Source organism: Amycolatopsis sp. lyj-84, from assembly GCF_046549075.1.
In the GTDB taxonomy this organism is placed as follows: domain Bacteria; phylum Actinomycetota; class Actinomycetes; order Mycobacteriales; family Pseudonocardiaceae; genus Amycolatopsis.
On record NZ_JAJPWO010000023.1, the window covers coordinates 1 to 114742 of the forward strand.

A 114742-nucleotide genomic window follows, 5' to 3' on the forward strand; every position below is an offset into this window, starting at 1 on the left:
CGCAGCCCTCATCTGCCTCGCACGACGACGCTGCGACGTCCTCTACGCCATGCTCCGCAACCACACCCACTACCAACACCCCACGACATCAGCCGCTTGACAATTTCCATAGGGACACCCCCCCACCTGTCAGCATCTCTTGCCTGCCACCACGCAAGTCACCATTGGGTCGCCACGTCCTGTCTCTGCGGGCCGCCGACTCGCGCGAGCGGAAGGATACGATCGCACCATGCCCGAAGAGGAGCTGGCACTACGCGTCGCCCGTCTCGAACACCAGGTGGTCGACCTGACCGAACGCTCGGCCGCCGCGACCGCGGCGCGCATGCTCTCGGCCGGCGCCGATCGGGACGTCGCCGAAGTCCGCGCGGAGCTGCGAGTCCACACGGGGACTCTCAATGCTCTGCGCGAGAACCGGAACGACCTCCGCGAGGAGATTTGCCGCGGCTTTGCCACCGTCGGCACGTCGCTATAGCAGATGGTCACCCTGCTTGGAACGGCTGGCCAGGAAGACTATGAGTATAGCCCGCTGCGAGAATGCCGGACCATCGAACTCAACCGCGCAAAGGGAAAGCAATGGCCGACTCCGAGGATGTCGTACACGAATCCGCGAGCCTTACCGATATGTTCGAAGGCTACCTCACTCCGACGGATGGTGACTATCAAAGCGTTTTGACATCCGGTCTGGTCGTACCCGATGCCAACGTCTTGCTCAATTTGTATCGATATGCGTCCGTAACTCGCGAAGATTTAATAACGGTTCTCGGCAAACTTGGCGAACGCCTTTGGGTTCCACATCAGACCGCTTTCGAATTCTGGAAGAATCGCGAGAATGCGCTTGATGACCTCAAGAAAGTTACCGGCGAGACGAGCGCCTCACTGGAAGAGCTTTCTTCGCAAGTTTCTACCGTAATTTCAACATGGGCCAACCGTATATCTTTGGATAAAGGCAAGCGTCAAGAGATAGTCGAAACTATAAGGAATGGTTTCAAAGCGGCATTCGACGCAATCCATGCTCATGGTGATTTCGAGGGACGAAACGGCCATTGGGATACAAATCAGGATCAAATTCTAGTCAGCCTAAAGGATCTATTCAAAGGCAAGGTAGGTACCCAGCTCAAGCCTGACGAAGAGAAGGAAGCGCGCAGCGAAGCAAGGCGTCGGATCGCCGAAAAAGTGCCGCCAGGCTTTAAGGATGCGGGTAAGGACGATCCGTGCGGAGACTACCTGTACTGGCTTCAAACGCTGCAAGAAGCTCGTCGTCGGCAGGTAGACGTTCTAATTGTCACCGACGATTCCAGAAGTGACGATTGGTATCGACGACCAGGTGGGCAAACGCGAGGCCCGCGCCTTGAACTCATTCGCGAGATGAGCGAATTCGCCAAGGTTCGCTTATTTATGATGCGTACACAGTCGCTCCTGCATCATGCAACGCAAGCCTTGGAGGTCAACGTGCGTCCTTCGTCGGTTAAGGAAGCGGCGCAAGTCGACGAGCGGCCCAAGATTTATGCGGAGAATATTTTCATTGATCAGGATGGTCGAGAAATTGACAGAAGTACTCTTGATCGCGCAATACTCGACACGATAAACAGGAGGCGTGCGGACGAGCTTGACAGCGGGATACATCGAGCCGAATCCCGCAGGAATAAGGCTCAATACGAAGAGCACCTGATTTCCCTTGGTTTCTCTGTTAGGAGCGGCGTGGGCATTGGTGTCGAATGGGACTCGGCCGCCGAGCGAGGAAATCAGACTTTTCACGTCTACTACCTTAACCGGAGGTATGCACTGGACGAGACCTTGATGCATCCGAGGCTGGCGAGGCTTATAGGTGACGAGGAGCGCTTGCGGGCAAGTCATCCAAATGAAGTAATTGTGTTTCCAGTTAGACTTGCACCAACGGTTTATCGGCTGATAGAAATGTACGATTTCGGAGCAGTCTGGTGGGGGGAAGATTCCTGGGAAGGGAATATCCAAGCAATGAGGGCGGGTCTCATCTTCTAGCTTCCTCCAGGGGTTGCAGCAGCGACACTCGTCTCCGGGGTACTAAACTGCGGAACGAGGTTTCAGTGCGTCCGACAGGACCCATTGACGGTGCCACGTGCCACCCTCGCCGGGGGTACCGAGAGGGTAGGTGACCCATCCGACCCAGTGCCCGGTGACCGTGGTGGCCCACGTGCTCAGTGTCCCGGGCACGGTCCCGGTGAGGTCAAGCCCGTCTGGGAGTGATCCTCGTGGAGCCTCGATTGGGAAGACGCGACGCAGATCAACCCATGCGCAAACCGGACCTTCAATTGCCGGAGAACGGCTGGGGCGAGCTTCTGCTGTCCGAAACCGCGCCGACCGCTGGTTCGGCATGGACCGACTCCGGCGAACGACGTGACCGTCGGCAGCTCAAGCAGCGCGGAAAGGGCGAAGTCCGTTCGGTGCCGTCGCCCCCTCCGCTCACGGCGATACTCCACGAACACCTGGCCCTGCACGGAGTTGCGGCGGACGGCCGCCTGTTCCGGAACCTCACCGGCGGCGATCTCGCCGAATCAACGGTTGCACGAGTGTGGGACAACGCGCGTAAAGCGGCACTGACGGACGAGGAGTACGCATCGCCGCTGGCAGGGCGTCCATACGACCTCCGGCACGCCTGCGTGTCCACGTGGCTTGCCGCCGGGGTGCCGTCCACGCAGTGCGCGGAATGGGCGGGTCACTCGGTCGCGGTGCTGCACCAGATCTACGCCGCAGTGCTTGCTGGGCTGGTTTCCGCCGCACACCAGCTGATCGAGCAGGCTCTGAATTGGACGGAGGAGACGAACGAGGGCGAATGAGCCCGTGACGTGCCGGACGCCGCGCAGATTTGGGGGCGTATTGGGGGTGGACACCCGTGGAGCACCGGATATAGCCGGATACAGCCGGACAACATGAGACCGGCCCCCCACCTGATTTTGCCTGGTGAGGGGCCGGTTTCTGCTGGTCCTGTTGGTGCCCCCGGCGCGGTTTCAACAGCAACCCCACGGACCAGAATCGTGTCGTGAGCTGCGGATCTCTGCAACGACCGTGATCGAGCGACACCGTCGCAAGGCCCGGTGACCTCCCGTGAGTAACCCAAGCGGGGCAACCTCGTCCGGTCCGTGGCGCGATCCTGCGCTGGCCGTTCAGTGCGGCTGCACAGCCCTGGTCGCACTCGGTGCCGCCTACGCCTCCTATCGACACGGACGAGCCTTCGCACTCCAGTTCGGCGCCGACCACACCACCGCGGCCATCTGGCCGCTCATCGTCGATGGCCTTCTCATGATCGCTACCGTCGAACTCTGGAAACCTGTCGAGCCAGAACGGGCAGGAGGTCGCTGGGCCGCGTGGCTCGCGTTCGCCTTCGGCATCTCAATCTCACTCTGCGCCAACATCGGCTCCACAGCAGACCAGAGCATCTTCGGCATCACCGTCGCCGCCTGCCCACCACTCGCCTTGCTCCTCGCCGTCGAACTACTCAACCGAGCACTCGGACGACATAGGACAGAGACAGGAGCTCTGTCTGAGGAGCAGAGCGACGACAGGGGCGGAGCAACCTTCTCCAATGACACCGCCGTCATCGAAAGCACCTCGGTGAGCAAGCAAAAGCAACCCGCCGAGCACACCGCCGAAGAACGCATGCGGGTCTACTACCTCGCCGAACAAGCGGACGGCCGAACACCCACCGGCGCTGACCTCGACCGGATTGCCGGAACCCACAACTACGGACGCCGCGTCCTCCGAAAATGGAGAAAGAAAGGAATCCTCCTTCACACAATGCCAGAGCCACCGAAAGATCTTCCGGTGGAAACGCCACCAATGCTTCAACCGACGACTTCAGAACCGGCCACCGCGTACAGATAGATCGGAGGACGGTCGGCCTGATGGGCCGCCTCCCCACGCCTCTTACCGCATCGCACCGGATACTGCCGCCGGACGGCCGATCTCCGGAATGACTGGGTGCGTGTGAGGCTCCTGCCGGACCGGGCGGGGACGGCCGCGGTCCGGCAGGAGCCTCAGTCAAGCCGCTACGTGGCGCCGTTGAGTGCCTTGTCGATGAACGGAATCAGCTGGCCGACGATCGGCGGTTTCATCACCGAGTAGTGGTCACCGGGAAGCCAGACCTGCGTGACCCGGTCGCCGAACAGGTTCCGCCAGCCAAGCGCACCATCCGGCCCGACGATCGCCGATTCCTCCTCCGTGCGGACCAGCAGCACGTCGTAGTCGCCGAACTCCGGCCGGAAGCCGAGCACGTACTCCTGGCACGCGGCGATGTTCGACCGGTAGAGCGCGAACAGCGTCTCGAAATGCTCGGCGCCCGCGTCCGCGGTAAGCACGTCACGGTCCCGCATCGCGGCGGTCAGCAGCACCTGCTGCTCCGCGAAGGAGTAGCCCGCGAGGTCCGCGGAGGTCAACGGCAGCCCGTAGTGAGCCGCGAACCGCTCGACGATCTGTCGGTCGGTCATGCCCGCGTAGTAATCGTCGTCGGAGGTGCCCTCGACCACCGCCCTGAGCGCCCCCGTGTCCGGCGCGGCGCCGTCGATGACAACCAGCGTCCCGATCCTGTGACCGAGGCCGCGCAGCCGTTCCGCCAGGGCATAGGCGAAGACCGCTCCGAGGCCCCAGCCGACGATCGTGTTCGGCACCGCGTCGGCCGCGGTCCGGCGGCCGATCTCGGCGGCGTACTGCTCGACCATTTCGTGGACGTGCGGCACCGGCTCCCGCATGCCGTCCAGCCCGACCGCTTCCAAGCCGTAGACCGGGATCTCGGCCGGCATCGCACGCACCAGGTCGAGATAGCCCATGACACTCCCGCCACCTGCGTGAACGCAGTAGACCGGCTGCCGGGTGCCGTCGGGGCGCATCGGAACGAGCACTGTCGACTGCCACTCGGCCTGGGCACGGATCGTCCGGGCGAGCCCCTCGACGGTGCCGTTCTCGAAGAGGACCGAGATCGGCAGGCGGGCGCCGAGCTTGCGAGACAAGGTCGCGAGCAATTGAAGCGCCAGCAGCGAGTGCCCGCCCATGGCGAAGAAGTCGTCAGTGACGCCGGATCGATCCGAGCCCAGCATCGCCTGCCAGATCTCGAGGATTCGCAGCTCCAGCGAATCGCGCGGGGGTACCGCGGCCGCCGCGTGGCCAGCCGTGCTGTCCGTGGCCGCCAGCTGGGCCCGGTCGACCTTGCCGTTGGCGGTGCGCGGCAGCGCGGCGACGACAGCGAACGCCTTCGGGAGCATGTGCTCGGGCAGCACGGTGCGCAGGTGTCCACTCAGCTCGTCGACCGTGGGCCCGTTCGCCTCCAGCGCCACGAAGGCGGTCAGCACCCGATCCGGGCCCGCGACCGTGACGTGGCACTCACGCACGCCCGGGTGTCCGCGCAGCACCCCCTCGATCTCTTGCGGTTCCACCCGGAAACCATTGATCTTCAGCTGGTCATCGGTACGGCCTAAGTACTCCAGCTCGCCGCCGGGAAGGGCTCGAACCACGTCGCCGGTGCGGTACCAGCGCACGGGCGTACCACCCGGCGCCGCGGGCGCGCTGAGAAAGCGCTCCGCGGTCCGCTCCGGCTGGTTCAGATAGCCATCGGCCAGCTGAGCACCCGAGAGGTACAGCTCCCCCGGCATCCAAGACGGCACCGGCCTGCCCGTGTCGTCCCAGACCGCGGCGCGAGTGCCCGGCAGCGGGGTGCCGATCGGCACGGTCCCGGCGCGCGGGTCGAGGCGCGACGCGCTGACCGGGAAGGTGCAGACGCCGACGGTGGTCTCGGTCGGGCCATAGTGGTTGACGATCAGACAGTCTGGCGCGATCTCCGCGACCCGCTCGACCAGGTCGATCGGACATGCTTCACCACCGACGACCAGCAATCGGCGCGGCAGCACCCGGGCCGGATCGTCGGCGGCGTTGAGCAGCGCGGCGAGATGCGAGGGGACGATCTTCAGGCAGTCGATCTCCCTGTCGCTCATCCAGGCCGACAGCTCTTCCGGATCGGTGGCCGCCGACCGCGGCACGACAGACAGGCGCCCGCCCGAGGCCAGAGCTGAGAAAACGGCCGTATACCCCAGGTCGGCGGCGACGGTCGTGATGATGGCGAACGACGTTCCCGCCGCGCCGGGCAACCGCGGCCCGACTTCGTCGACATAGGTGGCCAGTGCGCCGTGGCTGACCGCGACGCCTTTGGGCCGGCCGGTACTGCCGGAGGTGTAGACGACGTAGGCGACGGCGCCCGGATCGAGATCCACCCGGGCCGCCGCGGTGGCTTCCTCGTCTTGCAGATCTTCGATCAGGAGGCAGGGTACGGGAGACTCCGCGAGCCGCCCCGCCAGCGCGGCGCTGGTGACCACGACACCGGTCCCGGTATCGGCGAGCGTCGCGGCAATCCGGCCTGGTGGCGTGGTGTCGTCCAGAACGGTGAACGCCGCGCCGGCTCGCCAGATGCCCAGCATTGCGCCGATGGTGAGCGCGCCCCGCTCGAGCAGAACCGGGACGACCGAGCCCGGACCGGCCCCGGCGGCCGTGAGACGGGCGGCCAGGCTGTCGGCGAACCGGTTCAGGTGCCCGTAGCTGAGGCTGGTGGTGGCGTCCTCGACCGCGATGGAGTCCGCGTCCCGCACGCAGTGCTCGGCGAAACGAACGGGCACGAGGCGTATCGCGCCACCGGCTGGCGTCTCCGCGACGGTCTGGTCCGCGTCGTTCGGCCAGACGCGCATCGCGCCGACGTGCGTGCCGGGGTCCTCGACCGCGTGAGCCAGCACGGTACGCAGCACCGTCCCGAGCCCGGTCAGGTCAGCCTCGGTGAACCGGGTGGGGTCGTAGCCGAGCGCGACCCGAACGGCGGTGGTCCCGACCTGGTCGGCAAGCAGCGCGAGACCGGCGCCAGGGTGCACGCCGTGGACGGCGACCGGTACGAACTGCAGGTCGCCTGCCGACCGGGGAGCGCCCAGGTCGACGTGGTCGAAGGCGATCACGTCCAGGGGGTCCCGGGTCGACCACCAAGCGATGTCGAACAGCTCCGCCTCGGCTGCGGCGTGCTCGAAGGCCGCGTGGCACCGCTTCACCAGGTCGCGGAACGGCGTGTCGGCGGCGACGGCGATCTGGAGCGGCAAAAGCCTCGCCAGCGGGCCTAGCGCGCCGGCCAGCTCCGGCGCGGATCGCCCGCCGTCCACCAGCCCGGTGAGCAGCCGGTCCGCGCCGGTGTAGCGGCACAGCACGACTTGCCACGCGGCGAGCAGCAGGTCGCGGAGATCGCACCCGGCGGCGGCGAGCCAGTCTGTGCCCTCGGGCGGGAGGACGTCCGCCAACTCGATCGCGACGGCGGTCGTACCCTTGTCATCGCGGCACTCCGGCAGTTCGAAGGGCAGTCTCAGCGCGGTGGTGTCGTCATCGACCTCGCGCAGGTAGCGCGGGCGCTCGAAGCGGCCGTCCCCGGCCCGCTCCCGCAGCCACTCGGCGAGGTCCGCGTACTGCAACGGATCCTCGCCGTCGCCCGTGCCGGTGTAGGCCCGGGCAAGCTCGTCGATCAGCGCCACCGCGCCCGCACGGTCCAGAACGGCCGCCGAGGCCCGCAGTCGCAGCACGTGTTGCTTCGGGCCGACGCGCCGCACCGCCAGCGACACAGGTATCGACTCGAGCACCGCCTCGGGTTCCCAGTCCTCGACAGCACTGGCCGCAGCGGCGTCCGCCTCGGTGCCGGGCACCTGATCCGGATGCGGTCGGATCACCTGGGCCGGTGCCACGTAGCCGTCCAGGATCCGCAGCTCGGTCCGCAGGACCTCGTGCTGCTCGATGACCTGACGGGCCGCGCCGTACAACCGATCCAAGTCCAGCGGACCGCGCAGCTCGACCACCACAGTCACCGGGACTGCCCGCCCGCCCCGCGGCTGCGCCTTCCGCCACACCAATTCCTGCTGTGGCGAGATCGCGAACGCGTCCACGGTGCCGGCGCTCATCGCTCACCGCCCGGCATCGACGAGGCGGGCTCTGCCATCGCCACGAGCACTTTCCGCGGACCGGTGTAAGGCTGTCGGCCGTGCGCGGTCAGCACGTTGTCGATCAGCAGCGCATCTCCGTCGCTCCATGCCTCCGCGCGGTACTCGGCGTCGAACGCCGCGTTGATCGTGGCGATCACTTCGTCCTCGATCGGTGTCCCGTCCCCGTACAGCGCGTTGCGCGGCAGATCGATCGGGTCCAGCGCCTCCAGCAGCGATCCGCGCACGTCCGACGGCAGACTGACCGGGTGGAAGAGGTGCGCCTGGTTGAACCAGGCCCACTCACCGGTGACCGGGTGCCGCACGACTGCCTGCGCGACCTGCTGCGTCCGTAGCCGCTGATCCGGCAGCCAGGTGAATTCGATCCCCGAGTCCGTGCAGAACTGCTCCACCACGGCCGGATCGTTGGTCTCGAAGGCCTGCTGCCATGTCAGGTCCATACCGCTGCCGTAGTTGCGCACGTACATCACGCCGTGCGTGGCGAAGCGGTCCCGGACGTCCCGCGGGATCCGCTCGTACACCCGGCGGCTGTCGGCCAGCGGCGTCGCACCGCCGGTCTGGGCCGCCTTTTCGCTGAGGAACCACAGCCGCATCGGCCAAGTCGTCGCGTAGGCCAGCTCGTTGTGCATCGGGATCGACTCGCTCGCCGGGTACTCGGTCGAGGTGTAAACCTGACGCATCTCGCGGGTGCGGGGCGTCGACCCGTACACGTAGTTCATCGCCTCGGGCGACACGGCGAGGACGAGCCGCTCCAGGTTCTCGGCCCCGGAGATGCCGAAGCCTCGGAACAGCACCGCGCCGTGGCTGTGCAGTAGTTCCCGCAGCGGCTCGCGGTTCGCCGCCAGCCAGGCGGCCAGGTCGACGCCGGGCACTTCGGCCGCGACTGTCGCCGGAAGGCGTTCCGCGGTCGGCGGTGTGACGGTGACCGCCAGGCCGTCCGCCACGGCGACGGTGCGGCGGCGGATGTCCCGGAGTGCTGGACGTTGTCGCGCGTTCATGTTCACTGTCTCCCCCTTGATGGTCATGCGTTGTTGAGTGGGCGCTCAGTGGCACCCGGAACCGGTTCGGTGGACGAATCCGTGGACGGAGGCTCGGGCTCGACGTCCGAGATCGCCCGGATCTTGCGGATCGGTGAGACGAACGTCAGGACGGCCGGCACCAGCAGCGCCACACCGATCACGACGATCGCGAGTCGGGTGCCGATGGCCGCGCCGAGGAAACCGCCGACCAGCGCGCCCAGCGGCAGCGCGCCCCAGATGATCGTGCGGATGGCCGCCGTCGTCCGGCTCATCAGATGCTGCGGCGTGACGGTCTGCCGGATGGTGATGACGTTGACGTCGAACAGCGGGTTGCTAGCGTTCTGGAGGAAGAAGGCCGCGCCGACGACGACCGCCGCCGGTGCGCCGCCGGCGAAGGCGAGCAGGATGCCACCGACCGCGCTTACGCCGGTGGCGATGCACACGGTGGGGCCGACGCCGAGCCACGTGTTGATCCGTCCCATCACGACAATGCCGAATACGCCGCCGATGGCTCCCACGAACACGATCGTGGCGATGGTCGACGCGCTCAGGTGCAGCTCGTGTGACATGAACACGAAGAACACCGCCAGCAGCGCCTGGAGCAACAGGTTCCAGGTCCCGGCGATCAGGGCGATCCAGCGCAGGAACGGGGTCTTCCGGATGAACACCAGTCCGCTGAGCAACTCCCGGCGGATGGACGCGGGTTCCGTCGACTCCTCCGGCACAGTCCTGACCCTGCCGATCGAGTGCAGGAAGAGCGCCGAGAAGGCGAACGTCACGGCGTTGACGGCGATGGCGTAAGGGGCCGATAGGACCCGCAGCATCAGCGCGGCGATACCGGGGCCCGCGACCTGGGATACCACGGCGCTGCTCTCAAGGAGCCGGTTGGCGTTGATCAGGTCGCGCTGGTCGACGACCGAGGTGAGGATGCTCTGATAGGCGATGTCGAAGAACACGGTGGCCACCCCGACCACGAACACCACGACGCACATCAGGGCGATCGACAGCTGGCCGGTCCACGCGAGAATCGGGATCATCACGATCGCCACCGCGCGGATCCAGTCCGCCGCGATCATCACGACTCGGTGGTTCCAGCGCTCTACGAAGACCCCGGCCAGCAAGCCGAAGAGCAGGTAGGGCGCCCGCTCGGCCGCGGCGAGCAAACCCACCTCCACCGTGCCGGCGTTCAGGATCAGGATGGCCGCCAGCGGGAAGGCGACCATGCTGACCTGTGCGCCCATCTGCGAGACGGACTCCGCAGCCCACAGCTTGCGGAACTTCGCCTGGCCTGGAGTGAACGGCCAGCGCCTCAGCCGTGACAGGACCGATGTCATGGGGCAACCCTCTTATTCGTTGGCTGGGGGCAGGACGCCGCCAGGCGATGGACGGACACGTCGGCCGGGTCCTGGGTCAGCTGTCGGACGATGTCGCCGAAGCGCGGCGCGCGGTAGAGCTCGCGCAGTGGCGGCGCCTGACTGAGGCGGGCCCGCAGCTGCCCGAGGAACTCAACGGCCGCGACCGAGTCCCCGCCGTCGTCGAAGAAGTCCGCGTCGTCGTCCTCAGGTTCGGCGCCCAGCGCCGCCGCCCAGCTCTCCCGGACCGTGTCCGCGACGCTTCCGGATGACTCCGGGCGCGACCGCACCGCGCTCTGCAGGGCCCGCAGCACCCCGGCGTCGACTTTGCCGCGATCGGTCAGCGGGATCGCGGAGACCGGTGTGAACGACGCGGGGATCATGTAGTCGGGCAGCCGGGCCGCGAGGTGATCGCGCAGTTCGGCTGCGCGCGGCGGGGCCGTGGTGTCGACCGCGACCACGAACGCCGCCAGCGTCCGGCCGACGCCGAGATCCACCGGGAGCACTGCGGCCTCGACGAGGCCCGGATACGTCAGCAGCGCGTTGGCGACCTCACCCGGCTCCACCCGGAATCCGCCGCGGACCTTCACCTGCTCGTCCGCCCGGCCGTGGAACTCGATCAGCCCGTCGGCCCGGACCCGCCCCAGGTCGCCGGTACGAAACCAGCGGCCGTCGGCCGTGGTACCGAACCGCGCCGAGGTCTCGTCCGGCAGGTCCAGGTAACCGCGCGCCGGCGCGATGCCGCAGATCAGCAACTCGCCAAGCTCCCCGTCGGGCACCGTGCGCAGGTCGGCGTCGACAGCGGCGAGCCCGACACCGCGGATGGGGCGGCCGATGGTGACGGGGCCGTCCGCGGTCAGCTCGGCGAAGCTCACCGCGACCGCAGCCTCGGTCGGCCCATAGGTGTTGACGATCCGGAACTCCGGGTGGACGGCCGCCGCGTGCCAGGCAGCGGCCGCGTCCGGGCCTGCGGCCTCTCCACCGATGACCATCAGCCGCACCGCCGTCGGCAGTCGCATGCGCGGGACCTGCCGGAGCGCGCGGCCCAGCTGATTCCAGACGCCGGTCGGGAGGTTGACCACGGTCAGTCCCCACTTGTCGACCAGCCGCAGGAAGTCCTCAACGTCCTCGTAGCGGAAGTCTTCGTCCCGCAGTACGAGTGTCGCGCCCGAGCCGAGCGCGGTGAACACCTCCTCGATCGCGATGTCGAACGCGATGGACGAGAACTGCAACTGCCGATCGGCCGGGGTGAACCGGTACTCGGCGATCGCGGCCTCGATGTAGTTGACGATCGCGTGCTGCTCGTTGACCACACCCTTGGGCTCGCCGGTCGAGCCCGAGGTGTAGTTGAGGTACGCGGGCGGGGAAGCGACGCGCGGCACCCGGTCCAGCAGTGGTTGCGGCGGGGCCTCCGGGACGACGAGACCGTCTCGCTTCACAACCGCCGCGGGCCTGGCGTCGGTCAGGAGACGGTCTCGCCTGCCGCGCGGGTCGCGCTGGTCGAGCGGCAGGAACGCCGCGCCGAGCCGCCCGGCGGCGAGCATCGCCGCCACCAGCCGCGTCCCGACCGGCAGGTCCAGGACGACGACGTGCTCCGGCCCGACGCCGGCAGCACGCAGCTCCGCGGCGAGCGCCGTGCTTTGCCGGAGGAGCTCGGCATAGGTCAGCACATGCCCGCCGTGCTCGATCGCGCACGCGTCCGGAGCCAGCCGGGCCTGCCGCTCGAACAGTGCGGACAACGAGAGGTCGGTCATCGCTCGTACTCCCACTCGGTCGTCCGCTCCAGCAGTTCCTCGATGGCCACCCGCCGCTGATCGAGTTCGGCCAACGTGTCGGCCTCGATCCAGATGTCGTAGACGCGACCGGCTGAGCCCTGCCGCCAGTGGACCGGCGCGCCGACCCGGATGCGTGTGTCGACGCCGAAGACGCCGGGTACGCCGCGCACGGTCCGTGGCGACGGCAGCGCCACCACCGCCACAGCGCCGTAGGGCGGCTGCGCGTAGTAGTGCATGGCGTGTCCGCGTGGCTCTGCGAACGCATCCGGCAGAGGCTCCCCGGCCGCCAGCGCCATGGCCAGCCCCACCGGCTCGACGGTCCCGGCCCGGGGCATGAGCCGGCAGAGGCCGCCGCCGAGCCGCCCGTTGACCTCGATGATGACCGGCCCGCCGGGACCGAGCTTGAACTCGATATGCGTGATGCCCGCGGTGAAGTCCACCGCCGCGATCGCCGCGGCGGCGAGCTCAAGCAGGGTCCCGGTGAGGGCGCTGTCTCGATGCACCGGGAAGACGAGGCCGGTGTCGCGGGCAGGCGGGGCGAGCGGCAGCCGTAGCGTCACGCCGATGTGCCGGATCGCACCGTGGGCGTCGACGGCGCTTTCGACGGAGACCGAATCCGTCTGCAGCGGCCCGAACGGTGTGTCGACGCCCTCGATGTAGCGCTCGGCGACGTAGGCCCGGTCGGGGGACAACAGCGGCATCAGATCTCGGAACTCTTCGGCGGAGTGGACGAAGGCGGTGTCCTCGCTGCCCGCGCCTTCGCGCGGCTTGATGACGGCCGGCATCGGAACGCCGTCGGGGAAGACGCCGCCCCGTAGCGGTGCCGTCGGCACGTCGCCGACTCCGCACGCGTTGAGCCGCTCACGTTGCGCGATCTTGTCGGAGCACCAATTCGCCGCCTTCTCCGACAAACCAGGCAACCCGTAATGCCGGGCGAGCTCGGAAGAGAACCGGAGGCTCCTGTCGGCGAACGTGAGGACCCCGTCCGGGACCCGGCCGTCGAGCGCGCGGACGCACGTACCGAGGCTGTCGGCGACGACCACCTCACCGAACTCCCGCAGTATCGGCATGGATGCGAGTGCGTCGGCGTCATCCGGCTCGACGACGAACACGCAGCCGCCATAGGGCTCCGCGGCCTCGGCGATGGCATCGGGTGGAACGGATCCGATGCTGAAGACATTGACGATCATGATTTGCTTCCCTTCGCTTTTCCTGCTGCCGCCGGACGTGCGAGCGTCCTTCGCCGGACGCCGGCCGGCGTCGTGGATCGCGCGGCGGGGAGGACGGGGCTGGACGGGTCGGTGGCGAGCTCGCGCAGGACAGCGACGAATCGGTCGGCCAAATCCCGCATCGTCGCCGCGTCGAACAAGTCCGTGCTGTAGCGCAGCTCCCCGGCGAGGCCGGTGTGGTCACCGCCGGGCGACCCCGACTCCAAGCCCAGCCATAGGTCGTACCGCGAGAAGGCCAGGTCGACGTGCTCCTCGGCGCAGGACAGACCAGGTACCCGTAGCAGATCGCCCTCGTCGTCCAAGAGCGTCAACATCACCTGGAACAGCGGGTGCCGGGCGAGCGAGCGCGGTGGGTTGAGCGCTTCGACGAGCCGGTCGAACGGGACGTCCTGATGCCCGAGCGCCTCCAGATCGACTTCCCGGACCCGGTCGAGCACGGTGCGCAGGTCGGGTTGCCCGGCGCAGTCGACCCGCAATACGAGCGTGTTGACGAAGAAGCCGACGACGTCGTCCAAGGCCGCGTCGGTGCGTCCGGCCACCGGGGCGCCGACGACGATGTCGGAACCCGCCCCAAGCCTGTGGAGCAGCACAACGAGTCCGGTGTGGACGACCATGAAGAGGCTGGTTCCGGTCGACTGGGCCAGTGCTGCCAGCGCCGCGTGCAGCTCGGCGTCCACCGTGACCGCAACGCAGTCGCCACGATAGGACGGCGTCACCGGGCGGGCCCGGGCGAACGGCAGCACGAGCTCGTCCGGCGCGCCGGCGAGCGCGGATCTCCAGTAGCGGATCTGGCTGTTGCCGAGGCCGTGCGGGTCGGCCTCGGCGCCGAGCAGCTCGCGCTGCCAGCCCGCGTAGTCCGCGTACTGCACGGGCAACGGAGCGAACACCGGCTCCCGTCCCTCCGCACGCGCCGTGTAGGCCCGGGAAAGGTCCTGGAACAACGGCCGTACCGAGCCGTGATCGACCGCAATGTGGTGGATCACGACGAGCAGGACGTGCTCGTCGTGTCCCGTCTCGAACAACCACGCCGCGATCGGCGGTTCCACGGCGAGGTCGAAGACGTGCTGTGCGGCGGCGGCCAGCTCGGCTGGCACATCCGCGACCGCCTCTCGGCGCAGCGGCAACCGCACGGCGGCGGGCTCCAGAATCTGTTGCCAGGGAACGCCGTCCACGTCGACGAAGACCGTACGCAGGCTCTCGTGGCGGAACACGACATCGCCGAGCGCGGTGGCGAGCGCACCGGCATCGAGCACGCCGTTGATCCGCATGGCGATCGGCACGTTGAACACGCCCCCCGTCGCCTCGAACTGGTCGACGGCCCAGAGCCGGTGCTGGGCGAACGAGGCCGGGACCAGCGCGGATCTGTCCAGCGGGACGAGCGCCGGGCGGGTGCTCGGCGCCGAGCCGAGGGACGCCGCCAATCCGGCGATCGTCGGCACCTGGAACAGCGTCTTGAGCGGAAGCTCCACACCGAACCGCGTCCGGACCGCGTTCACCAGACGGACGGCCAGCAGCGAGTTCCCGCCCTCGTCGAAGAAGTCGTCTTCGAGCCCCAGCTCGTCGGCGTCCAGCCCGAGGACGTCGGCGAACAGCGCGGCCACGACGCGGTGGCGCTCGTCAGCCGACGGAACGGTCGCCAGGTCAACGGTTCGCAACGTCGGCTTCCCTTCGCACGGCGCTGCGCAGCGACCGCCGCGGGCCCTGGGGACGGTCGCCCGCGATGCTCACGCGCTCGAGCACTCGGGTCTGCGGGTAGTAGTCGGAGACCGCGTAGTGCTGAGTAGACCGGTTGTCCCACAACGCGACGGCGCCGTCTGTCCAGTGGAAGCGCACCTGGTATTCGGGATAGTGCGCCTGGTCGCACAGGTACGCCAGCAGTTCGTCGCTCTCCACCTCCGCCACGCCGAGAATGCGCGTGGTGTAGAAGCGGTTCACGTAAAGGATCTTCTCCCCGGTCTCCGGGTGCACCCGCACCACCGGATGCTCGCTGACGGGGAATATCCCTCGCCCGTCGCGCTCCCGTGCGACCTCGTCGTAGCCCTCGTAAATGGTCAGCGGGTCGTGCACGGCACGGAGATTGGTGATGCGCTTCTTGACGTCGTCGGGCAGACCCTCGTAGGCCGCGGCCATATCCGCCCAGAGGGTGTCACCACCGGCCAGCGGGACATGCAGAGCGCGCAGGATCGAACCGAGCGAGGGCCTCTCGTCGCCCGAACCGTCGCTGTGCCAGACATTCTCCGCGCCGGGCTCACCCGGCCCCGCCGCGACACGGGTCACCTCGGGGAAGTCGCCCTTGTCCGGCATCGGCAGGAACAGCGGCTCACCGAAAACCCTGGCCAGCTCGACGTGGTCGCCACTGGACAGATGCTGGTCTCTGAAGAAAAGCACCTTCCAGTCCAAGAAGGCCCGCCGCAAATCGGCCCGCGCGGCCGCCGGAATCGGCGCGGCCAGCGACAACCCCGATATCTCGGCGCCGATGGTCGGCCCGCACGGCCGGATGGCCAGGTATTCGCTCTCGGTGATGAGATCGCGCCGAGCCAGGACTTGTGTGCGTCCGACGGGACGCCAACGAGACTTTATTCTTTGCATGATGGAAGACCTTTCGGTGATGACACAGAGCGAAGGAGGGCATTTCTGGGCGCGACGGCCCGCTGACAGGTGATCGGGACAATGCAGTGCGACCTGAGGCAGGTCAGACTGTTACGAGGCCCAGCTCAGCGGCGATCAACTCGGCGAGCTTCATCCACGAGGCACCGCTGAACATATGGTCGGCATCGGCCACTTCGCGAACTTCGGACAGAACCAGGCTTTCGGAAGCCCACTGGCCAAGGTCGGCGGATCGTATTTCGGGATCGTCCATCCCGTGGAACACGGTGATCGGAATACTCAGTTCGCCGGGCACGAAATGATATCCGGAAACGGCGCGAATATCGGCTTCCAACACTTCCAGCGCCAAGGCGCGCATCTCGGGATCGGCGGTGACATCCTCGCCAAGATAGCGTTCGGCCAGCGACTCTCCGGACCCTAACTCGTCCGCCGCGGTGCGGGCCGCCTCGGCCGGAGGCAGCTGCGAAGCGACGACCAGGTGCGCCACACGCGACCCCAGTGAGCGCGCAGCCTCGTAGGCCAGCAGTGCGCCGGAGCAGTGTCCGAAAAGGACAATCTGCCGGTCACCCAATGCTTCGACCTCGGAAACGATGCTCTTCACCAGCGAATCGACGTCACCGAGACACGGCTCGTCAATGCGACTCTCCCTGCCTGGCAGCCGCACCCCGTAGACGGTCGCGGCAGCCCCGAAGACCCGCGCCCAGGGCCGGAACGGGGCCGCCCCGGCCCCTGCCCAGGGCACGCAAACCAGCGCCAGGTTCTCTGTCGATCTCGGACGAAAGGCTATGAGCGCGCCAGAAGACGCATTTCTCTGCATATCATTATCCCCCACTGCATCCCCATTTATTGCACAAGCAGAATGATCACCGATCCCCACCAGTACGGTCACTCTGCCCCCAAAGAGACCACCATAACCCTCAATGAGTTGTCAACCCTCAAAGCAATAACATCACGGCCAAGCAACGCAGACACGAATTAGGTGATCTATTCACCAAACCTCACGCCGGCTTCGGTTCGGGAAGAGTGAATGCGTTGCCGCCAGGTCACGCCGACAGATGTTGTTACCCACACCGGATCCAACCGGTCCATCGACCGATCGGCGGCAGGATTCGCTGAGGCGAGCAGGGCAGACGCACCATCTACGGCTACGAAATCGTGTGCACTCAGCGACAACTAATACGGTTTTCGGGAAAACAGTTTGCCCACACGCCACAAAGGATCGTCGTCGACAGCGGGTTTCCTCACTACGTGCGGCACTCGTATGCGTGACGGCATTCGACCACACTGTAGTCGACTCACCGGCATCGACACCGAACGGACGAGGGTTTTCAGGAAAGAACCCGTCACCTTTGTCCGTTCTGACCAGAACATAAGGTAGGAAATTCGCGTGGCGAAGAGACCCTCATCTCGCAGAGTCCCGTGACGCCTGGTGCGGTGTCGACCTCCGACCGTGACGCCACGGGTTCGGTCCGGCTCACGAAAATAGCCGCCGAACGACTGACGTGGGCCCATTACCTACGCGAACGTTCACAAGACGGGACACCATCCGGCGCAAACTGGACCGCATCGCCGGAACCCACAACTACGGCCGCCGCATCCTTCTGAATGACGCAAATAAGGCACACTCCCGGACACGACCTCTGCAGAACGCGAGCCAGACCATCCACCGGAAACGCCGCCCAGGCCCCGCATGACGACATCACAGTCCCATGTCCGCACGCCAGAGCGAGAACTCGTCGAATCGACACCCGAAAGCTAGATCGAGCCTCATCGCCACCACACGACACTACGACGACTGAACGGAACGGAACTCGCCACTACGATCTTCAAAACCAGGTCGCTAGTGTCGTCCCCACGTAGGCGGGATTGGTCCGCCGACTAGGGCGACCAGGGCCGAGCTAGTCGAGATCCTCCGGTTGTCCCCGCGCAGTCGGGGCTAGTCCGACTAGCTCTGCGCGCTCGACCATGTCCCCGCACGAGCGGGGCGGTCCCGGTCAGGCAGGTTCAGCGATCGCAGCGCAGCCTGCCCCGCGGACGCAAGGTTGGCCGTAGGCGCGGTACATGTAGGTGGCCCGCTTCCCAGTCTTCCCAGCGCGAGCAGGGTTCGCCTGATGTCGCCCGCTCCGCCGCATCCCGCTGTAGAACCAGCAGCACAATCTTCAAAGAGTTAGATCAATTAGTATCGTCCCCGCGCAGTCAGGGCTGGCCCAAAGGCATCGTGAGCCACTTTGAGAAGCCGATCAAGGACACCGGCAACTCATCAATTCGACCGGAGCCTGCGCGGCGGCCGGGTCGCCGACCTACCGGCCGATGCAGACCGGGCGAACTACCCCCACGCTGTGCTGGTCAAGGCCGCCAGAGGCGAAGCGCTCCCTCCTGACCAGTGAAGGCCTCACATCCGCGTCATTACACCGTATGGGTGATATGTGCCGTTGAACGGTGACATTAGCGAGAGACGAACCGTGGTGATGTGCAACGGGGGTCCGCAACCAGTGGGATCTCCTGCTCTCCCCCCGGGACACGAGTCAGCTGCGGCGTGAAGGAACTCAAGTTCGTGCCTCCGGTACTACCGGCCAACCAGACGGACGATCGCGATCATTCCGCCCCCCGAGGGGGTCGCGCCTCGCCGTCGACGAGTGCGTCCACGAGAACGGACCATTCGACCTACAGCCCAGCCTCCACCGAGGAGGCACTGGAGAAGTTCACCGAGTTCGTCGTGCACTCAGAAGACGGCCTCGTCACGCACTGACGAACACGCGGGAGCTGCTGCCGACTTTCTGCCTCGCACGCAGTCAAGACACTTGAGTCATACTCGGGTAGGACTTGATACGACACCAAGGTCACTCTTCGTCACGTGGCTCCCAAAGTCGCAGTAGCCATCCGCCGAACTTTTCACGTGCGTGGCGTTCACTGATACAGACAAGCCGGTAACCAGGAACAGCCCGAGCGCCGAGATGGTCAGTTGATGCCTTGGACGGATACGGCGGAAATTCGTCCACTGCGTGCGGATTCATGTGAGACAACAGGGTCCGGCTGAACGGGTGATTCGCCCGACACTCGGCCTCCGACCCGCTATCGTGATCGGTCGTGCCAGATGATCATGCACTCCGGGGGTTTCGCGCGCTCGTCCCTGAACGAACCTGGTCGACGTTGTGCAAGCTCGGCTTCCGACGCGCCTTCAGTAAGGGCGAGCCCATCTTCGTACGTGGCGCCCCGGCGACCTCGGTTCTACTGCTGACGTCCGGGCGGGTCGAAGTGGGGTGTCACACCGAGGACGGCGACTACCGCCTCATCGCCCTGCGCGGCGCCGGTGACGTGATCGGCGAGGTGGCGTTTGAAGTCGGCGGGGTGCGCACGGCGGACGTTTACGCGTTGGAACGCTGCGCGGCGTTTGCAGTGCCCTCAGGCACTTTCGAGCGCGTGCTCGTCGCCGACGGTGTCCATCGGGAGGTCGGCCGGTACGTGGCGGCCAAGCTGCAACGGGCGAGTCAGGACTCGGTGGACATGCTGAGCCTGCCCCCGTTGCGGCGGATCGCGCGGTTGATGGTGCAGTTAGCCGACTTGGCCGAGCCGGGACATGACCCTCGCCTGATCCCGCTGTCGCAGACCCGGCTCGGGCACGCGCTGGGGCTGTCCCGCAGCCTCGTAGCCGGCTTGGTCGCTCAGCTGCGCCAGGAAGGCGTCCTGAGCGCCGAGCGCAACCTGACCATCGAACGGTTCGACAAGCTCCGTCTCCACGCATACCCCAGATTAGAAGTGACATAGGTCACTTCTGATCGTCTTCTGGTGGACATCACCCCGCGGTCTAGCAGGCCACAGTGCTTCCCATGACTAAAACCACGCACTCCACCACCGATGAACTGCCGCCGTATCACGCGGTGCTGTCGGTGGATGTCAAGAACTTCAGTGGGGTCACTCCCGCCGATCACTACGCGCTCACCGAGTTGATCCCGACCATCCTTGAACGCGCCTTCGAGCGAGCGGGCCACGCCGCAGTCTGGGCGGACCGTCGGTTTCCGGCCGGTCGTGGTGACGGGTTCGTGGTCGGTTTCCGTCCGGAGACCCTGCCGATCCTCGTCGGGTCGTTCCTCGACGCTCTCCAAGAAGAACTGGCCTACCACCACCGTATGCGCCTCGGCCAATCCGGCGAGCCGACCCGCCTGCGGGTGAGCGTCGCGGTGGGCCCGCTGATCGATTCCGGGAACGCCCGGCTCGGGGACGGCTCAGGTGCGGCAATGATCGAGACACACCGGCTCCTGGACTGCGAGCCAGTCCGCAAGCTGCTCGCCAGTTCCGAACCTGAGGTCACGTTCGTCGCCGCGGTGCTCTCGGCGCGCGTTTACGAGGACGTGGTGCTCTCCGGGTACACGACGAAGGCACCGGCTGAGTTCGTTCGCGTCCCGGTGTCAGTGAAGAACTACGTGGGCGACGCCTACCTGCACGTGCCGAAACCCTCAGGTGATTTGCTGGCCCGCGGCATCGGCACGCGGGACGAGCTCGTTCTCGAAGATTCGGCTTTAACGGACGAAGCTCCCGAAGCTGAAAGCGCAGTGACCAACACAATCAACGGCACCGTACACGGGAACGCGATCCAAATGCGGGACCAGAATCGCTGGACCGACAAATCCCGGCACTCGCACCAACACACCACCGGCGACGGGAACATCGTCACCGGCGGCAGCGTGAGCGGCGGTATCCGACAGAACGTCCGCAAGAACAGGAAGAAAGACTGATGACCACGGATAGCTTCACCGCCCCCACCGATAGCACCTCGGTCACCGGCGACGGCAACCTGACCGTGCGCGGCGACGTCACCGGCGATGTTTCCATCGGCGTGCAGAAGGGAGACATGATCCAGGTCTTCGGCACCGGCAGCGGATACCGGGACCTGATCGTCCGAGACGAGATCGACCCTGGCCACCTGCGCTGGCTCGAGGACCGATTCGCCGAGCCGCACGATTTTACCGGAATCGTGAACTCGTTGCGTGACAACAAAATCGTCTTCCTCTACGGCCGCCCGCACAGCGGACGGTGGACGGCCGGCGTCTTGGCGCTCAAAACCGTATCTAGCGCCGAAACACCAACGATCAACGTCATCGAGTTCGACGAAGAGACCCAGCTCGACTTGCGCCGCGTCGCACAGAGCGCCCACATCCTGCTCGACCTGACCAAAACCGACAACGACGTGCTCGACAACGCCGAAAGCCAGCTCAAGAGCTTCCTAGGTACCGTCGCGGCCGCGGAAGCACATCTCGTCGTGCTCCTGCCCGAACCACCACCGCCCGGACTGCAGTCGCTCTACCAGGGCCGGATCAAGCAGCTCATCGCACCGGCTGCCGGGGACGTGCTGCACGCACACCTGCAGGAAACTTCGGTTCCTGGGGAGATCGTGTCTGACCCCCAGATCACCGAGGCGCTCACGTCTGCCCGCCCCGCCGACGCGGCCTGGCTGGCCGACCTCATCGCGCGGGAGTACCACCTCGCGGGCGAGGGCGCCGCCATCGGCACCGTGGCCGAGAAGGCGGTCCTCGCCTACGGCAACTGGACGGCCGAGCTGATCACCGTCGTCGACAGGGAGGAGGACTGGAACCGCCGCAGCCTGATGCTCACCGTCGCCCTGCTCGGTGGCTGCTCGACCGAAACCCAGTACTGGGCAGAACGCGAACTGCTCACCACCGCCGGCTACACGCCCCCCACCGGGAAGCTGCTGGAGGGCCGCGGCTTCGCCGGCCGGCTGACCGAGCTCAAGGGCGTTAGCTTCGCCGATGACCGGGCGCGGTTCGACCGCCTAGGCTATGACCGTTCGGTCCTCCGGCACGTCTGGCGCGGTTACCCCGAACTCCGCGACAGGCTAGTGAAGTGGGTGACCGAACTCGGGCTTGGGCAGCAGCCTCGGCTGGACGATAACGCCAGGGCCGGCATGGTGAGCCGTTTTCTCGACCTCTGCGCGTCCCAGGACGCCACCAAGTTCATTACGAAGGTGGCTGAAAAGTGGGCAGGCTCCGGCAAGACTGTGCCTGCCCGCATGGCTGCCGACCTCCTTACTGCCGGAGCGCTCGACGATCGCAGCGCTCCAGTTGTGCACCGCCAGCTCAACGAGTGGGCTCGAAAATCCGACCTCGCCCCCGCGCTCGTCGATCTCGTGCTGACAGTGTGCCAATCCGAGTTTGGCGGCAAGCACACGGACAAGGCGCTCACCCGGCTGGGCAATCTCGCCCTGCACACCGAGCGGCAGGTTAACGACAAGGTCGTGGCAGCCGTGCTCGCTCTAGTTCGTGACAACGGCGCGTTCCCGCAGGTGCTAGCAAAACTCGACGAGTGGCTGCGTAGCGGCAAGGAACGGCAGCGGGCTGTCGCGGTGCGGATCTTGCGCGAACTGCTCTCCGTGGACGCCGGCGAGTTCATCGGGGTGCATCGGCAGGCGCTGGTCCGGGTTTGGCAGGTCCTGCTGGCTGTGGAAGACCACGCGCTCGTTCATGAAGCGATCGGATCCTGGCTGGACCTGGCGACTGGCTCGGACCAGCGGGTTTTCCTGCTGGGCGTGCTCGGTGAAGCCGCGACGGCGTTCGACGCCTCGGTCGCGCGGATCGGGACGGTGCGCATGGCTGCCGACCGCTGGCTCGGATTCGTCCCCCGCTACTGGGACGACCATGACAGCACCGACCCGCGCCTTGTCGTGCATCAGGCGCTGGCAGAGGCACTGCTGCCCGGGCATCCGTTCACGGCACAACCCCTCCGGAACGAGGACTCCTGAGCATGCGATGGCGCCGCCGCACGACACCGGTCGGGTTCGCACAGGAGGAGCCCGACCGGCGCGCGCCGTTCACAGGCGCGGTTCCCAGCGAGCTGCCCAGCTTCGACTTCGAGGTGCGCTGCACGGTGGTCTGGAACGCATCATCAGCCTGGCAAGAAAAGGCTTGTCAGGAGGTCGTAACCCACGCCATCAATCTGCTGAGCAACTACTCGCCTACCCACGCAGACGTCGCCGGAACCCGACTAGCCGCGGACCTGATGGCAGGTACAGCGCTGTCCGACGATCCCCCGGTTCGTGTGTGGGCAGAAGATGTCGTCGTCACCGTGGACCCGGACCAACTCGAACTGGCGCAGCAACATGCACAACACCTCCGGCAACGAGAAATCGCCGCCGCCGGGCACGAGGTCGAACGGGCCGAACTCACCTACCTGAAGAACACCGTCTTCAAGAACACGGCGTCGGCAGCGCTCTGGTGGTTGCGACACCACGACTACGACGTCACCAGGTTGAGTTCGGTCGTCGAAGACCTAAATCGTACAGTAAAGATCGTGGCCGGTAACGACATTCTACCCCCAGTGGATGCACTCATCACCGCTTTCGACGTGCTAGTCCCGGATCTCGCTCCGAGCGCACGGTACGAAACCCACGATCGATTAGCGAACATTCTCGACGCTTTAGGAAAGACCGAGGACGCGGACGCCGTGCGCTTCCAATTAAGACAGCACTCGCCGGATGCTTGAGAGGATGGCTGGGGTCTGTCCGGCGAACGGCTCATCTTTGTTCCGCGGCGTCGTTGCCAGAGGAGTTGCCGTTTCGCGAACAGTCCCCTCCATTTACGAAGCTCAGCAGCTGGTATCTCTGAGCTGCAGAGGAGCAGCGGGCTGCGATCGGGCACACTGAGGGGCATGGTGGGGACCTCAGAGGGACAGAACCTGATCCGCGGCGATGTCCTGGGCAACGCTATCCAGGCGAGGGATGTCGGCACGATCGTCCTTAAGCAAGCGGGGCGCCCGCCGGTGGTGCCGCAGCAGCTGCCGTCGGCATCGCCGCTGTTCACCGGCCGCGAAACCGAGATGGAACGGCTAACTGCGGTGCTTGAGCACGAGCTGGGGAAGGGTTCCACCGTGGTGATCTCAGCGCTTTCTGGCGCTGGCGGGATCGGGAAGACCTGGTTAGCGCTGCACTGGGCGCACCTTCACCAGGACCGTTTCCCAGACGGGCAGCTGTTCGTTGACCTGCGCGGCTTCGACCCCAGCGACGACCCGATGCCACCGCACGAGGCGGTCCGCGGGTTTCTCGACGCCCTCGGAGTCGCCTCGGACACCATTCCCGCGGAGCCGTCCGCACAGGTCGGGTTGTACCGCAGCCTGGTCGCAACGCGACAGATGCTCATCGTGCTCGACAACGCCCGCGACAGCGACCACATCACCCCGCTACTGCCCGGCGGTTCCCGCTGCACGGTGCTGGTGACCAGCCGGGACCAGATGGCCGGCCTCATCGCCCGGCACAGTGCACGACCGATCACCGTCGAGGCACTCGACGAGCAGCAGTCGCATGCGCTGCTCGCCCGCCGGCTGGGCGACACCCGGCTGGCGGCAGAGCCTGCCGCGGTGGCCGAGCTGATGCGTAGCTGTGCAGGATTGCCGCTGGCGTTGAGCATCGTCGCTGGCCGCGCGATCCTGGACCCGCACGTTCCCCTAGCGGATCTGGCCGCGGAACTGCGCGACACCGCCACTCGTCTGCAGGCACTCGATGAGGGAACCCCGACCAGCAGCCTGGAAGCGGTCCTGTCCTGGTCCTACCGTGCCCTCACTCCAGAACAGGCCACGGTGTTCGCGCTGCTCGGCGCGGCGCCCGGGCCCGACATCAGCGTGCCCGCCGCCGCCAGCCTCACCGGCACACCGGAAGCCCGGACTCGCACAATCTTGCGGTCGCTCGAGCGCGTGTCGCTCATCCAGCAGCACGCGCCTCAGCGCTACCGGATGCACGACCTGGTCCGGCTCTACGCCGCACGACATACCGAGCCCGCCGCCGAAACCCAGGGCCTGCGCCGCCTGGTGACCTTCGCCTGTCACACCGCACACGCCGCCGACCTGCTCATCGCACCCAACCACACCCCCATCGAGCTCGACGAACTGACTCCTGGCTGCGTACCCCGCCAACTCGCTGACCGTGACGAGGCCTGGACCTACCTCACCACCGAGCGGGCCAATCTCATGGCCACCCTGCAACTGGCGGCGAAGAGGGGTTGGAACTCGGCGGCATGGCAGCTCGCCTGGGCTCTGACCACCATCCAGCTCCGCCAGGGGCACCTCCAGGAGTACCAGACAGCATGGAAAGCAGGACTGGCCGCGTCCCAACACCTGCCCGATGTTCGTCTCCGCACCCGCGCCTACCGCCATTGCGGCCGCGCCGCCGCGCTGCTCGGCCAACATGATGACGCACTCCACCACCTGCAAGACGGCATCTCCTGGACACAAGAGCACGGCGACCAGCTGGGTGAGGCCCACACCCATCGCGCACTCGCAGTCGCCTGGGACCAACGCAACGAGTACCAGAAAGCCCTAGAGCACTCCGAACGCGCCTTCCGCCTCTATGAGGACGTCGGTGTCCCGGTCAGCAGCGCTCACGCCCTCAACGAAATCGGCTGGTACACCGCCAAAACCGGCAACCTCGACCACGCACATCAGCACTGCACCCACGCCCTGGACCAATGCCGAAGCCGACGGGACCGCAGCGGCGAAGCAACCACACTGCTCAGCCTCGGCTACATCGCCCACCACACCGGTGACACCGACCTCGCGGTCAACACCTATCAGCACTCCCTATGCCTTTACCGGGAACTCGGCGACGCCGCATCTGAAGCCACCGCGCTCGATTACCTCGGGGATGCGATCCAGAATCGAGACACGACGGCGGCACGCGAGGCGTGGAAACAAGCCCTTGAGCTGTTCCAGTCGCAACACCGCACCAAAGACGCCGACCGCGTCCGGCAGAAGATCAGCACAGTCGGCTAAACAGTATTTTCCAGGATTGGGCCGTGACGGCCATGTCCGAGAGCCCAGCGTCTACCTTTTTCTGCAACGGAGATCCCCGCCACTGTGAGATATCGCTTCGTGGAGCCGAGTGCCGTGTTCGTCGCCGTTCTCGATGACGGTGCCGAACTTGCTGTAGCCCTCGACGACGCCGCTGCGCGGCGCGAGAGGCCTGCTCGACCAGACATTCGAAGAGTGTTACCAGCCGAGTAAGGTTACGGTGAATTCACTGGTGGCCGGCCCACTCCCTGACAACTATTTCATCGAAACATTCGACGAAGACCTAAAGTATCAGCGGTCGCAGAGCAGCCGCAGTCACCGCAGCAGACGGCACAAGTCCACCTCGGCACAGCTGACCGCTACGGTAGGCCGACACCGTATGGATCTGAACGAACCATGATATGAGGTGCCGATGACGGCTAACGCCGACACGCCGCCAAACGAAGAGCGGCAACCGGCGATCCGCAATGTCCATACCGGTCCGGTCACCGGCAACCTGGTTCAGACCGGCGCCATCGCAGGCGACGTGCACGTCCACTCCCAAGCGTCGACGCCGGTCCCCCGGCAGTTACCACCGGTATCCACGTATTTCGCAGGCCGCGCTGAAGAGATGGCGGCCATCACCGAAGCCGTCGATCGCGCCGGTGAGCAACAGGCAGCAGTAACCGCGCTCGCCGGAATCGGCGGCGTGGGTAAGACCACGCTCGCGTTGCAGTGGGCCCATCGTTATCTCGATCGCTTTCCGGACGGCCAGTTGTTCGTCGACCTTCACGGCTTCGCACCCACGGGCGAGCCCACGCCTCCCGCGATGGTCGTGCGCGGCTTCCTCAACGCGCTGGGCGTCGAAGCGAAACGCATGCCCATCGGCACAGATGCCCAGTTCGGGCTTTACCGGAGTCTCGTCGCGAGGCGCCGGATGCTGATCATCCTAGACAACGCCGCGGACGCCGACCAGGTCACGCCGTTGCTGCCGGGTAGCGCCTCCTGCGTTGTCCTGGTCACCAGCCGCCATCGTCTACCAGGGTTGGTTACGGCACACGGTGCTCGCGTGCTTTCCGTGGGGTGCTTGTCGGCGGCGCAGTCACGCCAGCTGCTGTCGGCTCGCCTTGGTAGCCGGCGCGTCGACGACGAACCCGGCGCCGTGGACACTCTCGTGGAGTGCTGCGGTGGCATTCCGCTGGCTCTGAGCATCGTCTCCGCCAGGGCCGCGGACCACCCTCGATTCCTGCTGAGGGATCTCGCCACCGAAGTGCGCGACGAGGCTACCCGCCTGAGCGCCCTGGACGACGGTGATCGGGCCGCGAATCTCCCTGCCGTGATTTCCTGGTCGTATCGAGGGCTGTCCGCGGAACAACTGCGCGCTTTTGTCTTTCTCTGCTGTGCTCCCGGCGTCGACGTCAGCTTTCGCGCCGCGGCTGAACTCGCCGACCTGCCCGGCGGTCAGCTGAGGACCATTCTCCGGGCCTTGGAACGTCTGTCGTTGTTAGAGCAACCCGTTCCTGGCCGATGGCAGATTCACGATCTGCTCCGGCTCCACGCCGCCGAGAACGCAGTCCATGCGGTCGGCCCCGAGGTTGGCAATGACTTGGCCGCGGCGACTTGGCGACTCCTGGGCTACTACCTGTCCTCCAGCACGGCTGCCGGCGAAAGCCTGAATTCCGCCAAGTCTGCGCCCAGCGGCACGCGATCGGCTGCCCGGGCGTCGGCTGTCGCCTGGTTCGATGCCGAATATCCCAACTTGGTGGCATCTGTCAAGACGACCAGCTTGTTCGGCGCCGACGCCTACGCTATCAACCTGACAAACCACCTCTACCACTATTTCGACCTGCGAAAAATGGTGCACGAATGGCTTACCACGCACAGTGTTGCTTTGGCCTGCGCTCGACGGATCCCTAACCGGAATAGCGAGGGAATGCTACTTAACAGCATTGGCAGAATATATCAGTACTTACACCAGTGGGAGACCGCCGCCGACTACGCGGAAAAGTCGATCTCCATCTGCCGGGAATTGAGTGAGCAGCAGGGCCTGGCAGCATCATTGAGCAATCTCGGCTTGGCCCATCAGAATATCGATCGCCACCACGACGCCGCCCGATGTCATCGTGAGGCGCTCGCCGTGTTCCGGGCAACAGGCGACCGCCACGGCGAAGCGTCCACACTCAACAACCTCGCCTTGTCCCAGCAAGATCTGAATGAATGGGGCGACGCTGCCACCCTGCACCGGCAGGCAGCAGACCTGGCCCGCAAGCTGAACCTGCCGCACCTCGAGGGAACAGCACTCGACAACCTGGGCCTGACCGATCACCACTTCCAACGCCCCCTGAAAGCCATTCGACGGCACAGGCGGGCCCTCGACATCTTCGAAACACTAGGCGATCTCCACCTACAGGCCACCGCATTGAACAATATCGGCGCCGCATACCAGACCCTCAACAGATGGCAGGAGGCCGCCGAGTACCACCAACGTGACTTGGCCATCTGCAAAAAACTCGATGACAGCACCGGCGAACTCTCGGCACTGGAACACCTCATCACCATCAGCGATCACGTGAAAGACCAGAATTCAGTGATCAAGTATTCCACAGAAGCAATCCGCATATTCCGGCAACTCGACGATAAACCCCGCGAGGGCGGAGTCCTCAACGCACTTGGCGAGGCCCTGCAAGCTCTCGAACGCTGGCAAGAAGCCGACAACATCCATGCCACCGCTTTGGCCATCTTCCGATCACTCGGCGACAGACACAGCGAAGCACTGACCCTGGGTTATCTCAGCCGCGTTCGCCGTGGGACATACAGCTACGACGAGGAACTCCTGCTACGCGAACAAGCACGCGCCATCATGAAGACACTCCCAACGGAACAACAGGCGACCGAATAGCAACAAGACACGCATCCGGACCGTCGGCGAGCTGATCCTTCGCCCCCTGATCGGCGTGGTCGACCACGATCAGCAGGGTTTGCTCTACCGCCACCTGATTCGACGCCCGCCTGAACGCGCGAGGGGCATCGGCGACCGCCCAGCCCACCTCGACAGACTCACGCGCGAATTGCGCGGCGAGCCGACTCTTGCCTTGCCTCGCACGGCCATGGAGGACGACAAGGGACAGGTCACCGGGTGCGTCACGCCACGACCGAAGCTTCCCTTGCTCAAACGACCGGGAACGGAACGAGACGGCCTCCGACCGCGGATCGAGAAGGTGGCTCGGACTAGCCCGGATCAGCTGTCTCAAGGCGCCATCCACGTCTTTACAGAACTCCAGGACATAGCCCGGCCCGCCGGGCAGGAAGTGAACCCCCGCCGTGCATGACGTTGGCCTGTACCACCGAACCGTGGCCAGAGCCATCGATGCGGTTCCCGTGGCCGCCGTACTCCTTCGACCCTCCGCTGGCCGGCAACGGCGAATCAGAAAGTGATCCCCCCACTGATATCGCGCGCTTGGACCACGTTGCCGTGCACGGTGCCCGAGATCTGGTTGGTCACACCGCTGTTGTCGGCATTTTGCTGCCATAGGGCACGCAGGCGTTCACTGAAGTCCGGGTCGGCCACCTCCGCCTGCTCCAACGCGACGCCGAGGTCTCGCACCTCGACCGAGTCTTCGGCCGCCCCTTCCACGGCTTCGAGCACCGCGGTCGCCACCTCGTCGTCCGCGAACTGCTTCTTGATCAGCTGGTACAAACCAGCGATGGCTCGCCCGGCCGCGGCCGCAGCGATGGACACAAGAACCGGATCCGGCACATTCACTCCCTCAGTCGTACACGACCTGACCAAGTCGACAGTACCGAGTAGGCAAACCTCGTTGGCATTCTGAGGTATCCAGACCCGATGCCGGAGGAGAATGTCAACAACTCCATCCACGGCGACCTGCCCGGAGACGTCGTCCAGCCCCGTCTACGGCGACGTGCATTTCCCGGCCCTTCGCCGCACTTCCCGAAGTTCGCTGGGGTCCGTCCTCGGCTCAGCCATCTCCTCGGACATGAGACCGACCTTTGATCGGTTGCGGCACCAGCTGGACAGCACGCCCACTGTCGTGTCACCGGGCTCGGCGGCGTCGGCAAGACCGCTCTGCTGACCGAGCTCTGTCACCTGCACCAACCGGAGTTCCAGCTCATCCGCTGGATCGTCGCGTCATCCCGTGAAGCGACGATAGAGGCATTGATGTCTTTGGCATCGGCAATGAACGACAGGCTTGAGCGCTTCGTAGGCGGCGGAGTCGATCAACTAAGGCCACGTATCCCTGGCGCGGCACTATGGACCGCCACACCATTCTCATCGGCGACACGCCATACAACCTGCTCACCGGGCCACTGCCCGCGCGATCTCCAACATCTCGTCGAAGCCGGCTTTTGGCTTGCCGAAGATCCCCACCCCACCGTTCATCGCGAGGCAGGCCATGGCTACATCCCCGGGTGCCTGGACCCCAGAGACCATTGAGCGGCGCTGCCACTCGCCAAGTCGTCGAGCAGCACGTCAAGAAGGGCCTCTTCGTGCACCGCAAGTTGATGCGCTTCCATTGCCGACGCGAGGCCAGGACTCCACGGGGTCACAGGAACTGTACCGGTGAGTGGCAGTCTCGCCCTGTCGATCGAAGCCAAGTAGTCCTCGACGGCATAGCGCCAAGGGCGGACTCCTCGCTCGAAGAGACGCTTCGCGATCCGTACACCTGCTGTGTCGAAGTCGCCGTGGTAGCGGACGACAGCGCCGCCCGCGATCAGGCAGTCGATCACGCGCAACGCCACCGTCGCCGGGTTGCCCGAAGTACACAACAACGGGGTCTTGACGTCCGCACGCGCGGCGGCCTGGAGTACTTGCGGATTCTCGCACGCGAACACCTGCTCACCGGGTGCTGCCCACAGCCGGTCCGCTGCGGCATGCCATTCCTGGAGCGTCACGTGGCTGACCAAGCCGAGGTCGGCACGATCTCGCATCGACCTGGCCCAGAGGTGCTCGCCGGGCGGCCGCACGGACCAGGCCATAACCGTTCCCGACACCCGGTCCGGAGTGACGCCGGACAAAGCCCATAGCTCACGTCGGGCCACCGACGTTTTAGGAACGGACTCGCCGGTCGCGGCGGCAAGAGCACGGAGCACCAGTGCGGCGGTGAGCTGTCCTTCGTCGAGTGCATGCGCGTCCGAGCAGGCCCTACCGGCGAGCTCGGATAACTCGAAGGAGGGCGCAGCCGGAAGCGCCTCGGCCATCGCGGTCGCGTCACGATCACCCAAAGGAATGGTTTCCGAAAGGGCTCGCAAGACCGCGACCGTCCGCCGGATCACCGTGTCCACGTCGTTCCCGGCACGGCTGATCAGGCCTGCGCGTCGCACACCCTCCTGCCATCGGGATACCCACGGGGCGGCGTCCAGCCCCGAGTCCGCGATCGCTGCCTCCCACCGAGCCCAGACATCCAGCTTTTGCTCACGCCGGGTTCGGCTGACTGCTTTCCGGTCGGTGAGTGGCCCGCCGGTCATCTCGCCCACGACGGTGACCAAGCCGTGTGCCACCGCCGACGAACGCAGGGCCGCATCGAGGTCGGTCAACGAGACTCTGGCCCTACCCGGCCCGATCAACCGCCCGAGCAGGCCGGACACATCCTCGGCTGCCTCATAGTCCAGCTCGACGACGACCCAGCCGCGGATGGCCAGTTCGTTGTTTTCCAAGCGCTTCCGCAAGGACCGCCACAGACCCGCGAACCCGGGCCGCGCCAGATACTCGCGGGCTTTCGCGGGAATGCCGTCGCTCACGCCCCGCCCGCCGACCGGAGGTAGTGCCGCGCACTGCCGTCCCAGTGCACGTGCGTCGCGACGGCCGCCGTCCCCTCGGCACGACGGATTTCGTAGATGTCCAAGCTCGGCACCTGCGGATAGGCTCCCCACAAGGCATGTCCGGTCATACAGAAGTCGACGTCCATCCGGACCAGCAATCCCATCAACTCGCCGATCGTCCTGTCGTCGACCTTGGCGAACGCGTCGTCGAGCAGGATGATCCGCAACGCGAAACCTGTGTCCGGCAGACCGGACAGGTAGGCATCGGCGGCCGCGAACAGCGCGAGATACGAGACGAAACGGGTCTCGCCTTGGGACAGTTTTGCGCGGCGGCTGATCTTCCGGATCTGCCCGGCGTCCGGCCCGAGGATGGACACCTCCACGCGGTGCCATTGCCGGTAGTCCAGCGCGGCACGCAGGTGTTCGCTGTAGCCGGCCGCTTCATCGTCTTTGAACCGCTCGTCGACCCGTTCCTTCAGCAGCCGGATGAGTTCATCGGTGTGTTCCGGCGGGCGCACCGCGGCGCTTTCCGTGACCAGTTCGCGAATCCGGGCGACCGCGCTTTCCTTGGGTTCCACCAGTTCCCACCGAAGACGAACGCCGATGCCGTGGCTGGTCCGGATATCCCGCAGACTCCGGTCCATGGCCTTCACCAGCCCGTCCGCCTGCCCCAGCCGACGTCGCAGTTCTTCGCCGACGCCCCCGATGACGAAGTCGGTGAAAACCCGGTGCTCACGTTCGGTCAAAGCACCGGCGGCACGTTCGGCCTGCTCACGCAACTTCGCCGCGGCGAGTGCCACCGGCCGACGCCCTGTGGCGTCGCTGAAGTCGATCAGCCAGAGTCCGTCTTGGATATCCGAGTTGAGATCGAACGTCGTGGTCAGATCGCTCGCCGTCTGCTGAACCGCACGCATCAACATGCTTTCGCTGGCCCGATGCGCCGCGGCGCCCACACTCTGCCGAACGGCGGCAGCGGTCTCTTCGATCTGCTTAGTCGTCGCCTCCGCCGGCAGCCGGCACAGTCCGACGAGGTCCGAGCCAGGAGTGGCGGCCTCCGCGACGCCTGGCAAGGCCACCTGCCGAGTCAGGAGGTCCATGGCCTCGGTCATCACCGCCGCTGCCTCTCCGGCCTTTCGACGCAGATCGTCGACATTGGCCGCTGCGGCCGCGATCGCTCTGTCTAGGTTCCGCTCGCTCTCGTCGAGCCTTCTTACCGACAATCGGGCCGCTGCATGTTCTCGTTCGGCGTGCTGTACCCGATTCCTTACTTCCTTGGCCTCGCCACCGAGCATTTCGTCCAGGGCGGCGAATTTCCCGTGCTCTTCGTGCCAAACCCGCCAGGACTCCCCGGCGACATCCTCGACATCACGTCGGCTCTCGGCAGCGGCTTCGGCATCGGAGACCGCCTTCTCGTGCTTGGCCCGGCCGCGGTACATCGAGTCGAGGACCTCGGCCAGTCGGCCGCAAGACCGCTGGGCTTCCCCCGCCGACTCGATGACTGTGATCAGGCCAGAGACATCCGAGGGAAGCCCCGATCGTGCGCACAACTCGCCGTGAGCACGGCGATCAGCGACCAACTCATCACGCAATCGCCGTGCCTTCTCGGCCGCTTCGGCGGCGACTCGCGTGGACCTGACCGAGGCCTCGATCGCGGCGCGTGCCTCGATCCGGGCAGTCGCGAGAACGCCGGTTGTGGGAGCGGACCGCACATGCTCGCGCAGTTCGCGCTCCGAAGTACCGATCAGCTCGCGCTCGCGATCGCGCTCGGCGGCCCGAGTATCGAGTTCCGCCAGTTCCCTTTCGATCGCCGCGAGCCGCTCGGCCCGGGCCTTCGCGCGGGCGGGCGCCCCGATGAAGCGGGCCATACCGACGTCGTGCTTGCCTCGCAGGGGTCCATTGCCCCAGCAGCCATCTGTGCCGACCCAGGTGCTGTGCCCGGGCCCAAGCCCGATCCGGGCGAGCACAGCTGAGACGGTGTCCTCGGTCAGACCACCCGCAGGGTCCCAGCCGAGCACCTCGGTCAACGCGGTGGACGCCTGCAGTGCCTCCGATGTCAGCAGCACCTGCCCGTCGCCGGCCAGCAGGGAACCATCCGCGGTGACGGATGCGGACAACAAACCAGCGGCCAGCAAACCCGCCTCCAGTCCGGCACGCTCGGCATCCCCAACATTCTCCTCAAACTCCACCAGCCGCCACAGCGGTCGTGACCCGGCAGGCCCGGTTCGCCGCCAAGGAGCAGCGGGTGGTTCCGGATCATGCTCTGCTCGCAGGTTTTCTTGCTCTGCGAGCAGTTGCAGCCTTACCCCGTCGTCAGCTTCCTGCGCCTGGTCCACCTTCACTTGGCGAACCGCGATCGCCTTGCGCGCAGGTCCCGCCGCTTCGCCTGCGACGGAGTCCAAATGGGCGAGTCCGTCATCGAACCCGGTTCCTGCCAGCGCGTCGGCGTCCACCAGCAGCACGCCGACGGCTGTCTCCGCCCAGTCCATCTCGCCCAGGACAGCACGCGTACGCTCGTCCTCGGTCCACCGGCGCCACTTCGCGGCAAGCTCCCGCGCCGTGTCGTCGCGTTGACCCGCCCGTTGCTCCGCAAGCTCGGCATCTTCCTCGGCGTTGCCGTCGAGTTCTTCAACCTGCTGTTCGACATGCCGGAGCTTCTCTGCCGCGAGGTCGATCGCCACAGCCCGGTCCCGTCGATTGGAGGCTTCCCCCGCACGCCTTCCTGCGGCCCCACCGACTTCGCGAGCCGTGGCCGCTGCCGAGTTGGATTCTGCAGGGTTTAACACGATCGAGCGTGGCTTCGGCCTCAGCACGCTCTGCGAGGCGTCGTCGCGCGAACAACGGATTTGCTCGTAGTCCTCGGGGTGCTCAGCGAGATCGGCCGCGATCCGCACTGGCAACACGGCATTCGGCATTTCCGCTGAAGTGAGCCATCGCCGCGCCATGGCCAGCACCGCATCGGCCTGAATCGCGAAGGAACGGATCTCGTCCGCGAGATCTTCAGCGTGAAGCACTGCTCGCGTTTCGTCTGCCCGGCGTGCCTTCGCAGCGTTGAAGTCACTCTCCGCGGCCCGTCCCAGCGCCTCGACCCGTTTACCGAGATTCTCGATATCCAACCCAGCTTGGTAAGCGGGTAGTTCCTTGAGCCCGTCGATCGTCGAGCGCAGCTCGGTCTCGCGTTCCTTCGCTTCTTCGAGTTCTCTGGTGACCGCCTCGTATCGCTCGCGCAGATCCGCGTGTTCGTCCCTTGCCTTGCTTTCTCCCGCAGCCAGCTCGGACGCCTTCTCCGCCATCGACCTGGCATGGTCGGCCGCCTCGGACAGCACCCCGACGACGTACCGCCCGTAGACATCCAGCAGGCCGTCGACCTTCTCGACCGCCTCGACCAGTCGTCGCTGTTCTTCACGTGAGTCCGACAGGGCGTCGAGGCGTTCGCCAGCCTCCCTGACGGTCACTTCGGACAGGGGCGGCAGCGCGTCAGAGAGGATCTTGGGCAGATTTCCCTCGTCGATGCGATTGCCCACATCCGGAGCACGGAGCGTGTGCAAGAGCTGAAGCAGGCCCGCGTACCTCTCCTTGCCGGTGGCTCCGGTCAGACCGAACACCTGCGTGGCGATCGTCTCTCGGTGGCTTTCCGGCCGATCGGTGATCCTGTCCACCCCGATCAGCTGTCCGAGCTGCTCACGGGACAGCGGCCGGCGTTTGTCGTCCATCAGCCGCAGGTCGGTGCCAACCCGCAACGGAGTGGTGAAATACCACGCCTTGGCTTCGCCGGTGCTGGACGAGAACCGCACGAGCGCACCGACGGTGAGGTGCTCGTCGCCCGTATCGCCGAGGTTGCGGCGCAGCTCCAGCCAGAGATACCCCAACCGGTTCACCTGCTCCTGCGCTGCGTGACGCATCAGGTCCTCGAGGCGGACCTTGCCGGAACCGGTGGCGTCCATTTTGCGACGATCGGCGTCGAGCAGGAACGGCAGCAGCATCTCCAACGCGCGGCTCTTGCCGGATCCGTTGGTGCCGCGCAGGATCATGCGGCCGCCGGAGAACTGGAAGATGGCGTCGTAGTAGCTCCACACGTTGACGATGCCCGCTCTCGCCAGCCTCCACCGTCCGGGATGATGCTTCGGTGGCGCCAGCTCCAGTGTCTCGATGGCCACGTCGGTCATGAGTTCGCTCCACGTGGGTCAGGCTCTACTGGGAATAACGCTTCTTGACTGTCCTCATCGAGCCTTCCCATCGCCCGCGTCCGGGCTGGCGCTCGATGGGGTTCGGGCCGGTACCGGGCTGTCGCGGGATGCAGTGCGAGCCCGCCCTCCATGGACACGGCCAGGCTCATCGATTCGAGCAGCCTGACGACCTCGGCCCTCAACACCGACGGATCCGCCGTGTAACCACTGCCGAAAGCCCGTCCGTACTGTTCGATGAGAAGCTCGACGTTCGAGTCCACGACGCGCCAGGGCACGAAGACCCCCGGTACGGTCCGGCCTCTGACGACCACGGTGTCGGCGGCTTTCGCGGTCAGGTCGTCGGCGAGAGCGTTGATCAAGAGCAGAGCCGCGTGCGCCACCGTGCCGACACCGGGAAAAGCGACGTCGCTCAGCCGCTCCTCGACATCGTAGGCAAGCACTCCTTCAGCACGCGCTTCGACGATGAGCCCAAACGATTCGTCAAGCATCCGGGTCAGCTCTCGTCGTTCGCGCGAGAGCACGTCACGCTCGGATTCCGTGAGATCTTCTCGCCTCGCCAGTGGATTCTCGACCAGTTTTCTCCGAAGGCCGCGGCGAGGTTGTTCCGCCCCGGCCGCGTCGCCGTGCGAACCGCCGATCAACTGGCTGGGTGACACGACATCGCTCATCGACCGGGTCAGCAAATGTGGCAGGAGCGAGCGATGGACGTCCAGCAACGCCTCGTCCTGTCTGGTCTCCCATCCAGCGACTGAGCCGTCCGTCTCGGTGAGCAACCCCCATTCGACGAGCAGGCCGATGGCTCGTACGAGGTCACGCCGTTCGGCGATCGAGTCCTCCACCTCGATTCCTGCGGTCACGGCGTCTGCACGGACCTGTTCCACCAGAGCGCTCATCAGGATCTGGTCCGCTGTCGTCGACGCGAGCAAACCCGCACAGACGAGGGCCAGGTATGTGTAGGTACGCGGCGCGAACGGTCTGCCGGTGTGGGACTTTGCCGGGCGGGTGGATGTAGCAGGGCTCAGCGGCGTCTTGAGCAACCTCGCGAAGGTCGGCTCGACGACGAGCTGGTAACCGAGAGTCGTGGTGAACATCCGCTTCAACTGAACGGCATGCTTGCGGACCTGCGTCAACTTTTCCGGATGTCGTGCCGAGGTGAGAATCGGATGCATCAACAGTTCTCTGGCCGCGGCGCGACGATCGGCCACCTCGTGCTCATGTGTTCCCGTTGCCCTTCTGGTCACGCCGTTCTCCCCTCCTCACCAGCATGAGCTTCGGGGCTTCGGCGCGCACGCAAGGCCAGGTCGTGCACGATGACCGTGCCGTCCGGTGCGATGACGCGGGTACGGGTGCCAGGCTCGGCCCAGGCGGTAATCTCCAGTTCGAGGTCCGAGTCGGACTCGATCACCATGGCCGAGAGCTCCTGATGTTTCGCCAACAAGGACCCCAGCATCGCGAGAAGCAGGTCTCGCGCGGCGGGACTGACTCGGGCTCCGTCCAGAACAGCGGCGGCCACAAGTTCGTCAGCGGCCATCCGCCTGGCCGTGGCCTCCTCCTCGGCCAGGCGGAGCAGCCGCTCCTCGTCCAGCCCAGGATCCGGCACGGCGGCGCTCTTGCCCCGGGCTTGCCGGTCACCTCGATCCCGAAGGCTCATCGGAACGTCGATCGGCGTCGCGTCCCACCACGAGGTGTTCACTCCGTCCCGAGGGCTCGGTTCCTCCGGGCCACCGAACAGATGCCGGGCGGGGAAGACCCCGAAAGCGGCCGCATAGAGCCGGTGGGCGTCCTCGGTTCCCGCCTGGTCGAACCAGCCGGCGAGTTTGAGCAGGTCGGCTCGTCGGCTGACTCCGGTCCCAGCCGCGGCAAGCATCCGTTTCGCGTTGGTGAGCAGCTGTCGCAGCGCCTGGTCTGCCGCCGCACGCAGTGTCTCGGGACCGGACCGTCCGTCACCACCGCTGTACCACGCATGAAGCTGCTCCCAGTCCGCACGAGCCCGTCCAGGCATGCGATCAGCGGGTGTCCCGTCAGGCATGATCAGCGTCGGCAGCCTGCTCAAAATGGACAGAACCCGGTCAAGCTGCGGCAGAATCCGGTCGCACCGCACCGTGATCGCCGGCGCATGGCGGGAGACGTCGGCGGTGATGAGGTCGATGTACTCCAGCAACAGCTCCTTGAATTGTCTGTACTCGTCACCTGCCAGGTCGTATCGGGACAGGACCGCGTTCAAGTAGGCGTAGAAGTCCCGGACGCTTTCGTTGAACAGCCGCTGGTTGTTGAAAATGGTCGTGACATCGCCGGCGAGGGCGTCCGGGGCGGGATCCGGAGCACACAACCGATCGAGGATCCGGTCGAGCACCTGGACGGTCGCCCCGAGCAGTTCCCGCGCGACTTCCTGCGCTCCCTCACCCGCGGCGAGCACAGCTTCGGCGTCACGATGAACACGACCGCCCAGCTTGGAGGCCTGGTAGCGGCTCCGGGACCGGAGGAAATCACGGACGGTGGGGACTCTGGCATCGCGGACGCCTCGGACGAGATTGCCCCAGCTCTGCAGGCGCTCGCACCGCTCAGTGACCTCGTCGACAGACAAGCCGACACCTCGTTCCGCTAGCTGAAGCGTCACCTCCGCCGCGGAAAGGTCGGCCAGCAACGGCCCGGTGAATAGATCCATGATGGCCCGGTACTCGGCAGACAAGCGGGTCGTCAGATAGACGAACAGGCTCGCCCGCCCCACCGGTTCACCGACGTCTTCGTCCTCGATGTTCGGCACGACTCCTCCCTGTGAAGGACGTCGCTCGAGAAGCCGGCAGCGCAACAGAACAGCCGAGTTTCCCCGAAAAGATCACTGGTTCGGCGGAGCCAAGGCCCACGCCACGAATATTGCGGCGACCGGCTTGATCGGCTCATGGCTCGGTGGTACGCCCACGGTAGGCGACACCGTCGCGTTGATCGTGTACCGAACACAGGAGACCCGAAGACGCATGTCGCCTGGGGATGTGCCCGCGCCGAGCTGGTCAACGACCATCCTCGGGATCAGCTTGGCGATCTTGTCCGTCTCGCTCTTGCTCCGATTCGCCGCCCGCGACTCGATGCGAGATGAGGCGTTCGAGCAGTGGCGGACGAAGGCGTGACAGAACTCCGGCAGGGGCCGCTCTTGAAACCCCTGACCTCAGCACAAGCCGAAGTACTTGAGACCTTCCTGGCCCGGCAGTTCGCGAGCGATCCCGGCTTGCTCGCCTCGACCGCGAAACGGGACTTCTTCGGTTCGAAGCCAGCAGCCGGCCCGACGATCAAGGCCTTGGCCCGTTTCGAGCCCGACGTCGAGGTGCCGCTGCTGCTCGCCCAGCTTTGAGACTTCGCCCGCGACGGCCCCGTACTCGTCGCCGTGTGGGAACTCGGCCGGATCGGTTCGCCCGCGACCCTGCCCGCGCTGACCTACCTGATCGCCGTCCGGCGCACGGCGGCGCAGGCTCTCGCGCACTTGACCGACGTCTCCGACGTGGTTCGGTAAGATCCACGTCATGGACCTCGATGATCTGGCACGGCGGCTACATGAATTCACGTCGTCGCGCGATTGGCATCAGTTCCACACGCCGAAAAACCTGGTCATGGCCCTCGCCGGGGAAGCCGGCGAACTTACAGCGCTGTTCCAGTGGCTGACACCAGACGAGTCGGCGAAGATCATGGACAATCCTGAAACCGCCGATCAAGTGCGCCATGAAGTGGCTGATACGCTGGCCTACCTGCTGCGCCTGGCAGATGTGCTCAACATCGACATCTTGGCAGCTCTCGCCGAGAAGATCGATGTGAACGAGAGAAGGTATCCTGTCGACCTGGCCAGGGGGACAGCACTCAAATACGACAAACTCGGATCGAAGCACTCATGAAGGTCGCACTCCAACCAGCGGCGCTCAACGATCGTGAAGTAGCACGCCACTACCGCGACACCATCGACACTCGGGTCCGCCTGGCTGATCACAAAGACGTGTTCGAGCCACAAACACTTGAGGCGTTGATGGCAATCTACCCGCAGGGCACTGCGCAATTCTGGGGTGCGACACCTGCGGCTAACGGAGCCAACGTCGGCAAGTGGGCGAAACTGGCACCCGGAGATGCCGTCTTCTTCTATGGCCAGAAGAAGATCTACCTGGCAGGGCATATCGCTCTACCGTTCCGCAACGCAGTTCTCGCCGATCGACTCTGGGGCCGCAATGCAGACGGACTTACCTGGGAGCTAATGTTCGCGCTGGTCAACCTTCGCGATGTAGCACTCCCGATCGAAGAGATCCGACTCGCACTCGACTGGAGCGACAGGGCATTCATCCAGGGGTTTACGGTCGCCGACGGCGAACAGGCCGAGAACTTAGCCGATCTGATCAACCTGGCCGACACAAGCAACGTTTTGAGCCTCTGCGCCACACACGCACGTAAGACTGGGTCACCCGTGGCGCCTGATGGTCCCACCGACGGCACACGGACAACTAGTTGGCGTCGCGAGCACCCAAGCCTTAAGCGACGGCTCGTTGAACTGGCTGGCGACACCTGCGGGTTGTGCGGTGAAAGCTTTCCGGCTTCTTTTTTAGTCGGGGCGCATATCAAGAAGCGAGCCCACTGCACCGAGGAGGAACGGAAGGATTTCGACAACATAGGCATGCTCGCTTGCGTCCTGGGATGCGACAGCCTTTTCGAACGCGGATACATCTCCGTCGGAGAAGACGGCACGATTATTGTCAGTAATATTGTCACTGCGTCCGCACGTGTCATGAACTTTATCCGCGATCATCTCAACGGCCGCGCGAGCACATGGTGGAACAGAGAGCGGGACAAGTACTACGCCTGGCATCGCCAGCATGTCTTCATCACGACCCACGACGGCGACACCCCGAGAAAACTATCAATGACTCAAGTAACCACAAACCCGAACCATCGTCCAGACCGACAGTTTTAATACATTTCTAACATGCCCAAAATTGACACCTCCCGACAGCCTGGCCATCATCGAGGAAAGACCGCGACAGGTATGGAATGACGCCCGTCCGGAGCGTTAAATGGAGGTTCTACAAGCTGATGCCCCCTCCACCGTCGGATCATCGGCGTTACCCTCCCAGCAGAGGACGTCCACGATCCGCGTCCGCACCTCGATCCTCCCCTCTACAGGACTCGACACTGCGGTCAGATCGCCGGGATTCTCCAACAAGAATCGCAGATGAGTCAGAGTCCGCGGGATGCACGATGCAAGTTGAGCAGACTAGTCAGCTCTTCGAAGGCTATCAGGGTAGCCTTGTCGTTAGCCGCCCAACTCGTCACCCTAGGACGAACTCCGCCCGTGGCAACGCGGTATCCTAGACCTTGCGCTTCTTGAGGTGATCTTTGGCGCGACATGGTTCCACAGGGGACATCTCGACGGTAACCAACGCCCATCCGGGTAATACTTCGGCCATTCGACTTAACGCCAGGCTTTGCCGCCCAACGAACACACCTTTATCGGCCTATCGATGGATCCCACAAGTCCGCAACTCTTCAGACCAAGCTAGACTCAAGGCAGTTGAGGTTACCGTTAGGAGTCTGTCGGACATGGCCAAGCGACCGTGGCGTGTGCTATACGCAACCGCGGAGCCGTCGAGCAAGCATCGCTCGAAACCGTTTAATAATGATCGGGAAGCGCTATCTTGGGCCAAGGAATTTGTTCGCGAGTGCGGCCCAGGCTCTAATGCGTACGTATATCCGAAAGTTCTCGAGGAAGAACCAAAAGCCGATCCGGTGCCCGCGCAGTATCGCGTGGCGTGGATCAACGGAGCACTGTCGACAATGACATGGCCAGAGATGTCGCGAGCGCAACATGATAGCTGGACTCACCAAATGATCAACGCTGCTTTTGGCGAGGAAAGTTATGCCGGTCCAAAGTGGGTGCCCGAACACCTCGACAAGCTTCACGGTCCACTGCCAGGACCACGCCGCCTTTGACCAGGCAGTCCAGCGGAGCCGCACAGTCTTTCTAACTAAGCCACCCGAGGCTGCATCGGCGGGTCACTAATAACTCCGAGCGGTCGGACCGGGAGGCAATTAGACCAGTACTGCTGCGCATGCGAGATCATACTCGTAAACAGCCGTAGACCGCCAAGCCCGCGCCGATGAACACTCGGCCGGTGGGCGGATTACCGCCACCGCATCAAGTCAGATGCCGAACTGGCGATCTTCCCCGGTCGTGCTCACCGAGCATCATCGAAGTACTCCACCAGCACCATGTGACGGCACTATACCTGCCGAATAGAATTTCACTTGCCCTCACCCCTCGTCCCCAACCCAAAATACAAACAGCGATCGAAAGAAACGATGAGCCGAGTAGATCCGAAGAGAATCATCGAAGACCGTGCCATCAACCGTGTCACCGCGTTGCTGCAGGACCAAGGACACATAGTCCAGAAGATCGATGGGCACAACGACTTCGGCGAGGACCTCTATCTCAGCTTCGTAGAGGAGCAGCGCACGACCGGTGACACCATCGCGGTTCAGGTCAAAGGCGGCGTCTCCTACCGCAGTGGCGCCGGATATCGTGTGCAAATAGAGCAGCACGAGCGCTCCTGGCGGAACACCAACGTTCCGGTGGTATGTGTGGTTTACGACCCCGAGAAGGACATGCTCCACTGGGCCAATGCCTCAGCGCAGATTCGGCGGGCGAAAACGGACGGTAACGAACTTCGTTCGATCACAGTCTCTGCCGCGGACGTGCTCAACACCTCGTCGGTCGACTCATTCACCAAGAAGATGCGCGACTACATCGCGGAGAGAGGACAGCTTCGCCACGCGCTCAGCAACCTCAGCGGGCACGTATTCGACACCACGGACTACCTCTCCTACTTCATGAACCAGTACGGCGAGGAAATCGTCTTCCGGCAACGCCGGGGTGACGAGGTCGCGACCCTCCTGCACAGCGACTGGGGCTGGGATCCCATCGAGCTCACGCCCGACGCCTTGACGAAAGGCGATCAGTTCGCGCAACTCGGGCTGACCACAGTCGGAGAACTGGTCGAATTCATCGACGACCCAGAGCTGCGGAAGAAAGTCGAAGAGTTCGGCGATCAAGAGCTTGGCTCGATCGTCGACCGAATCCCCGTGGTGGGCGACCAGTTCATCGTCAACGCCCAGGAACTCGCATGGCTCCGGGCCTGCGTGGACGCCAGCAACTGGTGGCGCCCGCAAGCCACCTGAGGCCACGGCCTTTACGCCACGGCAGAGGTATACGCAGTACCTGCAGTTGGCACCAGCGATCATGAAGCCAGTGAACGCCCCATGTGTACTCGGGTAGCGCGGCCGCCTAGGTCCCGGCCATGCCGACACTCCCTCTGAACACCCTGTCCCTCGAATCAGGTCTCGCCACAGCCATGGTCACCGCTTCCACAACCGCTACCTCGAGCTACGCGACCTAGCGGCACAGCCAGCCTGGACCCGTGCTGTTGCGCACGACGCCGAGCGGGCGATCGGGCACTCCGCCTGCGAGGTCACCAGCGAAGGGCACAGCGCGTAATTCACCAGCACGCAATCTCCTCAGTTGCTTGGCCATCGGTCAGCGCTGCTGAAGCCCCTGTCCGAAAGCAGACTCGACGAGCAGGCTGTAGTCGTCCAGGCACCGCTGCCGGCAACCGCCTCCTCTTCCGTTCGCCCGATCCATCACACAGCCGCCTTGCCTGATCGAGAGGCGTATGTGAGCTCAGGCCGGACATTGCCCGCCGGCAGCAAACGCGTAGGATTGTGCCGCTCGTTCGCGACATGGGGGGTTGGCATTGCGCGCTCTGACTGTTGACATTCCGCTTGGCCCGTTCGATGGCGCCGACGTCGAAGTCTACATCGGCGGCAAAAGTAAAACAGCGCGGATCCACGCCGATCGGTCCTGTCTCCCGGTCACCCGGCACATCATCATGCCGCTCAACACCGAAACCATCGGTCGAATGTGCAGGCAGTGCGGGCGAACAGCCCGGTGGGCACGTCCGAACAGCGCACTCGGCATGTTCCTACAGGCGATCACGTCAATGCCGGATGAGTCGCCCGGAAGTATCCAGGAAGACTACCCGGCCGCGGAGTGTGCGCGCGCCGCCGAACTGCTCCAGAACGGCGAGTACCCGCCCGATGAGGATGAGGACGACGACGATCTCTGGAACGAGTACGGCAGCGCCCGCGAGCTTCGTGACTCTCTGTACTCCTCCTGGCGTTACGCCCGCCGCGAAGCGCGCAACGCACATGCAGTCGTTGCCGCCTACCCGTGGCTCCGCTCCTGGGCTGCACCGATTTTGGCGATTGCCGACAGCGAAGCTGAACTGCTTCGAAACCTGATCTCGCAGACCATCGCCCCAGATCGTCTCATGATCGCGACCGCAGCGCTGTCGCTGCCTCAGCCGGACCTTCCTGCAGAACGACCGGAATTCGCTATCCTAGGGTCCCCGCACCACGTCCTCCGGATCCTCGGCAAGTGCTGGCATCGCTGGCGTGACGCTGCGGCCCATGGCCGCTCCACCGATGACATGGCTCGCGCCGCTGAGCTAGCTCTGGATTCCGCACTAGGCCGAAAGAGAAAAGGGCGCGACGCCGCGATCTCAACGCTCACGGAGCTGATTGACGGCTGGACGAAACAGGCCGACGCCGCAGCGGAACACCATATCTCAGCACCGCACCGCAACGTTGTCATTCAAGCGACGAAGCCTCGCCAGGCGGATCAAGATCCCTGGGACGCAGCGACGGCATGGGAACTCGCCGTCATCGCCCGATACGGCACACGGTTCAGCTGGACCCACGACGCGGCGCTGCTGACGGTGCCAGACGTGATCGCGAGGCACCTGCTCGGCGACCGGCATGGCCTACAGGCGGATGAACTCGACACCGCCGACTCATTGGCAGGGTTCATTCAGTGGGAGAGCGCACGCCCCTCTGTCTCCACGGGCATTTTGCCCGGAATCTTGGATGATACGACGATCGGGAAGCGGCGGACTCTCACCTCCGGCGACGTCGACAGATTGCGTCGCTCTGGAGCCGAGATATTCCAGGTCTACTCACCTGCTGGGGGCACCGAGGTACTGACCATCGGTGCTCTCGCCAAACGCTGCGCACAAGGCTGGCGAGGTGCGATCATGGCCGGGCCCGACGACCTTCCAGCCGACTTGATCGCGGCCTGGATGAACGACCTCGAAGGCAGCTTGAATGACGACGTCGACCCATTGAGCACCCAGGCCGGAGAGCACACCGTCATCCAACGGAGGTACCGATCAGATCGCGAGGCCGTCGAACGACGGCTCAGATTGCTCGCACTGGTGCGCACGGTCGCCGATCTCCGGACCCTCACCGACGGTTACGAGCCACCTGATCGCGATATCGAATGGCTCGGCCTGCTGACTCCCCACCCACTGGATCTCAGGCCGTTCGAGCCGCCAGCCGACGACCGTCGGATGCGTGGCCTCGGCTTGCCTCTAGGGGTGCTTGCCTCCGTGCAGATCTATACAACGGACGGTTCTGGCCGCTACATCGGCAAAGGACACTCCCCGTTCTGTTCCTTCGCACGCTCAGGACGAACCACACTTGACGATCGCTTCGACCTCTTACATCTTCAGGATCTCGTCGGACCGCTGAACCCCGATTGGTGTTCTGTCTGCGGTGGCTACGCAGCCCGACGCCTAGACGACGCGCAGCTACGGTACTACCGCACTGCGCATGAACTGCTTGAGCTAGGCGACCGTCTCGACGGATGGGGACGCTGGCCAAGATCACGAAGTGAAGAACTGACCGAAATCCGCCCAAAACTGGAGAGTCTCGCCAACATCGATCCGGACAACTGCGGCTCGCTCTGTATGGCATCAACCAAGTGGCGGTCCACGATCGACTCACTACTTGCCGACACAGACGAGACCGTTAGCGAACGCTAGGAGCTCAAGTACACGCCGGACCCGCGACTGCTGCGTAGGCCAAGCTGGGCATGATAGCCCAATCACCTTGGCACCCCTACCGAAGGCTCGGGCCCGCACCCGAGGAAGGTCATCGTCGAACGCCGCCACCCGACTACGTTGCCACCGAGCAATCCCGACGGTGGCGAATTCAGCGATTCACGAGAGCGCGAGTTCCGCCTGGATGCCGAACGAGGATCCCTGGGTAGCTTGGAGCTACCGTGCACTCCCACCCTTCGCGGGACCAACTGCAGGCGTGTGGATAGTGAGCAACTCGCCCCTCGGACACACACGTTATCCACACGGGAGAGGCGGTCACTACGACCGCCTCTTTTTTGTTGTCGTAAAGCACTTGCAGCCCGAGGTCCCGGTAGACCTGCGTGATGCGGTCCGGGTTCCGCAAGTTGAGTGCCCTTTCGACATCACCCAGCGAGTCCAACATGGCGTACACCTCCGCCGCGTCGATCGTGGCGGACTCGGGCAGGTTCCCCAGTTCCTCTCGTGCCGCCTGGCGCTCCGCCTGAGCAAGGTTCATCGCATCCACGAGCGCCGCCGGATCCACGCCGGCCTCAATCGCGGCCTGATGCCGCCGCAATCGCGCCTCTGCGGCCTTAACCGCTTCTCAACGATCTCGCGTCCCGTTCCCGACCCACCCGGCTGAGCTCCGACCATCGCGGCCACGGTCTCGTCGCGGCGGTCCGGGTCGAAGACCTGGCACAGCCAGGCATTGAGCGGTGGGATCACGACGTCCTCGCGAAGGTTCACCGTCTTCGGATGATCGGCCAGCACCGGCGAGCCCGGCGCCATCGTCCGCGCGATGCACCGGTAGTAGATGCCCTTACGAATCACCGCACCCTGCATCTTCCAGGCACAGATGTCACAGCGCACCAACCCTTTCAACAGGTACGTGTGCTTGGCTGAGGGTGATCTTGTCAACTGCCGGACTCCGTCCTCCAATGCGGGAACCTGTCCGGTCATAGCCATCCAGAACGCCGCGAACCGCTACCGGTAGCTCTCCCAGCAGCTTCCGAGCCACTGGCGCCGCCGGGGCGGCGGAGTTGCGATCCGACGTCACCGGAGTGGCGCTGGGAACCGCACAAGCGGTCACCGAAGCAAGCCCGTCCGTGGCCGGACAGTCCACTTCTTCGCGACCACGCCCGCTTCCTTCCTGGTCGAGCTCCGCATCCTGCACCTTCCGAGCAGCAAACGGGAACCGCGAGGACGGCGTGACCAGTCCACCTTCTCGCATGAGGAGCGACCCTCTGAAGCTCGCGACCGCATCGGCGGTCACGGGCTCCAGAGGGTCGGGAAGAGTCCGGATCAGGGACCCGCTGGACCGTGGATCATCGGACGGTGAGGGTGTACTCCGTGGTTCCGGACTTCCCGGTGCTGTCCGTCGCGGTGATGGTCACCTTGTGGGTACCGCGCTGGTACGGGCCCATGACCGTCATTCGCGAAGTACCGCCGGCGTTGACGGTCTGCGGTGAGAACGTCGGCGGGTGGGACAGTCCGGCGCCGCTGAGCCGGATGGGACCCGTACCGCCGGTGACGGTGATCGTCGCGTTGGCGTAGCCACCGGGCGGGACGGTCCCGGTGCCGGGCGAGACGGACGGCCTCGGGCCGTCGCCGGTACCGCCGTCGCCGACCGTGAGCGTGAACTCGGCGGTCTTGGATCCGGAGGCGCCCTTGGCCGCGACGGTGACCTTGTAGATGCCCGCCGGGGTGCTCGCCGCGGTCTGCAGGGTCAGTTTGGCGACTTGCCCGGAGTCGACAGCCGACGAGGGCTGGAAGGTGGCGGTCGTTCCGGTGGGCAGCGCGGACGCGCTCAGCTCCAGCTTTTCCGGGCCCTGGTCGCCCGCCGTGGTGGTGACGCTGGTGGAGACGTGCTTGCCGGACTCGGCCTTGCCGGAGGAGGGTGACAACGCCATGCCGAACTTCCCGTCGCCGGGTTGGGTTCCGCCGATCTCGGCGCGGGCCCAGTCGCCCATCCCGTTGGTCAGGCGCGCCATGATGCTGTAGCGGTCGCAAGCGCTGGAGCCCCACGACGAGACACCGACGATCACACCGTCCACGATGAACGGACCGCCGCTGTCACCCGAGCAGTCGGCGGTGCGCCCGTCGTTGTAGCCCGTGCACACCATCAGATCACCGTTGACCCGGATGTCGAAGACCTGGCACCCCGCGGGGTCGTTGACCGGCATGGTGGTCTTGCGGAGCTCGCCGGAGCCGCCGCTCGCCGACGTCTTGCCGTAGCCGAGAGAAGTGCCGGACTTGCCCGGCTGCGTGAGCGCGCTGTCTCCCGAGCCCGCCACCTTGGCCCACTGGTTTTCCGGCACCGGGAGGTCGTCGACAGTGGTGACCACCGCGACGTCGTAACCCGTCCTCCAGCCGCCGGAACCGGTGTACTGGGGGTGGGCCTTGAACGAGGCGACGGCCGTGCGGAACGTCTCGTCGCCAGGAGTGTTCAGGTCGTCGTCGCCGTAGAGGTAACTCTTGGCGCCGGTGGTGTCGATCATGCAGTGTGCCGCGGTCAAGATCTTGCGCTTGCCGACCACGGAGGCGGTGCAGGACTGTCCCTGCGGGCCTCCGCCCCCGACACGCATGCCCGCGATGACGGACGGGTTTTCCTTGACCGTGGTGCGTTCCCCGTTGACGATCCGGGTTCCCGCGCCCGTCGTGCGGAGCTGATCGGTCGGGGTCGCCGCGATGCTGATCTCGTCCGCCGGCGAGGCGGCCGCCGTGCTCATGATGAGCGAGGGCGCCGTGGCCAGCGCGAGGGTGAGGGTGAGGGCTACGGCGAAGCGTGATGTTCTCATCGTTCTCTCTTTCGAAGTCCGAAAAGTGGGCGGCGCTGTCCGTCCACAGTGGTCAGAATGTGATCGACCAGCCGGTGAGCGTGCCGACGTCGAATCGGTAGGTGTCGCGAACCGAGAGTCGCCACGTGCCGTTCGCGTCCTCACGGGAGGCGTCGACGGTGAAGCTCTGGTGCACGCCGCCCGATTCGCCGACACCGCCCGCGCGTTTGAGCGGATAGGACGTTCCGCTCGGCCCGACCAGGTCGATGGCGAGATCCCCGGTATAGCCGTGATCGATGTCCACTCGCACCGCGAGCGTGGCCGATGCCTTGCCATCGCAGGAATCCTGGCTCACGGAGCTCCCCACCGCGGCGTCCGCGTCGGGGATCGCCACATCCTGGTCGTTGCCCTTGATCCCGCATCCGGGCGGCGTGCCGCCACCCAGGTCGCCGACGTAGAGCACCTTGTTCGGCGAGTCGGTCCCAGGGTTGGTGATCAGGTCCGGGGTGGCGCCGCGCACCAGCGCGTCGCTGACCTGCTGCGGGGTCGCACCGGGGTTCGCGGCGAGATAGAGCGCCGCACCGCCGGCGACGTGCGGGGAGGCCATGGATGTACCGCTGGCGGTACGGAACCTTCCGGTGTTGTCACTGGAGTAGATGTTGCCGCCCGGCGCGAAGAGGTCGATGCAGCGGCCGTGGTTCCCGCCGCGGGTGCGGTCCTTGTTGAACCAGCCGACGGTGAGCGCCTCCGGGACCCGCGCCGGGCTCACGCCGCACGCGTCCTTGCCGTCGTTGCCTGCGGAGACCGCGACGACGATTCCCTTGGCCACCAAAGCTTTGACCTGTTCGTCACCGACACCGGGCACATCCATGCCCAGGCTCAGGTTCACTACAGCGGGTTTGACGGCGTTCTTGGCCACCCATTCCATCGCGCTGACCGTGGCCGAGTCCGGGCCGGAGCCTTTGCAGTCGAGTGAGCGCACGGCCACGACCTTGGCCTTCTTCGCCACACCGACGGTCTTGCCCGCGATCGTCCCCGCCACGTGCGAGCCGTGCCAGTAGCAGTCACCGGCGTCAGTGTCGTTGTCGAGGAAGTCGTAGCCGTGGCTCGCCCTGCCTTCGAACTCGGGATGCTGGGCCTGCACCCCGGAGTCGATGACATAGGCGGTCACCCCCTCGCCCGAATTCGGGAAGGTGTACTTCTTGTCCAGGGTGACGGTTCGCTGGTCGATCTGGTCCAGGCCCCACGACGGAGGGCTCGGCTGCTCCCCCTCCGCCCTGGTCGTGCCGTCCTGGTGCACTGCCTTGACCGACGGGTCGGTGGCCAATCGCCGCGCCTGCCGCTCGGAAAGGCCTCGGACCGAAAACCCGTTCAGTGTGACCGAGTACGTGTCGGTCACCTCTCCGCCGTAGCGCCGGGTGAGTGTCGAGGCCTGGCCTTCTGCCGCGGCACGGGCGCCACTTTCGAGCACCACGATGTACTGCCCGGGGTAAGGCCGGTCGGCCTGGACGACAGCCGCGTCCGTGTCCTGCGCCACGGCCACGCCCGCGGTCGTCACCACTGCCGCGGCGGCGACCGCGACGGTGAACAGGTTCGCCATCCAGCTCGTTCTGCTTTGTCGCATCGATTCCTCCATCGCGCGTTCGAGCGGCCGTAGGGGGTTGTGACATCGAGCCGCTCGGGGAATCAGAGTTCGGCCTGGCGGGCAGGGGAACAAGTGTGGTCGCGACCCGTACCGGTACCTGATCCCGTGTGGACGCAAGTGCCGTAGCTCGCGGGGTTATGGCACCGGTGCCCGCCGACCTACCATGTCGGACATTCCTCAGCGGACGGATCACCGACAGGAGCGAGCATGGTCGACGGGCGCGCGGATCCTCTCTCCGGCCGATTCCGCTCCCCGCCGATGATCGGCCGGGACGCCGAACTCGCCGCCCTGCTCACCGCGGTGCGGCACCCGCCGTCGGCCGTTTTCGTGGAAGGCCAGGCCGGGGTGGGCAAGTCCAGGCTGGTCACCGAGTTCGCCGCCGCGGCCGCCCGCGACGGTGCCCCGCGAGTGATCACGGGCTCGTGCCAGCCGCTGTCCGACCCGTTCCCGTACGGAGTGCTCCTCGACTGCCTCAGCCAGTGCGGCGACCTGCTGGTCGAGCCCGGCCCGGTGACCGGTGCGCTACGGGACCATCTGCCCGAACTCGCCGACCGCCTGCCACCGGCGCCGCGCGCCCTCGATGATCCCGGCGCCGAGCGGCACCGGGTCTTCCGCGCCGTGCGCGATCTCCTGCGTTCGCTGGGACCGGTCGTGCTCGTGCTCGAGGATCTGCAGTGGGCGGACGAAAAGACCCGCCGGGTGTTGCGCTTCGTACTGGCGAACCCGCCGCCGGACCTGTCGATCGTGGCCACCTACCGTCGCGAGGATCTGCCGTCAGTGGCACCACTCGGCCACTCCTTCCACCTGCCGCACGGAGTGACGGGGCTCGATCTGGTCCTGCGCCCCTTCGGTGCGGCGGACGTGCGCGCCATGATCGACGCGCTGGTGGGAGCCACCGTGACGTCGCGTCGGTTCGCCGAAGCCGTCCTGCACGAGACGGCGGGGATCCCTTTCGTGGTCGAGGAAACGGTGCGGGCTCTGCGCGACCCGGTGCGGGACGTGCGCGCCGAAGGTGACTTGGCTTGGCGGGTCCTCGAGGGAATGGACGTGCCTGCCTCGGTGGCGGAGGCGATCGAAGAGCGGCTGGGTGCCTTGCCCGACGCCGCGCGGACCCTCACCGAGGCCGCCGCGGTGCTGGGTGTCCCGGAGACGCCCGAGGTGATGGGCGCCGTGGCGGGAGAGGTGACCGCGACGCACCTGATCGCGTCGCTGGAGTCCGGTGTGCTCGTGGAGGAAACGGCCGACAGATACGGTTTCCGGTACGACATCGCCAGGCGCGCGGTGTACGCGTCGCTGCCGGGTCCGCGAAAGCGAGAGCTGCACGAACGCGCCTTGGCGGCGCTGTCCGCCCTCGACCACGCACCCGTCGCCCGCCTGTCCGCCCACGCCAAAGCGGCAGGCATGAAAGCCGAGTGGCTGCGCTACAGCGAACTCGCCGCCAAAGTCGCGGAGGACGCGAACGACGTGTCCACCGCGGTCGACGTGCTGGTCGAGATCCTGGGCGATGCCGAGACCAGCCCCGAGGTCGCGAACCGGCTGGCGACCAAGCTCTGTGACTACGCCCTGACGGGACTACCCGGCGGGATGATGACCGCGCGAGTCGAAAGCCTGCTCGTGGACCCGCGCCTGGCCCCGGACGTCCGAGCCCAGGTTCATTTGTGGTTCGGGCTGTTGCTGCAGCGAGAGACCGGGTCGCTCGACCGCGGCGCCGAGGAGATCGCCCTCGCCCTCGGCCTGCTCGGCGACCAGCCGGAATGCACGGTGCGCGGCATGGCGGCGATGGCCGGGCCGTATCTGGGGTCCGCGTCCATCGCCGAGCACCGGAAGTCGCTCGACCGGGTCGAGGCGACCCTCGACCACCTGCCCACCCGGGCACTGTGCACCGCACTGCTGGCCACGACGCTCGGCGGGCGGCTGATCGTCGGAGACCCGAGCACCTGGGGGCGCATCTCCCGGCTGCCGTCGCCATCGGATGTGCACGACCCCGACGAACTCCACCATCTGGCTCGGGCCCACTGCAACCTGGCGGATGCCTGCTCGTGGATCGGGCACTACTCCAAGGCCCGGGAGTTCCTGCGCGGCGGGATCACCTTGGCCAAGCGGAGTGGGTCCTCTTACGTCGTCGGCACCGCCGAGGCCACGGCGGCCCGGCTCGACTGGCTCAGTGGACGATGGCAGGGACTGGAACAGCGACTCGACCGCTTGATCGAAAGCTATGAAGACCTGCTGCTGACCACGGACCTGCACCTCACGCGAGGCTGGCTGGCCACGGCACGGGGCGAGTGGGTGCGGGCGGAGAAAGCTTTCCAGGCGGCGACGGGTCCGCACCCGACGGCGCAGGTCTTCCCGGTGGGCATCTCGGCGGCAGGCGGTATGGCCGGCATGCTCCTCAGCCGGGGCGAGACCGCCGCGGCGGAGGAACACGTGAGATGCGGCGTGATGATGCTGCGGAACAAGGGCGCGTGGATGTGGTCGGGCGACATCCTGCCCCAGGCCGTCGATTACCACCTGGCAGTCGACGACGTCGACTCGGCACGGGTGCTCGTCTCGGAAACAGCCCATGGTCTACGAGGAGTCGACGCCCCACTGGCCCAGGCGGGACTGACCGCCTGCCGCGCGCGGCTGACCGCGGCCACGAACGACCATCAAGAGGCAGGCCGGCTCTACCGGGAAGCAATCGACCAGCACTGGGACCTGGGCTTGTCCTACCGGGCCACCCAACTCGCCGAGCAGGCCGAGGGTGAAACCTTCACCGACGCCGCGGTGCTCGAAGCCCTGACCCAGTCCTACGACGCCTTGGGTGCCACGGTCGACGCCGCCCGCTGCCGCCACCGCGCCCGCAGTACCGGGACAGCCACCCCATCGCCTCGTGGCAGACGCGGATACGGCAGCGAACTCTCCCCGCGCGAACAGGACGTCGCCCGCCTCCTGGCAGGCGGCCACACCAACCAGGAAATCGCACAGGCCCTGTTCCTGTCCCGTCGCACGGTCGAGGAGTATGTGGTCAAGGTTCGCCGCAAACTGAACGTCTCCTCCCGCCACGACGTCCACCTCTGACGAGGCGCTCCGGACGAGGGAACCTGACCGCAGTTGACCAGGGGGCCCGATATCGGTCAGGAGACTCGGATATCGCCGCGTACGGCGTCGAGGTAGTCGGTGATGGCTCGGTGGTTCTTGGTGAGGCATGCGATCTTTTCGGCCATGCGGTCGCGTTCGTGTTCGAGCGTGGCGACCATGTCCGGCGTGACGTAGGGCATGTGGATCGTGCGCGGGGTGTTCAGACAGGGCAGGATCTGCTTGATGATCCGGGTGGGCAGCCCCGCGTCGAGCAGGCCTCGCACCTGGAGAACCCGGTCGACGACGTACTCCTCATAGTCCCGGTATCCGTTGGGCAGTCGATCCGACTCGATCAGTCCCTGCTCCTCGTAGTAGCGCAGCAACCTCATCGGAGTCCGTGTGCGCGTCGACAGCTCACCGATCCGCATGTCCCTCTCCTCGCCTCTGCGGGCTGGTTTCATGTGACTCGGCGGATACCGCATTTGACCTTCACACTAATGTCACTCATTGATCATAGGGCCATGACACGACCCCAGACTCTGCCAACTCACTCGACGACGAACGCCCGGCTCCCGCTGGCGGCTCTTCTGGCGTTGGCCACCACCGGGTTCATCACGCTCCTGACCGAGACGATGCCCGCCGGGATGCTTCCCGCGATGAGCCGAGACCTGGGTGTGAGCGAGAGTGCCGCCGGACAGAGCGTGACCGTCTTCGCGATCGGGGCGATCCTCGCCGCGATCCCGCTCACCAAGGCGACGATCGGCTGGCCGCGCCGACACCTGCTGCTGGTGGCGATCACAGGATTCGCGATCGCCAACACCGTCACCGCGTTCTCCGAGAGCTTCGCGCTTACGCTGGCCGCCCGGTTCCTCGGCGGCATCGTCGGCGGGTTGCTCTGGGCGCTGTTGGCCGGGTACGCGGTACGGATGGTTCCCTCACATCAGCGCGGCAAGGCAATGGCGATCGCGATGTCGGGCGCGATCGTCGCCCTGTCCATCGGAGTTCCTGCCGCGGCGCTTCTGGCCAAGCTCATCGAGTGGCGATACGCGTTCGGGATCATGACCGTCCTGACGCTCGCGTTGATCGTGTGGGTCATCGCGGCGGTGCCGAACTTTCCCGGACAGGCGAAGGGCTCACGGCTCCCGCTCACCCGCACCTTCCGCATTCCCGGCGTAGCGCCCGTGCTTTTCGTGACCCTCACGTTCGTACTCGCCCACAGCATCCTCTACACGTACATCGCCCCGTTCCTCACGCCACTCGGCATGGCAAGTCAAGTCGACGCCGTGCTGCTCACCTTCGGCCTGGTGTCGCTGGTGAGCATCTGGATCACCGGAGCGCTCCTCCATCGGCACCTGCGCCTCCTCATGATTCTCGCGTGTGCGCTCTTCGCGACATGCACGCTGCTGCTCGGCATCTTCTCCGGCGTGCCCACGCTCGTCTACGCCGGCGCAGCGCTCTGGGGGCTCGCGTTCGGCGGCACCTCCACCCTGCTGCAGACCGCGGTCGCCGAAGCAGCAGGTGACGCCGGCGATGTCGCCCAGGCACTCCTCACCACCGGATGGAACATCGGAATCGCCGGTAGTGGCATCATCGGAGGCCTCGTCCTCGGCGGATTGGATGCGTCCTGGCTGAGTTGGGTCGCGCTCGCACTGCTCGTCCCCGCACTCGCCACGGTGCTCGTGGCACGCAAACACGGGTTCACCAAGGGAGAACTCGGCAGCCGCTGAACCGCTCTACGTCGGCAACGGAGCCCAATCGGAGACGACGTGGCTCCAACGACAGCCCCGCCAGCGGGCGTTAGCCTGGCTCTATGGCAGACACTCGCCCTGGAGGCCGTACGGCCCGTACGCGCACCGCGGTGCACACCGCGGTGCGCGAGTTGTTCGCCGAGGGGCATGACCAGCCGTCGGTGCGGGAAGTGTCCGAGCGGTCGGGTGTGCACGAGGTGACGATCTACCGGCGCTGGGGGCGGATCGAGTCGCTGGTGCTCGACGTCGCGGTCACGCAGCTCAACGAGGAGTCGCCGTTTCCGGACAGCGGCGACCTGCGCCGTGATCTGCTCGACTGGGCACACGCGGTCGCCGGACAGGTGAAGACGCGTGAGGGGTTCGCGCTGTTCCACGCGCTCGCCGCGGCGACCTCCCCGCTCGCCGGTGGCAAGCCCGCTCCGACCGCTGACGACGCCGCCCGGTATCTGCGGCAGCGCACCACTCAGATGCAGCGGGCGTTGGACCGGGTCGAGGCGGCGGGGGGCAAGCCGCCGACGGTCGCCCACATCTTCGATGTCGTGCTCGCACCTATCTACCTGCGCGCGGTCTTCGGCTACGAGTCCCCTGACCAGGACCTGGACGCCCTGGTGGACCGGGCGCTGCGCACAGCCTGAGCCTTACCGCAGGAAATCTTGCATTAGCTGTTCCCCTGGCGCATACTCCTCGTTAACGTAAGTTTTCTTACATTAAGCGGCCGAGGGAGTATTCATGGCTGGCAGCACACAGACGCTTCGCGACCGGGTCGCCATCGTCACGGGCGCGAGTTCGGGCATCGGAGCGCAGATCGCGCGCGAACTCGGTGCCGCAGGTGCCCGGGTCGCCCTGGTGGGACGGGACGCGCAGCGCCTCGAGACGGTCGCCGCGGAGCTGAGGGCGGCGGGCGCGGAGGCCGAGCCGATCGCCGCCGACCTCACGACCGGCGCCGGTCCCGGGAAGGTCGTCGACCGCACGCTCGCGCGCTTCGGGGGCATTGACGTGCTCGTGCACGCTGCCGGGATCTTCCTGCCGACGCCGTTCGCCGACACCACCGACGAGCAGCTCGACGACCAGTGGGCGACCAACGTCCGGGCGCCGTTCCGGCTGACCAGGGCGGCCGCCGGACACCTCGGTGACGGCAGCAGCGTCATCTTCGTCTCCTCCATCTGCGGGCACGTCGGTTTCCCGAACTCAAGCGCCTACTGCGCGACCAAAGGCGCGGTGGAGCTGCTGGTCAAGTCACTGACCGCCGAATTCGCCCCGCGGGGCGTCCGGGTCAACGCGGTCGCTCCCGGCAACGTGCGGACGAGCATCAACGCGCACCTGCTCGAAGATTCCGACTACGAGCGCCAGATGCTCGAGTCCACCCCCGCCGGACGGGTCGGCGAGGTCGGTGACATCGCGCCGGCGGTCGCCTTCCTCGCCTCCCCCGCCGCCTCCTACATCCACGGTTCCAGCCTGCTGATCGACGGCGGCTGGGTGGCTTCGTGAGGAGCTCCGCCATGCCCGGCTTCCGTGAACTCGTGACAGCGAGCGGCCTCGACGCCGTCACGGAGCACCTCGACGAAACGCTGGTGCTCGCCGCGCTGCGAGACGTGCACGGCCTGTCCGGCAGGCTCGAACGCGTCGCCTCGGAGAAGGACGAGACCTTCGTCCTGCACACGGCAGGCGCCCGCCACCTGGTGAAGGTGGGTGGTGAGGGCGAATCGGCCGAGGATCTCACGCTGCAGACGGCGGTGCTGCGCCACCTCGCGCGCACCGCGCCCGGCCTGCCGATCCCGGTCGTCCGGTCCGGTGTGGACGGAGCGGACGTGCACGACATCGCGCCACTGGACGCGAGCGGTCCGAGGCTGCTGCGGGTCCTGTCGTACCTCCCTGGCGAACCGCTGAGCGGGAGTGAGGCCGATCCGGCACCCTTCGGGGGCTACCACGCACAGCTCATCCGCGCGCTCGCCGGCTTCCGCGGTGAGAACCAGGAACGGACCTTGATCTGGGATCTGCGCCATCTCGGCGCTCTCGCTCCCGTACTGGACACAGTGGACAGTGCGGACCGGATGCTCGCGCGCGATGTGCTCGCCGAATTCGCGCTCCACGTCCGGCCCGCCGGACTGGACACCCAGGTGGTGCACAACGACTTGAGCCCGCACAACCTCCTCGTCGGCTCTCGTGGAGCCTTGACCGGGATCCTCGATTTCGGCGACGTGGTGCGCACGGCGGTGGTCTTCGACCTCGCGATCGCGTTGTCGAACCTTCTCGAGGTGGACGCCGCCGACCCGTGGGCGGTCCCGCTTTCGTGGCTGCGCCACTATCTCCGCATCAGGCCGGTCGCCCAGGAAGAACTCGAGCTTCTTCCGTTGCTGTCGTCAGCGCGATTGGTACAGCGGGCGCTGATCTCGTCGTGGCGGGCCCGGCGGGATCCGGCACGCGCGGCGTATGTGCTCTCGCACGCCTCCCGTGATTGGGCGACGGCTCGAGTGACGTTCTCCGGTCTGGACGCCGCGGCCGAACGGGTACTCGCGGAGTCGCGGCGATGAGCCGCCCGCGCGGGCCGGAAATGGTCAACGGCTTCACCGGCGCGTCCTTGGCCGCGCAGCCGCCGCACATCCGGGACCTCCTCGTCCGGCGTGAGAAGGTGCTCGGGCCGGGCTACCAGCTGTTCTACACGAACCCGGTCGAGGTCGTCCGCGGCAAGGGCGTACACCTCTACGACTCCGCAGGCAACGAGTACCTCGACGCCTACAACAACGTCGTCTCGCTCGGACACTGCCATCCCGCCGTCGTCGAGGCGGTCACCCGGCAGCTGTCGACGCTCACCACGAACACCCGCTACCTGCAGGCCGACCTGCTCGACTTCTCCGAACGGTTGCTCGCGACGTTCCCCGCGGAACTCGACCGGGTCACCTACACCTGCACCGGCTCGGAAGCGAACGACCTCGCCTTGCGCATCGCGCGGGCGCACACCGGCAACACCGGGATCATCGTCACGCGCAACGCCTACCACGGGGTGACCGCCGAGGTCGCGGCGTTCTCCCCGTCCCTCGGCCCGACCTCGCCGCTGGGACCGCACGTGCGCACGATCAGCGCGCCGGACCCCCTGCGGCAGGGCGCCTCGGTGGTGGTCGAGCTGCGCACCGAGATCCGGGCGGCCATCGACGATCTCCGGCGGCACGGGTTCGGGGTCTGCGCGCTCGTGGTGGACAGCATCTTTTCCTCCGACGGCGTGCAGCCGGTTCCGACGGATCTGCTCGGCGTACTCGCCGCCGAGGTCCGTGCGGCGGGCGGGGTCTACCTCGCGGACGAGGTCCAGGCGGGGTTCGGCCGCACGGGAACGGGATGGTGGGGCTTCGGCAGGCATGAGGTCGTGCCCGATCTGGTGACCCTGGGAAAGCCGATGGGCAACGGGATCCCGGTGGCCGCGACGGTGCTGCGGCACGAGGTCGGCCAGGCGTTCGGCCGGAACGTGCGCTACTTCAACACTTTCGGCGGCAGCAACGTACCGATCGCCGCGGCCGCGGCAGTGCTCCGCACCATCGAAGGCGAAGGTCTCATCGACAACGCCCACGAGATCGGCGCACAGCTGAAGCGGGGGTTCGCCCGCATCGTCTCGGACCACCCTCGCCTCGCCGACGTGCGCGGCGCCGGGTTGTTCCTCGGAATCGAGGTGACCGCACCGGAAAGCACGGACCCGGACCGGGTCCTCGCCCAGTCCCTTGTGGACGATCTGCGCGAACACTTCGTGCTCGTGTCGGCTTCCGGGCCGCACGGCAACGTCATCAAGATCCGGCCACCGCTGGTGTTCGACGCCTCCGACGCCTCACTGCTGCTCGAACGCTTCGCCGATTCGGCCGCCCGAATCCTTCCCATCTGATCCGGAGGTGATCATGACCGCACCGACGATCGACCTGAACGCGGACGCCGGCGAAAGCTTCGGCCGGTGGACGCTCGGCGACGACGAAGCCTTGTTCCGGCACATCACGACCGCCAACATCGCCTGCGGCTATCACGCCGGCGATCCGGCGACCATGCGGTCGTCCCTGATCCGCGCACGGGAGGCGGGGATCGCCGCGGGCGCCCACCCCGGCTACCCGGACCTGCTCGGCTTCGGCCGCAGGACGCTGCCCGCGACCGACTCCGACGTGGTCGACTACATCCTCTACCAGGTCGGCGCGCTCGCCGGGCTCGCCGCGGTCGAGAACGTGCCCCTCACCCATGTCAAACCGCACGGCGCGCTCATGGGGCGGATCTGCCGTTCGCCCGAGCTGGCGACCAGGGTCGCGCGGGCACTCCAACCGGTCCTCCCGGGCGTGCCGCTGATGTTCGCGCCCACCGAGGCGATGCGCGCGGTCACCACGGCGGGGTTGCCGGTCATCCCGGAGAACGCGGCCGACCTCGACTTCGACCAGGACGGGATCAACATCGTCGAGCCGGTCCCGCGAACCAAGGACCCGGAAGCGATCGCGGATCGTGCGCTGGAGATGGCGCGCGGCACCGTCCGCACGGTCGGCGGGACGGTGATCCCGATGCCGGTGCGCTCGATTTGCGTACACGGTGACCGGCCGAACGCGGTCGCGGTCGCGGCGGCCGTGCGACGGCGCCTCGAATCGGCGGGATTCCTCCTGCGCGCCCCCGAGCAGGCGCCATGAGCGGCTACGAGTTCTTCGCTGACGGCGCACGGGCCAGCTTCGGTGGCGACGAGTTCGTGTTCGTCGAAGTGTGCGAAGGGATGGACCTCGCGCAAGCGCTGCGGATCCAGGCGATCACCGGGGAGCTGGCCCGGCGCGAGTTGCCCGGCGTCCTCGATGTCGCCCCGGCCAACGCGAGCTATCTCGTGCGCGCCGACCCGGACGTGCTGCACCCGCGCGAACTCGTGCGAGCGCTGGCCCGCTTGCACGACCGGTTCGGGGAGGCGGGCTCGGTGGCGCTGGACACGGAGATCGTCGAGATCCCCGTGTGGTACGCGGATCCGGAGACCGAGCGGACCTGCCTGAAGTTCCGGGACCGGCACCAGTCGCCGACGGAGACGGACATCGCCTACACCGCGCGAATCAACGGGCTGGCCTCGGTGGCCGACCTCGTCACCGCGCACACGTCGGCGCCGTTCATCGTCACCTTCCCGTGTTTCAAGCCGGGCAACACCGAATGCGTCCAGCTCGTGCCGCGCGAGCGGCAGATCCAGGCGCCCAAATACCTGCGGCCGAGGACGGAAACCCCGGCCAGGGCGGTCGCGCACGGCGGCGCGTTCACCGTCGTGTACCCGACCGCGGGGGTCGGTGGCTACCAGCTGCTCGGCCGCTCCCCCGTCCCGGTCGCCGACCTCACCCAGCGGACTCCCGGGTTCGAGACGTCGAAGGTGCTCGCCACGATCTCGACGCTGCTGAGCTTCCGGCCCGTCCCCGGCGAGGAGTACGAGCAGTTGCGCACCGACTCACGCGAAGGCCGGTACCGGTATCGGCGCGCACCAGTGCGCTTCGCGCTCGCCGAGTTCCTCGCCGACCCGGCAGGCTATCCGCGCACTTTGGAGGCGGCGTTGTCATGCTGACAGTCCTCTCCCCCGGCGCCCGCACCCTCGTCCAGGATCTCGGCCGCGACGGGCAATACGCCATCGGACTGCCCCCTTCGGGAGCGCTCGACCAGTACTCGCACCGCTGCGCCAACCTGCTCGCCGGCAACCACGAGAACGCGGCGACGCTGGAAATCACCATGATCGGACCGGCACTGCGCTTCACCGAACCGGCGACCGTGGCGGTCACCGGCGGCGAAGCCGACGCCGACGTCGACGGCGTGCCCGTGTCGTGCTGGCGGACACTGTTCGTGGAACCCGGCCAGGTGCTGCGGATCGGCACCCTGCGCACCGGTTGCCATGCCTACCTCGCGGTGCGCGGAGGGATCGGGACCGAGCCGTTCCTCGGGAGCCGGTCCACCTACCAGAGTTCGGCGATCGGCGGGCACGACGGCCGGGCGCTCGTCTCCGGCGACATCCTGCCGGTCGGCGACGAGACCGGGGCCTTCGGTCCCGGCGCGGGCAGCACCGTCGATCCCCGGCTGCGCCCCGTTCTCGGCGGGCACCAGCGCCTCCGGCTCGTCGAAGGACTGTGCCGTCACCGGTTCACCGACGAAAGCGTCCGCGAGTTCTTCTCCTCGACGTTCACCGTCTCGCCCGAATCCGACCGCACCGGTCGCCGCCTGATCGGGCCGGCACTGCGGTTCGTCGACCGTGAAGCCCCGTTCGGCGCGGGCGACAACCCCAGCAACGTGGTCGACCTGGGCTACCCGGTGGGATCGGTGCAGGTACCCAACGGCGAGGAGGCCATCTGCCTGCTGCGCGACGCCGTGACCGGAGGTGGCTACGCGACGATCGGCACGGTCGTGAGCGCCGACCTCGACGTGCTCGCGCAGCTCAAGGCACCGGACACGGTCGGCTTCGTGCCGGTGTCACTCGACCAGGCGATCGCAGCCCGCCACGAGCGTCACGACCGGCTCAAACAGGTGCGGCACGGCCTGCGACTGCTCTCCCTGTACTGAATCCCGTTCCGGCACCATCCGGCCGTCCCGGAGGACGGCGCGAACCCCCGTTCGCCATCCCGCACGTGCCCGCGTGCCGTCGACTTTCCGTACCCCACTCCTGCTCCGAGGAGCACCGCCATGACCACCCCCGATCTCGCCGGCTCCACGCTGACCGGCAGCACCCCGGCGTCCGGCGCCGCCAAGTGGACCTTCCGGACCCTGCTCATCCTGCTCGTCCTCGACCTGACCTACCTCGTCAACGCGATGGACCGGCAGGTGTTCGCCATCCTGCTGCCCGATATCAAGCAGGCCTACGCGCTCACCGGCAACCAGGCCGGGACGCTGTCGACGATCTTCACCCTCGGCATGGGCCTGGCCGGTATCCCGGCCGGCTATCTGGCCGACCGGATCGGCCGGAAACGGATCATCATCGCGAGCCTTCTGCTGTTCTCGATCACCTGCGCGCTGCAGGCGACGGCGGCCGGGCTCGTCGACCTGACCGTGTGGCGGATCCTGTCCGGTGTCGGCGAAGGAGCCCAGAACGCGGCGCTGTACGCCGCTGTCGGCGCGTACTTCCACCGCAACCGCGCGGTGGCGATCGGGTCGATCAACGCCGCGTTCGGGCTCGGCGCGTTCGCCGGTCCGCTCTTCGGCGGCGCGCTCCTGTCTTCGACGGGCGACTGGCGCGTCCCGCTTTACGTGTTCGGCGCGATCGGCCTCGTGATCCTCGTCGTCCTCATCTTCGCGGTGCCGCGGTCGGTGACGGAGATCGGCCGCCACGAGGAACCGCGCACCACGTCGGCACCGGGCGATGCCGTCCGCTTCTTCAACCGGCGCGTCGTCTGCTGCACCATCGCCACCGTCGCCGCGGGCTTCACCATCTACGGCTACCTCGGGCTGTATCCCACCTATCTCCGCGAGACGCACGGCTACGCGTCCGACCAGACCGCGCTCGCCGCCGGCATGTTCGGGCTCGGCGCGCTCACGGCGGTCTTCTGCGGCATCTTCGCCGACCGGTTCGACCAGCGGCTGGTCAACGTGGCCGGATTCGCCGCGATCGCCGGATGCGGGGCCGGGATCTTCGTCCTCGGCACGACCTATCCCGCGCAGCTCGTGTTCTCACTGTTGCTGGGGGTCGCCTTCACCGGGGTCGTCTACACCAACACCAGCGCGCTCATCCAGCGTTCGGTGCCCAGCGCGAAGGTCGGCCGGGCGACGGGCCTGTTCGTCGCGGCCATGTACATCCCGGCGAGTTTCTCCGGTTATTTCTTCGCGGCCACCAAAACCGCCTTCGGCTGGCAAACCGCCGGGGTCATCCAGTTGTGCGCCATCCCGGTCGTCGGCCTCGTCGCCATGGCCGCGATGGGCAAGGCGCGCGACTGACCACAAAGGACAGAAGAAGAAAGGAAGCCATGACACAGCACTACGAGCCCTACAGTGAAGTGCGTGACGGCATGCGGGTCGACTGGGATGTGCGGATCACGATGAGCGACGGGGTGACGCTCGCCGTCGACATCTTCCGGCCGGACGACGACGGGCCGCACCCGGTGCTGCTGGCGGCCAGCCCGTACGGCAAGGGACTCGCGTTCGCGGAGGGGTTCGCGTCCGCGTTCTCCGCTCTCGTGCGTGAACACCCCGAAGTGGCGGAGAAGTCGACCAGCGCGTACCAGGTCTGGGAATACCCGGACCCGGAACGGTGGGTCCCGGAAGGCTACGCCTGCGTGCGGATCGACGTGCGCGGTACGGGCGGCAGCGAGGGTGAGATCGACTTCTTCTCCCCGCGTGAGACACAAGACCTCTACGAAGCGATCGAATGGGCAGGCGTCCAGCCGTGGAGCAACGGCAACGTCGGCATGCTCGGCATCTCGTACCTCGCGACCAACCAGTGGCAGGCCGCCGCACTGTCCCCGCCGCACCTCAAGGCCATCTGCCCGTGGGAGGGCGCGTCCGACTTCTTCCGCGAGTACACCCACCACGGCGGGATCCCGTCGGAGTTCATGCCCGGCTGGGCGCCGCACCAGGTGCTGCGCATCCAGCACGGCCGCGCGGAGGCGCCGGTCAACCCGAACACCGGCCGTAAGGTGTCGGGCAAACCGGTGCGCACGGAGGAGGAACTGCGGGCGGCCGCGATCCGGATCTCCGAGGTACTGCTCGACCGGCCCGTCGTCGACGACTACTACCGGGACCGCACCGCGGTTCTGGAGAAGATCTCCGTGCCCGTGCTCACCGCAGCCAACTGGGGCGGTATGGGCCTGCACTCGCGAGGGAACTTCGAGGGCTACCAACGCGTTTCGTCCGAGCGGAAGTGGCTGGAAGTGCACGGGCTCGAACACTGGACGGAGTTCTACACCGACTACGGCCTCGATGTGCAGCGGCGCTTCTTCGACCACTTCCTCAAAGGCGAGGCCAACGGGTGGGACGACCAGCCGCCGGTTCAGCTGCAGGTGCGCACGCCCGATGGCTTCTTCCCACGATACGAGCGGGAATGGCCTCTCGCGCGCACGGAATGGACCGAACTGCACCTCGACCTAGACACCGGTGCCTTGACCGACCGCGCTCCGGCCGGCGCGCAGCACTCGGAGTTCGTCGCGCGGTCGGAAGGACTGATGTTCACCTTGCCGCCCGCCGACCGGAAGGTGGAGTACACCGGCCCCGCGGCGCTGAAGCTGTTCGTCTCGTCCACGACCGAGGACGCCGACCTGTTCGCCACGGTGCACCTGTTCGACCCCGAGGGCACCGAAGTGCTTTTCCCGACCGCCTTCGAGCCCCACGGCCCCGTCGGCCAGGGCTGGCTGCGCGTCTCGCACCGCGAACTCGACCCGGACCTGTCGCGACCGTACCGGCCATGGCAGCGGCACACCGAGATCTCCCCGCTGGTCAACGGGCAGGTGTATGAAGTGGACGTCGAGATCTGGCCACTGTCGATCGTCGTCCCGGCCGGATACACCCTCGGGGTGTCCGTGCGCGGCCAAGACTATGAACACCACCTGCCCGGGCCGCACGAGATCGTCTACGGTCGTGAAATTCGCGGTAGCGGCGCCTACTGGCACGAGCTCCCCGGCGACCGGGACCGGCCGGCCTTCCACGGCCGGACCACCCTGCACAGCAACGAGAAGCAGCGGCCGTACCTGCTCCTGCCCCGGATCCCGCGCGGCTGAGTACCGCCTTGTCCGGTGGCTGCCGGCCCTGCCCGGCAGCCACCGGTATCACAGCAGTGTCGCTTCCAGAACGGCGAAAGGGCTGGGGGTCGGCGCGATCCGGTCGAGAGTGAAACCGGCGCTGTCGAGCAACGCCCGGTATCGGCCTTCGGTGCGTTCCCTGCCTTCCAAACGGTGAGCATCGTGACATCCATGGCTTTGCTCGGACGATCTGCGCGCCTACGAGTCCATGATGTGGATGCCCTTGCCCGGTTCCCCATCGCGACCTTGGTGCTCGCCCGGCTCATCGAAGGGTGGGGCTAGGCCGCGCGCTGCTCGGTGCCGGGCCGGCCGATACCAGCTTCGCGTGCGCGCCGTCGTAGCACCAGAACCACCGCGGCCGCACAGAGCAGGAGCACGCCCGCGGCCACCCAGACGACACCGGGAACGGGCATCTCGTTCGGATCGTCGCTGACGAACCCGAGCTCCCCCTTCCGATCGGCCGGGCCACCGGGAAGCCGGTCACCGTACCGTTTCGCGACCTGCCGCTGGTAGTCGGCGAGGGGGACGGGCTCGCCGACGGCGTTCTGCGGCAGGCTCGCCCGCAACAACGTGACCTTCCCCGGTTCGAGGGCGTACCAGCCGTTGATCTGGGGCTCACCGAGTAGCGCGGCTCCCGGAGGGAGGGACTCCGCGAGCTCGCGTTCGTCCTCGCCCGACAGCGCCGCCTCGGCCGTCCAGCCGTCAGCGCCCTGTGGCGCGACCTGAAGCGTCGCCTTCCGGCCGTCGGCAGCCGTGACCACGACGGCGACATAGGCGAGCCTTCCGGCGGGCGCACCGGGAATCCCCCGGACGAAATCCGGATTGATCGCGTAGGCGGGTATGCCCTTTCCCGCGATGCCCAGCGCTCCCGGTGCGGGAAGCCCGCCCTGTTCGAGGTTCGTTCTGGCGATGCTCGCCGCTGCCGGGGTGTGTGCGGCGGCGACGGCGGCCGAGAGCCGGGCCGCGTCGAGACGCGGTACTTCGTCGCTTCGGGCACCGGCGGCGGGTGAGAACGCCACGGCGGCGAGCAGGATCGCCGCCAGCAGGGAGATCGCTCGAACAGGACGGGCCATGACGGGTCAGCCTTTCCTGATGCCGCTGATGGTGTCGGCCCAGCTGAACGAGCTGTTGCTCAGATAGCTGTTGTAGGTACGGGTCTGGTAGCGCTGATACGACGGCCACGGGTCGCCGTAGTTGATCGTGGAGTTCCCGGCGTCGTAGCCGTAGATCGTCTGGGCGTGGTAGCCGCCGTTCGACCAGTTGATGTCCGCCATGATCGGCTGCCCCGCGTCGATCTGGCGCCGCACCTCGTTCCACGACAGCGCACTGTCCACATAGGTGGCCTGGAACCCGGTGTTGCGGAAGCCCTGGGCGATCTCGGTCATGTAGGCCGTTTCGTTCGGACAGTATCCGACCGCGGTTCCCTTGGTCTCGGCACAGAACTCGTCCTGGCTGATCGAAGCGCCGAGCGCCTGTTCGATGCCGGCGCCGTCCGCCGCCCAGCACCACATGTCGTACTTCTGTTCCAGCTGGGTGTAACGCAGGACCCGCTTGGCCGCGACAGCGTCCTTCGCCGCGCCGCTCGCGATCTTCAGGTGGGTGTTGTCCGCGACCTTGGAACTTTCGACGCCGCCGGGACGCCCGGTGTCCGTCGCCTGTGCGACGGGGGCGAGCACGACCACCGCGGCGAGCGCGGGCACCATCAGGAACGTGCCGGTGACGGCACGACGAATCGCCTTCATTCTTTTCTCCATAAGGGATTTCGAGGAATGAGCACCGCGGTCCGCCTAGTTTCGGCCGACCTTTCCCCTCGATCAACCGACTAAAGTCGAATCGGATCGGCGTTTGTGCGCCAGTGGCGCACGAACGCCTTTCCTCGGCTACGGTGCATGGCACCCTTGTCCGAGGAGGCGACGATGCCGAACACCGATCCGCTCTACGAACATTTGCGCAGCCTCGGACTGCGCAAGACTCAGGCGCGGATTTACGGCGCGCTGCTGCGAAGCGGCCCGTCCACGATCGCCGATCTGGCGTCCCAGGTGGACTTGAACCACGCCAAGACCGAAGCCGCGCTCACCTCTCTGACCGCACTCGGCATGACGACCCGCGCAGTGGGCGAGGACAGCGAAACCGTCGCGCCCCTCGACCCTGCCGCCGCCGTCAAACTCCTGACCGCGGGGCGCGAAGCCGAACTGACGGCGGCGGGGCAGGGCACCCTGCAGACCTACCAGCGTTATCTCAGGCACTCCCCCGCACCGGCGGGCCCGGACGCCATCGAGTTCATCTCCGACGAGATCCTGCAGGACAAGGTGTGCGAACTGGAACACAGCGCCGCGGAGCGGATCCGCCTCCTGGACACCCCGCCCTACGGCGCACCGACGATCGACAACCCGATCGAACTGGCGAACCTCCGGCGAGGCGTCCGCTACCAGGTGGTGTACGCGCGGGCATCGGTCCAGGACGCCCGGTACTTCCGTGACAACATCGCCCCGTGCATGGCGGCCGGCGAACAGGCGCGCGTGGTGGGCACGGTCCCGGCCAAGATGATGATCGTCGACGACCGCGCGGCCCTGGTCTCCCTGACCGCCGCGAGCGCCGACCGGCACCGCAACGCGATCCTCGTCCGCGAGTGTGGCCTGCTCCCCGCGTTGTGCGCGCTGTTCTCCTCCGTCTGGGATCGCGCGAGCCTGCTGTCGGAACGCGGCGAGAAGGTGGACGGCCTGCGCGAGGAGGACCTGCGCCTGCTCGGCCTGCTGGCCGGTGGCGCCACCGACGAGGTCGCCGCCCGGAACCTCGGCATCAGCAGACGCAGCGTGACCCGCAGCGTCGAGCGGCTGATGGCCGCCACGGGCTCGACCAGCCGCTTCGAACTCGCCTTGAACGTCGCCCGCGCCGGCTGGCTGTGACGGAACAAGCCGGCGATAGGCGGCCCGGTCCGGATCAGGCGCCGATCACCTGGTGGATTTCGTCCAGCACCAGGGAGACGTTGCCCGCACCCGCGGTGCGGTCGCGGTCCGAATCGTTCTCCACCGCGACGATGGTGTCCCGCTGCCCCGGTCCGGTGGCCATGATCGGGCCACCGGAGTCGCCACCACCGGGAATGCCGGTGATCCGGCCGAGGCAGAGGTCCCGGCCGTCTCCGCCGCCCGGCGGGGTGAACCGTTCGCAGCGCGCTTGGCCCGGGGGAAGCACCCGCTGAACGGCCTCTTTGAGCACATCGGACTGACAGGTGGTCTCGTCCTCCTGACACGTCGCGCCCCACCCGTACTGCCGCACGATCTGCCCGGGACGCACGGAATCCGGAGCGGGGAGCCGGGCGGGCTTGACGTCCATCGGCGGCACCCTGATCAGCATCATGTCCGCGATCCCGACGCCGTGGGTGCTGCCGGGCACCGGCCGCACGGTCGTGCCCTTGCGCTGGTCCAGATCGCCCACCCGGAAACTGATGCGGGAATCGTCGATCTGCTGTCCCGCGTCGAAGTAGCAGTGCGAGGCACTGAGGATCCACTCACGGCTGATCGCGGTCGCGGTGCAGAACGGCGTCTCGTCGACCACCATCCGGACCGCCCATGGCGCATAGGTGCTGACCGAACCGCCGATCACCGCGGAGGCGGCGGGGGCGGGGACGACCGCACCGAGCGCCACCAGCGCGGGAAGCATGACCAACCTGGTCGAAGTACGGAGCTTCATCGTGCGTTCTCCTCGGTCCTTTGTGGAACGGTGGGATCGTCCCATTCTCACCGACACCGGGAACTTTCGCGAAGGCGCGCTTTCCGCGCAACCTCGACACCGGTCGCACGTCCACTCCGGACATCGCAGGTCACCGTTGATCTTCCGGCACCACCGCCGCCGCGAAGTGCCCGGCCGGACATCGAAGTGTGTCCGGTCGTGCAACGCGCCAGCCTGACCGGCAGACGAAAGCGGGTCGCGCCATCCCTTCGCTGGCTTCAAGGTCGGGAGGCGGCCTCGGCGGCGTGGTTCTGGACTGACCTGCGGGCGCTAATCATCCCAAGAGTGTCCACAAGGGACACTCTCTGGCGGCTGAATGTCCGGTTGATGGCTAGATGTGCGGTTTTGAGGGGTCGGTCCTGTCTCGGAGTTCGATGACACCGGAATCTCATCGCAGCAGGTTCGAGCGTGGAGGATCGGGGACACTCAACGTCCCCGATCCTCCGTCGATCGAGACCGTGCCACCCCCGCAACCTCGCGAACGGCAGCCGAGTGGGGAGGATTTGAGACGTTCAACGTCCCAAATCCTCCCCACTCGCCCACATCGGCATCCAGAACAAGCCCTACAAGCCCACCGAGATGACATCAGGATCCAGTGGGCAGGCCAATACCGGTCCACCAGAACCCGAATCGCCACTCACAACCCCGACCACAAAGCGTGCATATGGGCAACAATCAGACATTTAGCCCGGCCGAAACTGTCCCTTGTGGACGCTCGAGATGTGGCCGACTCTCGTCGGACGGTCCAGATCCGCGACGCCGAAGGCTCCCCTCACCACATCGTACGCGGCTAAGGGAGCCTTCAATCCGGCACGACCCGCCCCTGAAACACCTAAACGGGACACCTGCACCACAAAGTGTCCCTTAAGGACAATCAGGAGCGACGGCTCTTGCGGCCGGTCACCTTGTTGTAGATGACCAGGACGATCACCGCGCCGATCACCGACCCGATCCACCCGGCGGGCTGGAAACCGCGGATGCCGACCGTCAGCAGGCCGAACAACAGACCGCCCACCACCGAGCCGACCACACCCAGCACGATCGTCCGCAGCAGGCCGATGTCGTCCTTGCCCGGGACCAGTGCTCGCGCGATGAACCCGGCGATCAGGCCGAACAGAATCCAGCCCAGGATGGTCCAGAACATCTTGTCCCCTCACTTCGGTCGAACGGCACTTTCACAGTACGGCGCGGAAGTACACCGGCGCCAACCGCAGCCTGGTAGGGCCCTCGTTCATGGCCCCAATCGCCGGTTGGCGTTCTCCGTCGCCTCGGTGATCTTCGACAGGAACGCGGTGACGACACGGAGTTCCTCGGGGTCGGCGGCGTGGAGCGTGGCCGCGATCTCGGTCCCGGCGAAGGCGAGGAACCGGCGGGCGTGTTCTCGCGCGGCGGGGGTCGGGCGCAGGGTGACCCGGCGACGGTCGCTGCTCTCGCGGCTGCGCTGGACGTGACCGGCGCTTTCGAGCCGGTTCAGCAGAATCGTGGTGGCCCCGGTGGTCATGGCGATCCGCCGGGACAGCTCCGCCGGCGAGAGCGGTGTGCCCGCTTCGGCGGCCCAGGTGATCTGGCCCAGTGCGTTGGCGTCCGAAACGGGCAGCCGCATCCAGACGGCGAGATGCCGGTGCATCTCACCGAAGCCGACAGCCCAGTCTCGAAGCCGCTGCATCACCTCGATCTGGATCGGTGTCCAGTTTTCGGTCAACGGGTCGGCATTGGCCATGCGAGCTCCTTTGCACCATAGTAGCTTTGCAGTAAAGCTACTACGACGGCTACCGACAGGGGAACTCGAATGACCACTCGACATGCCGTGGTGTCCGGCGCGAGCATCGCCGGACTTTCTGCCGCTTTCTGGCTTCGGCGCACCGGCTGGGAGGTGACCGTGCTGGAACGGGCGACGGCGTTTCGCGACGGCGGGCAGAACGTCGACGTCCGCGGTGTCGGCCGCGAGGTGCTCGCCAGGATGGGCCTGACCGACGCGGTGAAAGCGCAGAACACCACCGAGACCGGCACCGTCTTCGTGGACGCTTCCGGCGAAGTGCGGGTGGAACTGCCCTCCGACGGCGCGACCGCCGAACTCGAAATCCTGCGCGGCGATCTCGCCGGCACGATCCTGCGGCAGCTGCCCGAGGGAGTCGAGATCGGGTACGGCGACCCCATCGCCGCGGTCCGGGAAGAGGCCGACGCGGTCACCGTGACCACGAGCGCCGGCCGGGTCCTGCGCGCCGACCTGCTGGTCGTCGCCGAAGGGGTCCGCTCCGCCACCCGCGACCTGCTCTTCGAGGGCCAGGTCGACCGCCGCGCGCTGGGCATCACCATGGTCTTCGGCACCATCCCGCGCACCGCCGGCGACGACAGCAGATGGCGCTGGTACACCACGGTCGGCGGACGGCAGGTCCACCTGCGCCCGGACCACCACGGCACCACGCGCGCCATCCTCGCCTGCACGGAGGCCGAAGATCCGACCCGGCTCGACCGGGCCGAGGCCCTGACCCGGCTCCGCGACCGCTTCTCCGGCGTGGGCTGGGAAGCGCCCCGGATCCTGGACGGGTTCGACGGCTCCGACGACGTCTACTTCGACCATCTCACCCAGATCCGCATGCCGGTCTGGCACCGCGGGCGGGTGTGCCTGGCCGGTGACGCCGCCTGGTGCGTGACCCCGATGGGCGGCGGCGGCGCCTCGCTCGCGCTCGTCAGCGGCTACGTCCTCGCCGCCTGCCTGTCCGGCACCGGATCGGGCTCCCTCACCCCCGGGCTCACGGCCTACGAGAACTGGATGCGACCACTCGTCGACGACGTCCAGGGACTCCCCCGCTGGATCAAACCCTTCGCCTTCCCCCGGACCCGGTTCGGCCTGACGTTGCGTAGAGCGGCCGACAAAGCACTCATGACACCGGCACTGGCACCCCTGATGGCGAGGTTCACCAGGGTCGCCGAAACCGACCGCGCGTTGCCGTCCATCACGGCGACGGGAACGGCGACGGGAACGGCGAGGTGAACGACCCGGGCGGACACCGCGCCTGAATGCCAATTCCTCCCGGGCGGACTGTCACTCGGACGCGCGATTCCCCACCGTGAGAACCCGATTTCCGCCGGTACGTGTTTTCCACGACGTTCAGGCGAATGCGTTCCTCTATACCTGGAACCCCGTTCCGGCGTCGGAGCGGTTCTTCCGAGAGGACATGCGCAATGAAGCGTCGACCACAATGGACCGCCGCGATCGCCGGTGCGGTGATCGCACTGCTGGTGGCCGTGCCGGGAACATCGGGTCTGCCCGTCGGCGGAGTCGCGTCGGCGGCGACCACCGAGGAAAGTCCTTACGCTCGAGGGCCTGCTCCGACGAAAGCCACTGTCGAGGCGACCCTCGGGTCGTTCCGGATCGCGACCGAGAAGGTTCCGTCCGGGCAGGGGTTCGGCGGCGGGACGATCCATTATCCGACCGACACCGGTCAAGGCACTTTCGGTGCGATCGCGATCGCACCCGGCTTTCTCGAAACCGAGGCCGCCGTCGCCTGGTACGGCCCGCGGCTGGCGTCACAGGGCTTCGTGGTCATCACGTTCTCGACCACGAGCACCTGGGACACCCCGGACGTCCGATCGGAGCAGTTGCTCGCGGCCCTGCGTTACGTCACGGACAAGAGCCAGGCCAGGAGCCGGGTGGATCCGAACCGGCTGGCCGTCATGGGGCATTCGATGGGCGGCGGTGGTTCCCTGATCGCCGCGCAGAAGGCCCCCACCCTGAAGGCGGCCATTCCCTTGACGGGCTGGAATCCGAACACGATCTTCTCCGACCTGAAGGTCCCCACCTTCGTCGTCAGTGCCCAGAACGATTTCATCGCACCGGACGGTGCGCATTCCCGCCCGTTCTACCAAAGCCTTCCCGCGTCGTTGAACAAGGCGTACATGCTGCTCGCGGGCGCCGGGCACATGGTGCCGACGAAACCCAACGTGACCATCGCCAAATACAGCATTTCGTGGCTGAAGCGCTTCGTGGACGAAGACACCAGGTACGACCGGTTCCTGTGCCCCCTCCCGGCGAACGACCCGAAGATCGCCGCCTACCAGGGAACGTGCCCACTCACCTGAGCACCCCGGCCGCGGTGGCCTCCGGGTCACCGCGGCCCGCCACGGGCCCGGTTCTCGACCCAGACGGCCAGCTGGGTCCGGTTGGCGAAGTCGAGCTTGTTCGAGATGTGCTGCAGATGCGTCTCCACGGTGCGGCGGGCGATGACCAGCCGTGCCGCGATCTCCCGGTTGCTCATCCCGGCCGCGACCAGCCGCGCGATCTCCGACTCGCGCGGTGTCAGCGGCGGCAGGACATCCTCGGTGCCGTCGTCCCGGCGCGCGCTCGTTCCGCTCAGCGCTTCGTGCGGACTCCGCTGCCGCCCTTCGCTGAAGGCGGCGTCGAACTTGTCGTCCCCCAGAGCTTTCCTGGTGGCTTCGCGGAACTCCCGGTGGGCCGTCGACACGGCCACGTCGGGCTCGGCACCGCAGCGATCCCAGAGTGTCGCGGCCGTTCCGAACAGGCCCGCCGCCCGGGTCCACTGTCCGCGCCGGGCGGAAACCCAGGCCAGACCGTCCACCCGGTATGCCGCGGACAGCACGTCCGACCCGCGAAGGTCGATCTCCAGCGCCGTACGGATGGATCGTTCGCCTTCGTCGACGTCGCCGCCGAAGCAGACCTCCGCGACACCGATGCCGAACAGGGCCATCGAACGGTAGCGGTCCTCCCCCGCCTCCTCGCACTGTCTGCGCATCGAACCCAGCAGTTCCCGCGCTCCTGGCAGTTCCCCGCGATAGGCCAGCGCGACACCCTGGATGAACAGGGGGTGCATCTGACGCCGTGCGTCGCCCCGCTCGCGGAAGATCCGGACCGCGGCCGCGGCGTGGACGCTCGAATCCGGCTCGGCCGACAGCATCAGCACGAACGCCCGGGCGTGGGCGATGTACGGCGCCGCCTCGTCGTCCTCGACCGCCTCGGCCGCGGTCAGCCGCTCCTTGGCGAGCGGAAGGTCCGCGTGCAGCGCGGCGCAGAGAGAGGCGATCGCCAAGCCGCGGGCACGACCCGGGGCCTCCGGAGGGAGCACGTCGAGCGCACGATCGATCCAGTCGCGTACCTCCCACGCGGCTCCGCGAGCGACCCAGTACTCGATCATGGCGGTCGCCATCGTCAGCGCCGCCTTCCCTACGCCGGGCGTTCGCAACGACCACGACAATGCTTCCCGGACGTCGGCGTGCGCCGCGGTCATGCGCTCGAACGCCTCGTCCTGTCCCGGTCCGAACCAGGCTCCGGCGGCCTGCTCGATCAACTCGGCGTAGTGATCACGGTGCCTGACGGCCACCGCTGGCTCATCGCCGGATTCGGCCAGCAGACGGCCGCCGAATTCACGAAGCAGCCGGAGCATCCGATAGTGGACCTTGTCCGCGCCGTCGACGCGGATCAGCACCGACTTGTCGACGAGACCGGCGACGGCGTCCAATACCTCGTTCCCTGACCGGCCGCAGACGGCCTCGGCCGCGGACAGATCGAAGTGCCCGGCGAAGACCGAGCAGCACGCCCAAGCGGCTCGCTCGTCGGCGGTGCACAGGGAATGACTCCACTCGAGCGTGGCGCGCAGCGTCCGATGCCGCTCAACGGGGAGCCGGAGACCGGTGACCAGCACCCCCGAGCCCTGGTCGACCAGGTCGGCGATCTGCGACGGCGACAGGACGCGAACGCGTGCCGCAGCCAGTTCGATCGCCAGCGGCAGGCCGTCCAGGCGCCGGCAAAGCCGGACAACGGACGCGGCGTTGTCTTCGGTGACCTCGAACGAGGGAAGAACGCTCATGGCTCGTTCCGCGAACAACCGCACCGCGTCGAACGTGAGCGCCTCCTGGGGCGTGCCGACCTCCTCAGGCGGAACGGAAAGAGGCTGGATCGCCAGAATGTGCTCGCCGTCGAGTCCCAGCGAGCACCGGCTGGTGGCCAGGACCACCAGATCCCGGCAGTCGCGAAGCAGTGCGGCGACCAGGTCGGCACTACCGACCGGCAGATGCTCGCAGTTGTCCAGCAACAGCAGCGATCGCCGGGGCCGGAGGTACGACACCACGGCCTCCAGGTCCGTACGACCCGCGGTGTCGTGCAGACCGAGACTGTCGGCGACGGCGCGCGCGACCAGTCGCTCGTCCCGTAGTTCGCCCAATCCCGCGACGGCCACGCCTCCGGGGAAGTCACGGGTGAGCGAACTGGCCACCTGGGCGGCCAGCCGGGTCTTGCCCACGCCGCCGGTACCGGTCAACGTGACCAGACGGCCCACGTCGAGCAGCCGTCGCACTTCGTCCTCGTCCTCCGCACGACCGACGTAGCTCGTCAGTGCCCGCCGCCGGCCCTCACCGTCGCCCGCCATCCGCCTCATCGCCCACATCGAAGCACGTTCACCGGGATCGCGTATCCCCCACGCCGAAGGCACCGGCGGACAGGAAGCCGTGTCCATTAGTACCTCGATCGCGTGAGGCGCCGTGTACTCGCGTCCGGATCATCCATCATGACCCGGAAACCGGCCATGATCCACCGCTGTTCGTGGAGGCGCCCGATGCCCGACCCGTGCCTGCTGGCCGTCTCGGCCGAACTGCCGTCCTCCCGGTGGTCCACGGCCGACCTGCTGGCCTCGGCGGGTGACCGTTTCAGCCCCCGGCTGGTCGCGATGCTGAGCGACCTGGGTGTGCGGACCCGGCACTCGGTGCTGGCGAACTACCCCGACGTGCTCTTCGCCGGGGCCGAACCCGAGTTCGAGATCACCGCGTCGGGACTGGCCACCCGCGCGGTGCGGGGCTGCCTGGCGAAAGCGGACATCGATCCCGCCACCATCGGCCTGGTGCTCGGTGTCACCAGCAGCCCGGGGAGGTTGCTGCCGAGCCTGGTCTGCGACCTGTTCGCTTCGGTCCCGGAGATCCCCCGCGAGGCTGTCGCCCTCAGCCTCGAGTACCTGGGTTGCTCGGCGGTGGCGAAAGCGGTGGACACGGCACGGTGGTTTCTCAACGCCGAGCCCGGCAAGCGCGTCCTGGTCTGCTTCATGGACGCGATCACCCCGCTCTCCCCACCGCTGCCCGGGGAGTACGGGCACTTCAGCGAGGCGACGGACCGCCAGGACACGGTGAACGCCATGCACGGCTTCCTCTTCGGTGACGCCGCGGTGGCGATGCTGCTGGGCGGCGAAGGTGCGGGGCCGACGTTCGGGCCGGTGGCGCATCTGACGAACGAACAGCCGGACGACGCGGAACTCGGCACCGTGCCGGACGGAGGCTCGGACATCCCGGTCGTGCACGGGCGGCGTCTCTACACGCTCAGCCAGCAGGTCACCCCGCGCGGGACGCACTACGCGGTCAGCACCGTGCGGTCTTTGCTGGCCGGAGGTTCCAGCGGGCTCTCCTCGCCGTCGGAGGCGGGACTGATGCTCCTGCACACCGGCAGCCGCCGCATCCTGGACGGTCTCTGCACCGAATTCGGCGTCGCCCCGGACGGGCCGGAAGCCGCGTCCTCCTACCGGATTCTGCGCGACCACGGGAACACTCTCGGCTGTTCGGTGCCCCTGATGTTCGCCGACCCGGTCCACCGCGAGCCGGGGACGGGACTGGTCGTCGCCTTCGGGCTGAGTTTCAGCTGTGGCGCGTTCACCGTGCGGATCCCGGACAGTGGCTGGCGGCCATGATGGACCTTGCCCGGTATCTACGCTATGTCGCGGCTTTCAACGGCCAGGACTGGGACCTGGTGCACCGTGAGTTCTACGCCGAGGACATCCGTGTCCGGTTCCCGGTGGCCACCCTCACCGGCAGGGCCGAATCGCTCGCCTGGTTCCGGACCGCCCACGAGGCACTGTTCGAGGTGCTGGTGCCGAAAGGCGTTCGCATCTCCCCGGACGGCGGAGAGACCGTGGCGGACCTCGCCGTGCGTTTCGTCGCCTTGGACGACACGGACTTCATTCCCGGACCCGGCACCGCAAGGGCGGGCGACACCGCCGACGTCGCGATGCGGGCCACCTACCTGTCCGGTGTGGACGGCCTGATCACCCACCTCGACGTGGACTTCACCGGCCCACCGGTGCCGGGACGGATCGGCTGACGCCTCGGGAAGGTCACCGTTGGGCAACTACACCGCCCCGCCGGGCGATGCCGCGGCTACGCTCCTGCCGAACCGGGCAAAGTGCCCGCTCAGGAGGGACGACGATGAGTCGCAAGTATCGCCTGACGACCCTGCTGGCCGCCGGCATCGCGCTCGTGGGAACGGTGGTCGCGCCCGCGACCGCGATGGCCGCGCCGAGTTGCACCTCGGATCTGTGCCTGTGGTCGGGGCTCAACTACACCGGCACGAAGAGCTCGGCGGGGTACTTCGACAAGAACACCCACTGCTACCCGGACAAGCACTACAACTCCGCGGTCAGCCGCACCGGCTACAGCATCCGGATGTACAACGGCTCGTCGTGCAACGGCCCGTCGTTCGTGCTCGGACCGGGCAAGCAGGTCGCCAAGACCCAGTTCGTGGTGCACAGCTTCCGCCGCGCCTGACGCGGTGAGGTGGGACCGGTCGCCAAGTCCGGTCCCACCTCGTTTTCCTCGCCCCCGGGTCAGAACGTGACGGTGAACCCGTCGATCGAGCCGGTGTCGAACCGGTAGACGTCCTGGGCGCTCAGCTTCCAGGTGCCGTTGGCGTTCTCGCCGGAGGCGTCCACCGTGTACGTCTCGTGGACACCGCCCGCCGCACCGACTCCACCGGAGCCCTTGAGCCGGTACGCCTTCCCGCTCGGCCCGATCAGGTCGAGCACCAGGTCCGCGGTGTAGGTGTGCGAGACGTCCACCTTGACCGGCAGCGACGAGGACGCCCTGCCGTCACAGCCGTCCTGCGTCACCGCGCTCGTCACGGCGGCACCGGCGTCCGGGATGCTGACCGGGGTGGTGTTCGACTTCGCACCGCACTTCGGCCCCGGGCCGCCGCCGCCGATGAACGAGACGTTGAGCAGTTTGTTCAGCGAACCGCTGCCCGGGTTCTTGACGACACCGTCGGACGCGTTGTTCACCAGCGCGTCCCGGACCTGTTTCGGTGTCGCGGACGGGTTGGCCGCCAGGTAGAGCGCGGCCGCGCCGACGACGTGCGGTGTCGCCATCGAGGTCCCGCTCATCCCGGCGGACCCACCGTTGCTCGGGCTCAACGAGGTGATGTTGGTGCCCGGGGCGAAGATGTCCGTGCAGCTTCCGTAGTTCGAGAACGACGAGCGGTTGTCGCTGGAGTCCGTCGCGTTCACCGTGATGGCTTCCGGCACCCGCGCGGGGCTGGTGTTGCAGGCGTCGGTCGAGGCGTTGCCCGCCGCGACGCCGTAGACGACGCCCGAAGCGATCGACTTCTTGACCGCGTCGTCGCCGACCCCCGGTGCGTCCATGCCGAGGCTCATGTTCGCCACGGCCGGCTTCACCGCGTTGGCCGTCACCCAGTCGACGGCGTCGATGATGCCCGAGTCGGGCCCGGAGTTGTCGCAGCCCAGCACCTTCAGCCCGACGATCTTGACCTTCTTGGCGACCCCGTAGGTTTTGCTGCCGAGGGTGCCGGCGGTGTGACTGCCGTGGCCGTGGCAGTCCTTGCCGTCGCCGCCCATGAAGTCCTTGCCGAGGCTCGCCCGGCCTTCGTACTCCGGGTTGGCCGGGTTGATGCCGCTGTCGAGGTCGTACGCGGTGACTCCTTCACCGCTGTTGTTGTAGGTGTACTTCTTGTCCAGCGGCAGGGATTTCTGGTCGACGCGGTCCAGCCCCCAGGTCGGGTTGGCCTGGGTTTCGGTGCCGCGGGCCGTGCCGTCCTGGTAGACGGCCTTGACCGACGGATCGGCCGCGAGCCGCCGCGCCTGCTTTTCGGTCATCTTCTTGACCGAGAAGCCGTTCAGCGCGGCCGACCAGGTGGACCGGACCTCGCCGCCGAAGCGCTGGGTCAGCGAAGCCGACGACGCCTGCGCGGTCGCGAGACCATCCTTGAGCACCACGATGTACTGGTCGCCGTAGTGCTGTTTCGCCTGCACCACAACACCTTCGGCCTCCGCGGCGACGGCGTTCCCGGCGCCGAGCGCCAGCAGCGGCGTCAGTGCACCCAGTGCCAGCAGGAGCTTTCGAGAGTTACGCATGGTGGATCACCTCCGTGGTCTTGGTGGTCACTGGACGGTGAGCGTGTACGTGGCGGTCGAGGTCTTGCCGGAGCCGTCCTTCGCCGTCACGGTGATCGGGTACGTCCCGGCCTGGAACGGCGGGAAGACCTGCATCGTCGACGTACCGCCGCTGGAGATGGTCTGCGGGTTGAAGAACGGCGCGAACGGCAGGCCGGAACCGGAGGCCGAGAGCGTGATGGAACCGCTGCCGCCGGTCGCGGAGACCTTCGTGCTGACCATGGAACCCGGCCGCGCGGTGCCCGACGCGGGATTGAGCGTCACCTTGAGGTCGCCCGGCTCGCTGCCGCCCTTGCCGACGGTGAGTGTCAGCGTGGTGGTCGCGGTGTCGGTCGTTCCCTTGCCGGAGACGGTGATCGTGTAGTCCCGCTCGGGCGTGTTCGCTGCGGTCTCGATCGTCAGCTTCGCCGTGCCACCGGACTTGATGGTCGACGGCTGGAAGGTCGCCTTGGCGCCATCGGGCAGTCCGGACGCGGTCAGCGCGACGTCCTCGGTGCCGTTCTTGCCCGGCTTGCTCGTGATCGACGTCGAGACGTACTTGCCGGGGTCGACCTTCGCCGAACCCGGCGACGCGGCCAGGGTGAACTTGTCCGCGCTGGGTGCTTCGCCGATCTGTTCCTTGACCCAGTCGCCCATCTCGTTGTTCAGGCGGCTGTAGACGCTGTACCACTTGAAGTCGCTGCGGCTCCACGACGTGATGCCGACGACGACACCGTTGACGATGAACGGGCCGCCGCTGTCGCCGGGCAGGACGGTCTTGCGGCCGTCGGAGTAGCCCGCGCAGATCATCGTCGCCGGGTCGACACCGTTCTCCACCCCGGTGCACTGGTTCGCGTTGACGATCGGCAGGGTCAGCTTCTGCAGGGTGACGTCGGCGGGGCTGTCACTCTGGGTCTTCTTGCCGTAGCCCAGGCTGAAACCGTCCTTGCCCGGGGTCTCCAGGCCGGTGTCGGCCGAGGTGGCGACCTTGGCGTAGCCGCCCGCGGGGACGGGGATGTCGGCGTCGGTGGTGATGATCGCGACGTCGTAACCGTTCCAGGGCTGGGTGAACCGCGGGTGGAGCTGGTAGTCGACGGCCTTGAGCTGCGTGCCGCCGGTGCTCTTCAGGTCGTCGAGTCCATAAAGGACTGACTTCTCGCCCGCCAGTTCCTTGCAGTGCGCGGCGACCATCACCTTGCGGGGTGCCACGACCGAGCCGCTGCAGCTCTGCCCCTTGGGGCGCGAACCGCCTTCACGCAGGGCCGCGATGGCGAACGGGTAGTCCTTGACCGAGGCCGGCACGCCGCCGATGCCCTGGGCGTGGGCGCCGTCGGGGATCCGGACGTCGCCGGTCGGAGCGATCGCCGACGCGGTCCGCTGGGGTGCCGCCCCGGCGGTTCCTCCGGCGATGGGGATCGACAGCGCCGTCACACCCAGCGCCAGCAGGCCCAGGATTCTTTTTCTCTGCACGGTGGTTCCTTTCACAGGGAGGGAAATCAGAAGGTCAGGCCGAAGCTGTCGATGACGCCCGCGTCGAAGCGGTAGACGTCCTGGACGCGCAGCTTCCAGTCGCCGGAACGGTTCTCGCCCGACGTGTCGACGGTGTAGGTCTTGGACAGGTCGATCGTGCTTTCGCCACCGGCCTGCTTGAGGTTGACGACCTTGCCGCTCGGCGTCACGAGGTCGATCTTCAAGTCGCCCGAGTACGCGTGCTTGATCCCCACCGCGACCGAGGTTCCCGACGTGCCCTTGGCATCGCAGGAGCCGATGGTCACGGTGCTGGACACGGCGTCACCGGCGTCCGGGATGGCGACGTCGTCGGTGCTGCTGCCACCCGCGCAGGACGGCGGGTTCGGCGTGCCGCCGCCGAGGAATCCGGTGTACAGCAGCTTGTTCGGCGAGCCCTTGACGTCGGAGATCTTGCCGGGGGTGGTGTTGTCGAGCAGCGCCTTGGTGACCTGCGCCGGGGTGGCCGACGGATTCGCGGTCAGGTAGAGCGCGGCCGCGCCGGCGACATGCGGGGTGGCCATCGACGTGCCGCTCATCTGCTGCGTGCCGCCGCCGTTGCGGGTGGAGGTGATGTTGCTGCCCGGCCCGAACAGGTCGGTGCAGGTTCCGTAGTTCGACGACTGGGACGAGTTGAAGATCGACCGCTTGTCCTGCGCGTCGCTGGCCGCGACCGTGATCGCCTCCGGCGTGCGGGCGGGCGAGACGTTGCAGGCGTCCTGTCCTTCGTTGCCCGCGGCGACCGTGACGGTGATCCCCGCCCGGACCGCGCCCTGCACCGCCTGGTCCACAGTGGACGTCACGCCGCCCCCGATGCTCATCGTGAGCACCGCGGGTTTCTTGGCGTTCTTGGTGACCCAGTCGATACCGGAGACGATCGTCGACCACGGCGCGCTGGAGTTGCAGCCGAGCACGCGGACGGCGACGATCTTCACGCCCTTGGCGACGCCATAGGTCGTGCTGCCGACGGTGCCCGCGACATGTGTGCCGTGGCCGTGGCAGTCGGAGGCGTCGTTGTCGCTGTCGACGAAGTCGTAGCCACTGCTCGCGCGGCCACCGAACTCGGACTGCCGGTAGTCGGTCCCGGTGTCCAGGACGTAGACGGTGGCACCGTCGCCTTTGTTGGCATAGCTGTACTTCTTGTCCAGCGGCAGGTCTTTCTGATCGATCCGGTCCAGGCCCCAGGTGGGGTCGTTCTGGGTGTCGGTGGCACGGGCCGTCGAGTCCTGCTCGACCGACGCGACGGCCGGGTCCGCCGCGAGTCTGCGGGCCTGCGCCTCCGTCATGCGACCGGCGAAGCCGCGCAGGGCCGCGTCGTAGGTGCGGGTGACCTGCGCGCCGTAGCCGGAGGCCAGCGAGTGGGCGTCGGCGGCGCCGGCCCGGCCGGGTTCGAACGTGACGAGGTAGGCGCCCGGGATGGCGTCCGGGCCCCCTTTCAGCACGGCCTGTTCGCCCGCGGAGGCGGTGGCAGGGAGGACGAGGACGGCGGCGGACAGGGCCGTGGCCAAGGCCAAAGCCCGTCGGGGACGGAAACGTTCACGCATCGGCATACTCCTGAAGGTGGGGAATCGGCGCCGGGCGGGGAGAGAGCGAGGGCGACCACGGCGCTGTGACAACAGTGAATTTTCCGGGAGGCGAGAACAATAGTGGTTGTCCACGATGGACTACCCATTAAATTCACAGGCCCGCTACCTGCGCTTTTACCGCAACTCGAAACAGGTCGAACAAGCTCGAATTAATTCGGCCCGTATGCCGAAAAAATAAGGGACCTCATCAATCGGCGCGGACGTGAAAAGACCGAGCCTGATTGAATCACACAATTCAGGCGGTTTTCGACGCGGCGATCCGGTCGCGCAGCAATTCTTCACTCAGGACGGCACGCGACGGCAGGTCGAGTTTGCACAACGCCCGGCCGAGATGGACCTCGACGGTGCGCGCGGAGAGGAAAAGGCGTTCGGCGATCTCGCGATTGGTGAGGTTCTGCGCGGCCAGGACGACGACCTCGAGTTCACGGGGTGACAGCGCTTTGCCGTAGCCGCGACGGCCACGCCGCGGCACGTCCGGATCGTGAGCCGCGAGAGCCCGTCGGCATCGCTGCGCGTCGACGAGGGAGTCCAGCGCCCGGTAGGTCGTCTCGGCATGGGTGAGCGCGCCCAGGACCCGTTCGTGCTCGCCGAGTTCGGCGTAGCACTCCCCGGCGAGTTCCTCCGCGCCCGCGGCCGCGTAAGGCCGCGGCAAGGCTTGATACGACCGGGCCGAGCGACTGAACAATTCGGCGGCTTCGGCGGGGCGGGGCCGGGCGAGCAGCCCTTGGCAGAAGAGGTCCGCCGCGTGGGCGAGCGGCGCGTCGCGACCGATGATCCCTTCCTGGTATTCGGCCAGCCACGCTTCGGCGGCTTCGGTCTCGTGCTCCCCGAGCAGGATCCGGACGGCCAGCGGAAGCAGTTCGGCCGCCCACACCCAGTTGTTCTTGCGGCGGACGTTCTCCAGCCCGTACTCGACGAGGCGACGCGCCCCCGGGAGATCCTTGGCGGCCAAGCGGACCGCCGCCCGGCCCGCGAACGACGAGGCCTGGAGGGGAACACTGCCCGCCGAAAGGCCGAAAGCGGCGTCGAAATCGCGCAGTGCCGCTGCTCGCCGCCCACGGCCGAAGTGGTACCAGCCCAGTGCCAGCAGCGGTTCGGCCGCCAGGGAACTGTCTTCGCCCACCCGTGCGACCAGCTCACGGGCTTCGGTGTCCACTCCCGCCCACAGGCCCATGACGACATCGAGCCGCAGATCCGTGCCCGCGGCCAAGGCCTCCAGATACGGCTGGTGCTCGTCCTGGATCAGCCGCCGTGCCGTCGCGAGATACGACCTGGCCACCGGGTAGTAGCCGTTCCACGCGGCCGCGTCGGCGAGGTTGATGTAGGTCCGGCTGACCTGACGGCGCACATCGGCCGACCGCGGCGAGTCCGGGAGCGTGCCGACGTCCTGCCAGACACCGGGATCGGCGACCTGCATCCGGCTGGACATCCGGTTCGCGGTGACCGCGGCGAGCAGTTCGACGTCACGGAGGCCGTGGCTGGCGCGCTCGGCCTGATCGAGCCAGCGCAGGTTCTCTTCGACCGGGATCGCGCCGAGGTGCGGAAGCGCCAGCGTGACCAGGCCGCGCGCGAGCAGCGCGCGGTGGTCGGAGAGGTCGGCGACGGCGAGCTGGATCTCCGAGCGGCCGGCGTCGATCTGCCCGGCCTGGTTGATCAGCACCCGGCCGAGATTGATCCGGATCTCGCCGCGGGCGGTCTTGCTCATCGGCCACTCCCGCACCGCCGTGCGGAGCAACCGGACCGTCGGTTCCTTGATCAGCTCGTAGGCCGTCCCCCTGCTGAGCCTGACCGCGAAGTTTTCCCGGTCCGCGCGGGAAAGTCCCTCTTCGCCGAGCGCGGTTTCGAGCAGGCGCGAGGCTTCGTCCGGTTTGCCCTCGGCCACCGCTCTGTCGACCGCTTCCGAGGTCCAGCGCACCCATTCGGCGAGTTCTCCGGCCGCTCGATGGTGCTGTGCGATCTTCGGCGCGTCCGGTTCCCTCGAACCGGAAAGGAAACGTGCGACGCGACCGTGCAGGCGGCATCGGCGAGGACCGGAGACAGCGCTGAGGATGACCTCCGCCGCCAGGGGGCTGCGTGCGGCGTACCGGCCCCTTCCCAGGTCTCGCAGGAATCCCTCGTCGAGAGCGGAAAGCAGCGCGTCGTCGACGGCGTCAGAGGCCAAACCGGACACGGCGGCCAGCTCGGCGCTCCCGGCCGGGCGGCCGAAGACCACGGCCGCCTCGGCGATCGCGGCACAGCCCGGTTCCGCCTTCGCGAACCTGGCCGCGAGCGCGTCGGCCCAGGCCCGGGGCACGGGCGCACCAGGCGCTTCGAGGACCGCGTGCACGGCACCGCGCACGCCACCGGTCCGGCGATGGACCAGTTCGCCGAGTTCCCGGGAACCTGCCAGTGACACGACCTCGTCGGGCTCCAGCGGCGCCAGCGTGAGTCTCGCGGTCACTCCCGACCTCGGGGGCCACCAGGACTCCCCCGCCACGGGCCGATGCGCCCGGATCGTCGTGGTGGCGACGACAGCCAGCCGCGGAGACGGGTGGTCCGCCAGGAACCTGAGGAGGTCTTGGGTTTCCTCGTCGGCCTCGTCGGCGTCATCGACGAGCAGCACGGTGCGGTCGTGCGCGGTCAGCAGTTCCCGCAGCGCCCGGAACACCAGATGACGACCGGTCGTGTCGGCAGGCACCTCGGGGAGCACCTGGGTCAGTTCCGGCAGGAACGACCGGAGAACACCGGCGAGCGGCGACAGGAGCGGAGCGACCGTGCTCCACCGGCGGAGGTCGGCGCTCAGCGCTTCGAGCACCGGGCCGAGCGGGACGGGCCGCCGTCGCCGGGCGCAGCGAACCCGGACCAGGGCGCTGTCCTCGGTCTCGCGCCGGGTGAGCTCGTCGAGCAACCGCGTCCGCCCGGAACCCGGTTCGCCCTCGACCACGGCGAAGGCGGGACACCGGGCGATCGCCCGCGCGGTCCCTGCGACGAAATCCGCTGTCGCGCCGTTCATGAAACGACTCTAAGCGCGAACCTCTTGTTCGGGATTTCTCTAAGGGTCCTCATTTAATGCGGCGCCGGGCGGGCCAGCTCGACGAGACTGTCGAACAGCACCTCCGCGGACCGGCACACGGCGAGCGGCGGCACCTCGAACGGGCCGATGACCTCGGTCAGCTGTTCCCAGGCGAACCGGCCCAGCACCCTGGCCAGCACTGTCCTGACCGCGGCGGGTTCCCCCGCGCGAGGCCGCAGCGCGTCGTCACCGCCACTGAGGCTTCCTTCCGGCTCGAGCGCGTCGAGACAGCGTGAAAGGACCTCGCCGGTCAGTCGGACCGCCGCCACGCGTGACGGCCCTCGCAGGTAGGGGGCGACGTCCGCCATGCCCGCCATCCGGTGAAGCACGCCGGCCACCATGCGGTCTCGTAAGTAATGTGGCCCGAGGGTGACAACGGTCGCGGGATCCTCGAATCGCTTCGACACGATCCCCAGCTTTGCCGGGCAGCGGTGCCTCAGCCAGGCCGGAAGCGATAGATGAGGATCCGTAGCTATTGACCACCAGCGGCTCGACCACGCTGAGTCAGAGGTTGATGGCCAGCCACAGCGCCAGCCAAGCGAGCAAGGCGACCACTCCGCCCACCCCGACGGCCAGGAGAACACGCCTGATCCAGAGTGATTCGTCGACGGCCCCGGTCATCGCCGTTTCGGCCGTCGATACCCCGACTTCATCGCCCATGAGGAGGAAGTACCTCGGATCGTCCGGTTCAAACCCTCTGGTTCCCGCTGCTCGGCGGTCCGGCCTGCCTGAGCGGTAGTTCCGCCCAGACCGTCTTGCCTTCGGGACCACACCGCTGCCCCCATCTGGCCGCACCTCTGGCGACGAGCCGGAGGCCGAGTCCCGCGTCCTCCCCCGCGTACGCCAGCCTCGGATTCGCGTCGTCGATCTCCATGCGCAGCCGGTCCGCGGTCAGCCCCACGGTGACCGCCCGGCAGGCATGCCCGTGGACCACCGCGTTCGTCACCAGCTCGCCGAGCACCAGGGCCGCGTCGTCGGCCAGGTCGGCGGACGCACCCGGATGGTGACGTTCCAGAACGCTCCTGAACCAGCGCCTGGTTTCTCCCAGGTCGGCGGCCCCGCGAGGTGGCGAGGGCAATCTTTCCTCCACGATCGTGCCTCGGCTGCTGTCCGGCATTCGGCCCTGCCTTCCCCAGACGGATACCTGAAGTGAGGATTACCCGTTCCGGGCCTGTTTCAGTCACGACTCGAGGACACCTGGCAGGTGAAAAGAGCCGACCCGTCAGCCGTCGAACGTGTCGTGTTCGGGCGGAACGGGCGATCACACGTGATCAGAGCCGGATCACGTGTGATCAGAGACGGATCACGGAGTTCGCCTTCTGATCACGCGAGATCCGGCTCCAATCACGCGGGTCACGTCATCGCGACCAGGGTCCGCCGCTTGCCCGTGAACGGCTCGCGCCCGTGGGCCATCAGCATGTTGTTGATCACCATGATGTCGCCCGGCTGCCACGGGAACGCGTAGCTGACCTCGTCGTACGTCGTCTTGATCCTGGCCAGGTCCGCCTGCGGGATCGGCGAGCCGTCGGCGAAGGACGCGTTGCGGGGCAGGTCTTCCTCGGGGTACAGGTCCAGCAGCGCCTCGCTGACCTCTTCCCCCAGGCTCGAGACGTGGAACAGGTTGGCCTGGTTGAACCACACCGTCGCGCCGGTGTGCGGTTCCGTGACAAAGGACGGACGCACGTGCCGCGTGCGCAGGCCCTCGTCGGTCCACTCGTAGGTCTGCCCGTTGCCGGTGCAGTAGTCCTCCACCGCCTGGCGGTCGTCGGTCTGGAACGCCTCTTGCCAGGTCAGCCCGAGACCTTCGCGGAACGCCCGCGTGTAGGTGACGCCGTCCGCGAACCGCTCGCGCAGGTCCGCAGGCAGCAGGCGGTACATCGCCCGGCTGTCCGCGATCGGCGTCGCGCCGCCGGTTTCGGCCGCCGTGTCGCACAGGAAGAACAGGCGGTCCGGCCAGTTCGCCGAGTACGAGTTCTCGTTGTGCATCGGGATCGACTCACCCGGCGGGTACTCCGTCGAGGTGTAGATGTTGCCCGAGACCGCCGACCGCGGCGTCGACCGTTCCGTGTAGGTCAGCAGCAAGCCGCCGATCTCCTCGGTGACCTGGTTGAACACCGCCAGGTCGGCAGGCATCCCGCGCAACAGGATCGCGCCGTCCTCGCGCAGCCGGTCCTGCAGCACTTCGCGGTGCGCGCGTACCCAGTCCAGGCCTGTGGCCGCGTACACGGTGAGCTTCGTGTGGTCGTTGCCCTCGATGTGACCGAGGTTCGCCGCGAGTTCGGCGGTCATGATTCCTCCAGTTCGAAACGGATCAGCTTGGCGGCCTCGGCGTGCAGCGCGGCGAGGTCTTCGGTGTCGGCGAACCCCGCGGCGAGCACGTTCACCGCGTAGATCTCCTGGTCGTCGGTGAGTAGTTGGCCGGGGCGCACGATCGTGACGACCTCCAGGACCTCGGGCAGGTCGGCGACCTCGTCGGTGCCCTCGACGCGGACCAGCCGCCCGGTGCCCTCGGCGTAGAAGATCAGGTAGCCCACCGGCACCGGCAGGCCCGCACCTCGCGCGGGCGGCGGCGTGCCCAGTGCCAGCGACACGGCCTCGGCGATGACGTCGATGCCGGTCGCGAGCTTCAGCAGCACCGGCTGGGCGCCGCCTGCCGGGCGGCCCGCGTTCACCTCGACGATCGCCGGGCCCAGCTCGGCGTCGTCGATCAGCTCCACGTGCGCGCAGGTGTTGTCCAGGCCCAGCGCGAGCGCGGCGGCCGCCGCCGCCGCGAACAGCCGTTCGCTGTCCTTTTCGGACAGTTCGAGCGGTGGGCAGACCATGCCCAGCTCGAACTTACGGTCGTCGATGAGCGGCTTTTCGACCACGGCCACCGGTTCCGCGACGCCGTCGCGCACCAGGACGTCGACCGCGTACTCCGGGCCACGCAGCAGGCCTTCCACGAGGAACACCTTCACCGGGTCGATCGGCGACGGCCCGCCACCGATCAGCCGGTGGTACCGGGCGTCCTCCGACAGCGGCAACCGCTCGGCCAGCAGCCGGTACGCCGCCACCAGTTCGTCCACAGTGGACACCATGCGCACGAGATTGCTCGCCGCGCCGTTGACCGGCTTGACGATCGCCGGGAGCCCGACCGCCGAAGCCACCGACGCCGCCTCGGACTCGGCGGAGATCAGTGCGCAGCGCGGCCCTGGCAACCCGGCCGCGGCCAGCGCCCGCCGGACCGCGAACTTGTTGTGCGTCACGGTGAACACCGACGCCGGGCAGCGTGCCACGCCGAGCAGCTCGGCCGCGCGGGCGACGTTCGCGATGATCCCCTCGGCGGCGGTCACCACCCCGGCCGGACGCTCGGTCCGCGCCCGGATCGCCTCGGCCACGGATTCGGCGTCACGGACGTCGTCGACGACGACGAAGCCGTCCACCAGTTCCGTCAGCTGTGCCTGCTCGGCCGGTTCCAGAGGCTGGGTGACCAGTTCGACCCCCAGCCCGGTCGCGCGCACGGCGGCCACAACGTCGGCGATCCACTGCCCGGCGGTCTCCCGGACCACGAACACGGTGTTCACACGTCCTCCAGTTCCAGCTGGACGAGCTTGCTCGCCTCCGCATGCAGGGCGGCGAGGTCGTCGTGATCGGCGAACCCCGCCACGACGAGGTTGACCGCGTAGGTCTCCTGTTCGTCGGTGAGCACCTGCCCCGGCGAGACGGTGGTGACGACGTCGATCACCTCGGGAAGCTCGGCGATCTCGTCGAGTCCGCCGATCCTCGTCAACCGGCCCGAACCGGCCGCGTAGAGGATCAGCATGCCCAGCGGGATCGGCAGTTTCGCGGGTTCCCGTACCGGCGGCGGAGCGCCCACCGCGAGCGCCGCCAGCTCGGCGAACACGTCGATGCCGGTGCGCAGCTTCGCCAGCAGCGGCATGATCGACCCGGCAGGCCTGCCCGCGTTGACCTCGACGATCGTCGGGCCGCGGTCGACGTCGTCGATCAGCTCGACGTGGGCACAGGTGTTGTCGAGACCCAGCGCGCGGACGGCGGCGACCGCCGCCGCGGTGACCAGCTCGGCCCGGTCGGCGGTGAGCCCGGCGGGCGGGCACGACAGCGCCAGCTCGAACTTCCGCTCGTCGATCAGCGGCTTGTCGAGGATCTCGACCGGCTCGGCCACTCCATCGCGGACCAGCACGTCCACCGCGTACTCCGGGCCACGCAGGAAACCTTCGACGAGAAACGTCTTTGAAGGGTCCAGGGTTCCCAGTCGACGGTGGTAGCGCGGATCCGCGGACTCGGGCAGTCGCGCGGCCAGCAGCTCGTACGCGGCCGCCAGTTCGTCCACAGTGGACACGGCGCGGACGAGGTTGCTGCCCGCCCCGTTGACCGGCTTGACGATCGCCGGGAGCCCGACCGCCGAAGCGACCGACGCCGCCTCGGCGGCCGACGAGATCAGGGCGTGGGCGGGCCCGGGCAGTCCCGCCGCGGCGAGGGCCTCCCGGACGGCGAACTTGTTCGCGCACAAGGCGAACACCGACGCCGGGCAGCGTGCCACCCCGAGCAGCTCCGCGGCGCGGGCGGTGCTCGCGATGGCGCCGTCCGAACCGGTGAAGATGCCGGCCAGCGCGCCGCCGCCGATCTCCCGGACCTTCGCCGCGACGGCTTCCGCGTCGTGGACGTCGTCGAGCGCGATGACGTCGTCCACCACTCCGGCCAGCGTGGCCCGCTCGGCCGCGTCCATCGGCGGGGCGAGCAGCACCACGCGGTGCCCGGCCGCCCGCATCGACGGCGCGACCTCACCGACCCAGTGCCCGCGGGCCTCCCTGACCAGCACTGCCGTGCTCATGCGGCTTCCTTCCCCGCGAGCTTGCGCTCCCGTTCCTGCGCCCCGACCAAGTCGTCGGGCAGCGAATCGGGCACCTCGGTGTCGAACCGGCGCAGCCGCCGCATCGAGAACCCGCCCACGTTGATCAGCAGCAGGATCAGCGCGAAGACGACATAGGCGAGCCCGATGCCCCGGGTCTCACCGGTGCCGAGCACGGCGCCGACCGACCCGGTCAGCGCGCCGCCCGGCGCCAGCAGCGGCGAGAACCAGCCGACGGCCAGCGGCGCCAGCACGGCGAATCCGATCGGCAGCGTCGACCACGTGATCGTCTGGTTGATCGCGAACACCCGGCCGTGGAACCGCTGCGGCACCTTGACCTGCACCAGCGTCGCGTAGATGCCTTGCGACACGGACATCGCGGCGGCCAGGACGAACACACCGGCCGCGACGACGATCAGCGACGGCCGCAGGCCCATCATGAGGCTGCCGAGCGCGATCCCGATGTTGCCGGCGAGCACGCCGACCATCCGGCGATGCCGCGGGCCACCCCACAGCGCCATCCCGATCCCGCCCGCCACCGCGCCGACGGCCTCGGCCAGCGCCACCTGCGCGACGTCGGTGACCGAGCCGAACGACAACACGAGCGGCGACACCAGCACCAGCGCGGGAGCGAGGAAGACGTTCGCCAGCGCGAAATACAGCAGCATCGTGCGGAAGCCGCGATGGTTCCACGAGTACCGCAGCCCGCCCGCGATCGCCGTCAGCAGCGGTTCGCGCGGGCGCCAGCCCAGCAGATCCGGGAACCGCACCAGCAGCAGGCCCACGATCGCGAACGCGTAGCTCGCCATGTCCAAGATCAGGATGCCGGACAGCTGGATCGTCGCCAGCAGCCCGGCCGCGAGCACCGGCATCAGCAATTGGGCGAAACCGGTGGACAGCTGCGCGAGGCCCATCGCGTGGCCGAGGTACTGCTTCGGCACCAGCTGCGCCACCGACGACTGGTAGGCGATGCGCTGGAACGAAGCGGCCACTGAGCCGAGCGGGATCAGCACGTAGAACAACCACAGCTGGACGTGCCCGGTGATCAGCAGCAACGCCAGGATCAGCTGGATCCCGCCGGCGGTGCCGCTGGCCGCGATCATGATCCGCCGCCGGTCGCCGCGGTCGACCAGCGCGCCCGCCACCGGCAGGACGAGCACGCCGAACATCAGCGCGAGCGCCCACAGCAGGCCGAGGTCGGCGACCGAGCCCGTGCGGGTGTAGAGCCAGATCGGCACCGCGAACGACGTCAGCGCCGAGCCGGTCGAGGAGACCAGTTGCCCGGCCGTGATCGTGAGGAACCGGGCCATGCTCGGCCGCACAGTGGGTTTGTCGTCCACTTCCGCCCGATGGGTCTCGTGCACCGCCCAGGCCGCGTCTTCGCCGCGGGCCCGGACGTCGAGCTCGCCGGGATCGTCCAGTGCCGGGTGCACTTGCGTGACGATCTCCGCGAGTTCGTCGGCCCGGTAGCGCAGGAAGAAGTGCCCGGCCCGGTCGAGCACCACGAGCGCGGTGGTGTCGGTGAGGAACTCCCATTCCCGGTACCGCTCGGTGTAGTAGTCGGTGACCGGGTCTTCGGAGCCGACCACCGACACGATCGGCGCGCGCAGTTTGGCCACGCGGGCGTCGAGCAGGCCGCTGAAGTACTCCTCGGCGGCGCGGCTGTCGGCGCGCATGTTCGTGATGATCCGGTCGGCCTGCGCCGGGTCGAGGTCGTCGGTGTCGACGCCCATGCCCTTGAGCCAGTTCGAGTAGTACCGGTTGCTGCGCAGCTTCTCCAGCCGGGTGCGCAGCGTGCCCACCGCGCCCTTCATGCGGGCGAACGGGAAGATCGCGCCGATGTAGACGACCTCCAGCTCGCGGCCGCGCTCTTCGAGCAGCCGGGCGACGGCGACGGCGAGTGCGTTGCCGACACCGCAGTGGCCGTAGATGGCCAGCGGGCCGTCGACGCGGTCGAGGATCTCGTCGGCCAGCCGCTCGACCAGGTCGTCGAAGGGCACGGCCTCTTCGGACAGTCCGACGTCGTGGCCGGGGATGGCGACCGAGTAGAGCGAGTAACCGTCCGGGAGCGCGTCGGCCAGTGGCTGGTAGACGATCGCGCTGCCACCGCCATAGGGGAAGCAGACGTAGGTCAGTGTCCGCTGTGCCGTCGGCTTGGTCAGCTCGTACAGCAGGTGGCGCGGCCGGTCGGCGGTGTCACCGTCCATGAAGGACGCCAGCTCGCGGATCGTGCGGTGCTGGAACAGATCCATGACGCCGACCTGGCCGGCGTCCGCCTTGCCGATCCGCGCCACCACCTGGGTGGCCAGCATCGAGTGGCCGCCGAGGTCGAAGAAGTCGTCGTCGACGCCCAGTTCGTCCACTTTGAGCACGTCCCGCCAGATCCCGGCCAGCAGGACCTCGACCGGGGTCGACGGCGCGACCAGCTCCTTGGTCGCGTCCCGGGACGCGACCGGAGCGGGTAGCGCCTTGCGGTCGAGCTTGCCGTTCGGGGTGAGCGGCAGCTCGTCGAGCGGGACGAACGACGGGGGCACCATGTAGTCCGGGAGGCTCTGCTTGAGCGCCGTCCGCAGCGCGCCGGGCTCGGCGTCACCGACGACGTACCCGACCAGCCGCTTGTCCCCCGGCGTGTCCTCGCGGACGATCACGGCGGCGTCGCGCACACCTGGTTGGGCGCGCAAGGTCGTCTCGATCTCCCCCAGCTCGATGCGCAGGCCGCGCAGCTTGACCTGGTGGTCGATCCGACCGAGGAACGCGATCGTCCCGTCCGGGCGCCAGTGTGCGAGGTCGCCGGTCCGGTACATCCGTCCACTGTGGAACGGGTCGGGCACGAACCGCTCGGCCGTGAGCTCCGTGCGGTTGTGGTACCCGAGGGCGAGGCCGACACCGGCGATGTGCAGTTCGCCGGGTACGCCGACCGGGCAGGGCCGCCCCGAACTGTCGAGGACGTAGATCCGGATGTTCTGGATCGGCGCCCCGATCGGCACCGACGCGACCTCGGCGAGCGCGGCGGGCGTGCAGTGCCAGGCGGTGACGTCGATGGCGGCTTCGGTCGGGCCGTAGAGGTTGTGCAGCTCGCAGTCCGGCAGCCGCCGGGTGAACTCGCGGGCCGCGTCGAGCGGCAGCTCCTCGCCGCTGCACACGACCCGCCGCAGCGCCGTGCAGCTCTCGACGCCTTGCTCGGCCAGGAACAGCGTGAGCATCGACGGCACGAAGTGCGCGGTGGTGATGCCTTCGGACGCGAGCAGCTCGCGCAGGTACGCGGCGTCCTTGTGACCACCGGGTTCGGCGAGCACCAGCCGCGCGCCGGTGATCAGCGGCCAGAAGAACTCCCAGACCGACACGTCGAAACCGGCCGGGGTCTTCTGCAGCACCGAATCGGTGCCGTCGAGGCGGTACGCGCGCTGCATCCAGTCGAGCCGGTTGACGATGCCGCGGTGACCGTTGGGCACGCCTTTCGGCTGGCCAGTCGAGCCCGAGGTGTAGATGACGTACGCCGGATCTTCCGGTCCGGCGAGCGGCTCGGGCGGGGTGCCCGGCTGCCCCGCCGTCTCGGCAGGGTCGTCTAGAACTATGACGGTCGTGTCACCCGGAGGCAGCGTTTCGCGCAATGCCGCCTGCGTCAGCACGACGGGTGCGGCCGCGTCCCGCAGCATGAACGCCAGCCGGTCGGCCGGGTACTCCGGGTCGAGCGGGACGTACGCGCCACCGGCCTTCAGCACGCCGAGGAGTGCGACGACCAGCTCGAACGACCGCTCCGCGAACACCCCGGTGAGCACGCCCGGCCCGACGCCGAGGCCACGCAGCCGGTGCGCGAGCCGGTTGGCCCGCTCGTCCAGCTCGCGGTAGGTCAGCGACGCGCCGCGGAAGGTCACCGCGGGCGCGTCCGGCGTCCGGGCGGCCTGCTCCTCGACGAGCGCGTGCAGCGTCGTCTGCGGGAACTCGGCCGTCGTGGCGTTCCAGCGCTCCAGGACGAGTTCACGCTGCCCGGCGTCGAGAATGTCCAATTCGGACAGTCTCCGGTCCGGATCGGCGACGATCGAGCGCAGCAGCGTGACCAGCCGCCCGGCCATCCCGGCGACCGTGTCCGCGGTGAACAGCGCCGTGTTGTGCACGAACTTGCCGATCAGCCCGCTCTCGATCTCGATCGCGTGGAACTCGAAGTCGAACCGGGTCGCGGGCAGGTCCATCGGCAGCCAGCGGAAGTCCACAGCGGACTGCCCGGCCGCACCCATCCGGCCCATCTCGTAGTTCTGCAGTACGAACATCGCCTGGAACACCGGCGAGCGGCTGACGTCGCGGGGCACGCCGAGCGCGTTCACCAGCCGCTCGAACGGGACGTCGGCGTGGTCGAACGCGTCCAGCACGTGCCGCCGGGTGCGGTCGAGCAGCTCGGCGAACGTCGGGTCGCCCTCCAGCTGGGCCCGCAGGGGCAGCATGTTGATGAACATGCCTGCCACGCCCTCGAGCTCGGGCAGACCGCGCCCGGCCGACGACGAGCCGATCGCGAAGTCGTCCTGACCCGAGTACCGCGCCAGCAGCACCTGGTAGGCGGCCAGCAAGGTCATGAAAAGCGTGACACCGTGCCCGCGGCTCAGCTCGCCAAGAGCCCGGGCGAGGTCGCGCTCGACGAAGAACTCGTGGATCGCGCCGTCGAAGCTCTGTTTGGCGGGCCGTGGCCGGTCGGTGGGCAGCTCCAGGGGCTCGACCCCGGCGAGCTGTGCCCGCCAGTGCTCCAGCTGCCGGTCGAGTTCGTCACCGGTGAGCGTGCGGCGCTGCCAATGCGCGAAGTCGCCGTACCCGATGCTCAGCGCGGGCAGCTCGGCCGTGCCGCCGGAGCTCAGGGCGTGGTACTGCGCGGCGAGGTCACGCAGCAGCAGGTCGACCGACCAGCCGTCACCCACGATGTGGTGCGTGCACAGGACCAGCAGGTGCTCCTCGTCGGACACCCGGGCCAGGGTCGCGCGCAGCAGCGGGCCCGTGGCCAGGTCGAACGTCTCGGCCGCGGCGGCGTCGACGGCGGCGCGGGCCGCCTCCTCGCTTCCGGCATCCACTATGGACAGTCCGACCGTGACCGCCGGTTCGATGTGGACGGTCGGCTGTCCGTCGTCGCCTGCCGGGAACCGCATCCGCAGCGCCTCGTGCCGCACCGGCAGGGTGTCCAAAGCGGACTGAAGCGCAGTGACGTCGAGCCGTCCGGTCAGCCGGATCGGCACCGGGATGTGGTAGGACCCGGTGCCCGGCGCGAACTGCTCCATGAACCAGACGCGTTCCTGCTGATAGGACAGCGGGACGACGGCGTCGCCTCCGCGCGGCGTGATGGTCGCGGCCGGCTCCGTGCGCCGTCGCAGCCGTCGTTCGAGCAGGGCGCGGCGCGCGGCCGCGCCGCTGGTTTCGTCGATCGTGGTCATGAGAGCTCGCCTTCGGCCAGCTGGCGCTGGACCTCTTCGTCACTGAGCTGGTCGAGGTCCTCGGCGAGCCGCCGCTCGATCTCGGCGGCGAGTTCGGCGACGGTGGTGAAAGAGAACAGCCCCCGCACCGGGATGTCGACTTCGAGCTGTTTGCGGAGCCGGGACATCGCGCGGATCGCCAGCAGCGAGTTGCCGCCGCGGGCGAAGAAGTCGTCGTGCACGCCGAGGTCACCGATGTCGAGCAGCTCGCCGAGCACCTCGGTGACGAGTTCTTCGGCGGCGGTCCGGGGTGCGACGTACGCCACCGCCTCACCGGGTTCGGGATCCGGCAGCGCGGCCCGGTCGAGCTTGCCGCTGGCCGCCATCGGCAGCGCGTCCAGCGTCACGAACCGGGTCGGCACCAGGTAGTCCGGCAACGTCTTCCGCAGGGCTTCGGCCGCTCCCTCGGAGCTGCCGACGACATAGCCGACGAGCGTGTCGCCGCGCACCGCCACCGCCGCGTCCCGCACCTCCGGCAGCTCGCGCAGCGCAGCTTCGACCTCGCCGGGTTCGATGCGGTAGCCGCGCAGTTTCACCTGCTCGTCGATGCGGCCGAGGTAGTCGAGCGTGCCGTCGCGGCGCCAGCGGACGAGGTCGCCGGTCGCGTACATGCGGCCGGACGGACCCTCGATGAACTTTTCGGCGGTCAGGTCCGGCAGCCCGAGGTAGCCGCGAGCGAGCTGCGGCCCGGCGACGTACAGCTCGCCGGGAACACCCGGCGGCACCGGCTGCCGCCGCTCGTCGAGAACGTACACGCGGGTACCGGGCACTGGACGGCCGATCAGGACGGGTCCGGACGGCAGCTCGTCCCCGGGTTCGATCCGGTGCACGACACAGCCGACCGTGGCCTCGGTCGGTCCGTACTCGTTGACGACGAGCGTGCCGGGGTGCCGCTCTCGCCACGGCTGAACGGCTTCCGCGGTCAGCGCTTCGCCACCGAGTACCAGCTCACCCGTCGGGAACAGCTCCTCGGCGAGGACGGCGAGGTGCGTCGGGGTCGCCTTGACGAACGTCGGCCTGCCGCCGTCGACCACCGCGCCCCCGGCGGTGAGGGTGCCGAGCAGCGTCGTCACGGTGAGGTCGAACGACGGCGACGTGTGCAGCAGCGCCCGTCCGGCCAGGCCGGGGTACGCCTCACGCGCCCACGCCAGGTACGTGTCGACGGCACGGTGCTCGACCTCGACGCCCTTGGGCCGCCCGGTCGAGCCCGACGTGTAGATCACATAGGCGACGTCGCCCGGCCCGGCCGCCGGTTCCGGGTTCTCGGTGGCCGCGGTGGACCACTCGGCCGGATCGTCCAGGGCCAGCGTCTTGGTGTCCAAAGTGGACTCTCCGGCGACCAGCACGAACGGGACACCCGCGTCGGCGAGGATCAGCGCCTGCCGCGGGGCCGGGTTGGCCCGGTCGAGCGGGACGTAGGCCGCGCCGCTCTTCAGCACCCCGAGCAGGCCGGTCAGCAGATCCGCCGAGTTCGGCACGCAGACACCGACGACGGTGCCGGGACCGGCGCCCAGCTCGCGCAGCCGGTGTGCGACGCGGTTGGCCCGCGTGTTCAGCTCGGCGTAGGTCAGGCGAACCCCACCGAGGTCTACGGCGGGTGCGTCCGGGGTCCGCCGCACCTGGTCCTCGAACCGGGCGGGCACGGTCGTGGCGTCCGAATTAGACACTGTGGACGGTTCCGCCGAGTTCCAGCCGGTCAGGACCAGCTCACGCTCGACCTCCGAAAGCAGCGACAGGTCCGCGATCGACTGTGCCGGATCGGCCAGCGCCGAAGTCAGCAGCCGCAGGTACCGCTCGGCCACGGCTTCGGCGGTCTCGCGGTCGAACAGATCGGTGCGGTAGACGAGCCTGCCGTCCACGGCGGTCAGGTCGATCGCGATGTCGTCCTTCGCGGTGGCCGAGCGGACCGGCTCCAGCCCCGAGTCGGGCAGGAAGTTGAACCCGAGCTGATACAGCGTCTGCACGCCGGGGTCGCGCTCGGCCCCGGCCGCCTCGGCGACCACCTGGAACGGCACCTGGCTGTGGTCGATCGCCTCCAGCAGTGTGGTCCGGACCCGGCCGACCAGCTCGGTGAACGCGGGCGCGCCCGAACAGTCGACGCGTACGGCCATCTGGTTGACGAACATGCCGATCAGGTCGGCCAGCTCCGGCAGGTCGCGGCCGGCGACCGGGACGCCGACGACGACGTCGTCCACTCGGGACAGTCGTGCCACGAGTGCCGCGTAGCCGGCCAGCAGCACCATGAACGGCGACGCCGAGAGCTCCCGGCTCAGCTCGCCGACCCGGCCGATCAGTCCGTCCGGGAGGGCGAAGTCCACCTGGTCACCGGCGAACGTCAGTGCTGAGGGACGCGGCCGGTCGGTGGGCAGGCCGTGGACCGGCGGCAGCCCGGCGAGCTGCGTCCGCCAGTAGTCCAGCTGTTCGGAGGACGTTTCGAGCTGCCCGCGCTGCCAGGCCGAGTAGTCCGGGTACTGGATGGCCAGCTCGGACAGCTTCGGCTCGCGGCCCTCGAAGACGGCGTCGCACGCCTCGCTCAGCTCGGCCTCCAGCACCAGCACCGAACGGGCGTCGAACACGGTGTGGTGCACGACGAACGTGAGCACCCACTCGTCGTCGGCCAGGCGGCACAGCTGGGCCCGCCACGGCGGCGGCGAGTCGAGCGAGATGGCCCCGCGCACGACAGCGCCGACGAGTTCGGCGAGCCGGTCGCCGCGAGCCTCGGCGGGCAGATCCCGCAAGTCGTGTACTTCGGGCTCGATCGGCACCTCGGCGTGCACCACCTGCATGAGCGCGCCACCGTCCATGCGGAACGACGTGCGCAGCGCCTCGTGCCGCCCGACGACGACGCCGAGCGCGGTGCGCCACTGCGCGGCGGTCAGCGGGCGGTCCAGCCGGGCCCGGCAGTGCAGGTTGTACACCGGGGACGCGGGGTCGAGCTGGCCGGACAGCCAGATCCGCTCCTGGCCGAACGAGGCCGGGAACGTCCATTCCTTCGTGTCGCTCATGATTTCCTGTTTCTCAGCGTCTGTTGGCGGATTCGAGACCCGACGGGGTCTCGGCTGCCTGCCTGGCTGGTGTGCGGAGTTGCAGATGGTGTCGTCGTGGGCGAGGCGGGTGGCGTGGGTGAGGCGTTGGTCCCGCGGGTCGGTTCGGCATGTCGCGAAAGCCACTTTCGCAACGTTGAAGGTTGCGAAAGTGGCTTTCGCAACCTGTCACCTTTGCCTTACCCCTCAATAGCCCGAAACCCCACTCACGACCGCCGAAGCCCACCCGGCCCGAATTCGCCAACGGTCTCAGCGCTCGAGCTTCGGGATGGTGGTCCGGGCGGGTTCGGCCGTCGCCTCGGCCTTGCCGTCGCGCAACTCCTCGATCCGCTCGACCAGAGTGGCCACTGTGGACGCTTCGAACAGCGTCTTCATCGCCAGCCGGGTACCGGTGGCCTTGCGCACCTGGGCGATGAGCTGGATGGCGACCAGCGAGTTACCGCCGAGAGCGAAGAAGTCGTCGTGCACACCGATCTTCTCCACGCCTAGCAGCTCGGTCCACTGGCGGGCGATCTCGGCCTCCAGGTCGGTGCGCGGAGCGACGTAGTCGTCCTCCGACACCCTCACCGGTGCTTCGCCGGGTTCGTCCAGCTCCTCGGCGCTGACCCGGTGCTCGATCAGCTCCCGCACCGGGAGCGTGCTGATCACCACCTGCCCGCCGAGGCCGGGGGCCAGCGCCCGGACGAACGCCTCGGCGCCGTCCACCGGCCGGATCCCGGTCGACGTCTTGTCCGAATCGGACACAGTGGACACAGAAGATCCCGTGGACGACGAAGTCAGGCCGCCACCGACAGCGTCCTGATCGACCTGGCGCAGCACGAAGTCCTCGATCGTGACGAGCACGCGGCCGGTCTCGTCGCACAGCGCGAGGTCGGCCGCCACCACCTGGTCGCCGCCGGAGTCGCGGTAGCGCAGGTGGCTGCGGAAACTCGCCGGGAGCGCGTCGTGCACGACGATCCGGCCGTAGCCCATCGGCAGGTAGGCGCCGCTCCCCCGGCCTCGGCCGAACGCGGTCGCGACGTCCAGCAGCGCCGGGTGCAGCCCCCACGTGCCGACGTCACCCGCCGCCGCGTCGGGTGCCGTGATCGTGGCCAGCTCCTCGTGCGCGCCGATGCGGTGTTCGCGCAGCGCCGCCCAGCGCGGGCCGAAGGTCACCATGCTGGTGCGGCCGGTTCCGAAGCCGTGCCCGTCGTCGATCGGTTCGGTCCGCCCGGTCACCGCCTCGATGTCCACAGTGGACGTCGGCACGGCCGCGACCCATCCGGCGGATCCGCGCACGTGGGTCCGGCTCGCACCGGCGACATGGCTGGTCACGGTGAATTCGTCGCCGTCGAACTCCACGCGGTACTCCGCGGTGGCGCCGTCCGGGACGCCGAACGGCTCCAGGAACACGACGTCCCGCAGCTCGACGACGTGCCCGTCACCGGGCTTCGGCAGCGCCGCGGCCACCGCCGCGCGGACGGTCTCCAGGTGTCCCGTGCCCGGCACCACCGGTACCCCGGCGATCCGGTGCTCGTCGAGAAGCCAGTGCGTGGCCGCCGAGACGAGCCCGTGCGCGCCGTCCTCGGAGCGCGTGGTGAGCACGGGGTGTTCGACCGGGCCGAGTGCCCGCGACCGGGCGGTGCGGATCGTGGTCGGAGCGGCCACCTCCGCGGCCATGCCGACCTCGTCCCAGCCACCCCAGGCATGCGAGACCAGCCGCGCCCGCCAGCCGTGGTTCCCCCGCGCGTAGGCGTCGAGGAAGTTGTTGGCGGCGCAGTAGTCGACCTGCCCGATGCCGCCGACCACCGCGGTGATCGACGAGCACAGCGCGACGAAGTCCATCGGCAGGTCGCCGAACGCCTCGGACAGAGCCAGCGTCCCGGCGATCTTCGGGGCCAGCACGGCCTCGGCCGCGGCCCGCTCCTTCACCTCGGCGACGCCGCCGCCGGGCATCCCGGCGGCGTGCACGATCCCGTCGAGGCCACCGAACTCGCGCTCGGCCAGCTCACGCACCTCACGCAGGCGCGCCGCGTCGGTGACGTCGGCGGCGACGACGTGCACCACCGCGCCCGCGGCCTCCATCCGCCGCACGGCGAGGATCGCACGCCCGGTGCGGTCGGTGCCGCCGTGCGCGGCGAGATGCGGGTCCCACTCCGCCCGCGGCGGCAGTGCGGTGCGGGCGAGCAGCACGAGCTTCGCCCGCACCCGGCGGGCGAGGTCCTCGGCGAGCGTGATGCCGATGCCGCCGGTCCCGCCGGTGATCAGGTACCGGCCGCCGTCGCGCAGCACCGGCTCGGCGGCCGGGGGCAGTTCGATCTGGGTGTGGTCCAGCACCCAGCGGCGGCCTGTCCGCAGCGCGACCTCGGCCGCCGCGTCGGCCGGGCGGAACAGCTCGGCGACGGCGTCCTGCGGGTGGTCCGCGTCGACATCGATCCGGCGCACCACCGTGCCCGGGGCCTCCAGCGGCACCACCCTGGCGATGCCCGCCAGGGTCGCGTGCTCGGGGCGGGTCAGGTCGGTGCCGGTGACGTCGGCGGCTCCGGTGCTCAGCACGTCGATCCGCATCGGCTCACCCCAGGCCTGGACGAGGTTGAGCACGCTGAAGAACCCGTGATCCTGGGCGGCCATGCCGCGCTCGTCCCCGGTCAGCGTCCAGGCGTGCACGACCCGCTCGGGCCGGGCGGGCAGCGCGGCCACGAGCGCGTCGTAGTCCTCTCGTACCCCGGGCCGGACGGTGAATCCCGTCTCCGTCACGGCGAACCCGTTGCCGGGACGCACTTCGGTGACCGTCACACCCGCGTCACGCAGCTGCCTCGGCAGGACGTCCTCGGCGGCGAAGACGAGCGCGTTCGCGAAGGGCTCGCGTCTCAGGTCCGGTTCCGCCTGCCGCCACGCCGGGACCGCGAACCACTCGGACAGCGGCAACGGACCGCTCCGCCGCGCGGGCCGGGCGTCCGTGACCGGGTCCGGATCGACCCAGTACCGCTTGCGCGCGTACGGGTAGCCGGGCAGCGGTACCCGGTGGCCGGGCGCGCCGAACGTCCGCGAATCCAGGGAAACCCCGTTCGTCCACAAGAGACCGGCGGCGCCGTACAGCGTTTCGACGTCGCCGATGCGCTCGGTCCGGCCCGGCAGGCTCGGCTGCGGCGCGGGCATGCCCTTCGGGACCTGGCCGCGGGCCAGCCCGGCAAGCTGGTGACCGGGGCCGCATTCGACGAGCGCCCAGCGGCCGCCGCGCACGAACAGATTCTTGACGCAGTCGCCGAACCGGACGGCCTGGCGCAGGTGAGAGGCCCAGTAAGCGGGGTCGGTGGCCTGGGCGTCGGTGATCCAGTCGCCGGTGACGTTCGACAGGAACGGCAGCGCGGGCGCGGTGCGGACGACGGCGGTGACGGCGGCGGTGAACTCGGCCAGTACCGGGTCCATCATCGGCGAGTGGAACGCGTGCGAGGTCACCAGCTCGCGGCACTGCACGCCGCTGGCCTTGAGCGTCGCCGCGAAGTCCGCGACCGCGTCCGGCGGTCCGGCCACGACGCACGTGCCGGGCCCGTTCACCCCGGCGATCGCGAGGGTGCCCGGCAGCCGCGTGGTGACACTCTCCTCGTCGAGCTGGACAGCGAGCATCGCCCCGGCGGGCATCGACTGCATCAGACGGCCGCGGGTGGCGACCAGGTTCAGCGCGTCCGGCAGGGTGAAGACCCCGGCGACGGTGGCGGCGACGTACTCGCCGACCGAGTGACCGATCATCGCCGAGGGCAGCACACCCCAGCTCTGCCACAGCTTCGCCAGCGCGTACTCGACGACGAACAGCGCGGGCTGGGTCACGCGGGTTTCCCGAAGCGCCTGCTCGCCACCGGGTGAGAAGATCAGGTCGCGCAGCTCCGGCAGCTCGGATTCGAGCAGCCGCAGGCACTCGTCGACGGCCGCGGCGAACACCGGCTCGGCCTCGTACAGCTCGGCGCCCATCCCGGCGTACTGCGAACCCTGCCCGGGGAAGAGGAACGCCACGTTCGGCTCCCCGGCCTGTGCGGACACGAGGCGCCGGGAATCCCGCAGCCCGTCGACCGCGTCCTCGGAGTCACGGGCGACGACGACCGCGCGGTGCGGGTACTCGGTGCGCCCGGCGGCCAGGGTGTGGGCCACGTCGGCGAGGTCGAGATCGACGTCCCCGGCCAGCCGCTCGGCCAGCCCGTCGACGGCGGCCGAGAGCGCCTCCGCCGTGTTGGCCGACACCCGCAGCAGATGCGCCGGGTGCGGCGCCCTGCTCCACTGCGGGGCGGGCGCCTCCTCCAGCACGACGTGCGCGTTGGTACCGCCGACGCCGAACGAGCTGACGCCCGCCCGCCGCGGTGCCGCGGCCGCCTCCCACTTCGTCACCCCTTGCGCCGGGTAGAACGGGCTCGCCGGGAAGTCGATGCCCGGGTTGGGTTCGTGGTAGTTGATGGTCGGCGGGATCAGCCTGTGCTCCATGACGAGCACGGCCTTGATCAGCGAGACCACGCCCGCCGCCTGCGACAGGTGACCGATGTTGGACTTCACCGAGCCGATCGCGCACCAGCCGGTGTCCGCGACCCCGTTTCCGTACACAGTGGACAGTGCGGCGATCTCCATCGGGTCGCCCAGCGCGGTGCCGGTGCCGTGCGCCTCGACGTAGCCGATGGTGCGCGGGTCGACACCGGCCATGCCGACGGCCTGCGCGATCGCCTCGGTCTGCCCGGCCACGCTGGGCGCGGAGAAGCCGACCTTGGTGGCGCCGTCGTTGTTGATCGCGTTGCCCAGCACGACGCCCCGGATGTGGTCGCCGTCCTCGATCGCCTGCGACAGCCGCTTCACCAGCACGACCCCGGCGCCGCTGCTCCAGACCGTGCCGTTGGCGCCTTCGTCGAACGCGCGCACGTGGCCGTCCGGCGAGGTGAAGCCTTCGACGCCCATATAGCCGATGCCATGCGGCATCTCCAGGTTGACCCCGCCCGCCAGCGCCATGTCGCATTCACCGTTGCGCAGCGCCTCACAGGCCAGATGCACCGCGACCAGGGACGTCGAGCAGGCAGTGAACACCGCGAGACTCGGGCCGCGCAGGTCGAGCTTGTACGACACCGAGGTCGTCAGGTAGCTCGGCTGGTTGCCGGTCGAAATGCCGATACCGCCGTGCTGCGAGGCGAGAATCCGCTCGTTGCGCAGCAGGTTCTCCTTCAGGTAGCCGGTGCCCCCTGAACCGCCGTAGACGCCGATCGCGCCGTCGAAGCGGGCCGGGTCGTAGCCCGCGTCGGTCAGCGCGGCGTGGCACGACTGCAGGAACAGCCGATGCTGCGGATCGGTGATCTCTGCCTCGCGGCTGGTCATGCCGAACAGTTCCGCGTCGAACTCGTCGAAGCCGTCGACCACGGTGGTGGCGTTCACCCAGCTCGGATCGTCCACAGTGGCCTCTTCGGCGCCGCGGGCGATCATCTCCTCGCGGGTGGCGGGCACGATCGACTCGACGCCGTCGACGAGGTTGCGCCAGAACTGCCGCGCGTCACGCGCGCCGGGCACGCGCACGTCGAGTCCGACGATCGCGATCGGTTCGGCTCCGGGATCGCCGGCGCCGGTTTCGGGAAGGTGGGTCACGGTGGTGCTCCTATCCGAGGCCGGCCGGGCCGGCGGTGCTGCGGGGTCTTCTGGTCTGGGTGCGGCCGCGACGGGCGGCGACGCGCTCGGCCGCGCGGGCCAGCTCCGGGCTGGCGCCGCCGCCGGAGTGCAGGTGCGCGGCGAGGGCGCGGACGGTGGGATGGCTGAGCAGGTCGACCATCGGGATCCGGCGGCCGAGCCGGGCGGTGACCTGGGCGTGCACCCTGGCCAGCGCGAGCGAATGCCCGCCGACGTCGAAGAAGTTGTCGGTGTGCCCGACTTCGGCGACGCCGAGGACGTCGCACCAGGCACGGGCGATCACGGCCTCGGTCGCGGCGAGCGCCACCGGATCCGCGGCGGCGGCCGTCGGTGGCGGTGGCAGTGCGCGGCTCATCGCGTCCGGCGCGGCGGTGCGGACGCCCGCCCGCGGCAGTTCCGGCACGCTCGTCCCGACCGGCGAGTCCGGCGCCGCGGCCAGCGCGGCGAGCAGGGCGACGTAGTCCTCGGCGAGCCCGGTCATCCGCTTGTGGTCGAACAGGTCCGGGTTGTACAGCAGTTCGACGCCGTCGTCGTGGACGTACACCGTGAGGTCGAACGGCGACCCCGGCTTGTCCACCGGCAGCCACCCCGACCGCACACCGGGCAGGTCCAGCCGCGGCTCGGTGAAGTTCAGGACGTTGAACATCACCTGCACGAGCGGGGCGTGCGCGGGATCGCGGGGCACGCCGAGCGCCTCGACGAGCCGCTCGACCGGCGCGGCCGGATGCGCGGTCGCGGCGAGGAGTTCCGCGCCGCCGCCACGGACGTGCGTCGCGAAGTCGGCGGAGTCGTCGGCCCGCAGCCGCACCGGCACGATGTCCACGAAGAACCCCGCGACCTCCTGGAACTCGGCGAGCTGCCGGTCCGCGACGACCGTGGCGACCAGGTGGTCGGCCGCGCCGGTGAGCCGCCGCAGCAGCTGGCCGAACGCGGCGAGCAGCACTCCGGCGCGCGTCGTGCCGGTGCGGGCGGCCAGTGCCCGGACCGACTCGGCGGCACCGTCCGGAAAGGACTGACGCAGGCTCGCGCCCCGGTAGGTCTGCACGGCCGGGCGCGGCCGGTCCCTCGGAAGGTCCACTGTGGAGGGTGCACCGGCGAGATGTCCGGTCCACCAGGCGACATCAACGGCCTCCCGGCGTTCGTCGCGTCCGGCCCGCCACACCGCGTAGTCCGCGTAGGACGCCATCGGCGGCGGCAGTGGCTCACCCCGGTAGGCCGCCGAGAGGTCGGCGCAGAGCAGGTCCTGCGACCAGCCGTCGAACACCGCGTGATGCAGCGTGAAGCCGAGAACGTGCTCCGTCTCGCCGAGCCGGTAGAGCCGTACGCGCCAGGGAGCCTCACGGTCGAGGTGCACGGGCGTCGCGGCGTCGGCGGCCAGCCGGGCCCGCAGGCCGTCCTCGGTCACCGGCGCCATCGGCAGCGGAACGTCCGTTGTCGGCAGGCGATCCGCCAGCGGCGCGCCGTCGACGGACCGGATGCGCCAGCGGAGCACGTCGTGCCGCTCGGCGACCGCGCGCAACGCGTGGCGCAGCGCGTCGACGTCCAGCGCGCCGGTCAGCCGGAACGCCATCGTGATGTTGTACGGCGCGGCGTCCGGGGCGAGCTGGTCGAGGAACCACAGCCGCCGCTGCGGCGGGGACAGCGCGGGCGTGTGCCCGGTGGTCAGCCCCGGTCCGGTCAGTGGCGGCGCGGCCGCGACCCGCCGGGTGAGCCCGTCGAGAGTGCCGCCCGCGAACACGTCCTCCGTGGCGACGTCCGCGGCCAGCTCCGCCCGCAGTGCCGCGACCAGGCGCATCGCGGCGATCGAGTTCCCGCCCGAGGTCAGGAAATCCGTCCCCGCGCCGTCGCCGAGCACCCGCCGCCAGATGGCCGCGACCGCGCGTTCGGCCGGGGTGCCGAGCGGGCCGAGGTCCTCCCGCTGTCCCGCGAGCATCGCTTCGGCCAGGTCGCGCAGGGCGGGCCGGTCGATCTTGCCAGTGACCGGGTTGACCGGCAGGCGGTCGAGCACCTGGACCGCGGCCGGGCGCATCGCCGAGGTGAGCCGGTCCCGGCCGAGTGTGTCCACATCGGACGGTGCGGACGCCGGTGCCAGGAAGGCCACCAGCCGGGTGCCGCCCGGCCCGGGGACGGCCACCACGGCCGCGGCGTCGACGTCCGGGTGGGCCGTGAGTGCGGCCTCCACCTCGCCCAGTTCGATCCGCTGGCCGCGGACCTTCACCTGCCGGTCGGCGCGGCCGGCGAACCCGAGACGGCCGTCGGGCAGCTCGCGGACCAGGTCGCCGGTGCGGTAGAGCCGCTCCCCCGGTGTGATCGGGTCGTCGATGAACTTCTCGGCGGTCAGCTCCGGGCTGCCGAGATAGCCCTGCGCGAGACCCGGCCCGCCGATGAGCAGCTCGCCGACCTCACCGGGCGTGACCGGCCGCAGCCCGGCGTCCACGATGTACGCCCGGTGGTTCGGCGTCGGGCGGCCGAGCGGCAGTGGGTCGGCGGGGATGCCGGTGACCTCGTCGATGACGACCGCCACGGTGGTCTCGGTCGGGCCGTAGGCGTTGAAGAAGCGACGGCCCGGCAGCCAGCGCGCGGCGAGCTCCGCGGGCACCGGCTCACCACCGCAGGCGACGACGCGCCAGCCGGGAACGGCCGCGGGGTCCACCATGGACAGCAGTGTCGGCGTGGCGAAGCCCCACTCGACGTCGTGCTCGACGAGGAACCGCCGCAGCCGTTCGGGGTCGGCCCGGTCGGCGGCTCCGGCGAGCTGGACCGAACCGCCGTACGCCAGCGGGACGAACACGTCCATGGTGAAGGCGTCGAAGGCGAGCGAGGAGAGGCCGAGCGTCCGGGTGCCTGGCCGGATCCCGAGGGCGGCGGCGAACCCGGTGACGAACGCGACGACGTTGCGGTGACTGGTCAGTACGCCCTTGGGGCGGCCGGTGGAGCCGGAGGTGTAGAGGAGGTGGGCGAGGTCGTCCGGTCCGGCGGGGCATTCGGCGGGCCCGTCCGCGGGCGGGGGCACGTCGAGCGCCTCGACGCCTTCCGTGGCACCGAATTCGGCCCGGGCGCAGTTACCGACGACGAGGGAGAGCCCGGCGTCCGCGGCGATTTCGGCCAGCCGCGCCTTCGGGCCGCCGGGTTCGAGCGGCACGTAGGCGGCCCCGGACAGCAGCACGCCCACGACGGTCGAGATCAGCTCCGGCCGCCGGTCGGCGCAAATGCCGACGCGGGTGCCGGGCCCCGCGCCCCGTGCCCACAGCAGCCGGGCGACGCCGGTCGCCGCGGCGACCAGTTCACGGTAGGTGAGCCGGGCGTCACCCTGCCGGACGGCGACGGCGTCCGGGGTGCGCGTGGCCTGGGCGAGGATCAGCCCGGTGATCGTGGTGTCCGGATAGGACAGTGGCGGGCCATGGCCGCCCACGACGGGCAAGGTGTCGGTCACCGAAGGCTCCCCTGGTCGGATGTGTGATGAGACGGTGGGTCGATCCAGTGCCGCTCCCGCTGGAACGGATAACCCGGCAACGGGACGCGGCCCGGTGCACCGCCCGCGAACCGCGCGGCCCACTCGACGTCGCCGCCCCCGGCCCAGTGGACAGCCAGGTCCCGCACCGCCCCGGCCGGGCCCTCGACGTCGGTTCCGTTCGCCAGCAGCGCATCGAGCGCGGCGACCGCCGACGGGACCGAGTCCGCCACCACGGCGGCCCGGCACGCGAACGCCCGCCGGACCGAAAGCGTGTACGCCGCGTCCCCGAGGTCCGGCGCGTCCGTGGCGAGCCGCTCGCGCAGCCGGGACACCGCCTCTCGCAACGCTTTCGCGTCACGCGCGGACACCGGCAGGACGAACGGACCGCTCGCCGCCTGCCGTGGTGGAGCGGCAGGGGCCTCCTCCACGATCACGTGCACGTTCGTGCCGCCCAAGCCGAACGAGCTGACCCCGGCCACCCGCCGCTCACGGGCGGGCCAGTCGGCGGCCTTCGCCGGGACGTACCAGGGGCCGCCCGCCAGGTCGACCTCCGGGTGCGGGGCCGTGAAGTGCAGGCTCGGCGGGATGACGCCGTGCCGCACGGACAACACGGCCTTGATCAACCCGGCGACGCCTGCCGCCGCGTCGAGATGCCCGATGTTCGTCTTCACCGAGCCCAGCGCGCACGTTTCCGCTGGCGCGCCCCGGTAGACACGGTTGAGCGCGGCCACCTCGATCGCGTCGCCCAGCGGGGTGCCGCTGCCGTGGGCTTCGAGCAGCGCGACCTCGTCCGGGGCGACCTCCGCGACGGCCAGTGCCTCGGCCACCGCGGCCGCCTGCCCGGCCGGTCCCGGCACGGCGTAGCCCGCGCGGTCCGGGCCGTCGTTCGTGATCGCCCAGCCGGGCAGCACGGCGTAGACGTGATCGCGGTCGGCGAGGGCGTCCGCCAGCCGCCGCAGCACGACGACCCCGGCGCCCGAGCTGAACCCGGCGCCCGCCGCGGCGACGTCGAACGCGCGGCACCGGCCGTCCGGCGAGGCGAGCCCACCCGAGCGGTACCGCGGCCAGGTCACGTTCGCCCCGCCTGCCAGCGCGACGTCGCACCGGTAGTCCATGAGACTCTGCGCGGCCAGCGCGACCGCCGCGAGCGAGCTGGAGCACGCGCTCTGCACGGCCACCGCGGGCCCGGTCAGCCCGAGCCGGTAGGCGACCTGGCCGGGCAGGTGGTCGGCGAGCTGGCGGCCGGTCAGCCGCCCCTCCCAGTCGTCCGGGTCGACGTCGCCGGTCACCGCCGGATTGCCGAACAGGTGGAACAGGAAGTAGCGGTTCACCGAGGCGGCCGTGAACACCCCGACCGGCCCGGTCTCGGCGGCGGGATCGCGTCCGGCGTCCTCGAGTGCCCGCCACGCCGTTTCGAGGAACAGCCGGTGCTGCGGATCGGTCCGCGCGGCCTCGTCGGCGGTGAACCCGAAGAACCCGGCGTCGAACTCCTCGACACCCTCGATCCGGCCACCCGCCCGCACGTACGCCGGATCGGCACGCAGGCCCGGGCCGATGCCCAGCGCCGCCAGCTCGTCGTCGGCGTAGTCGTGGATCGAGTCGACGCCCGCGCAGAGGTTCCACCAGAACGAGGCGGCGTCCGGCGCGCCGGGGAACCGGCAGGCCAGCCCGACGACGGCGATGAGATCCCCTGCCGGCTCCTCCGCGGCGACAGGCGACCGAGTGTCCGAAGTGGACTCCGTGAACCAGGCGGCCTGCCCGGCGATCGTCGTGTGCTCGAACAGGGCGAGCAGCGGGACGTCCACCCCGAACTCGTCGGCCAGCCGCGCCTGCACCCGGCCGAGCCGCAGCGAGTCGCCGCCGGCGTCGAAGAACGCCTCGGCGCGCCCGACCCGGTCACGGCCGAGCACCGCGCACCAGATCCGGTGCACGCGTTCCTCGGCCGGGGTCAGCAGCTCGGCCGGGACGGTCGCGGCCGCCCGCGGGTCCGGAAGTGCCCGTTCGTCGAGTTTTCCGGTGACGGTCAGCGGAAAACCGTCCAGCACCGCGACGGCCGCGGGCACCGAGTAGACGGGCAGGACGTCCGCCAGCGCGGCCCGCAGCACCCGGCCGTCCGGACGCGGGCCGGTCGCGGTCACGTAGGCGAGCAGGTCGCCGTCGCGGACGATCGCGCGGGCTTCGGCCACACCGGGCTGTTCGGCGAGCCGGGCCTCGATCTCGGTCAGCTCCACCCGGAAACCGCGGACCTTGACCTGCCGGTCGAGCCTGCCGAGGCAGACGAGGTTCCCGTCCGGCAGCAGCCTGCCTAGGTCGCCGGTCCGGTAGCGACGGTCGCCGTCGGCCGTCACCCCGAACGCCGGGCTCGGCTGGTCGAGGTAGCCGTCGACGAGGTGCCGTCCGCGCACTTCGAGTTCGCCGCTGTCCAGCACGGTGAGCGTGAACCCGGGCAGCGCGCGCCCGATCGGCAGCGGCCCGTCGGCGTCCGGGCCCAGCTCGGCGGCGGTCGTCCGGTACTGCGCGGCGAAAGTCACCTCGGTGGCGCCGTAGCCGTTGACGAACACACAGTCCGGCGCGAACCGGCCGCGGCGGACGTCGGCGTGCGTCGCCTGCTCGCCGCCGAGCAGCACGGTCCGCACGGACGGGAGGCCGGTCTCGCCGAGGACGTCGAGCAGATGCCGGTAGACCGTGGGCGTCGAGTGGTAGACGGTCACCTCGTGCCGGGCCAGCTCGCGCGCGGCGTGGGCGAGGCCGTGCGCGCGCAGGTCGACCGGCACGACCGCGGCGCCGCTGAGCAGTGCCGGGTACAGGTCCGGGATCGCCGCGTCGAAGCCGAACGACGCGAGCAGGCTGAGCCGGTCGGCCGCGGTGATGCCGAGCGCGGCGATCTGGTTGTCGACGACGTGCAGGAGGTTGCGGTGGGTCTGCGCGACGGCCTTCGGCCTGCCGGTGGACCCGGAGGTGAACAGCACGTACGCCGGGCTGTCCGGATCGGATTCGGGCACCGGGAGCGGCGCGGTCTCCGTGCCCGAACGCACGAGCCGCGCGGATCCGTTACGGCACAAGGACTCCGCCAGTTCGACGTACTCCGGGTCCGCGAGCACTGCGGTCACCCGCGCGGCGGCCAGCTGGTATTCGAGACGCTCCCGGGGGAAGGTCGGGTCCAGCGGGACGTAGGTGCAGCCCGCGGCGAGGGTGCCGAAGATCGCCGCGATCGCGGCGCTGCCGTGCCCGGTGACGAGCCCGACCCGCTCCCCCGGCAGGACACCGGCGTCGCGCAACCGCAGCGCGCGGCCTCCCGCGAGTCCGGCGAGCCGGGCATAGGTGAGCCTGGTGCCGTGTTCGATGACCGCGATCCGGTCGGGCGACTGCCGGGCGTGCACATCGAATCGGCTGACGCAGCCGGTTTGTGTCATCGGGCGTCGAGCAGTCGCTCCGAGGTTTTTCGGGCGCGCGACAACAACGGCGTGGACTTCATCTTGCTCCCCAGTGACCATTCAGGTGAAGAATTACGCAAGGTTAAGGCGACCTGTCGCGCCAAGGAATACGAAATCTGTCGATTTGGTTCGGATGGCCTACTGATCTTGGACCAGACGTTGCAGCTACACACGTCTTCCAGCCCAATCGGCGGCCAGGGCGCCATTTCGCGCCCGAATTTACGACCACTATGGACACTCGATCGACTACACCCGGTAATGCGTCGGATATTAACCGACACCATGCGGGAAATGCTTCTACAAACAACCGGAAGGCGAATTCGTCGAAATCGATTCAGGAATACGATTCCCGATCACGCGGGACTTCCCGGAGCCGCCGGAACCCTGCTTGTGCGTCGTGGTCCGGGCGCCACCGCGGCCGCGGTGGCGCCACCCCCTTGCACGAAACCCGGCACCACCGCGGCCACCATGAACGGCACGATCGTTCTTCGCATCGCCGCCCTCGCCCTCCCCGGTCCGAGTGCGGCGAAGCGCGACCGTGTGCTCCCGCCTGCGTGGGCGGGACGCGTCGCTCGAACAGGACCGTAGGCGAGAAACGCGACGGCCTCTGTCGTCGCGCTTGCACGGCGCTGTCGTCCGGGCGAGCACGCGGATTCGGCTACCCGTGCGCGGAAAGCAGTGCCCGGATCTCGGCGGCGACGGTCTCATCGCCGTCGTGAAGGCACCTGTCGTAGGCCTCTCGCCACACTCGGCGCGCTTGATCGACGTCGCCGTCCGCGAGCAGCGCGTGCCCCAAGCCGACTCGGAGCGGCACTGCCAACCTGGTCACGTGGAGCTCCTCGACGAGGTCGACGGCTTCCCGGTACGTCGCGGCGGCGCTGCGATGATCACCCGACCCCGCCTGTACGGCGGCGATGGTCTCCAAACCGGCGGCGATCCGCGAGGGTTCCGTCCCGTCGCGAAAGGTGTCGAGGGCTCGCTGGGCGGGTCCACTCGCCTCTTCGTAGCGGCCGAGCCCGACGAACGTGTCCGCGAGGTTGTTGAGTGCCATCGCCGCGGACAGGTCGTCACCGACCGACTCGTACAACCGGACCGCTTCGCGCAGCGGCTCGACAGCCTCGTCGAACAGGCACAGCCAGTTGAGGGCCGACCCGAGGTTGAGCAACGCCGTGCCCTGTTCGGCGAGGTCGCCCAGTTCGCGAAAGATCTCCAGCGCCGCGCGGCAGTAGGTGATCTGCTTGTCGCGGTCGGCGGCGCGGCCGTAGCCGGTGCTCGCGCCGTTCAAGCACTTGCCCTGGAGGAACCGGTCGCCCGTGGCGGTCGCGCTGAGGACGGCGGCTTCGCCCATGTCGACTATCCGTTGCCAGTATCCGCGCAGGTTGAGGTAGTGCCAGGACAGCTGGAACAGCGCCGCGGCTTGGGCGTGCAGGCCGTGCTCGTCCGCGCCGAGGACCAGCCTGGCGATCGTGTCGATCTCCCGGTCGAACCAGGCGACCGCGGAGTGGTGGTCAGCGAAGTCGACAACCGGAACGCCGGGCCCGGCCACGGGGAGCGGCATCCGGTGCGGAAGGCCGCTGAGCTGCTCGCGTGCCCGTTCCGCGGTGTGCGCGTAGTGCGCCGCCAGCCTCTCGACCGCCGCCGTCGCACCGGGCAGAACCGCCGCCTTGTCGCGCGCGTACTGCCGAAGGAGGTCGTGCAGCTCGAACCGGTCGGGCAGCCGCTGCTGGAGCATGCTGACCTCCGCCAACCGCCCGAGCGCGGCACCCGCGGCCGCCGGCGGGATCCCGGCCAGCGCGGCGACCGCGTGCCTTCCGACGCTGTCGCCGGGAAACAGGCCGAGCACATCGAACACCGCCGCCGCCTGCGCGTCGAGCGCGTCGTAGGACCAGTCGAACAGTGAACGCAGGTCGCTGTCGCGGTCGTCGTCGACCGACAGCACCTCGAGCCCGCGCTGGTCGGCCAGCTCGTCCCGCAACGAAGACAGCGGCCACTCCGGATGCCGGGCCGCGTGGTCCGCGGCCAGCCGCAACGCCAGCGGCAGCCGGGCGCACAACTCCACGATCGCCGCCGCCGCGTGCGGCTCGGCCGCCACCCGGTCCCGGCCGACCTGATCGGTGAACAGCTCCAGCCCCTCGGCCGGGGAGAGCAGGCCCAGGGTGATGTGGCGCGCCCCTTCCCGGGCGGACAGGCCGCGCAACTTACGGCGGCTGGTCACCACGACCGAACCCCCGCCGGGCAGCAACGGCCGCACTTGGGCGCTGTCACGGGCGTTGTCCAGCACGACGAGCATCCCGCGCGCGGCGGACTCGGTGCGCCAGAGCGCCGCCCGCTCCTCGACATCGGCCGGGACGCGCTCCGGCGACACCCCGAGCGAACGCAGCAGCACGTCGAGTGCGTCCGCCGGATCGACCGGCACGCTGGGACCGTAACCACGCAGGTTCAGGTACAGCTGCCCGTCCGGGAACCGCGGCACGACCTGATGTGCCCAGTGCACGGCCAGGCTCGTCTTCCCGATGCCGGCGGCACCGTCGACGGCGGAGATCACGACCGGTTGACCGTCGGCCCCGCTCACGAGACGGTCCAGACCCGCCATCTCGTCACAGCGCCCCACGAACCCGCGCACGTCCCCCGGCAACTGGCGAGGCACCTGCGCCCTGGCGGGCTGCCCGGCCACGAGCGTTTCGTCGTCGAGCAGGATCGCCTGATGCAGATCGGCGACGGCGCGCCCCACGTCGAGGCCGAGTTGCTCCCGCACCAGGCCGGTGACCTGGCGATAGGCGTCCAGCGCCTCGGCCCGCCGCCCCGACCGGTGCAGCGCCAGCATCAACCTGGCCCACAGCGACTCGCGCAGCGGGTGCCGCGCGGTGAGGTCTCGCAGGTCGGCGATCACCTCCTGCCCGTGACCTCGCTCCAGATCGACGTCCAGCATCCGCTCGCGGGCGGCGAACCACAGCTCGGCGACCTGCGGTCCCGCCTCCGCCCGCAGCCCCGGCGAAGCGACGTCCTCCAGCGGATCTCCACGCCACAACCGGACCGCCGACGCGAGCGACGCATACTCACGGCCGGTGTCCCCTTCCCTCGCGGCGACGGCCGCCGACTCGACCAGCTCGCGCAGTCCGAGCAGGTCGAGCTCGGTGGCGGTGGCACGCAGCAGGTACCCACCCTCGGTCGTCTCGATGACTTCGGCTCCGAGGCTGCGCCGCAACCTGCTCACCAGGGTCTGGAGACCATTGCGCACGTCCAGCGGGGACTCCTCGTCCCACACGTGAGCGATCAGCTTCCACAGCGGGACCACCTGATTCGCCGAGAACGCCAGCGATGCCAGCAACGCCCGCTGCCGCCCGCCCACGTCCACCGGCCCCGCGGCCGTCTCGACCTCGAACGGCCCCAGCACCCTGAGCCGCAGACCTCGAGCCGTTGCTTTGCTCTGAACCATGACCGCCCTTCGTTCGGCGTCACCGATCATGCCGCAAAACCGAACGGTCGCCGTGCGCAGCACAGGATGAGCGCGACTCGGTCACCCAGTTTCGGACTCCGGTCAGCGGTGCACCAGGCCTCGAAGTCGACGTAGCGTCGTCACCATGTCCAAGGGACAGAAGCCCGCTCTGAGCTTCTGGGGCTTGATGGGCCGCGTGGCCGGGTCCCTGTTCGGTATCGGCATGACAGTCTTGGCCGTGCTGACCGTGAAAGGCGACATCGACGTCCTGAACGGCGCGGGCGAGCCCACCACCGATATCACCCGCATACTGGTCGGGCTGGTCTACACCATCTTGGGACTGACGACCGTGGCCGGCGCCATCGCCGGATTCCCTGAAGGGCCGCACGACAGCAACGAACGCGCCGACCGCGACATCGGCTTCGACGATGACGGCGACGCCGACTTCGACTGACCTATTGCGGAGAAGGGCGAACGTGTCGTGCTTCGCGGGCGGGGCGTGCCGGATCGAAGGCCCCTTCATCGCGTCCGATGCAGCGAAGGAAGCCTTCGGCGTCGCGGATCTGAACCGGCCACACCATGACTGTCCACATGGGACACTTCCAGACGGTTAAATGTCTGCTTGATGCCTACACGCTTCACAAAGGGGGTCGTGAGTGGCAAAGCGAGTTATTGAGGGGAAGGTCAAAAGTGCAGTGCTCGGGCGGTATGAGTTTTCACGGGCTTCAGTCCAACGCCACACCAGTCTTTCCGGGCCGTGTCGCGAAAGCCAGGCGGATTCATGCGGTCGTTGCAACATCCTTCGTGAGCTGGGAGTTTGTGGTGGCTGGCGGGTTCGTGTTGCCGCGTTCGGTGCGGGTGCGTTTTTGGGGTGCGGTGCGGGC

Annotated in this window: 74 protein-coding genes and 1 pseudogene; 35 read left to right on the forward strand and 40 right to left on the reverse strand. The window is 68.1% G+C overall.

Annotated features, from left to right (window positions below; genetic code table 11):
* Positions 1 to 229: 229 nt before the first annotated feature.
* The 4 genes and pseudogenes from ACLJRM_RS41695 to ACLJRM_RS41710 all read left to right on the forward strand — a co-directional run bounded on the left by ACLJRM_RS41695 (position 230) and on the right by ACLJRM_RS41710 (position 3858).
* Positions 230 to 472: a hypothetical protein gene (locus tag ACLJRM_RS41695; RefSeq protein WP_410666175.1), complete on the forward strand. Its 243-nt coding sequence runs from the start codon at positions 230 to 232 to the stop codon at positions 470 to 472.
* 101 nt (positions 473 to 573) lie between these two features.
* Complete coding sequence (locus ACLJRM_RS41700) at positions 574 to 1998, forward strand: PIN-like domain-containing protein (RefSeq protein ID WP_410666176.1); 1425 nt, start codon at positions 574 to 576, stop codon at positions 1996 to 1998.
* A 269-nt stretch (positions 1999 to 2267) separates the two neighbouring features.
* Positions 2268 to 2813: pseudogene (locus tag ACLJRM_RS41705) on the forward strand (integrase); the annotation flags it as partial.
* 268 nt (positions 2814 to 3081) lie between these two features.
* A complete protein-coding gene (locus ACLJRM_RS41710; protein ID WP_410666177.1) occupies positions 3082 to 3858 on the forward strand; it encodes a DUF2637 domain-containing protein in 777 nt (258 codons plus the stop codon).
* Between the two features lie 164 nt (positions 3859 to 4022).
* On the opposite strand, the gene ACLJRM_RS41715 is transcribed toward ACLJRM_RS41710, so the two are convergent.
* The 8 genes from ACLJRM_RS41715 to ACLJRM_RS41750 all read right to left on the reverse strand — a co-directional run bounded on the left by ACLJRM_RS41715 (position 4023) and on the right by ACLJRM_RS41750 (position 16778).
* The gene (locus ACLJRM_RS41715) at positions 4023 to 7940 is read right to left on the reverse strand and encodes a non-ribosomal peptide synthetase (protein WP_410666178.1); all 3918 of its coding nucleotides are present in this window, start codon (positions 7938 to 7940) and stop codon (positions 4023 to 4025) included.
* The gene (locus tag ACLJRM_RS41720) at positions 7937 to 8977 is read right to left on the reverse strand and encodes a TauD/TfdA family dioxygenase (protein ID WP_410666179.1); all 1041 of its coding nucleotides are present in this window, start codon (positions 8975 to 8977) and stop codon (positions 7937 to 7939) included. Before ACLJRM_RS41720 ends, ACLJRM_RS41715 begins: the two co-directional genes overlap by 4 nt.
* Before the next feature lie 23 nt (positions 8978 to 9000).
* On the reverse strand, positions 9001 to 10332 hold the full coding sequence (locus tag ACLJRM_RS41725) for an MFS transporter (RefSeq protein ID WP_410666180.1): 1332 nt from the start codon (positions 10330 to 10332) through the stop codon (positions 9001 to 9003).
* Positions 10329 to 12104 carry an amino acid adenylation domain-containing protein gene (locus ACLJRM_RS41730; protein WP_410666181.1) on the reverse strand — a complete coding sequence of 592 codons (1776 nt, stop codon included), beginning with the start codon at positions 12102 to 12104 and terminating at the stop codon, positions 10329 to 10331. Before ACLJRM_RS41730 ends, ACLJRM_RS41725 begins: the two co-directional genes overlap by 4 nt.
* Positions 12101 to 13315: an ATP-grasp domain-containing protein gene (locus tag ACLJRM_RS41735; RefSeq protein WP_410666182.1), complete on the reverse strand. Its 1215-nt coding sequence runs from the start codon at positions 13313 to 13315 to the stop codon at positions 12101 to 12103. Before ACLJRM_RS41735 ends, ACLJRM_RS41730 begins: the two co-directional genes overlap by 4 nt.
* Positions 13312 to 15009 carry a condensation domain-containing protein gene (locus tag ACLJRM_RS41740; protein WP_410666183.1) on the reverse strand — a complete coding sequence of 566 codons (1698 nt, stop codon included), beginning with the start codon at positions 15007 to 15009 and terminating at the stop codon, positions 13312 to 13314. The genes ACLJRM_RS41735 and ACLJRM_RS41740 overlap by 4 nt, the downstream gene beginning before the upstream one ends.
* Positions 14996 to 15943, reverse strand: coding sequence for a TauD/TfdA dioxygenase family protein (locus tag ACLJRM_RS41745; protein WP_410666184.1), 948 nt, complete (start codon positions 15941 to 15943; stop codon positions 14996 to 14998). The genes ACLJRM_RS41740 and ACLJRM_RS41745 overlap by 14 nt, the downstream gene beginning before the upstream one ends.
* Before the next feature lie 103 nt (positions 15944 to 16046).
* A complete protein-coding gene (locus ACLJRM_RS41750; RefSeq protein WP_410666235.1) occupies positions 16047 to 16778 on the reverse strand; it encodes a thioesterase II family protein in 732 nt (243 codons plus the stop codon).
* Between the two features lie 2270 nt (positions 16779 to 19048).
* On the opposite strand from ACLJRM_RS41750, the gene ACLJRM_RS41755 reads away from it, so the two are divergent.
* The 6 genes from ACLJRM_RS41755 to ACLJRM_RS41780 all read left to right on the forward strand — a co-directional run bounded on the left by ACLJRM_RS41755 (position 19049) and on the right by ACLJRM_RS41780 (position 28628).
* Complete coding sequence (locus ACLJRM_RS41755; protein WP_410666185.1) at positions 19049 to 19726, forward strand: Crp/Fnr family transcriptional regulator; 678 nt, start codon at positions 19049 to 19051, stop codon at positions 19724 to 19726.
* Positions 19727 to 19788: 62 nt separating this feature from the next.
* Entirely contained in the window at positions 19789 to 20694 is a 906-nt protein-coding gene (locus tag ACLJRM_RS41760) for a hypothetical protein (RefSeq protein ID WP_410666186.1), read from the forward strand.
* Complete coding sequence (locus ACLJRM_RS41765; RefSeq protein ID WP_410666187.1) at positions 20694 to 22715, forward strand: hypothetical protein; 2022 nt, start codon at positions 20694 to 20696, stop codon at positions 22713 to 22715. The genes ACLJRM_RS41760 and ACLJRM_RS41765 overlap by 1 nt, the downstream gene beginning before the upstream one ends.
* Positions 22716 to 22717: 2 nt before the next feature.
* Positions 22718 to 23455: a hypothetical protein gene (locus ACLJRM_RS41770; protein WP_410666188.1), complete on the forward strand. Its 738-nt coding sequence runs from the start codon at positions 22718 to 22720 to the stop codon at positions 23453 to 23455.
* Positions 23456 to 23620: 165 nt separating this feature from the next.
* A complete protein-coding gene (locus ACLJRM_RS41775; protein WP_410666189.1) occupies positions 23621 to 25732 on the forward strand; it encodes an ATP-binding protein in 2112 nt (703 codons plus the stop codon).
* 430 nt (positions 25733 to 26162) lie between these two features.
* Positions 26163 to 28628 carry a tetratricopeptide repeat protein gene (locus tag ACLJRM_RS41780; protein WP_410666190.1) on the forward strand — a complete coding sequence of 822 codons (2466 nt, stop codon included), beginning with the start codon at positions 26163 to 26165 and terminating at the stop codon, positions 28626 to 28628.
* Between the two features lie 525 nt (positions 28629 to 29153).
* Here the strand turns inward: ACLJRM_RS41780 and ACLJRM_RS41785 are convergent.
* The 5 genes from ACLJRM_RS41785 to ACLJRM_RS41805 form a co-directional block, all read right to left on the reverse strand.
* Positions 29154 to 29486 (reverse strand): hypothetical protein, encoded by a 333-nt coding sequence (locus tag ACLJRM_RS41785; RefSeq protein ID WP_410666191.1) that lies wholly within the window; start codon positions 29484 to 29486, stop codon positions 29154 to 29156.
* Positions 29487 to 30145: 659 nt separating this feature from the next.
* Positions 30146 to 31486, reverse strand: a complete 1341-nt coding sequence (locus ACLJRM_RS41790; protein WP_410666192.1) for a TIGR02679 family protein — start codon at positions 31484 to 31486, stop codon at positions 30146 to 30148.
* Positions 31483 to 35670: a TIGR02680 family protein gene (locus ACLJRM_RS41795; RefSeq protein WP_410666193.1), complete on the reverse strand. Its 4188-nt coding sequence runs from the start codon at positions 35668 to 35670 to the stop codon at positions 31483 to 31485. The genes ACLJRM_RS41790 and ACLJRM_RS41795 overlap by 4 nt, the downstream gene beginning before the upstream one ends.
* A complete protein-coding gene (locus tag ACLJRM_RS41800) occupies positions 35667 to 36932 on the reverse strand; it encodes a TIGR02678 family protein (protein WP_410666194.1) in 1266 nt (421 codons plus the stop codon). The genes ACLJRM_RS41795 and ACLJRM_RS41800 overlap by 4 nt, the downstream gene beginning before the upstream one ends.
* Positions 36929 to 38455: a DUF2397 domain-containing protein gene (locus ACLJRM_RS41805; protein WP_410666195.1), complete on the reverse strand. Its 1527-nt coding sequence runs from the start codon at positions 38453 to 38455 to the stop codon at positions 36929 to 36931. Before ACLJRM_RS41805 ends, ACLJRM_RS41800 begins: the two co-directional genes overlap by 4 nt.
* Positions 38456 to 38797: 342 nt before the next feature.
* On the opposite strand from ACLJRM_RS41805, the gene ACLJRM_RS41810 reads away from it, so the two are divergent.
* The 6 genes from ACLJRM_RS41810 to ACLJRM_RS41835 all read left to right on the forward strand — a co-directional run bounded on the left by ACLJRM_RS41810 (position 38798) and on the right by ACLJRM_RS41835 (position 45593).
* Positions 38798 to 39037 carry a hypothetical protein gene (locus ACLJRM_RS41810; protein ID WP_410666196.1) on the forward strand — a complete coding sequence of 80 codons (240 nt, stop codon included), beginning with the start codon at positions 38798 to 38800 and terminating at the stop codon, positions 39035 to 39037.
* Positions 39038 to 39070: 33 nt separating this feature from the next.
* The gene (locus ACLJRM_RS41815; RefSeq protein ID WP_410666197.1) at positions 39071 to 39196 is read left to right on the forward strand and encodes a hypothetical protein; all 126 of its coding nucleotides are present in this window, start codon (positions 39071 to 39073) and stop codon (positions 39194 to 39196) included.
* Positions 39197 to 39206: 10 nt separating this feature from the next.
* Positions 39207 to 39572, forward strand: coding sequence for a nucleotide pyrophosphohydrolase (locus ACLJRM_RS41820; RefSeq protein WP_410666198.1), 366 nt, complete (start codon positions 39207 to 39209; stop codon positions 39570 to 39572).
* Positions 39569 to 40633, forward strand: coding sequence for a hypothetical protein (locus tag ACLJRM_RS41825; RefSeq protein ID WP_410666199.1), 1065 nt, complete (start codon positions 39569 to 39571; stop codon positions 40631 to 40633). Before ACLJRM_RS41820 ends, ACLJRM_RS41825 begins: the two co-directional genes overlap by 4 nt.
* 1385 nt (positions 40634 to 42018) lie before the next feature.
* Positions 42019 to 42894, forward strand: coding sequence for a DUF4365 domain-containing protein (locus ACLJRM_RS41830; RefSeq protein WP_410666200.1), 876 nt, complete (start codon positions 42019 to 42021; stop codon positions 42892 to 42894).
* A gap of 572 nt (positions 42895 to 43466) precedes the next feature.
* Entirely contained in the window at positions 43467 to 45593 is a 2127-nt protein-coding gene (locus ACLJRM_RS41835; RefSeq protein ID WP_410666201.1) for a hypothetical protein, read from the forward strand.
* Positions 45594 to 46142: 549 nt separating this feature from the next.
* Here the strand turns inward: ACLJRM_RS41835 and ACLJRM_RS41840 are convergent.
* The 3 genes from ACLJRM_RS41840 to ACLJRM_RS41850 all read right to left on the reverse strand — a co-directional run bounded on the left by ACLJRM_RS41840 (position 46143) and on the right by ACLJRM_RS41850 (position 50030).
* Positions 46143 to 46589, reverse strand: coding sequence for a hypothetical protein (locus ACLJRM_RS41840; protein WP_410666202.1), 447 nt, complete (start codon positions 46587 to 46589; stop codon positions 46143 to 46145).
* Positions 46590 to 46954: 365 nt separating this feature from the next.
* Positions 46955 to 48427 (reverse strand): trypsin-like serine protease, encoded by a 1473-nt coding sequence (locus tag ACLJRM_RS41845; RefSeq protein ID WP_410666203.1) that lies wholly within the window; start codon positions 48425 to 48427, stop codon positions 46955 to 46957.
* Between the two features lie 52 nt (positions 48428 to 48479).
* Entirely contained in the window at positions 48480 to 50030 is a 1551-nt protein-coding gene (locus ACLJRM_RS41850) for a S8 family serine peptidase (RefSeq protein ID WP_410666204.1), read from the reverse strand.
* Positions 50031 to 50258: 228 nt separating this feature from the next.
* Here ACLJRM_RS41850 and ACLJRM_RS41855 point away from each other — a divergent pair, with 228 nt between their 5' ends.
* The gene (locus ACLJRM_RS41855; RefSeq protein ID WP_410666205.1) at positions 50259 to 53108 is read left to right on the forward strand and encodes an ATP-binding protein; all 2850 of its coding nucleotides are present in this window, start codon (positions 50259 to 50261) and stop codon (positions 53106 to 53108) included.
* 56 nt (positions 53109 to 53164) lie between these two features.
* On the opposite strand, the gene ACLJRM_RS41860 is transcribed toward ACLJRM_RS41855, so the two are convergent.
* A complete protein-coding gene (locus ACLJRM_RS41860; RefSeq protein WP_101607269.1) occupies positions 53165 to 53536 on the reverse strand; it encodes a MerR family transcriptional regulator in 372 nt (123 codons plus the stop codon).
* Positions 53537 to 53629: 93 nt separating this feature from the next.
* Here ACLJRM_RS41860 and ACLJRM_RS41865 point away from each other — a divergent pair, with 93 nt between their 5' ends.
* The 10 genes from ACLJRM_RS41865 (at position 53630) to ACLJRM_RS41910 (ending at position 64515) form a co-directional block, all read left to right on the forward strand.
* Positions 53630 to 54835, forward strand: coding sequence for an MFS transporter (locus tag ACLJRM_RS41865; RefSeq protein WP_410666206.1), 1206 nt, complete (start codon positions 53630 to 53632; stop codon positions 54833 to 54835).
* An 83-nt stretch (positions 54836 to 54918) separates the two neighbouring features.
* Positions 54919 to 55491 carry a TetR-like C-terminal domain-containing protein gene (locus ACLJRM_RS41870; protein ID WP_168214298.1) on the forward strand — a complete coding sequence of 191 codons (573 nt, stop codon included), beginning with the start codon at positions 54919 to 54921 and terminating at the stop codon, positions 55489 to 55491.
* A gap of 94 nt (positions 55492 to 55585) precedes the next feature.
* Positions 55586 to 56344 (forward strand): SDR family NAD(P)-dependent oxidoreductase, encoded by a 759-nt coding sequence (locus tag ACLJRM_RS41875; protein ID WP_410666207.1) that lies wholly within the window; start codon positions 55586 to 55588, stop codon positions 56342 to 56344.
* A gap of 11 nt (positions 56345 to 56355) precedes the next feature.
* Positions 56356 to 57387 carry a phosphotransferase gene (locus tag ACLJRM_RS41880; protein WP_410666208.1) on the forward strand — a complete coding sequence of 344 codons (1032 nt, stop codon included), beginning with the start codon at positions 56356 to 56358 and terminating at the stop codon, positions 57385 to 57387.
* Positions 57384 to 58721, forward strand: a complete 1338-nt coding sequence (locus ACLJRM_RS41885; protein ID WP_410666209.1) for an aspartate aminotransferase family protein — start codon at positions 57384 to 57386, stop codon at positions 58719 to 58721. Before ACLJRM_RS41880 ends, ACLJRM_RS41885 begins: the two co-directional genes overlap by 4 nt.
* Positions 58722 to 58734: 13 nt before the next feature.
* On the forward strand, positions 58735 to 59496 hold the full coding sequence (locus tag ACLJRM_RS41890) for a 5-oxoprolinase subunit PxpA (protein WP_410666210.1): 762 nt from the start codon (positions 58735 to 58737) through the stop codon (positions 59494 to 59496).
* On the forward strand, positions 59493 to 60392 hold the full coding sequence (locus ACLJRM_RS41895; protein WP_101607262.1) for a 5-oxoprolinase subunit B family protein: 900 nt from the start codon (positions 59493 to 59495) through the stop codon (positions 60390 to 60392). Before ACLJRM_RS41890 ends, ACLJRM_RS41895 begins: the two co-directional genes overlap by 4 nt.
* A complete protein-coding gene (locus tag ACLJRM_RS41900) occupies positions 60386 to 61375 on the forward strand; it encodes a biotin-dependent carboxyltransferase family protein (protein ID WP_410666211.1) in 990 nt (329 codons plus the stop codon). The genes ACLJRM_RS41895 and ACLJRM_RS41900 overlap by 7 nt, the downstream gene beginning before the upstream one ends.
* Positions 61376 to 61495: 120 nt before the next feature.
* A complete protein-coding gene (locus tag ACLJRM_RS41905; protein WP_101607260.1) occupies positions 61496 to 62740 on the forward strand; it encodes an MFS transporter in 1245 nt (414 codons plus the stop codon).
* A 29-nt stretch (positions 62741 to 62769) separates the two neighbouring features.
* The gene (locus tag ACLJRM_RS41910) at positions 62770 to 64515 is read left to right on the forward strand and encodes a CocE/NonD family hydrolase (RefSeq protein WP_410666212.1); all 1746 of its coding nucleotides are present in this window, start codon (positions 62770 to 62772) and stop codon (positions 64513 to 64515) included.
* Between the two features lie 48 nt (positions 64516 to 64563).
* Here ACLJRM_RS41910 and ACLJRM_RS41915 read toward each other — a convergent pair whose 3' ends face one another.
* From ACLJRM_RS41915 to ACLJRM_RS41925, 3 genes are all read right to left on the reverse strand, one after another.
* Positions 64564 to 64686 carry a hypothetical protein gene (locus tag ACLJRM_RS41915; RefSeq protein ID WP_255414910.1) on the reverse strand — a complete coding sequence of 41 codons (123 nt, stop codon included), beginning with the start codon at positions 64684 to 64686 and terminating at the stop codon, positions 64564 to 64566.
* Positions 64687 to 64814: 128 nt separating this feature from the next.
* Positions 64815 to 65609 (reverse strand): hypothetical protein, encoded by a 795-nt coding sequence (locus tag ACLJRM_RS41920; RefSeq protein WP_410666213.1) that lies wholly within the window; start codon positions 65607 to 65609, stop codon positions 64815 to 64817.
* Between the two features lie 6 nt (positions 65610 to 65615).
* Entirely contained in the window at positions 65616 to 66278 is a 663-nt protein-coding gene (locus tag ACLJRM_RS41925; protein ID WP_410666214.1) for a papain-like cysteine protease family protein, read from the reverse strand.
* 174 nt (positions 66279 to 66452) lie between these two features.
* Between ACLJRM_RS41925 and ACLJRM_RS41930 the strand changes: the two genes are divergently transcribed.
* Positions 66453 to 67442: a TrmB family transcriptional regulator gene (locus ACLJRM_RS41930; RefSeq protein ID WP_410666215.1), complete on the forward strand. Its 990-nt coding sequence runs from the start codon at positions 66453 to 66455 to the stop codon at positions 67440 to 67442.
* A 34-nt stretch (positions 67443 to 67476) separates the two neighbouring features.
* On the opposite strand, the gene ACLJRM_RS41935 is transcribed toward ACLJRM_RS41930, so the two are convergent.
* The 3 genes from ACLJRM_RS41935 to ACLJRM_RS41945 form a co-directional block, all read right to left on the reverse strand.
* Positions 67477 to 68226, reverse strand: coding sequence for a trypsin-like serine protease (locus ACLJRM_RS41935; RefSeq protein ID WP_101607255.1), 750 nt, complete (start codon positions 68224 to 68226; stop codon positions 67477 to 67479).
* 913 nt (positions 68227 to 69139) lie between these two features.
* On the reverse strand, positions 69140 to 69409 hold the full coding sequence (locus ACLJRM_RS41940; RefSeq protein ID WP_101607254.1) for a GlsB/YeaQ/YmgE family stress response membrane protein: 270 nt from the start codon (positions 69407 to 69409) through the stop codon (positions 69140 to 69142).
* 87 nt (positions 69410 to 69496) lie between these two features.
* Positions 69497 to 69985 carry a MarR family winged helix-turn-helix transcriptional regulator gene (locus tag ACLJRM_RS41945; protein WP_410666216.1) on the reverse strand — a complete coding sequence of 163 codons (489 nt, stop codon included), beginning with the start codon at positions 69983 to 69985 and terminating at the stop codon, positions 69497 to 69499.
* A 69-nt stretch (positions 69986 to 70054) separates the two neighbouring features.
* On the opposite strand from ACLJRM_RS41945, the gene ACLJRM_RS41950 reads away from it, so the two are divergent.
* Both ACLJRM_RS41950 and ACLJRM_RS41955 read left to right on the forward strand, forming a co-directional pair.
* Positions 70055 to 71260, forward strand: coding sequence for an FAD-dependent oxidoreductase (locus ACLJRM_RS41950; protein ID WP_410666217.1), 1206 nt, complete (start codon positions 70055 to 70057; stop codon positions 71258 to 71260).
* 191 nt (positions 71261 to 71451) lie between these two features.
* The gene (locus tag ACLJRM_RS41955; protein ID WP_410666218.1) at positions 71452 to 72348 is read left to right on the forward strand and encodes a dienelactone hydrolase family protein; all 897 of its coding nucleotides are present in this window, start codon (positions 71452 to 71454) and stop codon (positions 72346 to 72348) included.
* A 26-nt stretch (positions 72349 to 72374) separates the two neighbouring features.
* On the opposite strand, the gene ACLJRM_RS41960 is transcribed toward ACLJRM_RS41955, so the two are convergent.
* Positions 72375 to 74666, reverse strand: a complete 2292-nt coding sequence (locus ACLJRM_RS41960) for a LuxR C-terminal-related transcriptional regulator (protein ID WP_410666219.1) — start codon at positions 74664 to 74666, stop codon at positions 72375 to 72377.
* Between the two features lie 168 nt (positions 74667 to 74834).
* Between ACLJRM_RS41960 and ACLJRM_RS41965 the strand changes: the two genes are divergently transcribed.
* From ACLJRM_RS41965 to ACLJRM_RS41975, 3 genes are all read left to right on the forward strand, one after another.
* Entirely contained in the window at positions 74835 to 75950 is a 1116-nt protein-coding gene (locus ACLJRM_RS41965; protein WP_101607249.1) for a 3-oxoacyl-[acyl-carrier-protein] synthase III C-terminal domain-containing protein, read from the forward strand.
* Positions 75947 to 76360 (forward strand): nuclear transport factor 2 family protein, encoded by a 414-nt coding sequence (locus ACLJRM_RS41970; protein WP_410666220.1) that lies wholly within the window; start codon positions 75947 to 75949, stop codon positions 76358 to 76360. Before ACLJRM_RS41965 ends, ACLJRM_RS41970 begins: the two co-directional genes overlap by 4 nt.
* 104 nt (positions 76361 to 76464) lie before the next feature.
* The gene (locus tag ACLJRM_RS41975; protein WP_158255812.1) at positions 76465 to 76803 is read left to right on the forward strand and encodes a peptidase inhibitor family I36 protein; all 339 of its coding nucleotides are present in this window, start codon (positions 76465 to 76467) and stop codon (positions 76801 to 76803) included.
* A 59-nt stretch (positions 76804 to 76862) separates the two neighbouring features.
* Here the strand turns inward: ACLJRM_RS41975 and ACLJRM_RS41980 are convergent, their stop codons facing one another.
* The 16 genes from ACLJRM_RS41980 to ACLJRM_RS42055 all read right to left on the reverse strand — a co-directional run bounded on the left by ACLJRM_RS41980 (position 76863) and on the right by ACLJRM_RS42055 (position 113858).
* Complete coding sequence (locus ACLJRM_RS41980; RefSeq protein WP_101607246.1) at positions 76863 to 78401, reverse strand: S8 family peptidase; 1539 nt, start codon at positions 78399 to 78401, stop codon at positions 76863 to 76865.
* A 27-nt stretch (positions 78402 to 78428) separates the two neighbouring features.
* Positions 78429 to 79889, reverse strand: a complete 1461-nt coding sequence (locus ACLJRM_RS41985; protein WP_410666221.1) for a trypsin-like serine protease — start codon at positions 79887 to 79889, stop codon at positions 78429 to 78431.
* 26 nt (positions 79890 to 79915) lie between these two features.
* Positions 79916 to 81469 carry a S8 family peptidase gene (locus ACLJRM_RS41990; RefSeq protein ID WP_101607245.1) on the reverse strand — a complete coding sequence of 518 codons (1554 nt, stop codon included), beginning with the start codon at positions 81467 to 81469 and terminating at the stop codon, positions 79916 to 79918.
* Positions 81470 to 81746: 277 nt separating this feature from the next.
* Positions 81747 to 84503 (reverse strand): AAA family ATPase, encoded by a 2757-nt coding sequence (locus ACLJRM_RS41995; protein ID WP_410666222.1) that lies wholly within the window; start codon positions 84501 to 84503, stop codon positions 81747 to 81749.
* 53 nt (positions 84504 to 84556) lie between these two features.
* Positions 84557 to 84904, reverse strand: coding sequence for a hypothetical protein (locus tag ACLJRM_RS42000; RefSeq protein ID WP_101607243.1), 348 nt, complete (start codon positions 84902 to 84904; stop codon positions 84557 to 84559).
* A 163-nt stretch (positions 84905 to 85067) separates the two neighbouring features.
* Positions 85068 to 85223, reverse strand: coding sequence for a hypothetical protein (locus tag ACLJRM_RS42005; RefSeq protein WP_158255813.1), 156 nt, complete (start codon positions 85221 to 85223; stop codon positions 85068 to 85070).
* A gap of 28 nt (positions 85224 to 85251) precedes the next feature.
* Entirely contained in the window at positions 85252 to 85641 is a 390-nt protein-coding gene (locus ACLJRM_RS42010; RefSeq protein WP_410666223.1) for an ATP-binding protein, read from the reverse strand.
* A 275-nt stretch (positions 85642 to 85916) separates the two neighbouring features.
* Positions 85917 to 86852, reverse strand: coding sequence for a TauD/TfdA family dioxygenase (locus tag ACLJRM_RS42015; protein ID WP_410666224.1), 936 nt, complete (start codon positions 86850 to 86852; stop codon positions 85917 to 85919).
* Complete coding sequence (locus ACLJRM_RS42020) at positions 86849 to 88126, reverse strand: ATP-grasp domain-containing protein (RefSeq protein WP_410666225.1); 1278 nt, start codon at positions 88124 to 88126, stop codon at positions 86849 to 86851. Before ACLJRM_RS42020 ends, ACLJRM_RS42015 begins: the two co-directional genes overlap by 4 nt.
* Positions 88123 to 89394 (reverse strand): ATP-grasp domain-containing protein, encoded by a 1272-nt coding sequence (locus ACLJRM_RS42025; RefSeq protein WP_410666226.1) that lies wholly within the window; start codon positions 89392 to 89394, stop codon positions 88123 to 88125. Before ACLJRM_RS42025 ends, ACLJRM_RS42020 begins: the two co-directional genes overlap by 4 nt.
* Positions 89391 to 94823 (reverse strand): amino acid adenylation domain-containing protein, encoded by a 5433-nt coding sequence (locus ACLJRM_RS42030; RefSeq protein ID WP_410666227.1) that lies wholly within the window; start codon positions 94821 to 94823, stop codon positions 89391 to 89393. Before ACLJRM_RS42030 ends, ACLJRM_RS42025 begins: the two co-directional genes overlap by 4 nt.
* Positions 94820 to 97867, reverse strand: coding sequence for a non-ribosomal peptide synthetase (locus ACLJRM_RS42035; protein WP_410666228.1), 3048 nt, complete (start codon positions 97865 to 97867; stop codon positions 94820 to 94822). Before ACLJRM_RS42035 ends, ACLJRM_RS42030 begins: the two co-directional genes overlap by 4 nt.
* Positions 97868 to 98155: 288 nt before the next feature.
* The gene (locus tag ACLJRM_RS42040; protein WP_410666229.1) at positions 98156 to 103495 is read right to left on the reverse strand and encodes an SDR family NAD(P)-dependent oxidoreductase; all 5340 of its coding nucleotides are present in this window, start codon (positions 103493 to 103495) and stop codon (positions 98156 to 98158) included.
* Positions 103496 to 103505: 10 nt separating this feature from the next.
* Entirely contained in the window at positions 103506 to 106967 is a 3462-nt protein-coding gene (locus ACLJRM_RS42045) for an amino acid adenylation domain-containing protein (protein WP_410666230.1), read from the reverse strand.
* Complete coding sequence (locus ACLJRM_RS42050) at positions 106964 to 110401, reverse strand: AMP-binding protein (RefSeq protein WP_410666231.1); 3438 nt, start codon at positions 110399 to 110401, stop codon at positions 106964 to 106966. Before ACLJRM_RS42050 ends, ACLJRM_RS42045 begins: the two co-directional genes overlap by 4 nt.
* 679 nt (positions 110402 to 111080) lie before the next feature.
* Entirely contained in the window at positions 111081 to 113858 is a 2778-nt protein-coding gene (locus ACLJRM_RS42055) for a BTAD domain-containing putative transcriptional regulator (protein WP_410666232.1), read from the reverse strand.
* Positions 113859 to 114003: 145 nt separating this feature from the next.
* Here ACLJRM_RS42055 and ACLJRM_RS42060 point away from each other — a divergent pair, with 145 nt between their 5' ends.
* On the forward strand, positions 114004 to 114312 hold the full coding sequence (locus tag ACLJRM_RS42060) for a hypothetical protein (RefSeq protein WP_410666233.1): 309 nt from the start codon (positions 114004 to 114006) through the stop codon (positions 114310 to 114312).
* Positions 114313 to 114449: 137 nt separating this feature from the next.
* Positions 114450 to 114742 (forward strand): hypothetical protein (locus ACLJRM_RS42065; RefSeq protein WP_410666234.1); only part of this gene is annotated, 293 nt, incomplete at its 3' end.

Bases quoted from the DNA above. Each gene is read 5' to 3' on its own strand.
- ACLJRM_RS41695 (WP_410666175.1), top strand. From the start codon at position 230: ATGCCCGAAGAGGAGCTGGCACTACGCGTCGCCCGTCTCGAACACCAG.
- ACLJRM_RS41700 (WP_410666176.1), top strand. From the start codon at position 574: ATGGCCGACTCCGAGGATGTCGTACACGAATCCGCGAGCCTTACCGAT.
- ACLJRM_RS41715 (WP_410666178.1), bottom strand. From the start codon at position 7,940: ATGAGCGCCGGCACCGTGGACGCGTTCGCGATCTCGCCACAGCAGGAA.
- ACLJRM_RS41720 (WP_410666179.1), bottom strand. From the start codon at position 8,977: ATGAACGCGCGACAACGTCCAGCACTCCGGGACATCCGCCGCCGCACC.
- ACLJRM_RS41725 (WP_410666180.1), bottom strand. From the start codon at position 10,332: ATGACATCGGTCCTGTCACGGCTGAGGCGCTGGCCGTTCACTCCAGGC.
- ACLJRM_RS41730 (WP_410666181.1), bottom strand. From the start codon at position 12,104: ATGACCGACCTCTCGTTGTCCGCACTGTTCGAGCGGCAGGCCCGGCTG.
- ACLJRM_RS41735 (WP_410666182.1), bottom strand. From the start codon at position 13,315: ATGATCGTCAATGTCTTCAGCATCGGATCCGTTCCACCCGATGCCATC.
- ACLJRM_RS41745 (WP_410666184.1), bottom strand. From the start codon at position 15,943: ATGCAAAGAATAAAGTCTCGTTGGCGTCCCGTCGGACGCACACAAGTC.
- ACLJRM_RS41750 (WP_410666235.1), bottom strand. From the start codon at position 16,778: ATGCAGAGAAATGCGTCTTCTGGCGCGCTCATAGCCTTTCGTCCGAGA.
- ACLJRM_RS41760 (WP_410666186.1), top strand. From the start codon at position 19,789: ATGACTAAAACCACGCACTCCACCACCGATGAACTGCCGCCGTATCAC.
- ACLJRM_RS41765 (WP_410666187.1), top strand. From the start codon at position 20,694: ATGACCACGGATAGCTTCACCGCCCCCACCGATAGCACCTCGGTCACC.
- ACLJRM_RS41770 (WP_410666188.1), top strand. From the start codon at position 22,718: ATGCGATGGCGCCGCCGCACGACACCGGTCGGGTTCGCACAGGAGGAG.
- ACLJRM_RS41775 (WP_410666189.1), top strand. From the start codon at position 23,621: ATGGTGGGGACCTCAGAGGGACAGAACCTGATCCGCGGCGATGTCCTG.
- ACLJRM_RS41780 (WP_410666190.1), top strand. From the start codon at position 26,163: ATGACGGCTAACGCCGACACGCCGCCAAACGAAGAGCGGCAACCGGCG.
- ACLJRM_RS41795 (WP_410666193.1), bottom strand. From the start codon at position 35,670: ATGACCGACGTGGCCATCGAGACACTGGAGCTGGCGCCACCGAAGCAT.
- ACLJRM_RS41820 (WP_410666198.1), top strand. From the start codon at position 39,207: ATGGACCTCGATGATCTGGCACGGCGGCTACATGAATTCACGTCGTCG.
- ACLJRM_RS41825 (WP_410666199.1), top strand. From the start codon at position 39,569: ATGAAGGTCGCACTCCAACCAGCGGCGCTCAACGATCGTGAAGTAGCA.
- ACLJRM_RS41830 (WP_410666200.1), top strand. From the start codon at position 42,019: ATGAGCCGAGTAGATCCGAAGAGAATCATCGAAGACCGTGCCATCAAC.
- ACLJRM_RS41840 (WP_410666202.1), bottom strand. From the start codon at position 46,589: ATGACCGGACAGGTTCCCGCATTGGAGGACGGAGTCCGGCAGTTGACA.
- ACLJRM_RS41845 (WP_410666203.1), bottom strand. From the start codon at position 48,427: ATGAGAACATCACGCTTCGCCGTAGCCCTCACCCTCACCCTCGCGCTG.
- ACLJRM_RS41850 (WP_410666204.1), bottom strand. From the start codon at position 50,030: ATGCGACAAAGCAGAACGAGCTGGATGGCGAACCTGTTCACCGTCGCG.
- ACLJRM_RS41855 (WP_410666205.1), top strand. From the start codon at position 50,259: ATGGTCGACGGGCGCGCGGATCCTCTCTCCGGCCGATTCCGCTCCCCG.
- ACLJRM_RS41860 (WP_101607269.1), bottom strand. From the start codon at position 53,536: ATGCGGATCGGTGAGCTGTCGACGCGCACACGGACTCCGATGAGGTTG.
- ACLJRM_RS41865 (WP_410666206.1), top strand. From the start codon at position 53,630: ATGACACGACCCCAGACTCTGCCAACTCACTCGACGACGAACGCCCGG.
- ACLJRM_RS41870 (WP_168214298.1), top strand. From the start codon at position 54,919: ATGGCAGACACTCGCCCTGGAGGCCGTACGGCCCGTACGCGCACCGCG.
- ACLJRM_RS41875 (WP_410666207.1), top strand. From the start codon at position 55,586: ATGGCTGGCAGCACACAGACGCTTCGCGACCGGGTCGCCATCGTCACG.
- ACLJRM_RS41880 (WP_410666208.1), top strand. From the start codon at position 56,356: ATGCCCGGCTTCCGTGAACTCGTGACAGCGAGCGGCCTCGACGCCGTC.
- ACLJRM_RS41885 (WP_410666209.1), top strand. From the start codon at position 57,384: ATGAGCCGCCCGCGCGGGCCGGAAATGGTCAACGGCTTCACCGGCGCG.
- ACLJRM_RS41890 (WP_410666210.1), top strand. From the start codon at position 58,735: ATGACCGCACCGACGATCGACCTGAACGCGGACGCCGGCGAAAGCTTC.
- ACLJRM_RS41895 (WP_101607262.1), top strand. From the start codon at position 59,493: ATGAGCGGCTACGAGTTCTTCGCTGACGGCGCACGGGCCAGCTTCGGT.
- ACLJRM_RS41900 (WP_410666211.1), top strand. From the start codon at position 60,386: ATGCTGACAGTCCTCTCCCCCGGCGCCCGCACCCTCGTCCAGGATCTC.
- ACLJRM_RS41905 (WP_101607260.1), top strand. From the start codon at position 61,496: ATGACCACCCCCGATCTCGCCGGCTCCACGCTGACCGGCAGCACCCCG.
- ACLJRM_RS41910 (WP_410666212.1), top strand. From the start codon at position 62,770: ATGACACAGCACTACGAGCCCTACAGTGAAGTGCGTGACGGCATGCGG.
- ACLJRM_RS41920 (WP_410666213.1), bottom strand. From the start codon at position 65,609: ATGGCCCGTCCTGTTCGAGCGATCTCCCTGCTGGCGGCGATCCTGCTC.
- ACLJRM_RS41925 (WP_410666214.1), bottom strand. From the start codon at position 66,278: ATGAAGGCGATTCGTCGTGCCGTCACCGGCACGTTCCTGATGGTGCCC.
- ACLJRM_RS41930 (WP_410666215.1), top strand. From the start codon at position 66,453: ATGCCGAACACCGATCCGCTCTACGAACATTTGCGCAGCCTCGGACTG.
- ACLJRM_RS41935 (WP_101607255.1), bottom strand. From the start codon at position 68,226: ATGAAGCTCCGTACTTCGACCAGGTTGGTCATGCTTCCCGCGCTGGTG.
- ACLJRM_RS41940 (WP_101607254.1), bottom strand. From the start codon at position 69,409: ATGTTCTGGACCATCCTGGGCTGGATTCTGTTCGGCCTGATCGCCGGG.
- ACLJRM_RS41945 (WP_410666216.1), bottom strand. From the start codon at position 69,985: ATGGCCAATGCCGACCCGTTGACCGAAAACTGGACACCGATCCAGATC.
- ACLJRM_RS41950 (WP_410666217.1), top strand. From the start codon at position 70,055: ATGACCACTCGACATGCCGTGGTGTCCGGCGCGAGCATCGCCGGACTT.
- ACLJRM_RS41955 (WP_410666218.1), top strand. From the start codon at position 71,452: ATGAAGCGTCGACCACAATGGACCGCCGCGATCGCCGGTGCGGTGATC.
- ACLJRM_RS41960 (WP_410666219.1), bottom strand. From the start codon at position 74,666: ATGTGGGCGATGAGGCGGATGGCGGGCGACGGTGAGGGCCGGCGGCGG.
- ACLJRM_RS41965 (WP_101607249.1), top strand. From the start codon at position 74,835: ATGCCCGACCCGTGCCTGCTGGCCGTCTCGGCCGAACTGCCGTCCTCC.
- ACLJRM_RS41970 (WP_410666220.1), top strand. From the start codon at position 75,947: ATGATGGACCTTGCCCGGTATCTACGCTATGTCGCGGCTTTCAACGGC.
- ACLJRM_RS41975 (WP_158255812.1), top strand. From the start codon at position 76,465: ATGAGTCGCAAGTATCGCCTGACGACCCTGCTGGCCGCCGGCATCGCG.
- ACLJRM_RS41980 (WP_101607246.1), bottom strand. From the start codon at position 78,401: ATGCGTAACTCTCGAAAGCTCCTGCTGGCACTGGGTGCACTGACGCCG.
- ACLJRM_RS41990 (WP_101607245.1), bottom strand. From the start codon at position 81,469: ATGCGTGAACGTTTCCGTCCCCGACGGGCTTTGGCCTTGGCCACGGCC.
- ACLJRM_RS41995 (WP_410666222.1), bottom strand. From the start codon at position 84,503: ATGAACGGCGCGACAGCGGATTTCGTCGCAGGGACCGCGCGGGCGATC.
- ACLJRM_RS42000 (WP_101607243.1), bottom strand. From the start codon at position 84,904: ATGGTGGCCGGCGTGCTTCACCGGATGGCGGGCATGGCGGACGTCGCC.
- ACLJRM_RS42005 (WP_158255813.1), bottom strand. From the start codon at position 85,223: ATGGGCGATGAAGTCGGGGTATCGACGGCCGAAACGGCGATGACCGGG.
- ACLJRM_RS42015 (WP_410666224.1), bottom strand. From the start codon at position 86,852: ATGACCGCCGAACTCGCGGCGAACCTCGGTCACATCGAGGGCAACGAC.
- ACLJRM_RS42025 (WP_410666226.1), bottom strand. From the start codon at position 89,394: ATGAGCACGGCAGTGCTGGTCAGGGAGGCCCGCGGGCACTGGGTCGGT.
- ACLJRM_RS42030 (WP_410666227.1), bottom strand. From the start codon at position 94,823: ATGACCACGATCGACGAAACCAGCGGCGCGGCCGCGCGCCGCGCCCTG.
- ACLJRM_RS42035 (WP_410666228.1), bottom strand. From the start codon at position 97,867: ATGAGCGACACGAAGGAATGGACGTTCCCGGCCTCGTTCGGCCAGGAG.
- ACLJRM_RS42050 (WP_410666231.1), bottom strand. From the start codon at position 110,401: ATGACACAAACCGGCTGCGTCAGCCGATTCGATGTGCACGCCCGGCAG.
- ACLJRM_RS42055 (WP_410666232.1), bottom strand. From the start codon at position 113,858: ATGGTTCAGAGCAAAGCAACGGCTCGAGGTCTGCGGCTCAGGGTGCTG.
- ACLJRM_RS42060 (WP_410666233.1), top strand. From the start codon at position 114,004: ATGTCCAAGGGACAGAAGCCCGCTCTGAGCTTCTGGGGCTTGATGGGC.